Source organism: Henriciella sp. AS95, from assembly GCF_038900055.1.
GTDB lineage: Bacteria > Pseudomonadota > Alphaproteobacteria > Caulobacterales > Hyphomonadaceae > Henriciella.
In genome coordinates this window covers 3,061,925-3,174,948 of sequence record NZ_JBBMQM010000001.1, presented here as the reverse complement: position 1 = coordinate 3,174,948, position 113,024 = coordinate 3,061,925, and the positions used below count along the sequence as shown (strand labels likewise).

General features: G+C 59.9%; 107 protein-coding genes and 1 pseudogene (2 of these 108 running past the window's edge). 67 read left to right on the top strand and 41 right to left on the bottom strand.

Annotated elements, in window-relative coordinates:
• Nucleotides 1-785: the 5' portion of a LysR family transcriptional regulator gene (locus WNY37_RS15255; RefSeq protein WP_342974254.1), read on the bottom strand. Its footprint begins 130 nt before the window's first position; the window shows 785 of its 915 coding nt (coding positions 1-785); it begins with the start codon at nt 783-785; its stop codon lies off the left edge, out of view.
• Between the two features lie 378 nt (nt 786-1,163).
• On the opposite strand from WNY37_RS15255, the gene WNY37_RS15250 reads away from it, so the two are divergent.
• Complete coding sequence (locus WNY37_RS15250) at nt 1,164-3,380, top strand: TonB-dependent receptor (RefSeq protein WP_342974253.1); 2,217 nt, start codon at nt 1,164-1,166, stop codon at nt 3,378-3,380.
• 247 nt (nt 3,381-3,627) lie between these two features.
• Here the strand turns inward: WNY37_RS15250 and WNY37_RS15245 are convergent, their stop codons facing one another.
• Complete coding sequence (locus tag WNY37_RS15245; protein ID WP_342974252.1) at nt 3,628-4,674, bottom strand: formylglycine-generating enzyme family protein; 1,047 nt, start codon at nt 4,672-4,674, stop codon at nt 3,628-3,630.
• A 309-nt stretch (nt 4,675-4,983) separates the two neighbouring features.
• On the opposite strand from WNY37_RS15245, the gene WNY37_RS15240 reads away from it, so the two are divergent.
• Nucleotides 4,984-5,874: a LysR substrate-binding domain-containing protein gene (locus tag WNY37_RS15240; RefSeq protein ID WP_342974251.1), complete on the top strand. Its 891-nt coding sequence runs from the start codon at nt 4,984-4,986 to the stop codon at nt 5,872-5,874.
• 15 nt (nt 5,875-5,889) lie between these two features.
• On the opposite strand, the gene WNY37_RS15235 is transcribed toward WNY37_RS15240, so the two are convergent.
• Nucleotides 5,890-6,597: a Crp/Fnr family transcriptional regulator gene (locus tag WNY37_RS15235; protein WP_342974250.1), complete on the bottom strand. Its 708-nt coding sequence runs from the start codon at nt 6,595-6,597 to the stop codon at nt 5,890-5,892.
• A gap of 183 nt (nt 6,598-6,780) precedes the next feature.
• Between WNY37_RS15235 and WNY37_RS15230 the strand changes: the two genes are divergently transcribed.
• From WNY37_RS15230 to WNY37_RS15205, 6 genes are all read left to right on the top strand, one after another.
• Complete coding sequence (locus tag WNY37_RS15230; RefSeq protein ID WP_342974249.1) at nt 6,781-6,966, top strand: hypothetical protein; 186 nt, start codon at nt 6,781-6,783, stop codon at nt 6,964-6,966.
• Nucleotides 6,963-8,987 carry a TonB-dependent receptor gene (locus WNY37_RS15225; protein ID WP_342974248.1) on the top strand — a complete coding sequence of 675 codons (2,025 nt, stop codon included), beginning with the start codon at nt 6,963-6,965 and terminating at the stop codon, nt 8,985-8,987. Before WNY37_RS15230 ends, WNY37_RS15225 begins: the two co-directional genes overlap by 4 nt.
• Nucleotides 8,988-9,049: 62 nt before the next feature.
• Nucleotides 9,050-10,429 carry an acyclic terpene utilization AtuA family protein gene (locus tag WNY37_RS15220; RefSeq protein WP_342974247.1) on the top strand — a complete coding sequence of 460 codons (1,380 nt, stop codon included), beginning with the start codon at nt 9,050-9,052 and terminating at the stop codon, nt 10,427-10,429.
• Between the two features lie 38 nt (nt 10,430-10,467).
• On the top strand, nt 10,468-10,776 hold the full coding sequence (locus tag WNY37_RS15215; protein WP_342974909.1) for a DUF4387 domain-containing protein: 309 nt from the start codon (nt 10,468-10,470) through the stop codon (nt 10,774-10,776).
• A gap of 52 nt (nt 10,777-10,828) precedes the next feature.
• Nucleotides 10,829-11,587, top strand: coding sequence for a class II aldolase/adducin family protein (locus WNY37_RS15210; RefSeq protein WP_342974246.1), 759 nt, complete (start codon nt 10,829-10,831; stop codon nt 11,585-11,587).
• Nucleotides 11,588-11,609: 22 nt separating this feature from the next.
• On the top strand, nt 11,610-12,989 hold the full coding sequence (locus tag WNY37_RS15205; protein WP_342974245.1) for an MFS transporter: 1,380 nt from the start codon (nt 11,610-11,612) through the stop codon (nt 12,987-12,989).
• A 67-nt stretch (nt 12,990-13,056) separates the two neighbouring features.
• Here WNY37_RS15205 and WNY37_RS15200 read toward each other — a convergent pair whose 3' ends face one another.
• The 4 genes and pseudogenes from WNY37_RS15200 to WNY37_RS15185 all read right to left on the bottom strand — a co-directional run.
• A complete protein-coding gene (locus WNY37_RS15200) occupies nt 13,057-14,055 on the bottom strand; it encodes a phosphoglycerate dehydrogenase (RefSeq protein WP_342974244.1) in 999 nt (332 codons plus the stop codon).
• Between the two features lie 22 nt (nt 14,056-14,077).
• Nucleotides 14,078-14,683, bottom strand: a complete 606-nt coding sequence (gene leuD, locus WNY37_RS15195; RefSeq protein ID WP_342974243.1) for a 3-isopropylmalate dehydratase small subunit — start codon at nt 14,681-14,683, stop codon at nt 14,078-14,080.
• Nucleotides 14,673-16,103, bottom strand: coding sequence for a 3-isopropylmalate dehydratase large subunit (gene leuC, locus WNY37_RS15190; RefSeq protein ID WP_342974242.1), 1,431 nt, complete (start codon nt 16,101-16,103; stop codon nt 14,673-14,675). The genes leuD (WNY37_RS15195) and leuC (WNY37_RS15190) overlap by 11 nt, the downstream gene beginning before the upstream one ends.
• Before the next feature lie 265 nt (nt 16,104-16,368).
• A pseudogene (locus WNY37_RS15185) lies at nt 16,369-16,539 on the bottom strand (DDE-type integrase/transposase/recombinase); the annotation flags it as partial.
• Between the two features lie 257 nt (nt 16,540-16,796).
• Between WNY37_RS15185 and WNY37_RS15180 the strand changes: the two are divergent.
• From WNY37_RS15180 to WNY37_RS15130, 11 genes are all read left to right on the top strand, one after another.
• Nucleotides 16,797-17,579 (top strand): GntR family transcriptional regulator, encoded by a 783-nt coding sequence (locus WNY37_RS15180; RefSeq protein WP_342974241.1) that lies wholly within the window; start codon nt 16,797-16,799, stop codon nt 17,577-17,579.
• Nucleotides 17,580-17,751: 172 nt separating this feature from the next.
• Entirely contained in the window at nt 17,752-18,765 is a 1,014-nt protein-coding gene (locus WNY37_RS15175; RefSeq protein ID WP_342974240.1) for an NAD(P)-dependent alcohol dehydrogenase, read from the top strand.
• Nucleotides 18,765-20,129: an MmgE/PrpD family protein gene (locus WNY37_RS15170; protein ID WP_342974908.1), complete on the top strand. Its 1,365-nt coding sequence runs from the start codon at nt 18,765-18,767 to the stop codon at nt 20,127-20,129. The genes WNY37_RS15175 and WNY37_RS15170 overlap by 1 nt, the downstream gene beginning before the upstream one ends.
• A 24-nt stretch (nt 20,130-20,153) precedes the next feature.
• On the top strand, nt 20,154-20,849 hold the full coding sequence (locus WNY37_RS15165) for an aspartate/glutamate racemase family protein (RefSeq protein WP_342974239.1): 696 nt from the start codon (nt 20,154-20,156) through the stop codon (nt 20,847-20,849).
• 225 nt (nt 20,850-21,074) lie between these two features.
• On the top strand, nt 21,075-22,292 hold the full coding sequence (locus WNY37_RS15160) for a class I SAM-dependent methyltransferase (RefSeq protein WP_342974238.1): 1,218 nt from the start codon (nt 21,075-21,077) through the stop codon (nt 22,290-22,292).
• Nucleotides 22,292-22,645 (top strand): hypothetical protein, encoded by a 354-nt coding sequence (locus WNY37_RS15155; protein WP_342974237.1) that lies wholly within the window; start codon nt 22,292-22,294, stop codon nt 22,643-22,645. Before WNY37_RS15160 ends, WNY37_RS15155 begins: the two co-directional genes overlap by 1 nt.
• A 2-nt stretch (nt 22,646-22,647) precedes the next feature.
• Complete coding sequence (locus WNY37_RS15150) at nt 22,648-24,033, top strand: FAD-dependent oxidoreductase (protein ID WP_342974236.1); 1,386 nt, start codon at nt 22,648-22,650, stop codon at nt 24,031-24,033.
• A gap of 100 nt (nt 24,034-24,133) precedes the next feature.
• Complete coding sequence (locus tag WNY37_RS15145) at nt 24,134-25,756, top strand: FAD-binding oxidoreductase (protein ID WP_342974235.1); 1,623 nt, start codon at nt 24,134-24,136, stop codon at nt 25,754-25,756.
• Nucleotides 25,753-26,760: a zinc-binding dehydrogenase gene (locus WNY37_RS15140; protein WP_342974234.1), complete on the top strand. Its 1,008-nt coding sequence runs from the start codon at nt 25,753-25,755 to the stop codon at nt 26,758-26,760. Before WNY37_RS15145 ends, WNY37_RS15140 begins: the two co-directional genes overlap by 4 nt.
• Nucleotides 26,761-26,831: 71 nt before the next feature.
• Nucleotides 26,832-28,883 (top strand): hydantoinase/oxoprolinase family protein, encoded by a 2,052-nt coding sequence (locus WNY37_RS15135; protein ID WP_342974233.1) that lies wholly within the window; start codon nt 26,832-26,834, stop codon nt 28,881-28,883.
• 4 nt (nt 28,884-28,887) lie between these two features.
• Nucleotides 28,888-30,771, top strand: coding sequence for a hydantoinase B/oxoprolinase family protein (locus tag WNY37_RS15130; RefSeq protein ID WP_342974232.1), 1,884 nt, complete (start codon nt 28,888-28,890; stop codon nt 30,769-30,771).
• Between the two features lie 210 nt (nt 30,772-30,981).
• On the opposite strand, the gene WNY37_RS15125 is transcribed toward WNY37_RS15130, so the two are convergent.
• The 5 genes from WNY37_RS15125 to WNY37_RS15105 are packed head-to-tail and all read right to left on the bottom strand — an operon-like array spanning nt 30,982 to nt 35,285.
• Nucleotides 30,982-31,836 carry an isocitrate lyase/PEP mutase family protein gene (locus WNY37_RS15125; protein WP_342974231.1) on the bottom strand — a complete coding sequence of 285 codons (855 nt, stop codon included), beginning with the start codon at nt 31,834-31,836 and terminating at the stop codon, nt 30,982-30,984.
• Complete coding sequence (locus WNY37_RS15120) at nt 31,833-32,750, bottom strand: polysaccharide deacetylase family protein (protein WP_342974230.1); 918 nt, start codon at nt 32,748-32,750, stop codon at nt 31,833-31,835. The genes WNY37_RS15125 and WNY37_RS15120 overlap by 4 nt, the downstream gene beginning before the upstream one ends.
• Nucleotides 32,747-33,646: a polysaccharide deacetylase family protein gene (locus tag WNY37_RS15115; protein WP_342974229.1), complete on the bottom strand. Its 900-nt coding sequence runs from the start codon at nt 33,644-33,646 to the stop codon at nt 32,747-32,749. The genes WNY37_RS15120 and WNY37_RS15115 overlap by 4 nt, the downstream gene beginning before the upstream one ends.
• Nucleotides 33,646-34,326, bottom strand: coding sequence for an isochorismatase family protein (locus WNY37_RS15110; protein ID WP_342974228.1), 681 nt, complete (start codon nt 34,324-34,326; stop codon nt 33,646-33,648). Before WNY37_RS15110 ends, WNY37_RS15115 begins: the two co-directional genes overlap by 1 nt.
• Entirely contained in the window at nt 34,323-35,285 is a 963-nt protein-coding gene (locus tag WNY37_RS15105) for a hydroxymethylglutaryl-CoA lyase (protein ID WP_342974227.1), read from the bottom strand. Before WNY37_RS15105 ends, WNY37_RS15110 begins: the two co-directional genes overlap by 4 nt.
• A 77-nt stretch (nt 35,286-35,362) precedes the next feature.
• Here WNY37_RS15105 and WNY37_RS15100 point away from each other — a divergent pair, with 77 nt between their 5' ends.
• The 7 genes from WNY37_RS15100 (at nt 35,363) to WNY37_RS15070 (ending at nt 41,956) form a co-directional block, all read left to right on the top strand.
• A complete protein-coding gene (locus WNY37_RS15100; RefSeq protein ID WP_342974226.1) occupies nt 35,363-36,589 on the top strand; it encodes a CoA transferase in 1,227 nt (408 codons plus the stop codon).
• A gap of 51 nt (nt 36,590-36,640) precedes the next feature.
• Nucleotides 36,641-38,077 (top strand): 3-isopropylmalate dehydratase large subunit, encoded by a 1,437-nt coding sequence (locus tag WNY37_RS15095; protein WP_342974225.1) that lies wholly within the window; start codon nt 36,641-36,643, stop codon nt 38,075-38,077.
• A complete protein-coding gene (leuD, locus tag WNY37_RS15090) occupies nt 38,074-38,691 on the top strand; it encodes a 3-isopropylmalate dehydratase small subunit (protein ID WP_342974224.1) in 618 nt (205 codons plus the stop codon). The genes WNY37_RS15095 and leuD (WNY37_RS15090) overlap by 4 nt, the downstream gene beginning before the upstream one ends.
• A gap of 82 nt (nt 38,692-38,773) precedes the next feature.
• A complete protein-coding gene (locus tag WNY37_RS15085) occupies nt 38,774-39,661 on the top strand; it encodes a VOC family protein (RefSeq protein ID WP_342974223.1) in 888 nt (295 codons plus the stop codon).
• A gap of 27 nt (nt 39,662-39,688) precedes the next feature.
• Nucleotides 39,689-40,543 (top strand): alpha/beta hydrolase, encoded by an 855-nt coding sequence (locus WNY37_RS15080; RefSeq protein ID WP_342974222.1) that lies wholly within the window; start codon nt 39,689-39,691, stop codon nt 40,541-40,543.
• Nucleotides 40,540-41,196: a hypothetical protein gene (locus WNY37_RS15075; RefSeq protein WP_342974221.1), complete on the top strand. Its 657-nt coding sequence runs from the start codon at nt 40,540-40,542 to the stop codon at nt 41,194-41,196. Before WNY37_RS15080 ends, WNY37_RS15075 begins: the two co-directional genes overlap by 4 nt.
• A 31-nt stretch (nt 41,197-41,227) precedes the next feature.
• Nucleotides 41,228-41,956, top strand: coding sequence for a hypothetical protein (locus WNY37_RS15070; RefSeq protein WP_342974220.1), 729 nt, complete (start codon nt 41,228-41,230; stop codon nt 41,954-41,956).
• A gap of 90 nt (nt 41,957-42,046) precedes the next feature.
• Here WNY37_RS15070 and WNY37_RS15065 read toward each other — a convergent pair whose 3' ends face one another.
• From WNY37_RS15065 to WNY37_RS15050, 4 genes are read right to left on the bottom strand one after another with little or no spacing between them, the layout of a single operon-like run.
• Nucleotides 42,047-42,868 (bottom strand): DUF4437 domain-containing protein, encoded by an 822-nt coding sequence (locus tag WNY37_RS15065; RefSeq protein ID WP_342974219.1) that lies wholly within the window; start codon nt 42,866-42,868, stop codon nt 42,047-42,049.
• 10 nt (nt 42,869-42,878) lie between these two features.
• Nucleotides 42,879-44,498, bottom strand: a complete 1,620-nt coding sequence (locus tag WNY37_RS15060) for an FAD-binding oxidoreductase (protein ID WP_342974218.1) — start codon at nt 44,496-44,498, stop codon at nt 42,879-42,881.
• The gene (locus WNY37_RS15055) at nt 44,491-45,882 is read right to left on the bottom strand and encodes an MFS transporter (protein WP_342974217.1); all 1,392 of its coding nucleotides are present in this window, start codon (nt 45,880-45,882) and stop codon (nt 44,491-44,493) included. The genes WNY37_RS15060 and WNY37_RS15055 overlap by 8 nt, the downstream gene beginning before the upstream one ends.
• Nucleotides 45,883-45,885: 3 nt before the next feature.
• Nucleotides 45,886-47,619 (bottom strand): alpha/beta fold hydrolase, encoded by a 1,734-nt coding sequence (locus WNY37_RS15050; protein ID WP_342974216.1) that lies wholly within the window; start codon nt 47,617-47,619, stop codon nt 45,886-45,888.
• A 199-nt stretch (nt 47,620-47,818) separates the two neighbouring features.
• On the opposite strand from WNY37_RS15050, the gene WNY37_RS15045 reads away from it, so the two are divergent.
• The 13 genes from WNY37_RS15045 to WNY37_RS14985 all read left to right on the top strand — a co-directional run bounded on the left by WNY37_RS15045 (nt 47,819) and on the right by WNY37_RS14985 (nt 60,829).
• A complete protein-coding gene (locus WNY37_RS15045; RefSeq protein WP_342974215.1) occupies nt 47,819-49,057 on the top strand; it encodes an MFS transporter in 1,239 nt (412 codons plus the stop codon).
• 176 nt (nt 49,058-49,233) lie between these two features.
• The gene (locus tag WNY37_RS15040) at nt 49,234-51,486 is read left to right on the top strand and encodes a TonB-dependent receptor (RefSeq protein ID WP_342974214.1); all 2,253 of its coding nucleotides are present in this window, start codon (nt 49,234-49,236) and stop codon (nt 51,484-51,486) included.
• A 79-nt stretch (nt 51,487-51,565) separates the two neighbouring features.
• Nucleotides 51,566-52,543, top strand: a complete 978-nt coding sequence (locus WNY37_RS15035; RefSeq protein WP_342974213.1) for a VOC family protein — start codon at nt 51,566-51,568, stop codon at nt 52,541-52,543.
• Nucleotides 52,540-53,295 carry an SDR family NAD(P)-dependent oxidoreductase gene (locus WNY37_RS15030; RefSeq protein WP_342974212.1) on the top strand — a complete coding sequence of 252 codons (756 nt, stop codon included), beginning with the start codon at nt 52,540-52,542 and terminating at the stop codon, nt 53,293-53,295. Before WNY37_RS15035 ends, WNY37_RS15030 begins: the two co-directional genes overlap by 4 nt.
• 44 nt (nt 53,296-53,339) lie before the next feature.
• On the top strand, nt 53,340-53,642 hold the full coding sequence (locus WNY37_RS15025; protein WP_342974211.1) for a DUF1330 domain-containing protein: 303 nt from the start codon (nt 53,340-53,342) through the stop codon (nt 53,640-53,642).
• 121 nt (nt 53,643-53,763) lie between these two features.
• On the top strand, nt 53,764-54,078 hold the full coding sequence (locus WNY37_RS15020) for an REDY-like protein HapK (RefSeq protein ID WP_342974210.1): 315 nt from the start codon (nt 53,764-53,766) through the stop codon (nt 54,076-54,078).
• Nucleotides 54,079-54,087: 9 nt separating this feature from the next.
• Nucleotides 54,088-54,924 carry an SDR family NAD(P)-dependent oxidoreductase gene (locus WNY37_RS15015; RefSeq protein ID WP_342974209.1) on the top strand — a complete coding sequence of 279 codons (837 nt, stop codon included), beginning with the start codon at nt 54,088-54,090 and terminating at the stop codon, nt 54,922-54,924.
• Nucleotides 54,924-55,814 (top strand): polysaccharide deacetylase family protein, encoded by an 891-nt coding sequence (locus WNY37_RS15010; RefSeq protein WP_342974208.1) that lies wholly within the window; start codon nt 54,924-54,926, stop codon nt 55,812-55,814. Before WNY37_RS15015 ends, WNY37_RS15010 begins: the two co-directional genes overlap by 1 nt.
• 137 nt (nt 55,815-55,951) lie before the next feature.
• The gene (locus tag WNY37_RS15005) at nt 55,952-56,776 is read left to right on the top strand and encodes a CoA ester lyase (protein WP_342974207.1); all 825 of its coding nucleotides are present in this window, start codon (nt 55,952-55,954) and stop codon (nt 56,774-56,776) included.
• Nucleotides 56,777-57,298 (top strand): MaoC family dehydratase, encoded by a 522-nt coding sequence (locus tag WNY37_RS15000; RefSeq protein WP_342974206.1) that lies wholly within the window; start codon nt 56,777-56,779, stop codon nt 57,296-57,298.
• Nucleotides 57,299-57,308: 10 nt separating this feature from the next.
• On the top strand, nt 57,309-58,502 hold the full coding sequence (locus WNY37_RS14995; RefSeq protein WP_342974205.1) for an acyl-CoA dehydrogenase family protein: 1,194 nt from the start codon (nt 57,309-57,311) through the stop codon (nt 58,500-58,502).
• Nucleotides 58,499-59,629, top strand: a complete 1,131-nt coding sequence (locus WNY37_RS14990) for a CoA transferase (RefSeq protein ID WP_342974204.1) — start codon at nt 58,499-58,501, stop codon at nt 59,627-59,629. The genes WNY37_RS14995 and WNY37_RS14990 overlap by 4 nt, the downstream gene beginning before the upstream one ends.
• Nucleotides 59,630-59,659: 30 nt before the next feature.
• Nucleotides 59,660-60,829, top strand: coding sequence for a CoA transferase (locus tag WNY37_RS14985; RefSeq protein ID WP_342974203.1), 1,170 nt, complete (start codon nt 59,660-59,662; stop codon nt 60,827-60,829).
• A gap of 19 nt (nt 60,830-60,848) precedes the next feature.
• Here WNY37_RS14985 and WNY37_RS14980 read toward each other — a convergent pair whose 3' ends face one another.
• A complete protein-coding gene (locus tag WNY37_RS14980; RefSeq protein WP_342974202.1) occupies nt 60,849-61,565 on the bottom strand; it encodes a GntR family transcriptional regulator in 717 nt (238 codons plus the stop codon).
• 146 nt (nt 61,566-61,711) lie between these two features.
• On the opposite strand from WNY37_RS14980, the gene WNY37_RS14975 reads away from it, so the two are divergent.
• From WNY37_RS14975 to WNY37_RS14965, 3 genes are all read left to right on the top strand, one after another.
• Nucleotides 61,712-63,013 carry an MmgE/PrpD family protein gene (locus tag WNY37_RS14975; protein ID WP_342974201.1) on the top strand — a complete coding sequence of 434 codons (1,302 nt, stop codon included), beginning with the start codon at nt 61,712-61,714 and terminating at the stop codon, nt 63,011-63,013.
• Nucleotides 63,014-63,109: 96 nt separating this feature from the next.
• A complete protein-coding gene (locus WNY37_RS14970; RefSeq protein WP_342974200.1) occupies nt 63,110-64,504 on the top strand; it encodes a phenylacetate--CoA ligase family protein in 1,395 nt (464 codons plus the stop codon).
• The gene (locus WNY37_RS14965) at nt 64,504-65,853 is read left to right on the top strand and encodes an amidase (protein ID WP_342974199.1); all 1,350 of its coding nucleotides are present in this window, start codon (nt 64,504-64,506) and stop codon (nt 65,851-65,853) included. Before WNY37_RS14970 ends, WNY37_RS14965 begins: the two co-directional genes overlap by 1 nt.
• Here the strand turns inward: WNY37_RS14965 and WNY37_RS14960 are convergent.
• From WNY37_RS14960 to WNY37_RS14940, 5 genes are all read right to left on the bottom strand, one after another.
• Entirely contained in the window at nt 65,837-66,619 is a 783-nt protein-coding gene (locus WNY37_RS14960) for an enoyl-CoA hydratase-related protein (protein WP_342974198.1), read from the bottom strand. The genes WNY37_RS14965 and WNY37_RS14960 overlap by 17 nt on opposite strands.
• A gap of 84 nt (nt 66,620-66,703) precedes the next feature.
• Nucleotides 66,704-67,324 (bottom strand): 3-isopropylmalate dehydratase small subunit, encoded by a 621-nt coding sequence (gene leuD, locus WNY37_RS14955; RefSeq protein WP_342974197.1) that lies wholly within the window; start codon nt 67,322-67,324, stop codon nt 66,704-66,706.
• The gene (gene leuC, locus WNY37_RS14950; protein WP_342974196.1) at nt 67,321-68,760 is read right to left on the bottom strand and encodes a 3-isopropylmalate dehydratase large subunit; all 1,440 of its coding nucleotides are present in this window, start codon (nt 68,758-68,760) and stop codon (nt 67,321-67,323) included. The genes leuD (WNY37_RS14955) and leuC (WNY37_RS14950) overlap by 4 nt, the downstream gene beginning before the upstream one ends.
• Nucleotides 68,761-68,819: 59 nt before the next feature.
• Nucleotides 68,820-69,818, bottom strand: a complete 999-nt coding sequence (locus WNY37_RS14945) for a zinc-binding dehydrogenase (protein ID WP_342974195.1) — start codon at nt 69,816-69,818, stop codon at nt 68,820-68,822.
• Nucleotides 69,815-70,807 carry a VOC family protein gene (locus WNY37_RS14940; RefSeq protein ID WP_342974194.1) on the bottom strand — a complete coding sequence of 331 codons (993 nt, stop codon included), beginning with the start codon at nt 70,805-70,807 and terminating at the stop codon, nt 69,815-69,817. Before WNY37_RS14940 ends, WNY37_RS14945 begins: the two co-directional genes overlap by 4 nt.
• Before the next feature lie 496 nt (nt 70,808-71,303).
• On the opposite strand from WNY37_RS14940, the gene WNY37_RS14935 reads away from it, so the two are divergent.
• The 3 genes from WNY37_RS14935 (at nt 71,304) to WNY37_RS14925 (ending at nt 75,584) form a co-directional block, all read left to right on the top strand.
• Nucleotides 71,304-73,475: an EAL domain-containing protein gene (locus tag WNY37_RS14935; protein WP_342974193.1), complete on the top strand. Its 2,172-nt coding sequence runs from the start codon at nt 71,304-71,306 to the stop codon at nt 73,473-73,475.
• A 283-nt stretch (nt 73,476-73,758) separates the two neighbouring features.
• The gene (gene dusA / locus WNY37_RS14930; protein WP_342974192.1) at nt 73,759-74,760 is read left to right on the top strand and encodes a tRNA dihydrouridine(20/20a) synthase DusA; all 1,002 of its coding nucleotides are present in this window, start codon (nt 73,759-73,761) and stop codon (nt 74,758-74,760) included.
• Nucleotides 74,760-75,584: a sulfite exporter TauE/SafE family protein gene (locus tag WNY37_RS14925; RefSeq protein WP_342974191.1), complete on the top strand. Its 825-nt coding sequence runs from the start codon at nt 74,760-74,762 to the stop codon at nt 75,582-75,584. Before dusA ends, WNY37_RS14925 begins: the two co-directional genes overlap by 1 nt.
• Here WNY37_RS14925 and WNY37_RS14920 read toward each other — a convergent pair.
• Both WNY37_RS14920 and WNY37_RS14915 read right to left on the bottom strand, forming a co-directional pair.
• A complete protein-coding gene (locus WNY37_RS14920) occupies nt 75,571-76,101 on the bottom strand; it encodes a TIGR02281 family clan AA aspartic protease (protein WP_342974190.1) in 531 nt (176 codons plus the stop codon). The two genes, WNY37_RS14925 and WNY37_RS14920, sit on opposite strands and share 14 nt — an antisense overlap.
• Nucleotides 76,098-76,298, bottom strand: coding sequence for a DUF1289 domain-containing protein (locus WNY37_RS14915; RefSeq protein ID WP_342974189.1), 201 nt, complete (start codon nt 76,296-76,298; stop codon nt 76,098-76,100). The genes WNY37_RS14920 and WNY37_RS14915 overlap by 4 nt, the downstream gene beginning before the upstream one ends.
• A 127-nt stretch (nt 76,299-76,425) precedes the next feature.
• On the opposite strand from WNY37_RS14915, the gene WNY37_RS14910 reads away from it, so the two are divergent.
• The 6 genes from WNY37_RS14910 (at nt 76,426) to WNY37_RS14885 (ending at nt 81,820) form a co-directional block, all read left to right on the top strand.
• Entirely contained in the window at nt 76,426-77,427 is a 1,002-nt protein-coding gene (locus WNY37_RS14910; protein WP_342974188.1) for a nicotinate-nucleotide--dimethylbenzimidazole phosphoribosyltransferase, read from the top strand.
• A gap of 124 nt (nt 77,428-77,551) precedes the next feature.
• The gene (locus WNY37_RS14905) at nt 77,552-78,748 is read left to right on the top strand and encodes an acyl-CoA dehydrogenase family protein (protein ID WP_342974187.1); all 1,197 of its coding nucleotides are present in this window, start codon (nt 77,552-77,554) and stop codon (nt 78,746-78,748) included.
• 28 nt (nt 78,749-78,776) lie between these two features.
• Nucleotides 78,777-79,379 carry a hypothetical protein gene (locus WNY37_RS14900; protein ID WP_342974186.1) on the top strand — a complete coding sequence of 201 codons (603 nt, stop codon included), beginning with the start codon at nt 78,777-78,779 and terminating at the stop codon, nt 79,377-79,379.
• 101 nt (nt 79,380-79,480) lie between these two features.
• Nucleotides 79,481-80,017, top strand: a complete 537-nt coding sequence (locus WNY37_RS14895; RefSeq protein ID WP_342974185.1) for a hypothetical protein — start codon at nt 79,481-79,483, stop codon at nt 80,015-80,017.
• Between the two features lie 40 nt (nt 80,018-80,057).
• Nucleotides 80,058-81,215, top strand: a complete 1,158-nt coding sequence (locus tag WNY37_RS14890) for an acyl-CoA dehydrogenase family protein (RefSeq protein ID WP_342974184.1) — start codon at nt 80,058-80,060, stop codon at nt 81,213-81,215.
• 83 nt (nt 81,216-81,298) lie between these two features.
• Nucleotides 81,299-81,820 (top strand): hypothetical protein, encoded by a 522-nt coding sequence (locus WNY37_RS14885; RefSeq protein WP_342974183.1) that lies wholly within the window; start codon nt 81,299-81,301, stop codon nt 81,818-81,820.
• Here WNY37_RS14885 and WNY37_RS14880 read toward each other — a convergent pair.
• The gene (locus tag WNY37_RS14880; protein ID WP_342974182.1) at nt 81,808-82,632 is read right to left on the bottom strand and encodes a DUF5694 domain-containing protein; all 825 of its coding nucleotides are present in this window, start codon (nt 82,630-82,632) and stop codon (nt 81,808-81,810) included. The two genes, WNY37_RS14885 and WNY37_RS14880, sit on opposite strands and share 13 nt — an antisense overlap.
• A gap of 162 nt (nt 82,633-82,794) precedes the next feature.
• On the opposite strand from WNY37_RS14880, the gene WNY37_RS14875 reads away from it, so the two are divergent.
• The 6 genes from WNY37_RS14875 to WNY37_RS14850 all read left to right on the top strand — a co-directional run bounded on the left by WNY37_RS14875 (nt 82,795) and on the right by WNY37_RS14850 (nt 89,460).
• The gene (locus WNY37_RS14875) at nt 82,795-83,592 is read left to right on the top strand and encodes a crotonase/enoyl-CoA hydratase family protein (RefSeq protein ID WP_342974181.1); all 798 of its coding nucleotides are present in this window, start codon (nt 82,795-82,797) and stop codon (nt 83,590-83,592) included.
• 3 nt (nt 83,593-83,595) lie between these two features.
• A complete protein-coding gene (locus tag WNY37_RS14870; RefSeq protein ID WP_342974180.1) occupies nt 83,596-83,982 on the top strand; it encodes a RidA family protein in 387 nt (128 codons plus the stop codon).
• 76 nt (nt 83,983-84,058) lie between these two features.
• Nucleotides 84,059-84,349 (top strand): putative quinol monooxygenase, encoded by a 291-nt coding sequence (locus WNY37_RS14865; protein ID WP_342974179.1) that lies wholly within the window; start codon nt 84,059-84,061, stop codon nt 84,347-84,349.
• A 46-nt stretch (nt 84,350-84,395) separates the two neighbouring features.
• Nucleotides 84,396-85,805: an MFS transporter gene (locus WNY37_RS14860; RefSeq protein ID WP_342974178.1), complete on the top strand. Its 1,410-nt coding sequence runs from the start codon at nt 84,396-84,398 to the stop codon at nt 85,803-85,805.
• 100 nt (nt 85,806-85,905) lie between these two features.
• Nucleotides 85,906-87,372 carry a Do family serine endopeptidase gene (locus WNY37_RS14855; RefSeq protein WP_342974177.1) on the top strand — a complete coding sequence of 489 codons (1,467 nt, stop codon included), beginning with the start codon at nt 85,906-85,908 and terminating at the stop codon, nt 87,370-87,372.
• A 75-nt stretch (nt 87,373-87,447) separates the two neighbouring features.
• Nucleotides 87,448-89,460: an alpha/beta fold hydrolase gene (locus WNY37_RS14850; protein ID WP_342974176.1), complete on the top strand. Its 2,013-nt coding sequence runs from the start codon at nt 87,448-87,450 to the stop codon at nt 89,458-89,460.
• 56 nt (nt 89,461-89,516) lie between these two features.
• On the opposite strand, the gene WNY37_RS14845 is transcribed toward WNY37_RS14850, so the two are convergent.
• Together WNY37_RS14845 and WNY37_RS14840 are read right to left on the bottom strand one after the other, a co-directional pair.
• A complete protein-coding gene (locus WNY37_RS14845; RefSeq protein WP_342974175.1) occupies nt 89,517-89,933 on the bottom strand; it encodes a pyridoxamine 5'-phosphate oxidase family protein in 417 nt (138 codons plus the stop codon).
• Nucleotides 89,934-90,065: 132 nt separating this feature from the next.
• Nucleotides 90,066-90,974, bottom strand: a complete 909-nt coding sequence (locus WNY37_RS14840; RefSeq protein WP_342974174.1) for a hypothetical protein — start codon at nt 90,972-90,974, stop codon at nt 90,066-90,068.
• Nucleotides 90,975-91,047: 73 nt separating this feature from the next.
• Between WNY37_RS14840 and WNY37_RS14835 the strand changes: the two genes are divergently transcribed.
• The gene (locus tag WNY37_RS14835; RefSeq protein ID WP_342974173.1) at nt 91,048-91,725 is read left to right on the top strand and encodes a Fe2+-dependent dioxygenase; all 678 of its coding nucleotides are present in this window, start codon (nt 91,048-91,050) and stop codon (nt 91,723-91,725) included.
• A gap of 4 nt (nt 91,726-91,729) precedes the next feature.
• Here the strand turns inward: WNY37_RS14835 and WNY37_RS14830 are convergent, their stop codons facing one another.
• Nucleotides 91,730-92,575: a TauD/TfdA family dioxygenase gene (locus WNY37_RS14830; RefSeq protein ID WP_342974172.1), complete on the bottom strand. Its 846-nt coding sequence runs from the start codon at nt 92,573-92,575 to the stop codon at nt 91,730-91,732.
• 94 nt (nt 92,576-92,669) lie between these two features.
• Here WNY37_RS14830 and WNY37_RS14825 point away from each other — a divergent pair, with 94 nt between their 5' ends.
• From WNY37_RS14825 to WNY37_RS14815, 3 genes are all read left to right on the top strand, one after another.
• A complete protein-coding gene (locus WNY37_RS14825; protein WP_342974171.1) occupies nt 92,670-93,251 on the top strand; it encodes a hypothetical protein in 582 nt (193 codons plus the stop codon).
• A gap of 9 nt (nt 93,252-93,260) precedes the next feature.
• On the top strand, nt 93,261-94,568 hold the full coding sequence (locus WNY37_RS14820; protein WP_342974170.1) for a replication-associated recombination protein A: 1,308 nt from the start codon (nt 93,261-93,263) through the stop codon (nt 94,566-94,568).
• A gap of 74 nt (nt 94,569-94,642) precedes the next feature.
• Complete coding sequence (locus tag WNY37_RS14815; protein WP_342974169.1) at nt 94,643-95,965, top strand: dipeptidase; 1,323 nt, start codon at nt 94,643-94,645, stop codon at nt 95,963-95,965.
• Here WNY37_RS14815 and WNY37_RS14810 read toward each other — a convergent pair.
• Nucleotides 95,962-96,384: a GtrA family protein gene (locus tag WNY37_RS14810; RefSeq protein ID WP_342974168.1), complete on the bottom strand. Its 423-nt coding sequence runs from the start codon at nt 96,382-96,384 to the stop codon at nt 95,962-95,964. The genes WNY37_RS14815 and WNY37_RS14810 overlap by 4 nt on opposite strands.
• Nucleotides 96,385-96,388: 4 nt before the next feature.
• Nucleotides 96,389-97,315, bottom strand: coding sequence for a glycosyltransferase family 2 protein (locus WNY37_RS14805; RefSeq protein WP_342974167.1), 927 nt, complete (start codon nt 97,313-97,315; stop codon nt 96,389-96,391).
• Between the two features lie 96 nt (nt 97,316-97,411).
• Here WNY37_RS14805 and WNY37_RS14800 point away from each other — a divergent pair, with 96 nt between their 5' ends.
• Nucleotides 97,412-98,893 (top strand): hypothetical protein, encoded by a 1,482-nt coding sequence (locus WNY37_RS14800; RefSeq protein ID WP_342974166.1) that lies wholly within the window; start codon nt 97,412-97,414, stop codon nt 98,891-98,893.
• On the opposite strand, the gene WNY37_RS14795 is transcribed toward WNY37_RS14800, so the two are convergent.
• Entirely contained in the window at nt 98,890-99,597 is a 708-nt protein-coding gene (locus WNY37_RS14795; RefSeq protein WP_342974165.1) for a dienelactone hydrolase family protein, read from the bottom strand. The genes WNY37_RS14800 and WNY37_RS14795 overlap by 4 nt on opposite strands.
• A 104-nt stretch (nt 99,598-99,701) precedes the next feature.
• On the opposite strand from WNY37_RS14795, the gene WNY37_RS14790 reads away from it, so the two are divergent.
• From WNY37_RS14790 to WNY37_RS14780, 3 genes are read left to right on the top strand one after another with little or no spacing between them, the layout of a single operon-like run.
• Nucleotides 99,702-100,637, top strand: coding sequence for a nucleoside hydrolase (locus WNY37_RS14790; protein ID WP_342974164.1), 936 nt, complete (start codon nt 99,702-99,704; stop codon nt 100,635-100,637).
• Nucleotides 100,634-101,497, top strand: a complete 864-nt coding sequence (locus WNY37_RS14785; protein ID WP_342974163.1) for a ribokinase — start codon at nt 100,634-100,636, stop codon at nt 101,495-101,497. The genes WNY37_RS14790 and WNY37_RS14785 overlap by 4 nt, the downstream gene beginning before the upstream one ends.
• 3 nt (nt 101,498-101,500) lie before the next feature.
• Nucleotides 101,501-102,136 (top strand): GNAT family N-acetyltransferase, encoded by a 636-nt coding sequence (locus WNY37_RS14780; RefSeq protein ID WP_342974162.1) that lies wholly within the window; start codon nt 101,501-101,503, stop codon nt 102,134-102,136.
• Here the strand turns inward: WNY37_RS14780 and WNY37_RS14775 are convergent.
• The 9 genes from WNY37_RS14775 to WNY37_RS14735 all read right to left on the bottom strand — a co-directional run bounded on the left by WNY37_RS14775 (nt 102,118) and on the right by WNY37_RS14735 (nt 110,296).
• Entirely contained in the window at nt 102,118-103,131 is a 1,014-nt protein-coding gene (locus WNY37_RS14775) for an amidohydrolase family protein (protein WP_342974161.1), read from the bottom strand. The genes WNY37_RS14780 and WNY37_RS14775 overlap by 19 nt on opposite strands.
• A 147-nt stretch (nt 103,132-103,278) precedes the next feature.
• Entirely contained in the window at nt 103,279-104,034 is a 756-nt protein-coding gene (locus tag WNY37_RS14770) for a hypothetical protein (protein WP_342974160.1), read from the bottom strand.
• A 300-nt stretch (nt 104,035-104,334) separates the two neighbouring features.
• Nucleotides 104,335-105,387, bottom strand: a complete 1,053-nt coding sequence (locus WNY37_RS14765; RefSeq protein WP_342974159.1) for a toxic anion resistance protein — start codon at nt 105,385-105,387, stop codon at nt 104,335-104,337.
• Nucleotides 105,384-106,124: a hypothetical protein gene (locus tag WNY37_RS14760; RefSeq protein WP_342974158.1), complete on the bottom strand. Its 741-nt coding sequence runs from the start codon at nt 106,122-106,124 to the stop codon at nt 105,384-105,386. Before WNY37_RS14760 ends, WNY37_RS14765 begins: the two co-directional genes overlap by 4 nt.
• Nucleotides 106,117-107,130: a hypothetical protein gene (locus tag WNY37_RS14755; protein ID WP_342974157.1), complete on the bottom strand. Its 1,014-nt coding sequence runs from the start codon at nt 107,128-107,130 to the stop codon at nt 106,117-106,119. The genes WNY37_RS14760 and WNY37_RS14755 overlap by 8 nt, the downstream gene beginning before the upstream one ends.
• 80 nt (nt 107,131-107,210) lie before the next feature.
• Nucleotides 107,211-108,008, bottom strand: coding sequence for a hypothetical protein (locus WNY37_RS14750; RefSeq protein ID WP_342974156.1), 798 nt, complete (start codon nt 108,006-108,008; stop codon nt 107,211-107,213).
• Between the two features lie 325 nt (nt 108,009-108,333).
• Complete coding sequence (locus WNY37_RS14745; RefSeq protein ID WP_342974155.1) at nt 108,334-109,080, bottom strand: class I SAM-dependent methyltransferase; 747 nt, start codon at nt 109,078-109,080, stop codon at nt 108,334-108,336.
• On the bottom strand, nt 109,077-110,018 hold the full coding sequence (locus tag WNY37_RS14740) for a 2-oxoglutarate and iron-dependent oxygenase domain-containing protein (protein WP_342974154.1): 942 nt from the start codon (nt 110,016-110,018) through the stop codon (nt 109,077-109,079). Before WNY37_RS14740 ends, WNY37_RS14745 begins: the two co-directional genes overlap by 4 nt.
• A gap of 74 nt (nt 110,019-110,092) precedes the next feature.
• On the bottom strand, nt 110,093-110,296 hold the full coding sequence (locus WNY37_RS14735) for a hypothetical protein (protein WP_342974153.1): 204 nt from the start codon (nt 110,294-110,296) through the stop codon (nt 110,093-110,095).
• A 301-nt stretch (nt 110,297-110,597) separates the two neighbouring features.
• Here WNY37_RS14735 and WNY37_RS14730 point away from each other — a divergent pair, with 301 nt between their 5' ends.
• Nucleotides 110,598-110,873: a hypothetical protein gene (locus WNY37_RS14730; protein ID WP_342974152.1), complete on the top strand. Its 276-nt coding sequence runs from the start codon at nt 110,598-110,600 to the stop codon at nt 110,871-110,873.
• 236 nt (nt 110,874-111,109) lie between these two features.
• Here the strand turns inward: WNY37_RS14730 and WNY37_RS14725 are convergent, their stop codons facing one another.
• Nucleotides 111,110-111,847, bottom strand: coding sequence for a polysaccharide biosynthesis/export family protein (locus tag WNY37_RS14725; RefSeq protein WP_342974151.1), 738 nt, complete (start codon nt 111,845-111,847; stop codon nt 111,110-111,112).
• An 89-nt stretch (nt 111,848-111,936) separates the two neighbouring features.
• On the opposite strand from WNY37_RS14725, the gene WNY37_RS14720 reads away from it, so the two are divergent.
• Nucleotides 111,937-113,024, top strand: the 5' portion of a protein-coding gene (locus tag WNY37_RS14720) for a Wzz/FepE/Etk N-terminal domain-containing protein (RefSeq protein ID WP_342974150.1). 433 nt of this gene lie beyond the right edge of the window; only the first 1,088 of its 1,521 coding nucleotides appear in the window; it begins with the start codon at nt 111,937-111,939; the stop codon falls past the right edge of the window.

The following is a 113,024-nucleotide window of genomic DNA, read 5'->3' as shown; positions in this document are numbered from 1 at the left end:
AGCGGCAGGGTCACGAAGCGTCCGGACTGAAGATCAGATCGAAAGACGAGCTGGGAGGCGAGCGCGACAAAGTCCATCTCTGAGACCAGCCGGTGCGCGCATTCCATATCCGAGGTTCTGACGGTTGTCAGGATCTGTTCGGCCCCTGCGGGAAGGCCTTCCGAGAAATACGGCGCGTAAGTCTTGTATCGGACGGTCGAGACGTGCGGAAAATTCAGACTGTCCTGCCAGGTGATGTTCTTGATTTCGGTCAAAGGGTGGCCGGCGCGGACAATTGACGAGCCAGGCTCATCCACAAGCGGCAGGACGCGCATATCGGGGAAGTCCAGCAGGGGGCTGAAGTGTCCGACGACAAGGTCGAGCTGACGGGAAATCAGCCTGTCATACAGCTCGTCAGAGGCGAGCACGTCGACGTCGAGATGCAGGTTGGGAAATCGGTTCAGAATTTTCGTGACCAGTTCCGGCATCAGCAAGGCCTTCGCGCCTGGCCCGATACCCATGCGAACGCGGCCGACTTCTCCGCCGGCAAGGAGTTCGACTTCTCGAGCAAGCTGATCCGACCAGCGCAGAATTTCGCGGGCGCGCGCGCTGATGTGCGTTGCAAATATTGTTGGCGTTGCTGATCCTCCGCGACCGCGCTGAAACAGGATTTGGCCGAGCTGATCTTCTAGGCGGGCAAGTGTCTTGCTTAGTGTCGGCTGCGAAATACCGAGTGCCTGCGCCGCTTTCCCAATACTGCCGCGTTCGCAGATTTCCGCGACAAGGCGCAGGTGATGAAGATCCATTTTGCGGTCTCGCTATCGAGGGCTATTCAGAGCCGAAATTCTCAAAAGGCATAGACCAAGGCTATGTCCCCACGCAATCATCTTCTGTTTCGGAATATCGGTGGCTCGACAATACTCAAATCAACCGGCGAACAGAGACCGGATGACAGGGAGGGGTTTGTGCTTGTTAAAAGTGCGCCTTCGACATTTGTGAATCGTGACCTCCCGAACATTGCCTGTCTTTGACAGACCAGGCGGCAGCATCTGCGCTGTCAGCCTGCCGGTTCGAAATAAGGAGAAGGGCGCCAACCTCCACCATCAACAAAATGGCGCCATGCGGAGGAAGCATTGAGAGAATCAAAGTGGAAGAGAGCGATACTCGCAGGGATCGCGACATCTATGGCTGGCGCAACCGGCGCGGTCCACGCGCAGGAAGCCGATCAGGATACGGAGCAATCGCGCACGCTTGATACGGTGACGATTACGGCGACCAAACGCGAGGAAAACCTTCAGGATGTGCCGATATCCATCTCGGCGTTCAGCGAAGCACAGATCGAAGCGACCGGCTCACAGAATCTGCAGGACCTGGCCAACTCCATCCCGAACCTGGTCTATCCTTCAAGCCGTGAAGGCGGCGGCGCCGATATCTCGATCCGGGGTGTTTTTCAGCAGGCTCAGCCGCTTCAGATCGGCTTTGACAATGGCTACGGCGTCTATCTCGACGGCGTCTATATGGGCAAGCACTTTTCGGTCAATCAGGATCTCGGCGAGATCGAACGCGTGGAGGTCCTGCGCGGGCCGCAAGGAACACTGTTCGGAAAGAATACGATCGCAGGCGCGCTCAATATTGTTTCCAAACGCCCGGACAATGAACTTGCCGGACAGGTCTCCGCCGAGCTCGGCAATTACAATCTGCGCCGGGTCAGGGCGAGCGTCAACGTCCCGGTCGTTGAAGACAAACTCGCTTTTCGTCTGGCACTGTCCGGCACCGAACGCGATGGGTATGTCAGGAACAGGACCCTGGGGGTGGATCTCGCCAATATCGACGACTTTAATGGCCGTCTGCTGGTCGGCTACACGCCAACGCCCGATACAGGGGTGTACCTCTCAGTCGATCACCGCCACTCCGTCTCACGCCATTATGAGGCGGAAAACGCCGATATTGGTTTCACCAATTACACCGGTGATGACGAGCCATTTACCGTGTATCGCGACTTCATCGACCGGAATGATCTTCAGACATTCGGTACATCGTTGACGGTTGAGCACGAGTTCGAGAACGGTTTTTCGCTGACCTCGATAACCGGCTATCGCGATGACAAGATCAATGCGCCGCGCGACGTCGATGGGTCGGACTTTCGCGGCTATAACCGCAACAAGATGGTGGTCGGACAGAATCTGTTCACCCAGGAGGTGCGTCTTGCATCGCCTGAATTTGATCGCTTCGATTATGTTGCCGGTCTTTATTATTTCAAGCAGGCCAACAGCCGCGATGAAGTTGCAGAGGTCCTGCCGACCTGGATCCCGGCGCTCGCTGGCTTTGCCAATTTCCAGTACGATGTCGATGTTGAAAGCTTCGCGGCTTTCTTTCACTCGAACTTTCGTGTCACCGACGATCTCACGCTGTTTGGCGGCTTGCGCTACACAGATGAAACAAAAGAGCTGGAAGCGCTGCAGACCTCTGATCCGGCGGCAATCCTGCCAGCTTTTGGTGTGCCATTCGGCCAGGCTGATATCGATGAAGATATCCAGGATAGCGACATCTCATACACTGCCGGTCTGCGCTACCAGTTCACCGATGACATCATGGCCTATGGGAGCGTGGCAACCGGCTACAAGTCGGGTGCATTCAATGTCGGCGGCAACATCACGACCGGTATTCTTGCCAACGATCTCACCGTGGATCCAGAATCTGTAACCAGCTATGAAGCCGGCATGAAGACCCGCCTGTTCAATGGCATGGCGCAGCTCAATGGCGCGGTGTTCCTGTTGAATTATGACGATCTTCAGGTTCGTGTCTTCGACCCGACCGTCGGAACGATTGGCACCAACGTCCTGAGAAATGCGGCCAGCGTCGAATCCAAGGGGTTTGAGCTGGAATTATCCGCGAGACCCACCGACCCGCTGCTTGTGGCCCTGGGCATCGGATATGTCGATTCCACCTACGATTCCTTTGAGGGTGTGCCGCTCCAGCGTCCCGCAGGCAGTTTTGGCGACGACAATGACGGGGTCATCGACCGGCGGACGGACGCGACGGGCAATCGCGTGCCGCTCGCCCCGAAATGGACGATCAATGCAGCGATTGGATATGATGTTCCCCTGCCAAATCAGGGCCAGTGGCGCTCGCGGCTGGATTACAATTATAAGAGCGAACGCTATGGCGCAGACGGGTCCACGAACGATCCGACAGATCTTCTGCCCGGTTATTCACTCATCAATGTCCGTACGGGGTATGAAGCGCCAGATGGAAACTATGGCATCTACCTCTGGGCCAAGAACCTCACCGATGAAAGAGAACTGGATGAGACGCGGTATATCCAGTTCATCACGAGCCGTCTGCAACAGCGCTATATCGAACCGCGGACCTATGGCGTGAGCGTGAATCTGAAGTTCTAGGTCACAGGACGATTTCGGGGGCGGTGTGCAGAGCACGTCGTCTCCGCAATCTGCGTTTGTGTCGCAAAATGTGTAGCACTTGAATGCAACAGAGGGCCAATGCAGCCAGGGGCTTGCGTTAATACACATCGAATGCCGGGCTTTGGTGGCGTTCGAAACGGTTGGGCTGGCGCTGCTGTCCGTCTATTGCGAACCGGTTTCCAGCAATTCGAGGCGCGCGCTGCCCTATCGCGGCGCTCAATTCTGCTCATTGCTTAGATTGTGATTCTGCTGGGGGAGGGCGGTCGTACACGACTCTGAAACCGATATGGTTCGTGCCGAGACCGGTTTCCTGGGGTTGTCGCGCAGCGGGGCGATAGCGTCGGCAGTAATTGGCAGCGCAGAGGAAGCTGCCGCCCTTGATCACCCTGGCCGGCGGTTCGTCGGGGGTGGAGACGCTGCTTTCCTTTTCCGCCGAGGACGGTGCATCTGGGCGATGAGTGGCGTGGCCAGGGGCATATGGATCGGCCGTCCATTCCCAGACATTGCCCAGCATATCGTAGAGCCCATTCTGATTTGGCGCAAAACACCCGACCGGAGCGACCTCGGCAAACCCATCATCGGCCGTGTTGATGACCGGGAAAATCCCTTGCCACGTGTTCGCTTCGGAAGGCGGCGCAGACCCGAATTCTTCGTTGGACTGACCAGCGAGGGCTGCGTATTCCCACTCCGCCTCGCTTGGCAGTCGGCCCCCCACCCAAGCGGCGTACTGAGCGGCGTCTTCATAAGCAATCTGGGTGACCGGGTGAGAAGGCTCCGCTGCGACTTCATCCGGGCCTTCGGGGTAGCGCCAATTGGCATCCGGCACGAACGCCCACCAGTTTGCGTTGCGCAGGGAGCTTCGCGCATTCGGTTTGAATACGGCGCCACCTGGCACCATCAATTCGCGATATTGCGGGTAGGCTTTCAGGATTTCGGCGTCGACGTCATCTTCGTCGAGACCGCGCTCGCCGATTGTGACGTAGCCAGTCGCTTTCACGAATTTATCGAAATCACCCACGGTGACTTCTGTCGGGTCCATCCAGAAGCCTGATACATCCACCTCATTGGCAGCCGCCTCTTCGCGGTAGGTTTCATTACTTCCCAGTGTGAAGCGACCGCCCTCCACCCAGACTGGCGGCAGCGCCTCAACGCAGGCTGCAGGTGTCTCGGCGTTGGCGATGACAGGCGCGCCCAATCCCAGGACGAGCATTGCGGACTGGAAAAACCTGCAGACGAACCTGCCACCATCTCGGAGACCAAAGCATTTACTCATATCTGCAGATACTCCGGTTCGCTCGACGCGCTGTCCACCCCGAGATTTTTCGGTTTTGTGGGCAGTTCAGGGAAAAATCCGCTTTGGCAACGAGTCACAGCACTTTCGATTGCTGCTAACCTATGGAGCTTTTGAAGCAACGAATATGTCGTTCGGGATCAGGGGCAGGAGCGTCTTCCATTCATGACATCAATCAGTCAGTAGGATGCCAGCGTCTCAATCAAACTGGACGGCGAGCTTTGCGCGCTCGGCGCGTATGCAATACATCGTGGCGTTCTGCCAGCCTGGAGCATTTGAGGGTCCACCGACATGAATACTGAATGGCTGGATGACTTTCTGGCGCTGATTGAAGAAGGCGGGTTTGCGCGCGCCGCCGAACAGCGAGCGGTCACGCAGCCGACATTCAGCCGGCGCATCCGCTCGCTGGAGGACTGGGTCGGTGCGCAGCTTATCGACCGGACAACGCATACGATGAAGCTCACGCCTGCCGGAGAGGCCTTCAAGGCGGTTGCCGAGCAGACCCTTCGCCGCCTGCAGCTTGGCCGGGAGGAAGCGCGCGGCATCGGGAAGGCGTCAGCCGAGACGCTCAGATTCGCCTCGACCCATGCGCTCTCGCTGACATTCTTTCCGGCATGGTTGCGCCAGTTGGAGAAGGACGAGCCCACCAGCGTCACGGTCGAGCTGACGGCGGATCATATGGTCGCTTGTGAAAGACTCATGGTGGAAGGAAGCGCGCAGTTTCTGCTGTGCCATCACCATGAGGCTGCGGCGACCCGGTTCGGAAAGGATTTCCGCTCGGTTGTCCTGGGCGAGGATGTCCTTCTTCCTGTCATCGCGCCGCGCCTTGCCGACAGCATTAGCCAGTCCGCTCCGCCGCAGCTGGCATTTGCTCCTGAATCCGGGATGGGGCGGATCCTGGCTGCCGCCTGGGCGAAATCGGGGAATGAGCCACCGGCGAGTCCGGTCTTCACTTCTCATCTCGCAAGCGTGCTCACGGCCATGGCCCGCAGCGGACGCGGGGTGGCCTGGACGGCGCTTAGCCTGGTCACAGAAGATATTGAAACCGGGACCCTGCTGAGGGCGCCGATTCCGGAACAGGACGTTCCGATCGAGATTCGGCTCTGGCGTCCGCGCGCCCGCCAGTCCCCGGCCGCCGAAGCGCTATGGACCAAGGCGTTGAACGCATATCCCTCGGTGTGAGAGCGCTGGAGGGCGTCAGTCCTTTGTGGCGGAAACAGGCTCGGCCTGGAAGGTGAGGCTGTTCAGCTGGCTCATATCCCTGACCGTCCAGGTGCCGTGAAGCTTGTAGATCAGGTTCCGCTTCTTGAGCGCGGAGATTTCCTTCTGCACGGTCTGGCGCGTGACACCGAGAAAGCTGGACAGATCGGCGATGGTGAACGGCACATCGATTTCCCGGTACTGGCCGACCTGCTGGGCATCACTGACTTCCGCCAAATTGTAGAGCACGCGGGCCACGCGCTGGCCGACATTAGCCTGAGATTGGGTTTCTCTGAACGAGATCATCGAGCTAAGGGCCGTTGCGAACTTTCGGCAAAGCGCTTCAGGGATGGACGGGTACTGGCAGTAGAGATCGTGAAAGTCCGCATGGTTGAGAAAGGCGATGCGGGCCGCGCTGGCTGCCACCGTCGTGTGATGATGAGGTCGCTGCGCGATCACTGTGGATTCACCGAAACAATTGCCGCGCATATAGATGAGAAGCAGGGCGCGCTCCCCGTCGGGCTGATCGGCGAGCATTTTGATATAGCCGGACTGAACCTGATACATGCCTTCGGAAGGCTGGCCGGCTTCGCCGATCACGTCGCCCGCACTCAAATTCCGATACACGAAACGCTGACGTATGGCCGTCTGCGCGTCTTGCGGCAGTTCTTCAATCCAGTTTAGGCGTCCGGCGATGTGCATCATGGTCTCCGTCCGCCAATCTGCCTCAAACCCCCTTGGACTGGCAACTCTGACGGCTCAATCCCCCTCCAGCACACTTTATCCAAAAATGTAAAATTCTTGCCACGCGGTTTTCGCCTTCCTGGTCTTAGGCTCGCGCATCGGTGGACGACACACCGGACGAAAAACGGACTGGGAGGAGTAGACATGAAGACCCTAACGACGAGCCTTATGGCCGGGGTGTGTTCTTTTGCCGTGGGCGCAGCTCTGGCGATGCCGGCGCAGGCGCAACAGGCAGCTGACCCGCAAGATACAGAAGATGCCGATCGCGTCTGGGCGTTGTCACCATCACGGCGCAGCGCCGGGCTGAAAGCCTCCAGGATGTACCGGTGACGGTGACAGCCTTTGGCGCAGAAGAGATTGAGAATGCGCGCATCCAGCAGATCGACGACATTGTGAGCCGCACGCCGGGTCTCAGCTTCGACGCATTTCCGGCCACGCAGGCCCGCCTGTTCATTCGAGGGATCGGTTCATCTGATCGCGGGGCTGCAGGTGACCCCAGCTCGGCTGTTTTCCTTGATGAAGTTTATCTCGGTCGGCCTGCCATGGTCGCCTTCGACGCTTTTGATCTGGAGCGGATCGAGGTGCTCAAAGGCCCGCAAGGCACGCTGTTTGGCCGCAACGTTGTAGGCGGTGCAATCAATGTCATCACCAAACGACCCGATCTTGAAGGCTTTGATGCCGGCACAAGCCTCACCTATGGCAATTACAACCGGCTCGACGGCGCAGGTTTCATCAATCTGCCATTCGCCAACGGGTCGAGCGCTGTCCGTGTCAGCGGGTCCTATCGCAGTCATGACGGCTATGTCGAAAACCGATTTCTGAACGAGGACGTTGAGGATCAGGACACGCTGAGTGGGCGGGTGCAGTTCTATACCGAGCCAACCGAAACGATGCGTGTGCATCTGACACTGGATGGCACGAGAGACCGCGCATCCGGCCCAGCCAATCACGTGCTCGAGCTCGATGCGTCTGATCCGCTCTCGAACTTCTATAGCCAAAACTTCGACCCGGACGTGACTTATGGTTCCCGGGTCGGCTTTCAGGATCGTGATACCTATGGCCTACGCGGTGAGATCGCGAATGACTTCAGCTTTGGTACACTGACCTTTCTCGCCTCCTATCGCGACCTCGATTACGGGTTCAATTACGACTTTGATGGAGGCAACCCGGACCCGACATCACCCGGTTTCAACGGTGTCGACATCAGCAGCGACTCTCCGGACGTAAGCGGGGAGCAATCAGAACTTTCCAGTCAGGAATTGCGGCTTTCCTCCCTCCCTTCGGGCAATATTGATTGGGTTGTCGGGCTTTACCGGTATGCCCATGAAGTTGACCGGCTCGACGTCTTCACGCTCGATTCTGCGCTCGTCGCCCCGATCCCGTTGACAGAAGTCTTCGATCAGCGTGCGGAGCTCGACAGTTATGCTGTCTTCGGTGACGTCTCCGTTCCGGTCGGCGATCGCTGGAATATCTTCGGCGGTCTGCGTTATTCCAAGGACGAGAAGTCTTACACCGTGGGGAACCTCGATAGCGATGCGCCTCTTCGTTCTGACGACATATTTGAGGCGAGCGCTTCGGCCGATTTCGACGACTGGACCTATCGCGCCGGTCTCGAATTTCAGGCCACACCTGATGATATGCTGTATGCCAGTATCTCCCGCGGCTATAAGAGCGGCGGCTTCCAGGACCAGCCAGCCACGGCTCCTGAGGCCGTTGTGCCATTCGAGCCGGAGTCGGCGATCCAGTATGAGATCGGTCAGAAGAGCACGCTGTTTGACGGGGCGATGATCTGGAACAATACGCTGTTCTATCTCGACTATACCGACCTTCAGACGGTCCAGACCATCAACGGTATCAATGTCACGGACAATGCAGGCGCAGCGACCATCAAGGGCTATGAAACCCAGCTGGCCGTCTCGCCGGCCGACGGTTTCAATCTGGCCGTGGCCTACGCCTATACGGATGCGACCTTCGATGAGTTCGTAGAGGGCGGTGTCGACTATTCGGGCAACAGGATTTCTCGGACACCCGAACACAAGCTCACGATCTCGCCATCCTATGTGTACACATTCGCCAATGGGGTCGATCTGACGCTGGCGGCGGATTACCGGTATGCCAGCGAGATATTCGACGACAACAGCAACCAGCCTCCGGAAGTGCGAGATCCGACACATTTCGTCGATGCGCGCGCAATTCTGGGAAATTTCGGCAACGGGCTGGAACTGTCGCTTTGGGGCAAGAACCTCACGGATGAGCGTACACGCACCTTCCAGGCAGTATTCCTTGGCGCCAATTTCGGGGCGTTCAGCCCACCGAGAACCTACGGCGTCACCCTATCCTGGAACTATTGAAATCATAATGGAGCGCCCGAAGGCCGGGCGCTTCATCCACTCATGGACATCCAGCACCGATAATGACTGACAATCAGATACTCCCCGTAAAAATCCTTGTTCCATGCGGCTCCCTCGGCGCCGGTGTTCGTGAAGAGGAAGTCGACTATGGCCTGGCCCAGGGCGCGCAGGCAATTGCGTCCGATGCAGGCTCCACCGACAGCGGTGCAGCCTATCTTGCCACTGGCAAGTCGAAGAATAGCCGGGGCGCGGTCAAGCGGGATCTGACGATCCTGATGAAGGCTCATGAGAAAGCAGGAATTCCTGTCATTATCGGGACCTCGGGGCAGGCCGGCGGTGATCTCAATGTCGACTGGACCCGGGACATTCTTCTGGAAGTGGTCGAAGAACTCGGTCTCTCGCCCAAGATTGCCTTGCTGTACAGCGAGCAAACCGGACGGGACATCAAATCATTCAACGCCGATGGCCGGATCAAGCCGCTGCCGCCGCTCGGGCCGCTCGAAGATGAAGCGGTGGATCAATGCGACCATATCGTCGCGCTGATGGGCGTCGAGCCGTATATCGCTGCGCTTGAAGCCGGGGCGGATGTGATTCTGGGCGGCCGGTCCACGGACCCCGCCGTCCTGGCCAGTTTTCCCATATGGAAGGGAGCAGGATGGGGCCCGTCATGGCATGCCGGCAAGATTGGCGAATGCGGCGCCCAATGCGCCGACAAGCGGGATGGAGCCGGCGTGCTTCTCACAGTCGGTCACAAAGGTTTCGAGGTTGAGCCGCTTGCGCAGGACAATCTCTGTACGCCGCAAAGCGTTGGCGCTCACATGCTTTACGAGAACACCAATCCTTACATCCTGACAGAGCCGGGTGGTCAGCTCGATGTGACGGGGGCGACGTATGAGCAGCTGCCCGGCGATCGCGCGGTCCGGGTCAACGGCGCACAATGGGTGAAGCGGCCCTATACGATGAAGCTCGAAGGCGCTGGGGGCGGGATGTACCAAACCATCATGCTCGTCGGCATTCAGGATCCAGATGTGCTCGCTGACGTGTCCGGATTCCATGATCGGTTCTTGGCTGCGCTCGATGCGAGGGCACGCGAGTCCATGCCGCCTGAAGAGCATGACCATTTCAATATCTCGGTCAGAATGTATGGCTGGAATGCCGTTGACGGCGCTGCGGTTCCGGAGGGCACGCCGCCGCCGCGCGAGATCGGCGCTTTGTTCGTTGCAACAGCGAGGTCGCAGGAACTTGCCAACGCCATCGCGCATGCCTGCAATCCGTACTTCTTCCACTATCCGGCGGTGATGGAGAAGGAGCTTCCAAGTTATGGTTTTGCCTTCACGCCGGCCGATGTTCCGCGAGGCCAGATCTACGAGTTCAAACTCAATCACGTGGTTGAAGTTGATGATCCGCTGCAGCTTGTGCGGACAGAATGGATCAATCCATGAGCGCTGTCCCGGATAGAGAGAAAAGGGTGCCCAACACTGTGACCAAGCTACGTGACGTTTGTAAGCACATCAGATCGAAGCAGGCCGGCCCGTTCTGGGTGACCATGGATATATGGTTCGAAAGCGCCGACAGTTTCGAACGATACAAGGACAGCCAAGCGTTGGGCCCCGAAGTCTTTCGTCGCCTGTACGGAACAGATGCGGCGCTGGTTAAAAAGATAGACGTTCCCGAATTCCACCTCATCAAGATCTCTTATCCAAGAGCGACCCCACAGGGCGGAATGGTCGAGCGCGACATGCATTCGGGCCAGCAATATGTCCGGCTCCTGGATGTCGATCTCGACTAAATCTGCCACACGCCTGCACGCCGCCACTCGAATACAAATCAGGAGCGACACCATGACTGCACTTGCTGAACGCCAGCTGCCATCTTGCACGGAAGCCGAATGGAAAATCCGCTGTGATCTCGCTGCCGCTTACCGGTTGGTTGCCCTGTTCGGATGGGATGACCTCGTCTTCACGCACATTTCCGCTCGGGTGCCCGGGCCAGAACATCACTTCCTGATCAATCCCTATGGATGGCTGTTTGAGGAGATCACGGCGTCTTCCCTCGTCAAGGTCGATCTCGACGGCCAGAAGGTCGATGCCTCAGATGCAATCGTAAATCCCGCCGGCTTCACGATCCATTCGGCCGTGCATGACGCGCGCGAGGATGCCAATTGCGTCCTGCATCTGCACACGGTCGACGGGGTAGCCGTCTCCTGTCAGGAAGAAGGCCTGCTGCCAACCAATCAGACGGCCATGTTGTTGAACGGCCAGCTTGCCTATCATGACTATGAAGGTGTCGCGCTCGACCATGACGAGCGCCCGCGTCTCGTGGCCGACCTTGGCGACAGCAATGTCATGATCCTGCGCAATCACGGCACGATGGCTGTGGGCGATACGGTTGGGTCTGCCTTTACCTTCATGTACTTTCTCGAACGCTCATGCTCGATCCAGATCGCTGCGCAGGGCAGTGACAAGCTTGTGACGCCGCAGGGCGAGGTCCAGACCGTCGTGGAGCAACAGTCTCGCAGCATGTCGAAGGCCGCTGACATGCTGGTCTGGCCTGCTCTTCTGCGTCGGCTGAAGCGGGAGAATCCCGGCTTCGACCGCTAAGGTCTGAACCGAGACGCATCACATGAACCCGCCAAAAGACCCAAATCACCGCCTGCCGCTCTTTCGGCTGCTCGCCTATTGCAGTCTGACCTTCCCGATCGTGGCCGTCGGCTTGCCAGTGACGACCTACTTGCCGCCGCTTTATGCGAGTCAGGCGGGACTTGGTCTGGCGGCGGTGGGCATCGTCTTCATGATCGCCCGCGTCTGGGACGTCATCTCGGACCCGATCGTCGGCATTGTCGTCGACCGGTATCAGTGGCGCCATGGCCGGCGAAAGGCGTGGATCGCCGTCAGTATTCCGATGATGTGCATCACCGCCTTCTTCCTGTTTATGCCGGAACGGGGCGGCCAGGCGAGTGCGGGTTTCCTGCTCCTGCAGCTGCTCATCATCTACACCGGCTGGACCTTCCTGCAGACAGCCCACCAGGCCTGGGGCGCTGACCTGGCGCCGGGCTATGACGACCGCTCGCGCCTGTTCGGAGCCCGCGAAATCGTCAATGCGTGCGGGACGATTTTCATCCTGGCCCTGCCAGCGCTCGTCGGTATGCGATTTGAGGTCGATGCCTATACCGAAGTTTCGGTTATGGGCTGGTTCCTGATCCTTGCCCTCCCGGCCGCTGTCGTGCTGGCTTTCGTGTTTGTCCCTGACAAGACGATCTCGCCAGTCAAGGTCGAGCGCCAGGAGATGAGCCTCAAAGAGATCGCGGCGAGCCTGAAGAATTCGACGCTGTGGCGTGTCCTCCTGATCGAGATCGCGACCGGTGTCGGCGTTGGCGTTACCGCTGCAACCTTCCTCTTCGTCGCGAGGGGTATCGCTGGATTTGAAAGCGGTGCGAGCACCGTCCTGCTTGTCTTCTTCGTGGCGTCGATAATCGGCATCCCGCTCTGGCTGTGGTTCAGCAAGCGCCTGGAAAAGCACACTGCGCTGATGATTGCGTGTCTCTACTCGCTGACCGGCAATATCATGATCATTCCGGTGCTGTTATTTGGGCCGACCTGGCTGTTTGTTGCCATGATTGCTGTCATGGGCATCGGCTTCGGCGCGCCCCAGGCCCTTCTGCGGTCGATGATGGCCGATCAGGTGGATCGCGAGGATGTACGCTCAGGCGTCAACAAGGCCGGCTTCTATTTCGCTTTCATGAGCACGGCCTACAAGATCGGCCAGGCGCTGGCGATCGGGATAAGTTTCCTGCTTCTGGCCTTGATCGGATTCAATCCCGAAGAGCCGGGCGACCCGAGCCACCGGATCGGGCTGATCATGGTCTTCACGGTTGCGCCGATCCTCGTCTTCGCCCTCTGCGCGTTTCTGTGCCGCAACTATCCGCTGACACGGCAAGCACATAGGGAGGATCGTGAGATACTGGAGGCGCGGGCCTCTGTGGCACCGGCGAGCGATGCATAGAGGCTGAAGCGCTTAATAGCATGGCGCGGCGCGGCGCCGGTCCGACGCTGGTGCGCGCCGCGCCCTGTCAGCGCCCGTCGACGATCACGCATTGGCGGGGCGGGTCGCGGCCGTCGATCACATCGGCCGCGCAGACGGCGGCAATCATGTTCGTACGCGCTAGCGCTTCGTGCGTTGATGCCCCTGCATGCGGGGCTGCGATGACGTCATGGCGCGCGATCAACGCGTCAGTGACAGGCTTCAGGGAGGGATTGCTCTCGCTCTCGTAGACATCGAGACCAGCACCAAGGATGCGCCCGGTCTCAAGTGCCTGTAGCAGGGCGGTATCGTCTACCAGGCCGCCGCGCGCTGTATTTATCAGCACTGCCGTCGGCTTCATCACGTTGAAGGCGTCAGCATCGAACATGTGCCGGGTGTCAGGCGTGAGAGGGGCGTGAATGGATATGTAGTCGGACTCTTTCAAAAGGGTCTGAAAGTCGACGGGTTTCAGTCCATAGGTCTCGATATCGGCCGGATCGAGGCGCGGCGAACAGACCAGGATATCGGCATCGAAACCCTGCAGCCGTTTTGCAAGACTGCGCCCGATCCGGCCGAAGCCGACGATGCCCACTGTCTTCTGATAGAGTTCCGTCCCCACAAGGATGCTCCATTTCCCGTCCGTCATCGCCCGGTGGGCCTCCTCGAACCGTCGGCCGAGTGAGATCATCATGCCGATAACCTGATCGGCCACTGAGGCGTCATTGCCGCCAGCCGCAATCGCGACGAGCTTGCCCATCTCTTTCGCCGCTTCAGTATCGACCTTTTCATAGCCGACGCCTCGCCGGGAAATCACGGCAAGATCAGGCAGGGCAGCGAGCACATCACGGGTGATGCGCGCATGGCCAACGATCCAGCCGCCAGCGCCAGCCAGCAGTTTCTCGATATCGCCGACATCAAGATCAGCTTCGGACTTGCCGTCCGGCAGTGTTGCAATCTCCACCTCAATATTCCGATCCCTGAGAAAGTTGATGGCTTCCTCGTCAAAGAATTTCTGGGTGACGACCACTTTGCGGAGCGGGGTGTTCATGTATTGGATTCCTCAGTTTCGATCAGGCAAGCCATGGCCGGTCAGCAAGATACTGGTCCTGGAACGCTTCGATATCCTTGCGCCGTTGCAGAGTCATGCCGACCGCATCAAGGCCTTGAAGAAGCATCGTCTTGCGCTGTTCGCTAATGTCGAAAGTCAGCGTCCGGTCCTGCGTCTCGATCTCCTGGCCGGGCAGGTTGATGGTGACTGTTTGCGCCTCCTGGGCGCAGCCGGTCAGATGGCCGACATCTGTTTCGGCAGCTTCGATGGCGAGCAGCCCGTTTCGGGCGCAATTGTCGAAGAAGATGCCCGCAAAGGACGGTGCGATGATCGCCCTGATGCCAAATTGTAGAAGGCCCCAGACGGCATGTTCCCGGCTCGATCCACAGCCGAAATTCCCGCCCGTCACCAGAAATCGGGCATTCCGCCACGGCGGCTGGTTGAGGACGAAGTCCGGGCGCGGCTCACCACGGTCATCAAATCGCAAATCATGAAACACGCCGCGCTCCAGCCCGCTCCGGTCGATGCCCTTCAGAAACGTTTTCGGCATGATGACATCGGTGTCGATATTCGCGGCGGGAAGGGCCGCGATCGTGCCGGAGACCTGGTCGAACGGCTCAGGACGCATGGGAAACCTCGAAGTCACGGACGTCGCAGAGATGGCCGGCCACTGCTGCGGCAGCAACCATGGCAGGGCTCATAAGATGCGTCCGCGCGCCGGCACCCTGACGGCCTTCAAAATTGCGGTTGGTACTTGAGGCACAGCGCCCGCCGGCCGGGATCACATCATCATTCATTGCCAGGCACATCGAACAGCCAGACTGGCGCCATTCGAAGCCCGCCGAGAGAAAAACCTGGTCGAGACCTTCAGCCTCGGCCTCGCGTTTTACATCGCGAGAGCCCGGAACGATGATCGCCTTGACACCAGCCGCCACCTTGCGCCCGTCGAGAATGGCAGCTGCGGCGCGCAAATCCTCGATGCGGGCATTTGTACAGGAGCCGATAAAGGCGTGGTCGATCGCAATGTCAGTCATTCTCGAGCCGGGCGTGAGCCCCATATATTCGAGTGCTCTTTCAGCATCGCGGCGTCGAGACGGCGTCGGCTCAAGCGCCGGGTCGGGTATCGTGCCATCTATTGGAAGCGCCTGATCTGGGCTCGTGCCCCAGGAGACCATGGGCTGTATCTTCGGCGCGTTGAGTTCAATGCGCTTGTCAAACCTCGCATCAGGGGCGGACTTCAGCGTCTTCCAATAAGTGTGCGCCAACGCAAGATCATCATTCTTCGGCGCCCTGGGCCGTCCGGCGAGATAGTCGAAGACTTTCTGGTCGGGCGCGACCAGAGCACCTCGCGCCCCGCATTCCACAGCCATATTGCAGATCGTCATCCGCCCTTCGATGGACAAGGTTTCGATCGCAGACCCTGTGAACTCGACCGCATGACCCTGCGCCCCATCAGCGCCGATCTCGTGGATGACCGCCATCACGATATCTTTCGCCGTCACTCCGATAGGAAGCGTCCCGCTAATTGCGACTTCCATCGTCTTGAGGCGGCGATAGAGCAGAGTCTGTGTGGCGAGGAAATGTTCGATATCGGACGTTCCGATGCCGAAGCCGAGCGCTCCAAAGGCCCCATAAGTCGTGGTGTGACTGTCGCCGGCTGCGATAACCAGTCCCGGCAGCACAAGGCCCAGCTCCGGCATCACGACATGCTCGATGCCTTGCCGGGTGTGGAACAGATCGAAGAGTTCAATGCCAAAATCACGGCAGTTGCGCACGAAGTAAGACATCTGAATGTCGGCAGACTGGGCCTCAGGTGAGGTCTTGTCAGGCGGCTGTGTCGAGTTCACATGGTCGATGACGCCGAGGGCGGAGCCGGGCCGAAACACCTGCCGATCCGCCTCCCGCAGAGCAGTGAAGGCCTGCGGGCTCGTATACTCGTTGAGTACCGTGCGATCGACGTAAAGTAGGACCTCGCCGCTCGCCGCATCGATCGTACGGACCGTATGGCTGTCGACCAGCTTGTCATAGAGAGTTCTTGGCGCTGTCATGCGGCTCCAGAGTCACTTTTGCCCAAAACAGACTAGCAGCCGGCAGCGCTCATTTGTGGTGCAAATAACGCATCAATTCATTCACATCTTGCGCCCTTAAAAGTCGTTACGAATGTCCCGGGAGGAAGCTGTCAGTCTAACCCGAGCCTGTCTCCAGCAATGGCAGGCGCGCCCTGACCTATTCAGCAAGAAACTTTCGCCATTCAATGAAAGCGGTGTCGCGTTTTGATTTGAAGACCTGGTGGCGGTCGATATTCCCGATATCTTTCATCGCTTTCTTCAGGAACAGAAGAGCCGCTGATTTATCTCGTGTTTTCGAGACGTAGCTCTCAAGGATTTCGGCCTCGTGATCGACAGCCCGCCACAGATAATGGGCCTCCCCATTGACCTCCACGGAGACCTCATCCAGATGCCACCGCCATTGCGTAACGGATTTTGGAACATTGGCCGGGGCGGCTTACCGGCTTAATCGACCGGTTCTGCTGACAATCCCTACGTGATCGCTCTGGTGCTAATCGTAAGGCCGACGGCCGTGTCGGTAGATTCTTTATGTATTCATGATATGTGTATTACTATCACCTGTTCTGAGTGGCGGGGCGAGGCTTCGCGGGTGATAAAAGCTATAATTTTAAGCTATTTGTGGTTAGGCCGCATTAAGTATAGCTTTGAAGTGACGGGGGAGGAAAAGAGCACTTGTTAGACGACAGCATAGACGAAACCACGGAAGGGAAGACAGCTCTGGATCGCGACGCGCCTATCCCTCTCTATCACCAGATTTATCTCCAGATCCGAGATGAGATTCTGAGTGGTCAGCGACCGTATGGAACGATCCTGGCGACTGAGCAGGAGATGACAGAGCTTTTCGGCGTATCTCGAATTACGGCGCGCCGCGTTCTGAACGAACTTGCACAGAACAATTTTGTCGAACGACGCCGGCGGCTCGGGACGCGGGTGATCTTCAAGTCTCCGGCCAAGCCGATCGAAGGTGATATCCATCAGGCGCTCGATTCTCTCATGGCGCTTGGCGACGGCACCACGGTAAACGTGATGGAAATTGCGAAAGAGGCGCCGACGCCAGGGATCGCAAGTGCCTTGAAGATTCCGAAGGGCGAGTCCGTTATCCGGGCGATCCGCGTGCGCTGTCTTGACGGTATGCCGCTCGGCCACGTGGTGAGTTACGTGCCCGCTGAACTGTCTGAACAGGTGACCTCCATCGCCCTGGCGAAGATGCCGATTCTCCGCCTGCTTGAAAATTCGGGCTATAAGGCAGAGCGCGCTGAGCAGACGATCGGGGCGACGCTGGCCGATACCCGTCTTGCCGAAGCGCTCGATCTGGAACCGCGCGCTGCACTTCTGCGGATCGGCCGTACTGTCTATGACAAGAAGGACCGTCCGTTCCTTGTCACCATTGCGAATTACCGCGCGGACAAATTCAATATCCGAATCGACCTTCACGGGTCTGCTCTCGATGTCTGATAGCTGAGCTTTCAGGAGCCCGGATTCTGTTCTTTGCGACGTTGAGCCACAAAATTTGCTGTGGCCGTCGTGACATCCTCGTTTTATTGTTATAGTCGTAATACAAATGGAGCCGCTGGCGGCATGATGTCTGGCGGCTCCTTCGATTATTGGCAATGAAACGGGGAATTCAGTGAAAGCATATCAGATCGGATCGCAAACGGGCCTTTCATCCCTGAAAGCCGTGGAAGTGCCAGATCCCGAAGCGGGGCCGGGCACGGTTATCGTTAAAGTGAAGCTCGTCTGCCTGAACCATCGCGACGTACGCATCGTCTGCGGTGAATATGGTCCGAAGCGTGACGAATCCTGCATCCCCACCTCGGAAGGGATCGGCGAAGTCGTCACTTGCGGCGAAGGTGTGAGCGGTTTTGCCGAAGGCGACCGCGTGATCGCGCCGCACTTTGTGTCCTGGACCCGTGGTCCCTTCTTTCCAGGCGTCTTTGCCCGTGACCTTGGTGTGACCCAAAATGGCTGGCTTGCCGAATACGTTTCGGTGCCGGCCGAGGCGCTGGTAAAGGTGCCCGATACGCTGGATGACAAGCAAGCGGCGACGCTGCCGGCGGCTGCTCTGACGGCCTGGAACGCGCTCGTCGAAATCGGCAAGATAAAGGCTGGTGATCGCGTCCTCACGCTCGGTACTGGCGGCGTTTCAATCGCGGCCCTGCAGATTGCGAAGATGAATGGTGCGCGTGTCTGTGTGACCTCGTCCAGTGACGAAAAACTGGATGCCGTGCGTAAGCTTGGTGCCGATGCGACGGTCAATTATCGCAAGACCCCGGAATGGGGTCCCGCAGCCTTCGACGCGCTTGGCGGCGGTGCGGACATCGTGATCGATACGGCCGGTCAGGCAACGCTGACGGAATCGATCAAGGCGGCCGCGCCGTTGGGGCGTATCGTGATTATCGGCGCCCTTGCCGGGGCAGCGACCGAAGGCCTTCCGAATTTCGGAACGATCATCGGCAAAAATCTCGGACTTCACGGCATTGCGGCTGGCAGCCGGGACATGCTGTGCGATCTCGTCCAGGCTGTCGCGGACAACCAGATCCAACCGCTGGTCGACCGGGTCTTCAGCTTTGATGAGGCGCCAGAGGCTTATGCCTATCTCGACAAGGCAAGCCATATGGGCAAGGTGCTCGTCCAGCTGTGATGAATGCCGCCGACCGCCTGGTGGCGCACGCGCTTTCGATTGCGTGGGCGGACCTGCCGGCCGAGAGCTGTGCAGCGGCCAAGACGTTTTTGCACGATACGCTGGCTGTGGGTGCAGCGGGGCGTAATGAGCCGCTGGCAGATACGGTCTTCACGGTTGCACAAGGCTGGTCCGGGGAAGGGGGCACCAGTCTTGTCCTCGGACGTCCAGGCGTGCGCTTGCCGGCGCCGTCTGCGGCTTTCGTCAATGCCTATCAGGTGCATAGTCAGGAATATGACTGCGTCCATGAGCCGGCCGTCGCCCACCCTATGGCGACGGTTGGGGCAGCGTTGCTGGCGGAAGCCGGCCGAAGCGCACCCGTCAGCGGAGAACGGTTTCTCGAAGCTGTGGTCGCCGGGGTCGAAATCGTTGCCTCGCTCGGCGTTGCCGTCAAAGGCAGTTTGAAATTCTTCCGGCCGGCCACCGCCGGTATTTTCGGTTCGGTGGCGGCGCTTGCCCGCATGCGAGAGCTTTCGCCGGATGTCGCCCGGACAGCGTTCGGCCACGCGCTCGCTTTTGCCAGTGGCACGATGCAGGCGCACGTGGAAGGAAAGCCAACACTGGCGATCCAGGTCGCGGGAGCTGCGCGTTCGGCAATTATCGCGATTGATCTTGCCGCTGCTGGATTCCCAGCCCCTGAGGGCTCTATCGACGGACCATATGGATATTTTGCCCTGTTCGAGGACAATGTTGAGCTGGAGCCCGTTCTGGACGGGCTTGGCGATCGCCAGCGGATACAGGAGCTCAGCTGGAAGCCGTTTCCGACGGGGCGGGCCGCCCATGGCGCCATTGTCGCCATGCAGACCCTGATGACCGAGGAAGGCATTTCCGAGCACAATCTGAAGCGGTTCGTCTATCGGGCGCCTCCGCTTATCGAGAGACTGGTGGGGCGTCGTCCGGTGCCGGACATGAGCATAAACTATGCGCGCCTGTGTTTTGCCTGGCTTGGGGCGAACGTCCTGCGAAGCGGAACGGTGTCCCTTGCCGATTTCACAACCGAAAATCTGTCCGACCCGGGCTTGATGGCGCTGGCGGAAAAAATCTCGGTCGAGTGCGATGGCACCGATGACTGGTCGGCTTTCGCGCCGGCGACAGGGCGGGCCGAACTCAATGATGGCCGGATCGTCGAGACAGAAGTGATGCGGCAGTTCGGGGCGCCGGAATGGCCGCTTACGGAGCAACAGCATCTGCAGAAGGCACAGGCGTGCATGACATTTGGCGGCTGCGGCGCTGAAGCAGATTCGCTCGCCGCCCTCATGACGATCTTCGAAGGCCTGGATGACGTTCATCAAAGCCTGGCGCAGATTTTCGACGCAGGCTGCTGAACGGCCAATTTCGGAGAAACAGCCATGACCTATCGAATTGCAATCCTCGGAACGGGCGACGGCAATACAGACCAGGCTGACGTCCCTGACCCGATCCGTGAAGTTGCGGGCGCAGGGTTTGAGCCGGTCCTTATCCAGGTGCCGAACTCGACTTTTCCCGGCACGCCCGAGGCGCGCCTTCAGGTTGTCGATGCCTATACGGCAGCCGGTATCGCCGCCGAGAAGGACGGCTTCGATGCGGTCTTCATCAATACGATGGGAGATTATGGCCTCGCGGAACTGCGCAATGCTGTCTCGATCCCGGTCACCGGGGCCGGGGAGGTGTCGGTTCGCCTGGCGATGCAGCTCGGCCGCGGGTTTTCCATCGTCTCGCTGTGGCCGCCGCGGTTGCGTTTCCTGCTGGAGCATGTGCTTCAGGCGACCGGGACCGCAGATGACTGCCACGGCCTGCATTTCATGTCTCAGGACCAGGACCTCGAAACCATGGGCGAAGAGGGTAATGCGATCAGCCAGATGCAGGCGTGCCAATACGTGCCGATGCAGCAGGTCATCGCGAAGTGCCGGGATGTCCTGTCTCATGAGGATACTGACGTGCTGGTTCTCGGCTGCACCTGCATGGCCGGTATGGGGCCAATCCTGAAGGCCGAGGGGCTTTCCGTGATCGAACCCATGCGGGCCGGCTATCTGGCGACAGAGCTTCTGCTACGCGTCAGCGCCTGAGCGGCAATTTAACGCAAGCCGCCGCGGCGCGTCTGCATCGTCTATTCAGCGCGCAAATAGGCCCAATAGTGCCGTAGATATTGTTATTTCAGATTGGTTTGGGCTGTGCCAGCTTCGGTTCTGCCAGCATGGCCCTACGTAATCATCCCTATCTGCAACCCCCTTGCCAGAGGACGGCGAGCCTGACAATATGGCATACTCATATACCAAAAAGGGAAACTAGCCGTGAAACAGACGTCTGAAACTTCCGCTCCCCAGTATGAAGGCCCACCTGACTATCGCGTCATTGGTCGTCATGCGGTCTTCCCGAAAACCACCCATGACGAGATCGAGCGCTTCAACTTTCTCGCGCAGATGAACCGGCACCTGTCGGCCAGGCTCGTCCCGCACGTGAAGACGGCTTATGAAAACAGCGTCGAGCCAGAATTCGAGAAGAAGAATGGACGGCCGATCGCAAACCGCCAGGAAGCCCGCAAGGCCCTTCTCGACAATTTCGCTTTCCGCTTCTGGTCGGCGGCCCGGCGCGCCACGATGGAGCAGCGCCAGCAGGCCGGTCGTTGGACGGCGATCCGTCAGCGTGAAGATCTGGCCCGGATTGCTGCTGAACTGACAGATGGCGACGATCGTCTCGAGCTTGACCCGACCCTCCCGATCCCGCGCTATGTTTCCGGCGTCGATCACCACTGCATGCCGGGCAGCTATCACACCGAATATTTCCCCGGCGACGTGACCAATGGCGCCAATTACGACCACGGCAACTTCGTCACCTCGGCCGGTCTGCTCGGCAAATTTACCGATGGTGGCGGCAGGGCTGTCGTCAACTGGATGAAGAATAACCTGCCGGACTTCAAGCCGAAGGACATTCTGGATATTGGCGGCACGGTCGGACATAGCAGCCTGCCAATCGCCGAGGCCTATCCCGATGCTCAGGTGACGGTCGTCGATCTGGGTGCACCGATGCTGCGCTATGGACTGGCCCGCGCCAAATCACTGGGCGTGGACAATATCCGTTTCGTCCAGGCAAGCGGTGAGGATCTTTCGCGCTATCCGGACGCAAGCTTTGACTGGATCCAGACCACGATGTTCCTGCATGAGCTGTCCTCATCGTCCATGCGCAATATCCTGAAGGAAACGCGCCGGCTCCTGCGGCCAGGCGGCGTGGTGCTGCACGTGGAGCAGCCTCAGTACTCTGAGGACATGCCGATCTTCGAGCAGACCCTTCGGGACTGGGATGCCTTCTACAACAATGAGCCATTCTGGAGCCGCATGCACGAGCTTGATCTCGATGAGGCAATGGCCGAGGCCGGTTTTGACCGGAAGGACATCATCCATGGCGCTGTTACGGCGGTGGTCGACAAGGAGCTGTTCCCCGACGCTGCCGACGATGAGACCGAGGATTTTGGCCGCAAGGCGGCATGGCACGTAATCGGCGGGAGAGGCTGATGAGTATTGAAGCAGCAATTCGAGAATCCGGTGCCAAGGCGGCAGGTAAGCGGCCCTGGTTTCTGGATGAAGACGTCGAAACCGTTCTGGCCATCACGCTGTCAGTTTCGCAGGAACTGGCGGTCTCGCGCCAACGCGTCGATACGCTGGAGCGGTTGCTGGAAGAAAAAGGCGTGCTCACCCGCGAGGAAATCGATTCCTATACGCCGGACAGGAAAGCCGCTGAAGAGCGCGGTCTCTGGTCCCAGGAGTATATCGCCCGCGTGCTGCGTATCCTGCAGCAGCGTGGCGAAGCCGAACAGGCGCCAAGTGAAGTGGCTTCCGAAGACCTCGTCGAAGAACTCGCTCGCTAGGCATGGAGCAGGCAGAGTATTCAGTCCCTGTCCTGATCGCGGGGGGCGGGGCCTGCGGTGCTGTGGCCGCGCTGGCGGCGCACGATGCCGGGCTAGAGCCTCTGCTTATCGAGCGGGACCCGCATCCGACCGGATCAACGGCAATGTCTCAGGGCCTGCTTTGTGCCGCCGGGACGCGCTTCCAGGCCGCTGAAGGCATTGAGGATTCGCCGGACGTCTTCTTTGAGGACATCATGAAAAAGTCGCGTGGCATGGCCAACCCGGTCATTGCGCGTCTTCTTGCCGACCAGTCAGCGCCAGTGCTGGAGTGGCTTCACGATGCACATGATTTTCCCTGGACAATCGATACCCGGTTCAAGCCATCCTATGGCAATTCCCGCGCGCGCATCCATGGGTGGCATGACCATTCGGGGTCGGACATGGTGCAGTGGCTGCATCGCCGGCTGAGTGATCTCGGTATCGATGTGCTGTTCGACACGCGCCTCGTCGATCTGATTGAGAATAGTGACGGCCGGGTCAACGCTGCGCGGATCCAGGGCGGCGACGGGGCCCTGATGACGATCGGTTGCGACGCGGTCGTGCTGGCTTGCGGTGGGTATGGCGCGAACCGCGAGATGACCGGAAAATACATGCCGGAGACCGCCGCCTTCCGCTATTACGGACATGAGAGCAGCGAGGGAGATGCCATCATCCTTGGCGAAAAACTCGGCGCGGCTGTTGGCGATATGGGCAGCTATCAGGGATACGCCATGCTGGCCGAACCCGGTGGCATGACTGTTCCGCCCAATACGTTGATTGAGGGCGGCGTGATCCTCAATACGAAGGGTGAGCGGTTTACCGATGAGTCTGAGGATATTGCCGGTATGGTGCTGCCCCTTTCCGAACAGCCTGACGGGGTCGGCTTTCTCATTTTCGACCAGTCCATCTACCGCCAATGTGAACACATTCCCGAGGTGCGCGCGCTGAAGCAGGCGGGACTGGCACGCCAGGCGCCCAATATGACCCGCCTGGCAGAGATGACGGGCTTGCCTGCATCAGCGCTGCAGGCTTCGCTCCGCGAAATCAGGCAAGCGGCCAGACGAGGCGAAGAAGACCGGCTTGGCCGCTCATGGCAAGGCAGTCACGCGCCTCGTGGTGGATATTACTTCATTCGGGTAACGGGCGCCCTTTACCATACCCAAGGGGGGCTGGAGATTGATGATCAGGCGCGTGTCCTGCGCAGTGACGGTCGTCCATTTACCAATCTTTTTGCCGGTGGCGGCTCGGCGCGGTCGGTTTCAGGGCCCTCCTCATGGGGATATTTGCCAGCCATGGGGCTGACAACGGCGGTGACGCTTGGATCGATTGCCGGGCAGGGCGCTGCCAGAATTGCACAACAAGCAGGCTGAAGCGATTTCTTCCAGACGGTGGACTTGCGTCTCCGGAAACATATGTCATACATATAATACAAATAAGGCGTCTTCGCCGCCTGAGCAGACGGGAGTCAACATGGCTGACAGCGCAACACCTGATACGGGCCTCATTCAAGAGGCGCTTGTCAAAAGGCTTACATCCATAGTCGGTGCGTCGAATGTCAGGCGCGACGACGCGACGCGCAAGCTGTTCAGCCAAGACATATGGCTGCCGGCAGGTGAACTTGTCGATCTGGTAGTTTCGCCGAGCTCGCTTGAAGAGTTGCAGTCGGTGATGGCGGTTGCGCACAAGGCCGGTGCGAAAGTGGCGCCGCGCGGAGCGGGTATGAGCTACACCGGCGGCTATGTTCCTTCAGATGCCGGAACGATCTCGCTCGATATGGCGCGGATGAACCGCATTCTCTCGGTCAGCCGCGAGGACATGACGGTCACTGTCGAAGCCGGGGTAACCTGGAAGGCGCTTAATGATGCGCTTGCGCCGCTCGGTTTGCGTACACCCTTCTGGGGGCCGATGTCCGGACTTAAGTCCACGATTGGCGGCGGGGTCTCTCAGCTCAATGCGATGTTCGGTGCAGCCCATCATGGCACATCAAGCGAGAGCGTGATCGCCATGACGATTGTCGGTGCCACCGGAAAAACGATCAGGACGGGCGCCCGCGGTGTCGGGGGTGAAGAGCCGTTCTACCGCCATTTCGGCCCCGACATCACCGGCTTGTTCTGCGGCGACTGTGGCGTGCTCGGTGTGAAGGCGGAGATCACGCTGCGCCTGATGACGGCGCCGGATGTCGAGGCGCAGGCCTCGTTTTCCTTCCCTTCCGGCCCGGAGCTGCTCAAGGCCATGGCGGAACTGACGCGGGCTGGCGTGGCGTGCGAGATTTGCGCCTTTGATCCAGGCCTGACCAAAATCCGTCTGAAGCGCGCCAGCCTTTCAGCCGATGTGAAGACACTGGGCTCTGTCGTGAGCAAGGAGAAGTCGCTCATCAAGGGACTGATGTCGGCTTCCAAGATTGCCATGAGTGGCAGGAATTTCGTGGAGCCGGACGACTATCCGTTACACGTGATCTGCGAGGGGCGCTCCGAGGCGGCGGTCGATGCCGACATGAAAGAAGCGCGCCGGATTGTGTCGTCATTCGGCGGCAAGGAGATCGAGAATTCGATCGCGAAAATCCTCCGCTCCATGCCGTTTCCAGCCCTCAACAGCATGGTCGGCCCGACGGGCGAAGCCTGGGTGCCGATCCATGGGGTGTGCTCCCTCAAGAACGCTCCGGAAATCTTCAAGGAAATTCAGTCGGTCTATGCGGCGCATGCCGATGAGATGAGCGCGCAGGATGTCCATCCGGGCTTCCTGTTCACCTCGATGTCGACCAATGCGTTGATCATCGAGCCGGTCTTCTTCTGGCCGCAGGGCTGGCGTGAAATTCATGAAGAAGGAATGGAAGCATCGCATACGGCACGGCTGACCCAGCGGCCTGAAAATCCTGAAGCAACAGCTCTGGTCAAGACGCTGCGCGCTGCGCTGCTCGGCATTTTCCAAAAATATGGCTGTGGCCATTTCCAGATCGGGCGGACCTATCCTTATATCGAGAGCCGCGATGATGCGTCTGTCGAGCTGCTCGAAGCGGTCAAGGCTGTCATGGATCCGGAAGGCGCGCTGAACCCTGGCGTGCTGGGTCTGCCGGTCAAAGGCGGCCAGGCATGAGTGGTACGTACCAAGCCATCCAGCTGCAACGGATCGCCGGAAGCTTTCGTGCCGGTAGCGAGATCATATCGCTTGATCTCAAGGAACCGGGCCCCGGAGAGGTGAAGGTTCGCAACCTTTATTGCGGCATCAACGGGATCTTCGATACGCAGATCGCTCGAAACGCTGTCGATTATGTGACCCTTGCCTTGCCAACGCTGACCGGCGTCGAGGCGCTGGGCGTCGTAGAGGCTTGCGGTGAGGGCGTGGATCATCTGTCGGTGGGCGACCCGGTGGTAACCACCCGGTTTCCATCAGGCTATCGGCAGTGGAATACCGCGCCGGCCTCCCAATTCGTGAAAGTGCCCGATGAGCGGCCTGAGTGGCTGGTCCTGGCCTCTACTGGCGTGTCGGCCTATGTGGCGATGACCCATATCGGGGCGCTCAAAGCGGGTGAAACCGTGGCTGTGTCAGCTGCGGCTGGCGGTCTGGGCCACCTCCTCATTCAAGTGGCCAAGCTGCATGATTGCCATGTCGTGGCCGTTTGCGGTGGCGAGAAAAAAGGTGATTTCGTCCGCGGCCTCGGTGCCGATCGTGTCATCGATTATCGCAGCCAGTCGGTGAGCGACGTGCTCGCGGCCGACTACAAGGACAAGCTGGATGTCGCCGTGGATACGGTCAGTGGCGAGATCTTCGACGCTTTCCTGGCGAACATGGCGGTGCACGGACGGTTGGTCGTCGGCGGCGCGGCTCAGGATCTTGAAGGGCAACCCGAAATCGTCACGGGCCCCCGTATCGCCAACAGCATCTATTACAAAGGGGTCTCAGTGCGCGGGTTCATGAATGGTCTGCTCACGGATTATTGGGACGATGCCCGCACATGGATGTTCGACCGCTTTGCGGCAGGCGATCTGAAAGTGGAATTTGATGAGCCCCGCTTTCGGGGGCTCGAAGGCGTCTATGACGCCGTGGAGCGGCTGCTATCCGGCCAGTCCATGGGCAAGGTCGTGGTGGATTTGAGTTAAGGGCCGGCACAGCGTTTCGGGGGCTGCGCCAAGGCCGCATTCCCGGACGCCAGCAGGCAGAAGGAGATTGCATGGCATATCGATTAGGCGTGGATGTTGGTGGCACGTTCACCGACCTTCTTCTCTTCAGCGAGGCAGACGGACGGTTCTGGCGGCACAAGACCCCGTCCACGCCCGAAGACAGCTCTCTGGGAATTCTCACGGGCGTCGAGGCGATCTGCAAGGATGCCGACGTCGACCCTTCAGAGGTCGATGTCCTCTTGCACGGCACCACGGTTGCCACCAATGCTGTCCTGGAAGGCAAGGGCGCGCGGGTCGGTCTGATCGTCACCGAAGGCTACCGCCAGATGATGCAGATTGCGCGCAGCTTCGTGCCTGGCGGCCTCGCTGGCTGGATTGTGTGGCCGAAACCCGAACCGATGACGGCGCTTGAGGATACGTTCGAGATCAAGGGACGCATGAATGCGACCGGCGATGAAATCCGTCCGATCGACGAGGACGACATTCGCGCCCAGCTCGAAAAGCTGAAGGCGCGCAAGGTGGAGGCCATCACGGTCTCGCTGATGAACGCTTACCTGAATGGCGATCATGAAGCCCGCGTTGGCGAGCTGATCGAGGAAGTCCTGCGGGACGTTCCCTATTCGCTGAGCCACCAGGTTCTGCCAGAGATGCAGGAGTATGAGCGGACGCTGACCACGGTTGCGAATGCGACGGTGCGTCCGGTCGTTGGACGTTATGTCCGCAATCTGCGCGAAAGCCTGATCAAGTCCGGCATGAATGCCCGGCTCTCGCTGTTGCGGTCCGATGGCGGGCTGATGTCTTCCCAGAAGGCAGAAGAGCATCCGGTCAATCTGCTGATGTCCGGGCCAGCGGGCGGTGTCACCGGTGCGATCTGGGTCGGCAAGAATGCCGGCATCCGCAACATTCTCACGCTCGATGTGGGCGGGACGTCCACCGACGTGGCGCTGATCGAGAACCTTGAGGCACGCCGTGTGCGTACGACCGAGGTCGGCCACCTGTCGGTGCGCGCCTCGGCGCTTGATGTGAAAACGGTCGGGGCCGGTGGCGGATCTATCGCCTATGTTCCGGAGCTTACCGGCGCCCTGCGGGTCGGACCGGAATCGGCCGGCGCGGTACCCGGTCCGGTCGCTTACGGAAAGGGTGGTACCCAACCGACAGTGACGGATGCCAATGTCGTGCTGGGCTATCTGCCCGAAGCGCTTCTTGGCGGCGCGTTCAACCTTGACCGCGAAGGCGCTAAAAAGGCGGTCCAGACGGTCGCTGACGCCTTGAAAGTCGACCTGTTCGAAGCAGCCCGCGGCATCATCGATATCGTCAACGAAAACATGTTCGGCGCCCTGCGTATGATCTCTGTGCAGCAAGGCTACGACCCGCGCGACTTTGCCGTGATGGGGTTTGGCGGAGCAGGCCCGCTGCACGTTAATGCGGTCGCGAAGCTGATGGGCAGCTGGCCGGCCATATCGCCGGTCTCGCCCGGCGTGTTGTGCGCCCTCGGTGATGCGACGACACGCATGCGGACTGAAGCAGCGCGGTCTTTCTCACAGCTGGCATCAACGACGTCGCAGGACGAAATCGACCGGATACTCCAGGAGATGGCAGCGTCCACTCGAAGCGAACTCATGGAAGAGGGCGTGGAAGAAGACGACATCACGGTCAGCTTCGAGATCGATGTGCGCTACTCAGGTCAGGCTTTCGAAGTGCCGATTGAGGTTTCGCTGGAAGACTTGCGGGCCAAAGGGATTGGCTGGCTCACCGGTCGCTTTGATGAGGAACATCGGCGACTCTTCACGTTCAACATGGACAGCGAACATGAGATCGTGAACCTTCGCGCCGTTGCTCTCGGCCCGGTTCCTGATCTTGCCGCCGCAAAACTTCCGGAAGGCAATGGCGATCCCTCAGACGCCAAGATCCGTGATCATGAACTCTGGATGTCTGGCAAGATGGTACCTGCTGTCATCTATGACCGTTCACGGCTTCGCGCCGGAGACAAGATCCCGGGACCTGCAATCATTATCGAAATGGATTCGACCACCCTTGTCGAAGCCGATTGCAAGGCCCTGGTCGACCCGGTTGGCAATATTCTCATCACCCTGAAGGACTAAGCGTATGGCAGATATCATCCAGACAAATGACGCCGCCTTCCAGAAGGTCGAGATCGATCCGGTCACGCTGGACATCATCGAGAACGCGCTGCGCAATGCTCGCGTCGAGATGGACGCAACGCTCGTTCGAACGGCGATGTCGCCCGGTATCCGCGAGCAGGGCGATGCGTTTCCCCTGATCGCTGACCACAAGGGCCGGATGATCGTCGGACAGTTCGGCAGCTATATCGGCCCCTTCCTTGAGGGCTACGAAGGCACAGTCGAAGATGGCGACCTCATCATGCTGTCGGACCCATATTCGGTTGGCGGGGCCATCAGCCACTCCAATGACTGGCTGGTGCTGCTGCCCGTCTTCAAGGATGGCCGGCTCATCGCCTACACGTCCATGTTCGGTCACCAGTCCGATATTGGCGGGAAGGTGCCGGGATCGATGCCGATCGATGCGACAAGCATCTTCCAGGAAGGTGTGCGTATTCCGCCTGTGAAGCTCTACAAGCAGGGCCAGTACAATGAGGACGTCTTCAAGCTAATCATGCATCAGGTCCGCACGCCGGACTGGTGCGCCGCTGACCTCAATGCGCTGATCGCTTCCTGTCGCGTGGCGAAGAACCGTGTCGTTGAAATGGCGGAGCGGTTCGGGGACGATGTGTTCGTCTCTGCGTGCGAAGAACTTCTTGATCGCAACTACCGCGCCATGAAGTCGCTCATCGCATCTTCGATCGGCAGCGATCCGGTCTCTTTCGAGGACTATATCTGCGACGACGGAATGGGTTTTGGTCCTTACAAGATCAAGTGCACGATGTGGCGCGAAGGCGAAAAGGTCGTGCTCGATTTCTCAGGCACCGACCCGCAGAGCCCGGCCTCGATCAACTTCTTCCTGAACGAGAACATGCTGCGGATGTTCTTCGGCATCTACATGATCATGGTGTTCGATCCGCAGATCCTGTTCAATGACGGGTTCTACGACCTGATCGATGTGCGCATTCCGGAAGGGTCGCTGCTCAAGCCGAAATTCCCTGCAGCCCTCTCTGGGCGCACCCATGCCCTTGGCCGCATCTTCGACGTGCTGGGCGCACTGCTCGGCCAGAAGACACCTGAATTCCTGAACGCAGCCGGCTTTTCATCTTCGCCGCACCTGTTCTATTCGGGCTTCGACCGGAAGGGTGAGTACTTCCAGCTCTTCCAGATCGGGTTCGGCGGCATTCCGGGGCGTCCGTTGGGCGATGGGCCAGATGGCCACTCGCTCTGGCCGGGCTTTACCAATGTGCCGAACGAGTTCCTCGAGCGCTATTTCCCGATGGTCATCGAGCGGTATGAAACCGTCGCTGACAGCGGCGGCGCTGGACTTCATCGGGGCGGAAACGGGATCATCATGTCCTACCGCTTTCTCGAGCCAGGGCATATCGCTATCCACGATGACCGCTGGTTCGTGCCGCCCTGGGGAGTGAATGGTGGCGAACCCGGCAAGCGGGCCCGCAAGATCCTTGAAAAGCCCGACGGCACGAAAACGGTTATCGCCAACAAGGCCGAAGACCTCGAAGTCGAGGCGGATGATGTCCTGCATTTCATCACCTGGGGCGGGGGAGGCTGGGGCGATCCGCTCGAGCGTGATCCGGCCCTGGTGGGCAAGGAGATCCTGCAGGGACTGGTCACCGTGGACGGAGCGAAGGCTTATGGCGTTGTCGCCGATGAGGCTGGCAATGTTGACGAAGCCGCCACCGCAAAGCTTCGCGACGACATGAAAGCGTCGCGTCCAGCCCTCGAACTTTTCAATTATGGGCCTCCCGTCGAGCAGCTGCGCGCCAGCTGCGAGGCAGAGACGAATCTACCGGCGCCGGTACAGCCGCGGTGGAAAGGAGTCGCGGGGATGCCCATCACAGCAGACTAAGCAGGGGGAAAACCTCATCCCTCAACACACCTTCCCCTGCTTTGTGGAAGGATACGTCAAATGCCCGACGTGTTCTTCCTCCCGGGGACACCTGTTCTCCTCCAACTCCAGGTGTCCCGCAGGCCCATCCTTTCCTCCCGGATGGACTTGCTAATATGAAAAAGCCCGGCCGCAGTGGCCGGGCTTTTTTTTGCGTTGCGTCGGGGCGTGTCAGTCAGCCCACTTTTTCTCGAAATCCCAGACCTCCTCAAAGCCGATCAGGCCGCAGAAGGTCTTGAAGTCGAACATGTCCATGTCCGCCGGTTCGCCGTCACCTTCGTCGCGAAGGCGTATCAGGGCCGTCTCTATGGCTGATGCAGCAATCAGGCTCGTCAGGGACGGATAGATCGAAAAGGCATATCCGATGTCTCGAAGCACATCAGCTTTCAGCATCGGCGTGAGCCCGCCATTCGCCATATTTGCCATGACAGGCTTGTCGAGATCCTCGCAAGCCTTGCGCATCTCCTCTTCGCTGGTCAGCGCTTCGGGAAAGAGGATGTCGGCGCCTGCTTTCGCATAAGCCTCCATCCGCCGGAGCGTACCGTCCATGCCTTCGGATTGGCGCGCATCGGTGCGTGCGATGATGAGCATGTCCTCACGCGTATCGGCGGCGACTTCGATCTTCCGCACCATGTCCTCGATCGGGACCAGCCGCTTGTACGGCGTGTGACCACATTTCTTCGGGAATTCCTGATCTTCGATCTGGATGGCGGAAACGCCGGCTGCTTCATAGCCCTTCACGGTGTGGGCGACATTGAGCAGGCCGCCAAACCCGGTATCGGCATCGGCGATCAGGGCGGCCTTGCTGGTCTTCTTGAGGGTCGACATCCGGTCCAGCATCTGGGTGTAGCTGACAAGGCCAGCATCCGGCAGACCGAGCCCGGAGGCGGTCAGCCAGTATCCGCTGCCGTACACGATGTCGAAGCCGACCCTGTCCGCCATGACGGCGGCGATCATGTCGTGAATCCCTGGAACGACGAAGAAATCGCCGGCCGCGAGTTTGTCCTTGAGGCGTGTGTCCGTCATGACTTGGCGGCCGCAAGAATTTCGGAGCCCGTCGCAAAGCCATTGTCAGGCTGCGAGGACAGCCAGCCGAGCAATCTCTCGAAAGCATCCATCCGGTATGGCAGCCCCATAATGTATGGCGTGATATTGAGCGGCAGCATTCTGCCACCGAAGCGGTCGGCCTCGCCGCTGAGCCACGTCCAGGCGTCCTGGATCTGCTCGGCGTAGGAATCCACCGAGTGCTGCTGGACGTTCACGATCTGGCGATCCGACAATTCGTGATTGAGTGGCAGGTTGTAGATTTCGCCGGCAGGCGTCTTCATCGCGTAGGGCAGTTCGTCATTCACCCAGTCGCACATATAGGCGAGGCCTGCTTCAGCCAGCAGGGCAGGGGTGTTGAAGGATTGCGAGCGCGCAATCGAGAGCCAGCCTTGCGGGCGCTGGCCTGTCACCTTCTCGATGGCAGCCAGAGAGTCCGCGATATAGGCCTTCTCGACATCTTTCTCCACGCCGGTTGCCACCGCCGCGTTCATGTCGGTCGAGTGGGCGATGATTTCATGTCCCTCGGCGACAATGGTCTTTGCCAGTTCAGGATAGCGCTCTGCAATTGCACTATTCATTGCAACTGACGCTTTTGCGCCAACAGTTTTGAGAGCATCAAGCAAACGATAGATGCCGATCCGGCTGCCATAGTCACGGGAGGTGTAATGGCGATAGTCCGGATAGGCGGTCTGCATGTGGCCCGGGGCGCGGAAGGGCTTGTCATTTGGCGTGATTGGAAACCATTCGAGATCAATCACGACCCAGGTCAGCACTTTTTTGCCTTCCGGCCAGGTGACGGGTGTCCGCTCGAACATGTTCGACCAGGGATACAGGTCGTGATCCATGCCACGCTGGCGCTTGGGGTATTCGAGATAGGAGGGATCGAGGCTCATCGGGCGTCTCCAGTCTGGTCGGCATGATTGGCAAGATAATGTTCGGCGATATCACCGCTTCGGGTAATCCAGGCCCGGCCGTCATTGGCGATGTGGCGAAGCACCTCCTCGAACGGACCGATGCGATGCGCCTGTGCGATAAGGTAGCTGTGCAGCGGGATGCACATCACCGTGCCTGACGTTTCGCCTTCCTTGGCGAGCCGCTCATACTGGCGGATCAGCGTGTCGGCGTATTCGCGCGGGCTCATATTGTAGATGAAGAAGCCATAATGGTCGTTGACCTCCAGGCTGTAGGGCATGGAGATGAGCTGACCGGATTTCACCGAGACCGGCATTGGCTGGTCATCATGATAGAGGTCGCAGGTATAGGTGAGTCCGTACTCTGCAATCAGGTCCAGCGTGCGCGGCGTATGCGTGAGGGCAGGGGCAAGCCAACCCTTGATGTCCTGTCCCGTCGCTTCCTTCACCGTGCGGATTGAATCCTCGATGATGGCGCGTTCCTGAGCTTCGTCCATGCCATAGGAATAGCGGGTGTTGTAGATACCGTGGCTGAAGAACTCCCATCCAAGCTGATTGGCATTCTCGACGACTTCCGGGATGTGCTGGCAGAGCGCTACCGACAGTGAGACAGAGCCCTTGAACCCGTGGCGTTCCATCACCTCGGCCATGCGCCAGTGGCCCACGCGGTTGGCATAGTCGCGGTGCGAATAGCCGACCACGTCCGGATGCGGGGTTTTCCAGCTCTTCCGGATCGGATTGGCCGGCGGGTCCAGTTCGTAAAATTCCAGATTGGGTGACACCCAAACGGCGACGGTCTTGCCGTCGGGCCATTCGATCTTCGGACGATTTCTGTAGGGCGTATAGGAATAGAGCCCCGGATCAGCCTTGGCTTCCATTACTGCGCCTCCAGCCAGTCGACGACCGTCTGGACGGGTTCGACATCGGCATATTTGAGCGCCAGGTCGGTCAGGTTCGCATAGTGGTAGCTTTCATGCTTGTCGGCGCAGGTTTCGAGCGGGACGATCGTGCGATAGCCGCGCGACAGGGACTCAACGGCTGTGGCGCGAACGCATCCTGACGTGCTGCCGCCGGTAATCACCAGCGTGTCCACCTTATGCCAGACAAGCAGGCTTTGAAGCGGCGTTTCGAAGAAGGCTGACGGCATGCGCTTGGTGTAGATCATGTCGTTCTCGTCGATTTCGCAACGATCATCGAATGCGTGCCGGCGGCTGCCATATTTGATGTTTTGCAGGGAGTCCGGCGTGTCCGAACGTGTTCCCCAGATGCCTGCGTCGGAGGCGTCATCCGCGAAGGCTACATGCGTCCAGATGACCGGCATGCCCTTGGCGCGCGCCAGGTTGGAAATCGTGTTCACATGTTCGATCTGGCGAGGATCGGATTCATAAGCGGTCTTGAACTCGTCGATCCGCGTATAGGCGTTCTGGATATCGACATTGACGATAGCGAGCTTCTCGCCAAAGCCGAATTTGGCTCGCGAGGGGTTGCTGATGACGTCTTCGAAGATTTCCTTGGCCGTGCGGCCGTCCGAGACCATTTTTGTGCCGATGATGCTCATGAATTCGCTCCAATCGTTCGTGATGTGACCCCAGAAACTTTAGCCGGGGTGAAATTGAGGGGAAGTCCGGCTTCCGGCGTAAAGCCATAGAAGTCGTCGTCCTTGAGGGCGTCTTGTACAAGTGTGCGAACGCCAAACAGCTTTTCCAGGTCGATGCCTGTAGATACGCCCATCGCTTCAAACATATAGACCAGGTCTTCAGTGACGAGATTGCCACTGGCGCCGGGCGCGAAGGGACAGCCGCCGAGACCGCCGAGCGAGCTGTCGAACGTCCGAAGGCCCGTTTCGAAGGCAGCGTAGGCATTTGCCAGGCCAAGCCCGCGCGTATTGTGCAGGTGAATTCCGGTCAGCGCGTCTTCGCCGACAGCTGCCCAGACCTTTTCGATGAGGCGGCGAACCGAAGCGGGATTGGCATAGCCAGTCGTATCCGCGAGCCCGACCTCGTCGCAACCAGCTTCCATCAATGCAATACCAAGTTCGACCACTTTTTCTTCGGGAACATGGCCTTCCAGCGTACAGCCGAAGGCCGTTGAAAGGCTGCCCTCAAAGTGCGGGCGCTCTTTTTCTGGCAGGTCGGATATAAGCGCGGCGATCTGGCGCGCCTCTTCCAGAACCTCGGCATGGGTGCGCCGCAGATTGGCTTTGCTGTGAGATTCGCTGCAGGAGAGCGGCAGGGTAATTTTGTGCGCGCCCGCTTTTATGGCGTTCTCTGCTCCCATCCTGTTCGGAACCAGTGCCGCAACGGTCAAACCTTTGATTCGTCTTGCATAAGAAACAATTTCAGCTGTATCAGCCAGTTGGGGAAGAAGGCGCGGGGGCACGAAGCTTCCAACTTCAATTTCGCTGACGCCCGCCAAAAAAGCCGCATCAATCCAAGCTTTTTTGGCCTCTGTAGGCATGATAGCAGATATATTCTGAAGGCCGTCCCGTGGGCCGACCTCACTAATCAAGACATTCATATCGGGTTTTCCGGTTGATCCATTTGTTATTTGAATATAACAATTGGGCCAATGGAGTCGAGAGAGATTTTTTCTGAATGAGTGTTGATACTGTTTCTGGTGAGCTTCCGCTCGCAGGCATTCGCGTGATCGAATTCAGCCACATGGTCATGGGGCCTGCGACAGGCGTGATTCTGGCTGACCTGGGGGCTGAAGTAATAAAGGTAGAGCCAATCGGCGGCGATCAGACCCGCCGGCTGCTGGGCTCCGGCGCGGGCTACTTCCCAATGTTTAACCGCAACAAGCGCAGTATTGCCCTGGACCTGAAGTCAGAGGATGGCCTGCAGATCGCAACTGATCTGGTGAATGGCGCTGATGTCCTTCTTGAGAATTTCCGTCCCGGCGCGCTCGAAAAACTGGGGCTTGGGCCCAGCGCTTTTGAAAAGAGTAATCCGGACCTGATTTATTTCTCGGCCAAAGGGTTTCTTTCGGGACCGTACGAATCGCGCGCGGCTCTTGATGAGGTTGCGCAAATGATGGGCGGGCTGGCCTACATGACCGGACCGCCCGGGCGCCCCCTCAGGGCCGGGGCATCGGTAATTGACGTGACCGGCGGCATGTTCGGTGTCATCGGAATTCTCGCAGCCCTTTTCCGGCGTGAGCGCAGCGGCGGCGGTGGCTGCACAGTCCGATCCTCCCTGTTTGAGACGACGGCGTTCCTTGTCGGCCAACACATGGCGCAGATGGCGGTTACGGGTGTTGCCCCAAAACCGATGCCGGAGCGGTCTTCGGCCTGGGCAATCTATGACGTCTTTGAAACGGCGACCGAGGATGAGCAGATCTTTGTGGGTGTCGTCAGCGATTCCCAGTGGAAGTCCTTCACCAAGACGTTCGGCCTTGATGCGCTTGCAGCCAATCCTGCCTATGCGGCCAATAATGACAGGGTGCTTGCCCGTGATGAACTGATCCCGCAAATACGGGCGCTATTTTCCTCCTTTGAGCGCGATGACCTTCTGAAAAAGCTCGCGGAAGCGGGGGTCGCATTCGCGCCGATCGCGCGGCCAGAGGATCTCTTCGACGACGAGCATCTCAATGCCGGCGGCGGGCTGGTCGATCTGACGCTGCCAGGCGGAAACGGTATTCGGCTGCCGGCACTCCCGGTTGAGATGAATGGCAAGCTTCCAGGTGTCAGGCTCGACCTTCCCAATGCGGGGGCGCATACTGTGTCCGTGCTCAGGGAGCTGGGACTGAGCGATGACCGTATAGAAGAACTTGGCCGCTTAAAGGTGGTCCAGGAGGCCGGCCCAGGCGACGTTGCCGGCTGAGAAGCGCGGCATTCGCGAGGCATCGCCTGATGAATACGAATAACTGAAAAAATGACCCGATCCTTTCCTCCCCCGCCGTCCGGCACGCTCGCCAGCAAGATCTGGAACGAGCATGTCGTGACGCGATTAAATGAAGAGACCGAGCTGCTTGCGATCGACCGTTTGTTTCTGCACGAGCGGACGGGAGGCGTGGCCCTCAGGAGCTTGCGTGAAAGCGGCCGCGATGTGCTTGCGCCGTCCAATGTGTTTGCGACGATGGATCATATCGTGGACACCTTTCCGGGACGTACCGATGACACGCTGATGCCGACGGGAAAGGCGTTTCTCCAGATTTTCCGTGAGGAAGCGGCCCATTACGGGATCACGCTTTTCGATCTTGATGATCCGCGCCAAGGTATTGTTCACGTCGTTTCGCCTGAACAGGGCATCGTGCTGCCGGGCGCCACGCTGGTCTGCCCGGACAGCCATACGTGTACGCAGGGCGCGTTCGGCGCACTCGCCTGGGGCATCGGCTCGACTGAAGCCGAGCATGTCCTCGCCACGGCGACCCTGCGAATGAAGCGGCCGAAGGACATGCGCATCCGGGTCGACGGGGCCCTGCCGCCTTATGTGACGGCGAAAGACCTCGCGCTCCACATCATTCGCGAGCTCGGCTCCGGCGGCGCTAAGGGCCATATCGTCGAATTCTCGGGCGAGGCCGTGCGGGCGCTAGACATGGAAGCTCGCATGACGCTCTGTAATATGGCGACCGAGCTCTCCGCCGTCACGGCAATCATTGCTCCCGACGAGAAGACGCTCGACTATCTGCGTGGACGCCCGTTCGCGCCCGAGGGGGCAATGTGGGAGCAGGCGAGCGAGTACTGGCTCTCGCTGAAGAGCGATGACGCGGCGGACTTTGACATTGAGCATGTGGTCGATGCCAGCAAGCTTGCCCCAATGGTGACGTGGGGAAACAGCCCTCAACATGCCCTGGCAATCGGGGAGAGTGTGCCGACTTATGAAAAGTTGGGGCTGGGCGACAGCCGTGAGACCTATGACCGGGCGATCACCTATATGGGGCTCGAGTCGACTGACGAACTGGGTGGGCTGGCCATCGATGGCGCTTTCATCGGGTCATGTACGAATAGCCGCCTGTCCGACCTTCGACGCGCGGCGCGTATCCTGGACGGACGCAAGGTGGCGGAGGGCGTGCGTGCCATCTGTGTGCCTGGATCGACGCAGGTGAAGCTGGCTGCCGAAGCCGAGGGTCTGGACCGGGTGTTTCGGGAAGCGGGGTTCGAATGGCGCGAATCGGGCTGTTCGATGTGCTTCTTTGCGGGTGGCGAGAGCTTCGGGCCGGACGAGCGCGTTATCAGTTCTACGAACCGTAACTTTGAAAGCCGGCAGGGGCCAAACACCCGGACGCATATTGCTTCGCCTGAGACGGTTGCCGCCTCGGCCATCGTCGGCCGGATCTCAAGTCCTGCCGCACTGGAGCCGTCCGCATGAAGCCGCTGATCCGACTGACCGCCAAGGCTGCGCCCTTGATGCGGGAGAATATCGACACGGATGCGATCATCCCTTCGCGGGAAATGCGTTCGGTGTCGAAATCCGGGCTCGCCGACGGCCTGTTTGCCGGTTGGCGGTACAAGAATATTCGGTCCCGTGAGCCCGATCCCGACTTTGTGCTGAACCAGAAAGCGTATGAGGGAGCAGAGATTCTCGTCGCGGGACAGAATTTCGGATGCGGCTCCAGCCGCGAGCATGCGGTTTGGGCGCTGGCGGAGTACGGGTTCCGGGCGATCATCGCCCCCTCATTCGCGCCGATCTTCCGTAGCAATTGTATCCGCAACGGCATTGCCCCAATCGCACTGGATTCCGCAGATGTCGAAGCACTGGCTCTGCTGGCAAGGCAAGGCGAAACGTTCGAGATCGATCTGGAGGCGATGGAAGTCAGGGCTGGTGATCACACACTGCCTTTCGACCTCGAGGCCGAGGCGCGCACCATGCTGATGGAAGCGCTCGACCTGATCGAGCTTACCCGCAAGTCGATGGATGAAATCAAACAATTCCGGTCAGAACACAGCCAGTCGAGGCCCTGGTTATATTTCCAGGCCTCCTGAAAAGGATCGACTTGCAAATAAGTTATATATCTATATCAAATGAGCGTAGCAGATTTTCGAGCGAGAAAAGGTTTACGCACATATGACTTTGCTGAAATGCGCGACACTGACGGTGAAAGACGTATCGGCCACAGCCGACCGGTACGAGACATGGTTTGATTACAGTGTCGTCGAACGCGGCGAAGTCCCTTCCGATCTCGCGGATAGCTGGGGCACGCCGGGTAGTGCGGGTCGGCCATATGTCATCATGCAGCCCGCATCCGGTCAGCAGGTCTTCATCCGCCTGGTACAAGGGGATCCTGTGGCCTCCTACGTGCCAATCAGCACGCTCGGCTGGGCCGCCACGGAAATCTGCGTCCAGGATGTGGAAGAGGTGAATGCGCGCATGGAGCGCTCGCCCTTTGAAATTATTGGACCGCCCAAACCACTGGATGGCTTTCCGACGGTGAAGCCGATGCAGGTTCGCGGGCCCGATAATGAGGTCCTGTTCCTGACGGAGATCCGGGTGGACGGGCCGGCGAACGGCCTTCCGGTTCCCCAATCCCTGGTCGACCGGCCCTTCATTATGGTGCTCGCCTGCAGTGATCTGAAGCGGACAATCGCATGGGTGGACGAGGTTTTCGGCTTCGAGATGATCGACCCGGTCGCCATCGAATACACAATGATCTCCCAGGCCTTCGACCTGCCGGCGGGCCAGAAAGTCGAACTGGTCACGGCGAAGTGGAAGGGCGAAGTCTTCCTCGAGCTTGATCAGTACCCTGAGCAGGTGACGCCGCGGGACCGCCATGATGGCACACTGCCGCCGGGCGTCGCGATCACCACGATAGAGTTTCCGAATTTCGACAAGCTGGCCGGTCACTGGGTGAGCGAGCCTGTCGTGCGCGAGGGAGCGCTCTACGCCGGCAAGCGCGTCGGTCTTCTCAAATGTCCTGATGGTGCGCTGCTCGAAGTTATCGAGCGGACCGCCTGAATATAAGCCTGGAAGGGAGCTTTTCCTTTGACACATTCCGAGCCAATCCGGCGCGGCTTCGTTGATGTTGCGCACGGCCAGATGCACTACCGCACTTCCGGTGAGGGGCGTCCTCTTCTCTTCCTGCACGCTTCGCCTGGCAGCTCGCGTCAGCTGGTTCCCATGATCGACAGTTTTGCCGGAGAGGGCCGCATCATTGCGCCTGATACGCCGGGCAATGGCGATAGCGATGCCTTGCCGCTGGAAGCGCCTGAAATCACCGATCTTGCTGCTGCCATGCTCGGATTTCTCGATGCGATGGAGCTGGAGTCGGTGGACGTCTATGGGTCGCATACGGGCGGTACAGTCGCTGCCGAGCTCGCCATCCTGGCGCCCGACCGGGTCCGCAGCGTCATTCTTGACGGCGTGATGGTGCTGACGCCGGAGGAGCTTGAGGACCTGCTTGAGCATTATGCTCATCCGTTCCCGGCCGACCGGGAAGGGGCCTATCTGGCAAAGATCTTCCAGTTCTGCCGTGACCAGTATCTCTTCTTTCCCTGGTTCAAGCGAACGCGCGCGAACCGCCGCGACAACGGTCTCGGCAGCGCGGAGGATATTCGTGCCTGGGTGCTGGAAGTGCTGAAGGCGAATGAGACCTATTACAAGAATTACCGCGCGGCGTTTCGCTGGAACGCGGCGGAGCGCCTGCCGCTTGTCGAGGTTCCCGGGCTGATCATTGCAGGCGAGAATGATCCGCTCTTCGATACTTCGCGGGATATTGCTGAGAAGCTGAAGGGGGGCCGGTTCACGGCGCTGCCGCGTTTCGACGACGAAGATTTTGCCGCGACGCGCCGGTCAGCCATGACCGACTTCATCGCCTCAGCAGAGGGGGCAGGCGCATGACGATTGCCCTTCTGACCCTGCTGCACATCCTGATCCCGGTCTACTGGCTCGGCGGCGATCTTGGCGCCTTTTACGGCTCCAGCTTCATGGTCGATCCGAAACGCACGGTCCCGGAACGGATGCTCGCGCTCAAAATACTGAACGATATCGACATGGCGCCCCGCACGGCGCTGATCCTGGCCTTGCCAACGGGGTTCACGCTGGCGGCGACAAAAGGCTGGCTTGCGGTTTCACCGCTCCTGGTCGCCCTTGTGTGGGTGGTTGCTCTTGTCTGGCTTGCGCTTGCCTGGGCGGTTCATCTCAGCCATGGCGGCGGCTCAAGCTGGACCCGGCCTACCGATCTCGCGATCCGCTATGTGGTTATTGTGGGCACGTTCGGGACTGCGATCGCGTCACTGGCCGGGCTGATCGACATTCCGCTCTTCATTGCCCTGAAACTGATCGCGCTTGGCATCTGCATCTGCCTGGGCCTTTTCATCCGCATGCTTCTTGCGCCGCTCGGACCGGCAATCGTCAGCATGAAAACAGATGGTCCCAGCCCGCAGTCCGACGCAGCGATTGCCGGCGTCATCTCACGAACCCGCCCGGCCGTTCTGGCGATCTGGGTCGCGGTTCTAGCGGCCAGCTATTTCGGCATTGCGATGCCGCTTTGATTTCACGAAACGATTTGAAAAGGAGTGCTAGATGAAACACAGGACAATTGACGGGAAGATCCTATACACCTCGCGCAAACCCGGCCGGGAAGGCGAAGAGCGCGGACGCGAATATTTCAACTGGACGGTCCACTCCGACGGAAAACGCACGCTTCGCGCACGCTGCGAACTGGAAGATCCAGATCCGTCCGTGCATCGCGACATTATCTACAGCGTCGACGCGAATGACGACCCCATGGACTGTTTCGTCCGCCTGACCATCGGCGATGAGTTTATGGGATCGGGCTGGTTCCGCATGCTCGAAGACCATATCGAATGCGAGAGCTATGGCCCGTCCATCGGGCGCATGTCGCAGCGCATGCCGGTGAATGGTCCTTATGACGGGTTCGGTACGCATCCGATCTCCGGTGACGCCTATATCACCAAGAAGGTCGATCGTTCCAAAGGACCGCATACCCACAAACTGCGCACGTTCCTTCCGTCACCAGACCATCGCGGGGCGACGCCGCCGGTTATCGCGGAGACCAATATCGAGCTGATTTTCGTTGGCGAGGAAAAGGTCACGGTAAAGGCGGGTACATTCGACGCCTATCACTACCGGTTCACCGATGAGAGCGGCGGCATGGTTGCGGCGAATGGCGAGGCTCATCCGGAGTATAATTGCTGGGTCACGGCTGATGAGGACGCCATTTTCCTCAAAGGCGGCGTGGATGGCTACATGATGACCTGGTATGAGCTGGTCGAACTGACACGCAGCTAGGCTGCAATCGGCCTAATGATAAGCCAATAAGCAAAGGGCCGCACGGGATGCGGCCCTTTTTTTGATGCCAGACTGTGGGAAGTCGGCGAGTTAAAGACCCGGCTCACCCTGCCATGGGCGGGCCCAGGATTGCGGCGTTCCCTCAGGCATGACTGGCGAGTAGGGCGCACCGATTGGTAGCGGGCGCATCTCATCCGACCAGTTCGTCACGATCGCATTGGTCATCGGCGAACGCATGATCTGAAAGAACCCGAATTCCGAGACATGCGGTCCGTGCACGATATGAGGGGGGCGGAAGAAATAGGCGCCCGGCTGCATCAGACCTTCAGGCGCCCACATCGAGCCGCTGATCATGAACATCTCCTCGCAATGATCATGGGTTTCCGCAGGAAGTTCGGTCTCGGGCGGGACGCCATGCGGCATGCCGGCGAGGAGGAAGGTGCGGCAGCTATTGTTGGGACCAAGCCGAAGGACTTTCCGCGCGAGCCTCAGATGAGTGAGTTTCGGATCGTAAGTCGAAACATCCCACGGCATGGCCGGGGTATCGATTGCGACTGGGTCCGCTGTGCCTGCCAGACTGTCTGGGTCGTCTTCCGCATAGCGGAAAACCAGAACAGTCGCTCCGCCTGCACTGGACTGTGCAGGCGTCCGCGACCCGCCGGGGATGAAGCCATAGGCATGGCGCCCGCATTGGCGTCCGCCAATGGTGATATCCCCCTCGAGGACGAAGTACTCCTCTGCCGGCATTTCGGCGGAACTGGCGGGGGCGCTATAGCCAACCGGATAGCGGATCAGCAGCGTTGCCTCGCTACTGCCCGGGTCGGCATTGAGGATCTTCCGGGATGCCCCGGCTTCAGCCGGCTCCCAGTCTACGTTCTGAGTCTGGACAAATTCGATATGGGGACGCGCCATTGGGGGCTCCTCAGTTGAGACCGATGGCGCCTGGATTGAGCAGGCGTTTCGGATCCACAGCGGACTTGACGTCTTCGAGCAGCTTGCGCGATTCCGGATGGAGGATTTCAGCGTAAGGATATGTTCGCCCGATCTGGTTCGAGGCGGCGCCGAAATCACGGAAGATATCGACGATATCCTGGCGCGCTTTCATCACCAGAGCGCGCGCTTCCGGATTCGGCTCGGGCTCGGTGAGTTTGCGGAGGGCTTCGGCCGGCAGGGTCGCCTTGTGCATCGGCAACCAGGAATCGCACCAGTTGAAGACCGGTTCGTAGCTGAAGGCATGATTGCAGATGACGGTCAGCAGGCGAGACACGACAACGCCATGCTTTTCAAAGTCTGGCATGTAGCCGTCTATGCAGCTCTCGACTGCGTCGACGAGGGCGGAAGCCTCGCTGTGGGCGATCTTCGCATTCAGAGCGACCCAGCGGTCGGCATCGGGGCCCACGACCGAATCGAGCGGTGGGAAGAGGTCTGCCCGTCCAGCGCGCGGGATCGAGTCCGGCAGCTCTTCGCCGCCCAGCTTCTCGACAATCTTGCGGGCCGTTTCCATGTCCTGTTCGACGGCGGCACGGCCGCGTCCCGAGAGGACAAGGTGCAGGGAATGGCAGCCATCCTCGACGATATTCCGTCCTGAAGCTGCGAGTTTGGCGCCCGCTTTCATGCCGCGCAGGATGTTCTTTTCCTGACGCACGACCTTGGCCAGCATCTTGGCGTCGCGGACCAGATCGGTATCGGCGGTGAGGGACGCCTTGGTCTTGTCGGGGTCCATGACATAGGCTTCTTCAGCAATCTCGCTGCGCCCAACCTCGGACAAGGCTTCGACGGCCGCGGCGCGGTCGCGGAAGCCGAAGGAGAGAAATTCCGTGACCTCTGGCTGGCGGATCAGGCGGAGCGTCGCTTGCGCCTTGATGCCCAGCGCGCCTGCGTCGTGGACGAAGACGCCGGTCATGTCGGGCCCAAATGTCCGGAAAAAAGGCGTCTTGGCATTCTTCACGGCGAGCTGGCCGGTGCGAACGAGATCGCCTTCACCGGTCACAACCTGCAGGCCGAGCACGATCTCGGCGGCCGAGCCATAACGCGCTGTCCCAAGGAAGAGGGCGCCATTCGAGAGACCGCCACCCACTGTGGCGCCGCGTCCTGAAAAGGTTCCGAAGAAGGGCAGGCGAAGGCCCATCGGTTTGAGGGCGAGGTAAATCTGGCGCCAGGTCACGCCCGGCTCAACCGTGATGTACATGTCGCGTTCGCTGATTTCGAGGATCCGGTTCATCCGGCTCAAATCAACCGAGATGAAGCCGTCTTCAGGCATCGTGTAACCGCGGACATAGGTCAGCCCGCCGCCGCGCGGTGCCATGGCGACACCAGCTTTGGAGATCAGGCTGACAGCCTTGGCAAGTTCATCCTTGTCGGCTGGGCGGATGACGGCCCGGCAGCGGCCGGCAGCCTCCAGCAGATCGGCCGAGTGCAGGGTCAGCGTTTCATCGTCGGCAATACAGCCGTCGGAACCAAGCAGCGCCAGAAGATCGCGTTCGAGCTTCCCATCGGCGGTGGATGCTTGGGTTGCAGGGTCGGAGACAGAAGAATCAGACATCGGGATCAAGCCTTTTCAGGTTTGCGGCGGCCGCTCTCCGGAAAGCCCCACGGCCGATCATCAGCAAGAGTGCTGAGCCGGCTCCGCAGGTCAGGAAGACGATCGCCAGGGCGTAGGAAATGCCATCAGTGGCGGTGAACAGATTGTCGGTCAGAAATCCGACGATGAAGTTGCCGGCGCTCATCGCAATGAGGCTGGACACGATTGTGTGGACGGCCATGACCTGGCCGCGCAGCTGGTTCGGTGTGATCTGGGCGACGCCCGAATAAACGGCTGAAATGTTCCAGTTGGTGAAGAATGCATTCAGCCCGTAGAACACGAGCGCCAGTATACCTGTCGGCGCGAGCGAGAGTCCTGTCCCAAAGACCATCATCGACACGCCGGTGGCCCCCGCCGCGAGCATTGCGGCGTCTGAGTGCCCGCGCTTGGTCAGCTGGGAGATCACCCAGCCGCTATTCGCTGCCGCAAACATGCTAATCGGGACGCCAACGACACCCAGAACCTGTCCGGCGGTCGCGGCGGGCCACTCATGCGCGCGTATGAAGAGTGCCGGAACCCATCCAATGATGGCATAGACGCAGACGAGGTTGAGAACCGTTCCCACGATCAACGACCCATAGGCGAGGGGGCGCTCGCCGAAGAGTTTGAGGATCGGTTTGAGACTGAATTCGGTAGTCGGCTGGTCGATGCCCTGCCGTTTTGGTTCGCGCATGGACACCAGCATGATCAGCGCCAGAAACAGGCCGGGTATTCCGCACATGATGAAGACGAGCTGCCAGTTCTGAAAGCCGCCGACGAGATGCGGCATGGTTTCGATGAGACCGTTCGACCAGTGCAGGAAGAGACCGCTCAGTATCAGGGCGGCTGCCGTGCCGAGAGAGGTCCCCGAAACGAAGACGCCATAGGCTTTTGGCCGGGTGGTCGGAGGAAAAAGGTCTGCAATGATCGATGCGGCGGCCGGCACGAGCGCGGCTTCGCCAACACCCACAAGGATCCGGGCGATGAAGAGTTCCTCGAAAGTGGATGCCAGCGAGCACCCCATGGTGGCCAGACTCCACAGTGCGACCCCTGCCGTCAGGATCGGGGTGCGGCGTGTCCGGTCGCAGAGCATGCCGATAGGCAAGCCCAGCACGCTGTAGAACATGCTGAACGCCATGCCCTGCAGCAGGCCGAATTGGGTGTCGGTGATGTGGAGGGACTCTTCGAGCGGCTCGATCAGGAGCGCGATTGCGACCCGGTCCAGAATGGCGAGCGCGTAGGCCAGTGTCAGCAGGGCGACGACATACCAGGCATAGCGCTGCGGCGGCCAGGTCACCTTCGCAGCCGGATCCGTGGTCGTTCCGGTGGTCTCGTTGGCGGCGATGGGCTGATCGATATCGGACATGACCTAGGACTCCAGCTTGATAGAGGTGTCGGCGCTCAAGGTGCCGGGTTTACAGGTGAGAAACTCCCGTATGAGGGAGCCCGCTGCGGACATATCCGCTGGACGTGCGCGCACATGCGCGTGAGGAACCTGGCTGGCGGTGTCTTGCGTCCCGGCATAGGCCGGGTCGCCTTCCAGGGTCAGGAACAAGGTTTCCTGTGAGAGGTTTTGCGGCTGCAACTCTTCGGCAGCCTGTCGGCTCGCGACAACCGCATCGCCATAATGGGCCGGCTGCATGAGGATCCCCATGAAGCTGTCATAGAGGGCGTCCGCCTCGAGAAGCGGCTCGATTTTGCGGTGCGCGCTGTTGCTGCGGTCATACCAGGGCCAGCTTGCCTGATTATCGCGCAGCATATGCCAGATTTCATGCAGATGTGTGCCGGCATAATTGAAGGAAAGTCGCGGTGTGAGGTCGCGGAGGGCGGAACTCTCGGGAAAAGCGCTGATGCTGGCGGCGCCGTCGATGACAAGCTTCGACACGCGGTCTGGCATTTTCGCCGCAAGCTGCATGGCCAATGGCGCGGCGAATCCCGTTGCAAGAAGGTGCACCTCCTTGTCCGCAAGGGTCTCAATCACGCAGGCCATGGCCTTGGTGATTTCGTCAGGTGAGAGAGCCTCCACGGCATCCGAATTTCCGAAGCCGGGCAGCTCTGGAAGAAGGACATGGAAGTCGCTCTCAAGAGCCTTTGCCCAGGCCTGTCCTTGAAGGAGTGTCGGCGTGTCTAGGATCAGAACTGTGCCTTGCGATGGGCGACCATACTGGCGAACAAACATCTGACCCGTTGGCGTGTCGACGTATTGCTTGGCACCACTGGCCGGACCTGGAGTGAACGGGGGTGTGGAGGCCGCTTCGCATCCAGTCTTGAATTCGGCGACGAGCCAGTCGAGCCACGCGTCTCGATTGGCCGGTAATGATGCGGTGGCGAGGCAGGAATTCTGATCCACAGGAACCCGCTGCAGGCTGTCATGCAGCACGTCATCTGCTCTCGCACCAATCATTGTCCGTACCGAGACATTCGCCAGTGCCGGTTTCGGATCGTACCGCATGGCGGCCGCATAAGCGTCAGAGTAGTGCGGGCCGGCCGCAAAGAGGTCAGCGGTGTAGGCTTCGATCCACTCCGGTGTCACTTCGAGCGGCATCCGATTGCCAGCCTGTTTCGAAAACCACGGAAACCAGCGCAACATGTCTCGTATGCGAACCCATTCGCGCGCGATGAAAGCCCCGTCGTCATCCAGACGGAAGGGGCGCATATAGGCCGTAATGAATTCCGCTGGTGTAGGAGTCTCAGGGATGGACAATCCGTCGAGGATCAGTCTCGCAGGCCTGGCAAAGCGTGCAGCGTAGTCAATTGCGATCTTTGCGCTTGTATGGGTGGCATAAAGCGGCGCCGTCTCAAGGCCCAGCTCGCTGAGAACCTTCGCGAGTGCATCAGCGAAATCTTCGATCTCAGGCTGTTCAAGGTCAAGCGGATCGGAGTTGCCGTATCCCGGCGTGTCGAGCGCAACGACGGTGAAGTCCCGAGCCAGATCCTTCATCGTCGGCAAGTGAAGGCGGGAGGAGCGCGGTGAGTCATGAAGCATGACGACGACGGGGCCCTGACCGTGGACCCGATAATGGATGCACTGTGATTCAATGCAGACAAATGCGCGTCGCGTGTCTTTAAAATGGGCTGCGGCGCTCAAGGAATTCGCACTCATGTCATTATGCTCACAGTTTCCAGATCCAAATCCCGGCCAGACTGGTCTCGGGCTTTTTTATGGTATATCTATATAACCATTGGTGCTGCATATGACGCGGCGTGTCTAGTCCGAGGATAAAGTCATTTCTGAAAAAATACCGTCTTCCGCCGCTTTTGATAGCAATACAGTACGAGCATGGCTGGTCGTCGTCGCTGCCATGGTTGGCGTCTCTGTCGGGCTGAGCCCGATCCCTTTCTATACGATCGGGATGTTCGCGCCGGAATTGTCGGATGCCTTCGGCTGGAGCTTTTCGGCCATGATGGGAAGCATCGCGGTGCAGTCCATCGTCGTCATGCTGGTCAGCCCGTTTGCGGGCTATGCCGTTGACAGGTTCGGGGCGCGCCGAGTCGCAACGGTATCGCTTTTCTGTTTTGGGCTTTGCTTTATGAGTCTGTCTCTCAACGGCGGATCCCTAACGGTTTTCTATGCTCAGTGGGTGGTGATGTCCGTGCTTGGTGCAGGCACGCTGTCGGCGACCTGGACCTATGTGGTGAATGGCTGGTTTGATCGTCACAAGGGCCTGGCCCTTGGCCTGGCCAGCGCTGGTACTGGCATCACCGGCTTTCTCATCAAGCCCTTCACGGCCTGGCTCATCACCGAATTTGGCTGGCGGATAGCATTTGCCGCAATCGGGATGCTCCCGATACTTATCGGCATTCCGGTCGTGCTGCTCTTTCTCAGGGAGCGTAGCGCCTCCGGCGAGCCTGTCGTGCCCGCCATAGAAGAGGACGACGATCAGCCAGCCCCCGCTGCCAGTGCTGGTTATTCCCTGAAAGAGGCCATGCATCAGAAGAATTTCTGGATCCTGGTGGTCGCCTTTCTTCTTATCGCGTTCTCTCTCACGGCGCCGACGCCGAACCTGGAAAACATTCTGCGGACCAAGGAGTTCTCGCTCGGTCAGATCGGTACGATCACGGCGAGTTTTGGCCTGGCTGTCATTGCTGGACGTCTGATCGGCGGCTGGCTTCTGGACAAGGCATGGGCGCCGCTGATCGCATTTTTCATCCTCATGATTCCTGCCTTCGGATGCTGGATGCTCTCCATGGATGATCTCGGCTCGACCGCGGCTTTCCTTGCTGTGGCGGGAATCGGATTTGGCGCCGGCTTTGAGTTTGACCTGCTGGCCTATCTTGTCAGCCGCTATTTTGGTCAACGCCAGTACGGGCTGATCTATGGCTGCTTCTATACCGTAATCGCACTGGGTGGCGGGCTGGGGCCGGTGGTTTACGGCCACATCTACGATACGGTTGGCGGATACACGTTTCCTCTGACGGCGGGAGCCCTGATTGTCATGGTCGGTGGAGCGTTGCTAATGCTCCTGGGGCGCTATCCCGACTTCGATCGTTCGCAGGAGTCCGCACAATTCGCGGGCACGCTCGGCAAAACTGCTGCTTAATTGTCATGCACATGGTACAAAACGAGCAATTTACGATAAATCTTAATCTGGATGCTTGACAGCTCGGTCGACCTTAATTGTTATGGATATATGACAAAAAGGAGTTCAATGCTGCGGCATCGGCTTTTTGTTGTCTTTGCAAATTGAAGAAGGGGTACTCGTCCATGAGACATTCAATGAAGCTGAGGAATTTCTTCCTTACGACAGCAACAAGCGTTGTGGCGCTGTCCAGTCTGGGGACTGCGGTTGCCCAGGAATCGACCGATATTGAAGCGGTCGAAGAAGATGAAGTGGCGTCGCTGGAGACAGTGATCGTGACGGCTGAGCGTCGGCAGGTCAGCCTGCAGGATGCGCCTGTGCCGGTTACCGCTTTCACCGGCGAGGTTATCAACGACCTTAACCTGAACGACACAATGGAGCTCGCCCAGTACGTGCCCTCCATGATCGCCTCCCACAATGCCGGCCTGGCTTCGGCTAACTCCTACTGGATCCGCGGTCTCGGCAACTCCCAGTCTGTTGCGACCTTCGATCCGCCAGTTGGTAGCTATGTGGACGAGATCTACATCGCGCGCCAGAACGCCAACAACTATGCCTTCCTCGACACCGAGCGCGTCGAAGTTCTTCGCGGGCCGCAGGGAACACTGTTCGGCCGGAACACCACGGGCGGCGCGGTCAATGTCATCATGGCAAAGCCGAGCGACGAGTTTGGCGGAAAATACGAAGCCTCCGTCGGGTCTTATGATCGCTATCTTGTGAAGGGCGTTCTCGACGCTCCGGTGTCCGATACGGTCCTTACAAAGATTGCGGGCTACTATCTGCGCGATGATGGCTATCTGAAGAGCCAGACCACCAACGAGATGCTCAATGGTGCCGAGAATTACGGTGTGCGCGGCGATCTTCGCTTCCTGCCAAATGACCGGTTGACTGTTGATGTGGCGGCGGAATTCTTCTCTGATACCGGCACTTATCTCGGTGTTTATGCCGCGCCGACGCCGTCCGACAAATTCGAGACGACCACCACGCCGCACTTCTATTCGACGCTCAATGGTCTGCCGCAGACCGATTGCGACGGAGATGTCGTTAACATCCTTCTGACGCAGGAGCAGGGCAATTGTGCGCTCACCGAAACGTTCGGCCTGAACGGCAAGATTGCCTATGAGGCAACGGACACGGGTACGCTTGAGCTGATCTTCGGCCGCCGGTCGTTCGATCAGGGCTATATCAACCAGTATAGCGGCAGCTCGATCAATCAGTACACGGGCTATACGCTTGCTGATAATACCACCAACGAGCAGGAATCGGTTGAGCTGAAGTGGGATGACTCACTGATGAACGGCCGTCTGCGCTACGTGGCGGGTCTCTTTTACCTCAATGAGTCGACCTATTACGACACTAACGCTTTCGGTGCGAATGCGACGGCCGATGGTTATGCCTACCTGACGTCTAACCAGTTCGACCACGATGTCAGCACGGCGGCCGCCTATCTGCAGGGTGACTTCGACTTCACCGATCAGCTGACGCTGACACTTGGCGCGCGCTACACTTACGAGAAGAAGAACCTCGATTTCTTCGGTTCGAAGCGCGTCGATGGGCTGGGCTTTACCACGCAAGACGTGATTGATGCGGGTATCCCTGTTGAGTTGAAGGAATACCGCATCACGCCGCGGATCGCTCTGACCTATTCGCCAACCGACGACGTCATGATCTTCGCCTCGGCGACGAATGGCTTCAAGTCCGGTGGCTGGAACGGCAATGCGCCGGCACCGAACCGCGTCCTGCCGTTCGATCCAGAGCAAACCTGGTCCTACGAGCTCGGCGTGAAGTCGGAACTGCTGAACCGCCGCCTGCGGCTCAACGGCAACCTGTACTACACCAACACCGAAGACCTTCAGATCACGTCCGGGGTTATCCTGCCCGGCGAGACGGCGATTGTGAGCCTTGCGCGGAACGCAGGCGAGCTTGAAGCCTCCGGGTTCGAGTTCGAGACTGCCTATGTGTTCTCGAACAACCTGTCGGGCTTCCTGAACGGCGCGATCATGGACGGCAAATACGCGTCCGTGGTTCCAACGCCAGGTGTGCCGGACAATTTGCAGGTGACCACCGACATCGAGCCCGTTCGTACGCCAGACTTCCAGTTGGCAGGCGGACTGACCTACGAAGCACCGGTCAACGCGCTCAGCGGCGATGTCCGCACCACGATCGCTTATCGCCACAACGAGCCGTATTACGTCTCGACGCTCAACACGGCCCGCGCGCCGGAAGAGAACTATGTCGATCTCACGCTCGGCTATACTCATGAGAGCGGTGATTGGGGTATCGATCTGCAAGGCACCAACCTGACCGAGCAGGAAACCATTACGGCGAACTTCCTCTCGCTGTTCCCTGGTCAGCCTCGCCGCGTAAACCTTCGCATCTGGGGCACTTTCTAAGGCCCTTCTACCATCGTGACCTGCGCAGCTCTCCGGGCTGCGCAGGTCTTTTTCTTTTTACCTGTTGGGGAGAGGTCCTTTGCCAAACGTATCGGCGAGCACGCATATCATGATCGGTGTAAGCGACATGGATGCCGCACTTACTTTGTTCCGTGATCGGATGGAGTTCCGGGTGGAGGGTGATCATGAAGTTTCGCCTTCCCTGAAAGCGGCCTGGAAGCTTCCTGCCGACACCCAGGCGCGAATGGTTGACCTGTCTTGCAAAGGATATCCCGTCGGACGTTTGAGGTTGGTCGCGTGTACGCCGACGCCCACTCAGAAGGTTCGAATTCATTCTGGCCCCGCGCCACATGACGGCGCTGCCGATATCGGGTGCAAGGCCATCGACTTCTATGTCGCCGACCCGATCCGGCCCATCTATGACATGATCCGGGAGGCCGGTTACGAAACCCGGTCCGAGCCGGTGCTTCACGAGCTTGGCGACCTGGTGAGCGAGGAGTTCATTTTCTGGGGGCCGGACGGCGTTCCGCTGCTCCTCATGGTGGGGCATGTTCATCCTGAAGACCATTTGCGGCCCGGCTCGCCGGATGGCCCTTTCAGCGAAGTTGCGACCGTCTCTGTCGTTGGCGAGAGTCTCGAGAAGACGCGGGCATTCTATGAAGAAACGCTTGGCCTCGAATGTGTCGTGGAAAGCGAAACGCCGAAAGCATTCGTCGACAAGGTGAACGAGCTGACCGGCACGCCAAAGGGCACCGAGATCCGCTGGCTTGTCTATGCAGGTAAAGGCGAAGCGAGCGGCAAGATTCTTGTCATCCATTTTCTCGGCGCGAGTACGCGCCGGCTGAAAGGCCGCATGCGGCCGGGACATCTCGGCTTTTGCCTGCTGACGCATGAGACCGATGACCTCGACGCGTTGCATGCGCGCATCGCAGAGCGGGGCTATGAGGTTGTCACAGAGCCCTGCGAGGTCGAGCTTGCCGGTGAGACGAAGCGTGTCATGCTGGCCATCGGGCCAAATGAGGAAATGTTCGAATTCTTCGAGCAGGCGCCGGCTTGAGCGCTCCTCTTTCAGGACGGATCGCGCTCGTCATAGGGGCAAGCCGGGGCATGGGCCGCGACACGGCTGCGATGCTGGCCTCTCGCGGAGCGCATGTCATTGTCAGTTCGCGCGATATCGAGGCATGCCAGGCAAGCGCTGATTTTATCCGGGGCAGCGGTGGCGAGGCGACCGCGCTGGCCGTCGATGTCACGTCCGCAGAGTCTGTCGACGCCCTTCATGCGACGATTGGCGAGCGTTTCGGGCGTCTCGATATGGCGTTCAACAATGCCGGCAAGATATTGGGCTTCGGCGCTATCGAAGCGAGTGACCCTTCGGGTTTCGAGGATGCCTTTCGTCTGAATGCCGGCGGGGTCTATCATGCCTTGCGCGCGCAAATCCCTCTGATGAAAGCGGCTGGCGGCGGGGCGATTGTCGTCAATGCGGCGCTCTCCGGTGTAAGGGGTGTGCCGGGTATCGGCGTTTACAGCGCGGCGAAATCGGCGGCCATCATGCTCGCCAGAGTTGCGGCGGTTGAAGCCGGACCATCGGGGGTTCGCGTGAATGCCATAGCGCCCGGCTATGTCGGGACCGAGGCCTGGATGAGCAAGCTGGGCGATCAGGCCGATACGCTCTCTCAGAAGGTTCCCCTTCGCCGCATCGGACAAGGCACGGAAGTGGCCGAAGCGGTTACGTGGCTGCTCAGTGATCAGGCCAGCTACGTCAACGGCGTCGTCCTCCCCATCGACGGTGGGCTCGACGCGGTTTTCTGAAACACATGATTTTGATCAAGACTTCAATTTAAGGAGGTGCATGAATGGCGGCCTACATGATCGTTCTCAGCAAGCTGCAGGGAGACCGCGAGACCTTTATCTCTGACTATGCCGTGCCGACAGCCAAGCTTGTCGCGCAACATGGTGGGGAATATGTGGTCCGCGCGCCGGAACTGGTCTGCCTGGAGGGATTCGTTGACGCCAAGACCAGCGTTGTCGTTTCGAAATTCCCTGCGAAGTCCGACATCGAAGCGCTCTGGAATTGCGAGGCCTACCAGAAGCTGAAACCGGTCCGCCGAGTTCATTCCAGCAGCACCATCCTTGTCGTCGAAATGCCAGATAGCTGACGGGAGCGAGCTTCTGCCGGGCTAGGCGGATTGGGGTCGACTCCGCGCTGTATACCGCTATTGATGGATCAATTAAGGTATAACAATATATCAAATAAACGCGAAAATGGAGTCCTGACCTATGGGTACAAAAATTGTCGTTCTGTTCAATCTGAAGCCGGATGTCAGCGTTTCGGATTATGAAGCTTGGGCAAAAGGTACTGACCTTCCAACCGTGAACGGTCTGCAGTCTGTCGATCGTTTCGAGGTGTTTCGGTCGACTGGGTTACTCGGGACCGACGAGAAGCCTCCTTACCAGTATATCGAGATCATTGATGTGAACGCCATGGACCGCTTCGGCGAAGAGGCCGCCACAGAAGCGATGCAGAAGATTGCTGGTGAGTTCCAGGCGATGGCGAGCGATCTCACCTTCATCCTGACCGAAAAGCTGGGTTAGGGGGCTATCATGGGAAATCTCTCGGGAAAGACTGCCGTCATCACCGGATCCGGCCGCAAGGGAGGCCTCGGCGAAGCGATCGCCCTGCGCCTCGCCAGGGATGGCGCGAATATTGTGATCTCGGATGTCGGCAAGCCGCGCGACACCGCCACGACAGCTGATCACACTGGATCGACAGCAGAAATGGAAGCGATCGCGGATGACATCAGGGCGCTTGGCGTCGATGTCTCAACTTGCCCCTGCGATGTGCGGTCGCTCGAAGAAGTGCGTAACCTCGCCCGCCACTCCAAGGAGACCCATGGTGGCCTCGATATCTGGGTGAACAATGCCGGGATCGGTTATATCATGAAGCCGCTTCTGGAGGTCACCGAGGAAGACTGGCGAGCCGTGATCGACGTCAATCTGACCGGCGCTTTCTTCGGCGTGAAAGCGGCGGCGGAAATCATGGTGGACCAGAACCGTGGCGGTCGGATCGTCAACATTGCGAGCCAGGCGGCCAAGTCCGGTTTCCCGCATGCGCAGGCCTACACCTCCTCCAAGCACGGGCTTGTCGGGCTCGTACGTTCGGCCGCGGTTGAACTCGGAGCCCACAAGATCACCGTCAACAATGTCTGCCCGAACCATGTGACCACAGGGCTTGGCGCCTGGCAGAATGAGTATTTTGCGAAGGTTACGGGCGCAGAGTCTGTGGAATCCTATCTTGAGGCGATGGCCGCGCGCATCCCGATGGGACGTCCGGGTCTGCCTGCGGATACGGCGAATGCCGTGGCGTGGCTCTGTTCCGATGAAGCGAACTATGTGACCGCCGAGAGCATGAATGTGTCCGGCGGCGAGGAGCCTCACTGATGGCCCCTAACGAGCCGGCACCTGAGGGTTTCAGCTGGCCCGGCGGCGCCAAGCTTGCCCTGTCGATTGTCGTCAATGTCGAGGAGGGCGCCGAGCGCCGGATCGATGAAGGTGACAAGCGCCCGGAGCCAGTCGACGAATTGGGCGCTGTGCCGGGCAAGCCGATCCGCGTGCATGGCAACGAAACCAATTATGCCTATGGCATCAATCAGGGCGCGCCGCGCGTCCTGAGGCTGCTGGAGGCGGCGGGAATGCCTGCGACATGGACCGTATGCGGACTCGCGCTGGAAAAGGCCCCCTGGCTCGCGAAAGCGATTGTCGAGCGCGGCGACGAGCCCTGCAATCACGGCTACAAATGGGCCTTTACGGCTTTCATGGATGAAGCGGCGGAGCGGGAATTCATCCGCAAGGGCACTGCAAGCATCGAGCAGACCTGTGGGCGCCGGCCGGCCGGCTGGCTGTCACGGTACCTGCACACGGATGAAACGCGGCGGCTGCTCCTGGAAGAGGGGTACACCTACCATATGGACGACTATTCCAATGACTTTCCGTATTGGGATCATGTCGCCATGGCGGACGGGAGCAGGAAGCCAATGGTCATCCTGCCTTATGCGATCGATTCCAATGACATGAAGTTCTGGCTAAGCCCATCCTTCACGCCGGCGATGTGGCTGGACTATGCCTGCAGGACGTTCGACTGGCTGCTTGAAGAAGCCGAAACCGAAGGCGCCCGGATGATGAGCCTCGGCCTGCATCTGAGAATTATCGGTCGGCCTGGGCGGATAGGGGCGTTTCGCGATTTTCTCGATTATGTGAAATCGCGTGGCAATGTCTGGATCGCGACCCGTGAGCAGATTGCGGCGCATTTCGCGGAAAACGTTCCTGCCTGATGCTGGACCGCCGGGACCGGCCGCGCCAGCGACTTCCTGATTAGCAGTCATACAGAAAATCGATACGGGTTGCACATTGACCCGGAACTTTGTCCGGACTAATTTGTCCGGACAAAGTTTTCTTGCAAAGGCCTTTCATGGCAATCCGCTCTCTCCTCTTTGTCCCCGGTTCACGCCCGGACCGCTTTGAAAAGGCCTTGGCGACGGCGGCAGATCTTGTCGTTATCGACCTTGAAGACGCGGTTCTTCCGGATGAAAAAGACGTTGCGCGTCAAACGGTTGTGGATGTTCTGTCAGGGTCTGCTCAAACGGGCCGGCTGGCGGTGCGCATCAATTCGCCGCGAACATTTTATGGCTGTGCAGACATCGCGGCTATTGCGGCTTCCACTGCCAGCCCGGCGGCTATCATGGTTCCGAAAGTGGAGCATGAGGTCGATCTTGAAATCGCGAGCGAAGCCCTGGGGGCGCTGGGGCAAGCCCTGGTCCCGGTCATTGAGACGGGCAGGGGCCTCGAAAACGCCTATGCGATTGCCCGTCATGAGGCCGTCAGTTCGCTATTGTTTGGCGGCGCAGACTTTTCGGCAGAGCTCGGCACCGGTCTGGACTGGGAAGCGCTTGCCTATGCGCGAGGGCGCCTCGTCAGCCTGGCATCGAGCGCCGGCAAGGCGATCATTGATGTCCCGTTTCTGGATGTCGGAGATGCGGACGCGCTTGCCGCTGAAGCTGCGCGTGTCAAAGCCATCGGGTTTGACGGCAAAGCCTGCATTCACCCGGCGCAGGTCGAGACTGTGAACACGGTATTTTCTCCGACCGCCGAAGACGTGAAAGCCGCCAGCCGCGTACTGGACGCGTTTCGCAAGGCAGAGGGCGGCGCCGTGCTGCTCGACGGGAAACTGATTGATCGTCCGGTCGTGCTGGCAGCAGAGCGGACACTTTCCAAAGCACAACAAGGAGCAGGCTGAATGGCGGGCACTGTAAAGGAAGTGGGGCCGAACCGGTTCCGCGAGACATTCGGGCGGTATTTCGAAGACTTCGAGACCGGTCATATCTACGAACATCGGCCCGGAAAGACCGTGACCGAATACGACAATCACATGTTCACGCTGATGACGATGAACACGCACCCGATGCACTTCGATGCGGAGTTCGCTAAGGCTTCGGAGTTCAAGCGAAACCTCGTCGTCTCGCCCTACACGCTGGCCCTGCTTATTGGCATGAGCGTTACCGATTGCAGCCAGAAAGCCATCGCCAACCTCGGAATGGACGAGGTGAAGTTTACGGCCCCCGTATTTGCCGGTGACACGCTCTATGGCGAGAGCGAAGTGCTTGGAAAGCGCGAGAGCAAATCCCGGCCCGGACAGGGTATCGTGACCATCGTGACCCGTGGCTACAATCAGGACGGGACGATGGTCTGCACCTTCAAGCGAAACATGCTTATCCCGGCGCGCGGACACGCGGTCGAGGACAAGGTTGGAAATTACTGAGGAGAGCCTCATGGCTGACACCGAACATCAGATTACCGATTCCGACGAACAGCTTATCCTCGACTCGATCTCGAAGTGGCTGACCCAGAAGGTCAAGCCGGTCGCGATGGAGCTCGAGCATGATGACGTCTATCCCGCCGCACTTGTCGAAGACATGAAGGAACTCGGCCTGTTCGGCGCCCTGATCGAGCCTGAATTTGGCGGACTGGGCCTCTCGGCGCGGACCTATTCGCGCATCGTGTCGCTGATTGCCGAAGAGTGGATGAGCCTTACCGGCATCTTCAATTCGCACCTCATGATGGCGCTGATCGTTCAGCGGTTTGGCACGGACAAACAAAAACAATACTGGCTTCCGAAATTCGCGAGCGGGGAGATCCGTGGCGGCCTCGCCCTGACCGAGCCGAATGCTGGCACCGACCTTCAGGCGATCACGACACGGGCCAGCCGAGAGGGCGACAAATATGTGGTCAATGGCGCGAAGACCTGGATTTCAAACGCCATTCAGGGCCATTGCGTCGCGCTGCTCTGCAAGACCGATCCCGCCGCCCAGCCCCGCTATAAGGGGATGACGATGCTGATCACACAGACAAAGACCCCCGAAACAGGCGAGCCTCTCCCCGGCGTTAGAAACGGCAACAAGCTTGAAAAGCTCGGCTACAAAGGCATCGATTCCGGCGAGTTGATCTATGACGGCTATGCGTGCGATGCAGAGCTCAGCCTTGTCGGTGGTGAGGAAGGCCAGGGCTTCTTCATGGCGACAGGCGGTCTCGAGATCGGTCGGATCAATGTGGCGGCGCGGTCTGTGGGCATCGCGAAGCGGGCACTGCGTGAAAGCGTGGCCTATGCCCAGACGCGCCAGACCATGGGTAAACCCATCGGACAGCACCAGGCTATCCAGCTCAAGCTCGGCGAAATGGGTGCGAAAACACGCGCGGCGGAACTTCTCGTCGCTGATGCGGCGCGCGCCTATGACGAAGGCGGACGCGTCGATCTCGAAGCCGGCATGGCGAAGTATTTTGCTTCCGAGACCGCCGTGGAGGTCGCCATGGAGGCGATGCGGATTCATGGCGGCTATGGCTATTCCAAGGAATACCCCATTGAGCGGCTCTACCGCGATGCACCGCTGATGTGCATCGGTGAAGGCACAAATGAGATGCAGCGCATCATCATCGCCAAGCAGCTAATGGCCCGGAATCCGGTATGACGCAGCAGGCACCACTCGACGGTATCCGTATACTTTCTGTCGAGCAGTATGGGGCTGGCCCTTACGGTACGATGCTGCTCGCTGATCTTGGGGCCGACGTCCTGAAGATCGAAAATGCCAGTCAGGGCGGCGATGTTTCGCGCTCTGTCGGTCCGTACATGCTGGGGGAGGGCGACTCGGAGTTTTTCCAGACCTTCTCCAAGGGCAAGCGGTCGATCACACTGGATCTCAAATCGGATGAGGGCCGCGATCGCCTGCACGAACTGGTGGAGACGGCCGATGCTGTGGCCAATAATCTACGGGGCGATCAGCCGGCAAAACTCGGCCTGACCTATGAGAATCTTTCCCGCTACAATCCCAAAATCGTCTGCGCCCACCTCTCCGCCTATGGCCGCGGCAATGACCGCGAGGCATGGCCGGGCTATGACTATCTGATGCAGGCTGAGGCCGGGTTCATGATGATGACCGGCGAGCCGGATGGGCCACCTGTCCGGTTTGGACTCTCAATGGTCGATTTCCATACGGGCAGCCAGCTCGCGACGGGTATCCTGGCCGGAATTCTAGGCGCGTCCCGATCGGGAAAAGGGTGCGATGTGGATGTCTGCCTCTTTGACACCGCGGTTCACCAACTCTCCTATCCGGCGACCTGGTATCTGAATCAGGGCCATGTTGTCGGTCGTCTGCCGCGCGGTGCGCATCCGGCCATCGCGCCCAGTCAGACCGTCAGGACGAAGGATGGCTGGGGGTTGTTGATGTGTCAGACGCCGAAATTCTGGGACCTTTGGTGCGAACTGGCCGAGGCAAAGCAGCTCCAGGCTGATGAGCGCTACGCCACGATTGCGTCGCGCCGGGAAAACCTTGCGGACCTGACCGAGGCGGTCGACCGCGTAATGATGTCGGATACGACGGAAAACTGGCTACGGCGTCTGGGCGGAACTGTGCCGTTTGCACCGGTCCATGACATTGCCGAAGCGCTTGAAAGCGAGTTTGTCAAAGAGACCGACATGATCGAGACCATCGCCCATCCGCAAGCCAGCGACGGGCATCTGCGGACGCTGTCTTCGCCGTTCCGGATCAATGGCAAACGCCCGGTCTCGCGCCGGGCGCCGAAGCTTGGCGAGCATTGAGCCGGCGCGTGATCGACAGGAGGTGAGCTGATGAAACTGGAAGGACTTCGCGTTCTTGATCTCTCGGCATTTCTGCCAGGGCCGCATTTCACCATGATGATGGCGGACCATGGGGCCGATGTCATCATGATCGAGCCAGCGAACGGTGTGGGCGAACCCACGCGTGAAATCGGCTCGAAGACAGAGGATGGGGTGTCGGTCTGGTTCAGGAATGTGGCGCGCGGCAAGCGCAGCCTGAAGCTCAACCTGAAAGATGAAGCGGGCCGCAAGCTGTTCTACAAGCTGGCGGAGACGGCAGATGTCGTGGTCGAGGCGTTTCGTCCCGGCGTCGTCAAGCGGTTGGGCGTCGATTACGAGACGCTTCGATCGATCAATCCACGGCTGGTCTATTGCTCTATTTCCGCCTTTGGACAGGAAGGCGAATATGCGCAGAAGCCTGCGCACGATCTCACCATCCAGGCTATGGCGGGCCTCGTCGATCTCAATCGCGGGCTTTCCGATGGAGAGCCGGCCATGCCGAACATGCCCGTTGCGGACATTACCGCATCACTCATGGCTTTTAGCGCCGTGATGATGGCGCTCTATCGGCGCTGTGAAACCGGCCGGGGCGACTTTATCGATATCGGTATGTACGACACCGCGCTCGCCTGGACGCCGAACGTCACAGGCCCGGTCTTCGCAGATGATGATCATCCGCCGGTCAAGGACATGCGCAGTTTCGGCGGCGCGGCGATGTACAATATCTATCGCACCGCTGATGACAGGTTCATCGTGCTCGGCGGATCGGAAGTGAAGTTCGCGAGCAACTTGCTGGAAGCTCTGGGACGGCCTGATCTCATTGAATATGCGAAGCTGGAACCCGGGCCCGGGCAGGCACCCTTGAGGGACTTCTTCACCGAAACGTTCCGCACGAGGAGCGAGGCGGAATGGGAAACTTTCCTGACCAATGTCGATTGCTGCTGGTCTACCGTCCGGTCGCTGAAGGATGCCTTCGACGACCCGTTCACGAAGGACCAGGGGATGGTGTTTTCAGACGAAGAGGGAAACCGCCATATCGGGCCACCCATCCGGTTCCGGGAGGAGCCGCCCAAGCCCTCTACCGGGATTCCCTCCTTTGGAGGCGACTCAGAGGCGATCGCGCGGGAAGCAGGATTTGGCGAAGACGAGATCGCTGATCTGCGCGCCCGAGGCATTATCTAGGGCTAAGGGCCCGGCCGGCTCAATGCTGGCGCTTCAGCTCCATTTCGTAGGCAAACCGGCCAGCCGGATGCAGGCTTTCCGAGAGCAGAATGATGCGCCCCTGCTGATCGCGGTACCGGCGAAGCGTTCGCAGGGCAGGGCTTCCTTCCTTGACATTCAGCTGTTCGGAATCCGCCGCGCCAACGGCGATCGCTTCCATGCGCTGTGTGACCTTGGCGACCGTGACGCCATGCTCCTGCTCGATCCATTCGGAGAGCGAGGTGCCGAGCTGGGTGAGGGTCGTTTCGTCGGGGCTAATCGATGCCAGAGCGAAGATGCGAGTGAGGGCGAGCGGTTCCTGCCCGCTCAGTCCGCGCAGGCCTTCAAACCGGACATAGTCGTCGCTGAGCTCGAACGGCTGAAGGTCTCGTTTCGTCGCGCGGCGTGTGTTCTGGAGCACCAAAGCGGCGTCGCGGGCGTATTGAAGAATGGCTTCAAAATCTCCGAGCGCCTGGGCGAAGACCGGTGTCTGTGGAGCCTGTACGACGCTTCCTGATCCTTTGCGCCGCTTCAGCAAACCCTCTGCGGTCAGGAGGCGTAACGCTTCTCTGGCCGTGTGACGTGAGACTTTCTGCTGCTCGCAGATTTCCATTTCCGTCGGTATGTGGTCGCCAGGCTTCAGACGGCCCGAGAGGATTTCGGAACGTATCAGCTCCGCGAGCTGCTGATAGCGCGGGGGCGGCTTGTTCGCGTTCACCTCTGTGTCCTCCTCATACCTGTTCTCCCCTTGTCGATACTACAGAACCCCGATCGAACAAGCCCGTCGCGATTAATGCCACATTGAATGCTGTATTCGGCATTTTTCCGCTTCAATACCGCGATTTGTCATGCTACGAAACAAGTATGTCCGGACATATTGCTGAGCCCACTGTCCTACGCCGTCTTGCCGGAATGCTGCAACGCCCTGTCGCGCCGGCTGACCGGCAACGGGCGAGACTGCACCTTCTGGATTGGATTGGTTGCGCCATTGCCGGTGCCCGGGAAGAGGTCGGCAAAGCGTTCTGCGATCAAAAGAACGTACTGGCGGATGTTTTTCGCTGGGGTGCCCTCGGCAATATTCTCGAAATGGACGATGTCGACAAGCGCGCCATTCTTCACTGCGGACCGAGTATCATTCCGGCCGCGCTCGCGCTCGCGGGTCAGGCATCAGGCGACCGTCTGCTGGATGCAATCGTCCGGGGGTATGAAGCGACGATCCGCCTTGGCCGTGCATGCGGACCGGCTCATTATGCGACCTGGCATTCGACAGCGACGTGCGGACCGATCGGGTCGGCGGCGGCCGCTGCGACCATGCTCGGTGCGGATGAGGACGAGCTTTGCCGGGCCATGTCGCTGGGGGTTAGCCAGGCCGCTGGATTCTGGCAGACGCGGCATGAGGCGGCGAGCGCAGGCAAGCAGCTTCACACCGCTCATGCGGCGCGGGCGGGCGTGGATGCTGCGCGCCTCGCCATGGCCGGACTGACGGGACCCCTTAGTATTCTCGAGGGTGAGCAGGGCTTCTTCGCCGCGATGTGCCCTGATGGAGACCCTCAGGCCGTACTTGCTGATTATGGTGAGAGCTGGCTCATTCATCAGGTCAGCTTCAAGCCATGGCCTGCCTGTCGCCATGCACACCCCGCGATTGATGCCGCCCTTTTGGCGCGCGCGGCGGGGCATGATGGAACGTCAGTCGAACGGGTCGAGGTCGTGTCCTACCAGGATGCAATCAAATTCTGCGATCGCCCGCAGCCGAACTCCGTGGTCGAGTCCAAGTTCAGCTTGCAGCATGCGGTGGCCATTACGCTGTTGAAGGGCAAGCCGGGCCTGATGGATTTTTCCATCCCCGCAATTTCCGATCCCGCGACAGCTGCGCTGAGGAAGAAGGTACATGTCGCTGCCGGTTCTCCGTATTCGGACGACTATCCCGCACGTTTCGGTGCGGAAATTCGTCTGCATGGCGCGGACGGCGAAATTTCGGTTTACAAGGTGCCGGATGCGCTTGGAGACCCGGAAAACCCTCTGAGCGAAAACGGAATTCTCGAAAAGGCTGTGGGTCTCCTGCAGGCGGGCGGTCTGAGCAAAAGCGAAGCATCTGATCTGGCGGATGCAGTCCTCGGTCTGAACGCTGAAAGGATGCCCGCCGCCGTGATGGAGGCGCTTCCATGATCCGTCCACACCCGACTTCCGGACATCTCCTCCCGTATACGCCCCTGCAGGCGACAACCTCTCCCAACCGGCTAATCAAGGACTGAAGGCCCCATTATGGCAGACAGACACAACACCTATTTCAACTCCGTCGACTGGGCCGCCATGCAGGCTGATCATCCTGTCGGGGACGATTTTATCCGGTTCGCCAGCAAGAGCCGCGATGAAATACGGGCCCACAAGGACAGGCTGTTCAAACGGCTTGTCGATCGCGCATGGAAGACCCCTTTTTATCAGCGCCTATGGGGCGCGCAGGGAATTGAAAAGGGTGATATTCGCGGGCTGGATGACCTCGAAAAACTGCCCGTATTCGACAAGTCCGACATCATGGCCTCGATCGAGGCGCATCCGCCCTTCGGCGACTTCGCCGGGTTTGAGGGCTATGGCGAAGAAGGCCGTCCGCCCGTGATCATGCATACAACGTCGGGGACGACAGGGACGCCTCAGGTTCTTCTGTTCGGCGCCAAGTCACGCGAAGTGCAGAACCTTCTGCTTGGGCGGCTGTACCGCTTTCAGGGGCTGCGACCGGACGATGTCGTCCACTCCGTGTACGGACATGGGATGATCAATGGTGGGCACTATGTCCGCGAAGCGGTCACGCATTGGACGAGCGCGATCTTCATGAGCGCCGGGACCGGCCTTGAGACGCGGTCTGTCCGGCAGGTTCAGCTGATGAAGGATTTCGGAGCGACCGTGATTGTCGGCTTTTCCGACTATATCAAGAAGCTCGCCAAAGTGGCGCGAGAAGAGGGCATTGATCCCGAGCGTGACATGAATATCCGGATGATTTCGGGGCATCTGGGCCGCGAAGACAAGCTGAGCCTGTCGGAGGCCTGGGGCGGGGTGAAATGCTTTGACTGGTATGGTGTCGGCGACACGGGCTGCATTGCTGGCGAAGGCCCGGACCGCGATGGTCTGTATATCATGGAAGATGCGCAGCATCTTGAGATCTGCGATATCGATACCGGGGAAGTCGCCGCCGATGGTGCGGAAGGCGACATGATCTGTACCTGTCTTTTCAAGGACGATATCTACCCGATCATTCGCTTCAACACCCATGACGTGACGCGCATCCGGCCGGGTGAAAGCTCTCTCGGACTGAATTTCCAGCGAATTGAAGGGTTTCTCGGCCGCTCGGACAGTATGGTGAAGATCCGTGGTATTAATATCTTCCCGCATGCCATGGGCCATGTCCTTGAATCGCATCAGTCTTTTGCGGGCGATTTCATCTGCAAGGCGTTGCGTGATGCTTCGGGACGGGACGATTTTATCGTCCTCGCAGAGGTCACCGGCGAGCAAAGCGATGCGCTTGCCGACGAGTTCTCCGCCATTCTAAAGCAGGCGATCGGGATCGATATGGGTGTCAAACTGGCGGCGCCCGGCGAGCTGGCGTCGATGACCCAGACGGAAGTGCGCCAGAAGCCGATTCGGCTGATCGATGAGCGCTTCTGATGATGCCTGCATCAATCGTGGGGATGGACATTGCGGGCCTGTCGTCCGCTTTCCGCGAAGGTGACCTCACGCCAGTAGACGTGTTCGAGGCGTATGCGGAGCGGATCGCGGCGTATGATCCACTAATCACAGCCTTTGTCGGGCTGCGGCTGGATGAGGCGCGCCAGGAAGCAGATGCGAGTGCGCGTCGCTGGAGCGCCGGAACACCCCTCTCGCCCATTGACGGAATCCCGATCGCCGTAAAGGCCAACATCGCTGTTGAAGGCCTTGCCTGTCATGCGGGCATTGAGGCCTATCGCAACGATGTCGCCGTCGAGAATGCCGAGGTCGTCGATCGGCTGGTTCAGGCGGGCGCAATAATGCTCGGTACCCTGAACATGCATGAAGGTGCGCTTGGTGCGACCACTGACAATCCGGCTTTTGGACGGACTCTGAATCCCAGAAATCTGGCTTACACGCCGGGCGGCTCTTCGGGAGGTTCAGGCGCAGCAATCGCGGCAGGACTCGCGGCTGGCGCGCTCGGTAGCGACACAATGGGCTCGGTCCGGATACCCTCTGCCTATTGTGGCTGCGTCGGACACAAGCCGTCACCAGGTATCATTCCGACAGACGGAATCGTGCCGCTGTCCACCACGCTGGACCATGTCGGCCCCCACGCCCGTTCGGTCGAAGATCTCGAAATCCTCATGGGGGTCCTGTCGGCTGGCTTTACGCGCGCAGAACCTCCGAAGATTGAGAATGTCCGTGTCGGCGTCTGGAACTGGCAGGGCAAGGTCGACGTGGAGGCGGCGGTCTCAGATGGCTTTTCCGATGCGCTGGAGAGACTGGCGGCGGCGGGTCTGCAAACCTGCGAGGTTGAGCCGCCTGACTATGTCTACGGGAAAGACCGTCGGGCCGGGCTGCTTGTTTCGGAACGTGAGGCTGCTGCCGTGCATGCAGATCGGCTGAAGGTCGCGCCGGATGGTTTCAGCGCTGAATTCAAGGCGATGATGGCATGGGGAGCAAAACGGCCCGCTGAGGAATATGACGCGTGCCTGGCACGATTTGAGACTCTGCGGGCTTCGGCGTCGCGCTTGTTTGAAACAGTGGATTTTGTCGTATCGCCCGTCGCGCCACAGCCTGCCTTCAAATTTGGCGACAAGGTGCCTGCCAATCAGGCGGACTTCACCGCCTGGGCAAATTTTGCAGGGCTTCCGGCGACCGCTGTTCCAACCGGAGCTAGCGCTGCGGGCTTGCCGTTGGCATTGCAGATCATCGGTCCGGCCGGGAGCGATGCCGAAACGCTTGCCTTCGCAAGGATTGTAGAAGGCATTCTTGGGCGGCTTCCGGTCGCTACCCCCGCCATTTGAAGTCGGCGCGCCGCTTTCCAAGAAAGGCAGAGTAGCCCTCGCGAAAATCTTCCTTGTCGAAGGCTGACAGAAACAGGTCGAGCCCTTCCTCATCGCGGCCTTCTTCAGCAAGGCTGATCATCTGCTTCGTCGCCTGAAGGGACCATTGAGACGTCGCCATCATCTCTGCGGCGAGCGTCCGGGCCGTATCGAGGGCTGTGCCCGGCTCGCATGTGCGGTCGGTCAGGCCGAGTGCCTTCGCCTCGTCTGCATGAAAGAGACGGCCGGTAAAAAGAACGTCCTTCACAGAAGCAGGGCCGATGATCCCCGAAAGCCGGCGAACATCCTCCACCGGATAGACCAGGCCAAGCTTGCCCGGCGTCACAGCGAACTTTGCCTCCGAAGACGCCACGCGCAGATCACACGCCACGGCAAGCGAAACGCCGCCGCCGACGCAGGCGCCCTCTATGGCGGCGATCGAGGGCTTCGGAAACGCGGCAAGGGCCCCGATCCCACGGGCGATAGAATCCGAATAGGCCCTTGAACTCTCGGGAGTGGCATAGACGGTTTCAAACTCGGAAATGTCGGCGCCTGCCGCGAAATGGCCGGTTTCGCCGCCATGAACAATCAGCGTGCGAACTTCGGGGTCGCCCGATGCCTCGGCGATCAGGTCGGGGATAGCGTTCCACATCGCCGCCGACAGCGCGTTGCGGCGCTGCGGCTGGTTCAGCACCAGTTCTGCGATGCCGTCGGAGACAGTGAGAAAAATGAGATCGGATGAAGGCATGTCAGATGTCGTCCAGATAGGCTGAGTAGGTGTGTTCAGAATAGACGAGAAGGCCGTCCACCCGTGCGCGTTCTCGCCGATACGCTATGAAGTGGTCTCGTCAAGAAAAAGCCAGGGCTGACTTGCGCGGTGGCTTGTCTCGAAGCGTTCAATGTCAGGACGATGCAGGTTCAGGATGCGCTCGCTATCGTCCCAGCCATTCTGAAGCGCTTGCTGGTCCATGTCGTCAATATCGAAGGTCCAGGTCGCTGAGGCAGAGGACACCTCCCTGGTCTCAAGATTGATGCAAAAGGTCTCTAAAGCTTTCGCATCCTGCAAGGCCGCTTCAGCCTGCTCATCGGTGGCGATGATCGGCAGGACACCATTGCGGATACAGTTGGCATAAAAGATTTCGCTGAACCCCTGGGCAATGACGCATCGTATGCCATGACCGCGCAGCGCCCAGACGGCGTGCTCGCGTGAGGAGCCGGAGCCGAAATTTCGTCCAGCCACGAGAATTGAGGCGTCCTCATAATCCGGTTGGTTGAAGATGAAATCGGGGTCGGGCGTTCCGTCGGGCCTGAAGCGCCGGTCCTTGAACAGGTGCTCTTCCAGTCCGCTGCGTTCCAGCACCATAAGGAAACGAGCCGGATAGATTGCATCCGTGTCGATATCGTCTTCGTCCAGCCAAGCTGCCCGCGAGGACAGGGTCGAGAATCCATTCATTTTGCTGCTTCCATCTTCCTGACGTCTGTGATCTTCCCGGCAATCGCCGCAGCTGCTGCCATGGCGGGCGACATGAGATGGGTTCTGCCGCCTTGTCCCTGTCGGCCCTCGAAGTTGCGATTGGAAGTCGAGGCGCACCGCTCTCCGGGCTTCAGCCGGTCATCATTCATGGCGACACACATGGAACAGCCGGAATGGCGCCATTCGAAGCCGGCTTCGAGGAATATCTGGTCAAGGCCTTCGACTTCGGCCTGAAGCTTGGTGAGGGTCGAGCCGGGCACCACCATCGCCTGAACGTGTTGGGAGACCTTGCGTCCCTCGACAATTGCGGCAGCGGCCCGCAAATCTTCGATCCGGCTGTTTGTACACGAGCCGATGAAAACCTTGTCTATCTCGATTTCGCTCAGAGACTGGTCTGGTTCCAGTCCCATATAGTCGAGCTTGCGCTGCAAGGCGCGCTTCCCTTCCGCACTTTCAGCGCTTTCCAGAAGGGGCACGTGTCCGGTGACGGGCAGGGCGTCTTCCGGTGTGGTCCCCCAGGTGACAAAGGGCTGGACCTCGCTGGCATCAATGGCGATCTCGCGGTCGAAAACCGCGCCCTCATCACTTGGCAGCGAACGCCAGTAGCTGACAGCCTCGTCCCAGGCCTTTCCACGCGGTGCCAGGCGGCGACCTTCGATATAGGAAAACGTGGTTTCGTCAGGTGCGATGAGCCCGATGCGCGCGCCACTTTCGATCGCCATGTTGCAGAGTGTCATGCGGCCAGCCATGTCCAAGCCTGTAATGGCCGAACCGGCATACTCGACCGCACAACCTCTCGCGCCGGAGGTCCCGATTTCTGCGATGATATAGAGGGCTAGATCCTTGGCGGTGACGAAGGGAGACAGGGTTCCCGATACCGTAATCCGCAGCGTGGGGGCTTTCTTTTGCCAGAGGCATTGGGTCGTGAGAGCCGTGCCGCATTCACTCGAGCCGATACCGAAGGCGAGCGCGCCGAACGCGCCATGGGTCGAAGTGTGGCTGTCGCCGCAGACGAGGGTTGCGCCAGGCAGCGTGAACCCCTCTTCGGGACCTATCACATGGACGATGCCCTGCCGCCGACTTTGAACCGGCGTATAGGGCAGACCGAACGCCGCAGCGTTCTCTTCAAGGCGGCCAACCTGCGCCCGTGCGAGCGGTTCCTCGATTGTGGCATTGCGAACAGTCGTGGGGATCGCATGGTCGGCGACGACCAGATTTGCCTCCGGCCGCCATGCCTTCAGGCCGCGCTCTCTGGCGGCGGAAAACGCCTGTGGGCTGCTGACTTCCTGCACCAGGTGCCGGTCAATATAGATCAGCGCCGTGCCGTCGGGATCACCAGCGACGACATGGCTCTTCCAGAGCTTTTCGTACAGGGTGAGAGGTCGATCGGCGGACGGGTGTTTGGTCGGGTTCATTCTGGATCGCCTTGTCGATAATGAGCAGGAAGCTGGCCTTGTGGCGGCCGGACTTGCGGCTACTCCATCCGGATGAGGGTTCGGCCCATCAGCTCGCGAGCCTCGAAGGCTGCGTGCAGGGCCGGGAGATCGGAAAAATCTGCGCGCCTCGCGATGGGCATCTTCAGGTCGCCCGACCGGAGGCGGTCTACGATCAGCGCGTCCACCCGGGCCGTGTCGCCCTGCAGGGCTTCGACGAGCGGAAGCGAAAAGCCTGCAACCCGCAATGCTTTCGGAATAAGCAGGCGCGGCGCCAGTGCCGGGGCCTGCTCGCCACTCGATGCGCCAATGAAGACGGCCGTTCCAAAGGGGGCGAGGACGTCAAGATTTCTGACGGCAGCCTTGCCGCCATTCCCGTCCACAGCCAGCGCAATTCCTTCATCGCCGAGGATTTTGCGGACCGGATCCACCCAGTCGTCGCCAGTGGCAACAACCAGATGATCGGCGCCGAACTGAGCCGCCCAGTCAGATTTTTCCTGGGTGCTGGTGAGACCGATAACGCGTGCGCCGCTGGCTTTTGCCAGTTGGGTGAGGATTGGTCCGATCGTGCCAGCTGCAGAGTGCACGAGCACCCAGGCGCCGCTTCCGCTTGGAGGGCCGTACATTTCGAGAATTCGAAAGGCGGTATGGCAGGCGCCCCTGTAGACCGCGGCGGTATCGGCGTCGATGCCTTCAGGGGAGCGGTATATCCCGGAGACAGGCGCGACCGCGAAGGCGGCGTTGCCGCCCATTGTCGTTGTGGAGGTGACGCTCTGGCCTAGCCATGATTCATCCACGTCCTCACCGACCTGGTCCACGATACCACTGAACTCAATCCCCAGAATGGCAGGCCATGTGTTCACGAACCAGGGCGCATCGCCGCGGCGTGCCGCAACATCGAGAGGGTTCAGTCCGCACCGTTCGACCCGGATGCGGACTTCGCCGCGCGCCGGCGCTGGCACCGGAACCTCAGTAAACTGAAGCGTGTCCGGCCCGCCCGGCTTCGTCGCGACCAGAGCGTGCATGAGGTCATCGCTCATAGCGTTTCCACCAGGCCGACAAGCGCGCCGCTTCCGGGCGAACGCAAGAGCGAGACATCGGCGGCGCCGAGGCCGGGAACATGGATTTGTCCGGCGCCGGAAACGCCCGAGGCTCCGGTTGCATCTGCTGCGGCCAGTCGTGCAGGCAGGTCCTCGACCCGAAAGAGCTGTCCAAGATATCCGAAATTCGGCGCCACTGCGCGCGCGACCATGGAAGGGGCGTCATAGTCGACGGGCTGCGTCATGCAGATTTTGCCGAACATGTGGTTGCCCTGCAGGAAGGCGCATCGGGTGCTCGATCCTTCCGGGAATCTCGAAAACCGGTTCTGATCCGGATCGCTCAGCGTGTCGCGAAACAGCACTTCCATGCCAAGAACATCACGATAGAAGCGTATATCGGCTTCCATATCGGGGGAGGCGTGCAGCGATGTGACGATGGGCGTAAATCCGGAGTCATTCAGGCCGAGCTCTTCATGAACGTAGCGGCGCATCTGTCCGATGCGAGTGTCGGGATCGCTGGTCGAAAGCTCGACGAGGTTGATGATGAGATTGTCCGGGCCGTCGAAAATGACTTCTGTTGGTGAGCCGACTTCTTCCTGCATTGTGTGCTTTACCGGGTCAGACCAGAAGCTGTAGCCCATTGCGCCAATGCGCTCTGCGTCTCCGCGTATGTCGCCGGTATAGAAGTTCAGGTTCATGAGCCCGTAGGCGTTACTGTCGGGGACAGTGCGCACGGGCTCGGGCGATCCACCCTCGAACTCGATAAGGAGCAGCCGCCCGACATCGAGGCCGCGGTCCGCAAGCACGGCGCAACGGGAAGGCAGGTCTTCGCCACCGGGCCAGAGCGAGCCAAAGCCGCCCTTGGCGGGCTGACTTTGCTCCAGCACCTCCAGCCCTATCACATCGCGATAGAAGGAAAGCGATGTTTCCATGTCTTTGACGCCAATTACGGCGGCGTGAAGCGGAGATCCGCGTGGAGCAATTATCACAGGCTCAATCCTCGATCTGGGTCAGTCGGCCATGCAGGCCACGGGGTGAGTAAAAATGTTATATGTGTATAACAATAATATCAACAGGCATGAGCGTGTGGCGTTCTGACGGTACGGATTGACGGACCAGGGTCGAGCCTGAAACGGCTTGGGCCGCCAGCGCGCAGGACGTCCATCGGCGCAGGCGCTTTCGGCACTCCTGCACAGGGTGCTGTCAGGCTAATGCGAACCCGTCTCTAGCAACCATTGTCGCGAGTTTTGCTTAGGCGGCCTGGAGTCAATCGGACGTACATCATGATCGCCAGACGGATTTTTTCGGGTGACATGTTGAAATAGCGAAATCAACTCGTGGGCATGGATTGAACTAATCCATGTCCACCTATGCGCTCAATGCCCACCGCGTCTGACAGTGCCCGTCTGCGATTAAAAGATGTAGTCGTTACTTTTGCATATTGTTTTGGAACAATTTTAATCGTTTTGACCGAGCATCCCTGCGATGCAGACGACTCCCTATCCCATTCCCGCCAATGAGGAACAGCGGCTCCGTGCGCTCGCTGAGTATCATCTCATTGATACGCCAGCCGAGGAGCAGTTCGACCGCCTGGTTGCGCTCGCCGCGCGCCTCTTTGATGTGCCGATCGTGTTGATCTCTTTGCTTGACCGGGACCGGCAGTATTTCAAGGCGAGAGTGGGCCTCGATGTCTGCCAGACAAGCCGGGACGTATCCTTTTGCGCGCATGCGATAGCACGCGATGAAATCCTGTTCATTCCGGATGCCCGAGAAGACCCGCGTTTTCGCTCCAATCCACTGGTCCTCGGTCACCCCCACATCCGGTTTTATGCCGGCAAGCCTCTCGTGGCCCCGGGGGGCGAGAAGCTGGGCACTGTCTGTCTGATCGACTCAAAGCCCCGCGAGACCTTCAGCAACGAAGACCGCGCGAATCTGTGCGATCTCGCTGCGCTTGTCATGGACAGGCTGGAAATGCGGCGTCTCGATTTCGCCAGGACCGTCAGTCAGAGCCGGTTCGAAAATATTGCGGCGACGTCGCCTGATGCGATCATCTGCTCGACATCTGATGAGAAAATCACGTTCTGGAACAAGTCGGCAGAGCGTCTGTACGGATATACAGCCGAGGAGGTCCTTCATCGGAGCGCCGCGCTTCTCATCCCTGACAGCTGGCGCCAGATTTATGACGAAGAGATTCAGAGCCTCAGGGCCGGCAAGGCCATGCAGCTCGACAACACGACCGTGGAGCTTTCGGGGCAGCGCAAGGATGGCAGCGAGTTTCCGGCCGAATACTCCCTGTCGACCTGGGCGGAAGGCAATGGCATTGGCGTCGGCGCAATTGTTCGTGATCTTTCGGACCGGCGCCGCAATGAGGAGCGTCTTTTCCGGCTCGCCTCCCTTGATGCGCTGACAGAGCTGCCAAACAGGGCCGTGTGGCGAAAAACGCTGGACCAGACGCTTGCGTCTGACAAGGCGGCCACCGTGTTGCTCGTCGATCTTGATGGTTTCAAGGAGGTGAACGACACGCTTGGGCATTCTGCCGGCGACGCTGTCCTGAAGGAAGTTGCGAGCCGGCTGCGGTCGGTCTGTCACGATGCGATCATGGTGGCGCGCCTGGGCGGCGACGAATTCGTTGCGCTGCTGCCGGGGAACGACATCCAGGTCGCGAAAGACACTGCAGCCGAACTGGTCAGGTCGATCTCACGGCCTTATATTTTTGCTGGCAAGCAGGCCACCATCGGGGCCAGCATCGGGGTGTCGCGTGCACCGATGCATAGCGAGCGTTCGGACGAACTTCTCAGCGCCGCCGATCTCGCTCTCTACAAGGCGAAGGAGGCCGGCAAGGGACGCTATGTTGTGTTTACGCCCGCTTTCAGGGAGGCGGCTGTTGCCCGCAAGGCCGTTCAGCGCGAACTCAAACTTGCTTTTGAAAATGGTGAACTCGAATTATACTACCAGCCCCAGGTGGATGCACGCACGCAGCGCATTACTGGCGCTGAAGCGCTGATGAGATGGCGTCATCCCGAGCGCGGTCTTCTTACGCCAGCGGCCTTCATGGATGTCTTGAGCGAAAAACCATCCGCTGCGGCCGTCGGCGAGTGGGCAATTCGCGAGGCATGTCTGCAGGCGCGACAATGGCGCGATCAAATCCCCGGCTTCAGGGTCGGCGTCAATCTGTTCGAAGCGCAGTTTCATTCCGGCGATCTTATGGGGGCGGTGCAGGACGCGCTTCTTGAGACTGGCCTGCCTGCGGACGCGCTTGAACTTGAGATCGTCGAGACTGTTCTTCTCAGCGAAGACCGGAAGACGATGAGGTTGCTTCACGATCTGCGCGAACTCGGTGTCGGTCTCGCATTTGACGACTACGGAACCGGCTTCGCCTCGCTCAGTCTTCTCAAACGCTACCCTGTGAGCCGCCTCAAGATCGATCGGACCTTCGTTCGGGACGTGAACAGCGATCCCGAGGACGCCGCAGTCGTGAAGGCCATCTTGTATCTTGGCAAGAGCTTTGGCCTCGATGTGATTGCAGAAGGCGTAGAGACCAAAGCGCAACTCGACTTTCTCACGAATAATGGATGCACTGGAGTGCAGGGCTATCTGTTCGGTAAACCGATGCCAGCGACCGCATTTTCAGCGAAGTTTCTGAGGCAAGCGGCATAGGGGGCCTTGTCGCGCTTGCGCTCCGCTGCTTGTGGACCACCTCAGTGGGGCAGACCAACAATGCACTTTGACGCTCAGGCTTAGATGCTTTGCTGGCGATGAGATTGACAAGGGTATTGAGATGCTTGGGACGGGATTTGGAGACGCGTTCGCCGCGATTGATGTGGCGCTCCATATCGTTTGCCTGACGTGCCGCGACTGATCAATATCGTTACAATCATTTGCAATTTCATGCAGGAATGTGCACGCGGTCCTGGTTGAGACCCAAGAAGCCACTCAGAAAATGAAAACAAACCAGACCTACAGATTCTCTGTTGCCCCCATGATGGACTGGACGGACCGGCACTGCCGGATGTTTCACCGGTCGCTGTCGAAACGGGCCTTGTTGTGGACGGAGATGGTGACGGCGGATGCGGTCATCCATGGAGACCGCAGCAGGCTGATCGGGTTCAATGAGGCTGAACATCCGGTCGTTTTGCAGCTGGGCGGATCGGAGCCGGCAAAGCTCGCCGAGGCCAGCCGTATCGCGGAGGGGTTCGGGTATGACGAGGTCAATATCAATTGCGGCTGTCCTTCGGACCGGGTTCAATCGGGCCGGTTCGGGGCCTGCCTGATGCAGGAACCGGATGTGGTGGCAGACTGCGTCGCCGCGATGCGGGATGCGGTGTCGATCCCCGTCACAGTGAAGTGCCGTGTCGCCGTCGATGAGGACCCGCCGCGCGAGACGCTTTTCGGATTTGTCGACAAGGTGGCCGCGGCGGGCTGCGAGGTCTTCACGGTCCATGCAAGGAAGGCGTGGCTCTCGGGCCTCAGCCCCAAGGAGAACCGCGATATCCCACCTCTGGACTATGATCTTGTGGCGGATCTGAAGGCTGAACGACCAGACCTCACCATCATTCTCAATGGTGGCATCAAGACGCTGGCGGACAGCGCCGAGCATTTGAAGACCTTCGATGGCGTCATGCTGGGCCGCGCTGCGTATCAGACGCCATATCTTCTCGCCGCCGCAGACCGGCTGATTGAGACGGGAGAGGGCGACGATACGCTGGACATGGACGCTTGCCTGGCCGCGCTCGAAACCTATCGCCCCTATATGGCCGAACAGCTTGCGGCGGGCTGGAAGCTGTCATCGATGACGCGCCATATGATGGGGCTGTTTGCGGGCCAGCCCGGCGCGCGCGGTTGGCGCCGGACTTTGTCCGAAAAGGCGGTGAAGCCTGGCGCTGATCTTTCGGTGCTCGACGAAGCGCTGCGTCATGTGACCGAAGCTGTGGTCCCTGCCTGATGTCTGACTTTTTCGCTCAATATGGCGTGCTCATTGTTTCGCTGCTCGCAGCTGGCGTGACGGCGGGCATTGCAGCTGGCCTGTTCGGAATCGGCGGCGGCGCCGTCATCGTTCCGGTGCTCTATTTTCTGCTGACAGCGCTCGGTTATGAGAGCACGGCGATGCACGTTGCCGTGGCCACCTCGCTGGCGACCATCATCCTGACCTCGATCCGCTCCGTCATGGCCCACAACAAGCGCGGGGCTGTCGATTGGGATGTCATCAAAGGATGGGCGCCCTGGATCATGATAGGCGCGATCATCGGCCAGCTCGTCGCGGGCTATGTCTCAAAAGAGGGCCTGACGCTTTTCTTCGGCTCGATGCTCGTCATCCTGGCCATGCAGCTCTATTTCGGCAGGCCGACCTGGAAGCTCGCAGATGACTTGCCAGACGGTGCGCCGCGCGCCGGACTTGGCGGCCTGCTCGGAGCCTTCTCGGCCGTGATGGGCATTGGTGGCGGCACTTTTGGTGTTAGCCTGATGACGGTCTGTGGCCGCCCGATCCACCAGGCCGTGGCGACGGCAGCAGGCTTCGGTGTTGCGATCGGTCTGCCGGGCGCAGTGGTCGCGATGTTGAACGGTATCGGCAAGGAGGGCCTGCCGCCGTTCTCTATCGGCCATGTGAACCTGCCAGCCTTCGTGCTCATCTCGGCCTGCACCGTGACGATGGCCCCGGTAGGGGCCGCTTTGGCGCACAAGCTTAACCCTGCATTGCTGCGCAAGCTGTTTGGTGTCTTGCTGGTGCTGGTCTCGATCCGGATGATTTATAATATCATTGTCGGATGATCATTCGGTCACCGCGAAATTCGTAAGAGTATAATTCGCGCAGGAAGCTCATGCCCAGGAGCGACTGGGTCAGTTCCTCTTTCATGACGACGCCGTGGACCTCTTTTACTTCGACCGTGCCGATCTTGATGGAGTCGATCACGACATCAGCGCCATAGGTCTCTCCGCCGGCGGTCCTGATGCGGGCATCATAGGTCAGGTCATCGGGGCGCAGGCCCATCTTGCGGGCGTCGTCCTGCGTGATGGCGACCGTGCTCGCCCCGGTGTCGACCATGAAGTCGACGCTGGCCTTGCGATTGACCACGGTGCGCGCCCAATAGTGCCCGTCATTGCGAATGCTGAGGACGGCCGAACGGCGATAACCGTCCTCTTCCTCGGCCTGAACGCTGTTGACCGTTTCGACCGGCTTTTGTGGGCTTTCAGTCGCGTTTTCATCCAGCTTCGGAATGATGAACAGGACGACGGTGGCGGCGATCAAACCGGCGGATGCAAGGAAGGCGAAGACCCGACTGCTCATGCATCTGACCCCAGCTTGCCCATATCTTTCAGCCGATCCATGCGGCTTGCCAGGTCCTTCATGACACTGCGGCGTTCGTCAGGTGTCATCCGCGTCCACGTGCCGATCTCCTTCAGCGTGCGCCCGCATCCAAGGCACAGCCCGGTCTGCGCGTCGACGGCACAGACGTTTTGGCAGGGAGAAAGAATTGGAGCCATGGGGCGCGCTTATAATTCCGCTTCGTGATATCTTGTTTAACCAACATTGAAAAAATCACGAATCATTCATTGACTTCAACTGTGGATTCAGGCGCTTTGCGGCGAGGGAATGAAAGAGGGACCCGCTTTGGACCAAGCTGCTGAATCTGCAACACCTTTCGACGATGTTCGCGATCTGGCAATGCGCGAAGTCTCGCCTGATGGCGGGCCTGCAGACCAGGTCAGGGAAGCCTTGCTCGGCATGGGCCGGGAAGGGGACTTCGGCCGTCTTGGTGAAGCCAGCGAATGGCTGGCCCGTTGGCAGCGCCGCTATCCGCCGCGCGTGGAGAATGCCACGCTCGCCATATTTGCGGGCGCCCACGGGATTTCAGGTGGCACTGATGTGTCCCTGTCGAGCGACCAGAGCACAAAATCCAAAGTGGATGCCTTGCGGGACGGTAAAGCGCCCCTGTCAGCGATTGCTGCGCAAGTTGGTGCGAATATCCGGGTCTTCGAACTTGCGATCGAACAGCCGACAGCTGACTTCACGGACGGCGCAGCCATGAGCGAAAAGGAATGTGCCGCAACAATTGCCTATGGTTTTGAAGCGCTTGAAGGACAGCCGGACCTGCTCGGGCTCGGCGTCATCGGGGCAGGGATTGGCACGGCTGCGGCTGCTGTGGCTTGTGCGCTTTATGGCGGCACGGCCGACTATTGGGTGCGCCCGGGGCCATTGGCGCCGAAGGGTGTCAGCGGGTCGCGCACGGATGTGGTGAATACCGCTCTTGCTCGCCATCGCGGGCATCTGGACGATCCGCTCGAAGCTTTGCGCTGCGTGGGCGGCCGCGAACTGGCAGCGTGCGTAGGGGCTATCCTGGCGGCGCGCATCCAGTCCGTCCCGGTTGTTCTGGACGGTTTCGCAACAACCATTGCAGCGGGCATCGTACACGCCATGAACCCTGCAGCCGTCAGCCACGTCATGTCGGGACACGTCACCAAGCGGCCAGCGCATCAGGCGGCACTCGACAGGCTGGACATGGCGCCACTTTTGCCGCTTGAATTCAATACGGGTGGCGGAATGGGATCGGCCGCAGCGATTGGCATGCTAAAAACTGCCTGCGCGCCGTTTCTCGGTCGACCGCAGTCCTGAGAGGCCTGAATCGCACCGTTTGGGTGCGACAAGCTTTACGTTGACGTTTAGGTAAACTTGCTTTCAGAGCGAGCCGAATGCACAAGACGCGCAAGGCAACATAAAATAATCTGAGGAGCCGCAAATGAATCTCGAATTCACCCCGGAGGAAGTGGCCTTCCGCAAGGAAGTCCGTGCTTTTATTGAAGAGAACCATCCTGAACATTTGCGCGGCGTTGGCGCGCGCGAGGATCTGAGCAAGGAAGACATGCTCGCCTGGCACCAGATCCTGGGTGAAAAGGGATGGTCCGTTCCGGCCTGGCCTGAAAAATATGGTGGCACCGGCTGGACCTCCACCCAGCGCTATATCTGGTCGGAAGAAAACGCCCGCATGGACACGATCATGCCGCTGCCTTTCGGCGCCTCGATGGTGGGACCCGTCATCTACACGTTTGGTTCGGAAGAAATGAAAGCCAAGCACCTGCCGGGCATTCGCGAAGGCAAAGTCTGGTGGTGTCAGGGCTATTCCGAGCCGGGTGCCGGTTCTGACCTCGCCTCCGTCAAGACCACGGCGGTCCGCGATGGCGACGAATACGTGATCAACGGCCAGAAAACCTGGACCACGCTCGCACAGCACGCCGACTGGGGCTTCTTCCTGTGCCGCACGGACCCGGACGCCGCCAAGCCTCAAGAAGGGATCAGCTTCATCCTGGCTGACATGAACACGCCGGGTATCGAGGTAAAGCCGATCAAGACCATCGATGGCGGTTACGAAGTCAACGAGACATGGCTGACGGACGTGCGCGTTCCTGTCGAGAACCGTGTCGGCGAAGAGAATAAGGGCTGGACCTACGCGAAATTCCTGCTCGCCCATGAACGCTCCGGCATTGCCGGCGTTGCCCGCTCCAAGCGCGGCGTTGAAAAGCTTCGCCAGATCGCGTCGACGGAGCTGCTCGACGGCAAGCCGCTCATCGAGAATGACGAGTTCCTGAGCAAGATCAGCCAGCTCGAAATCGACCTCACGGCGCTTGAGTTCACCGAGCTGCGCACGCTCGCGAGCGAAGCGGCCGGCAAGGGCCCTGGTCCGGAGAGCTCCATCCTCAAGGTGAAGGGCACCGAAATCCAGCAGCGTCTGACGGAACTCACCCTGGAAGCGGTAGGCCATTACGGTCATCCGTATTACCGCGGTTTCCCGCAGGACGGTTCGAACGAATTCCCGATTGGTCCAGATTACGCGCACCATGCGGCGCCGACCTATTTCAACATGCGGAAGACGTCGATCTATGGCGGCTCAAACGAGATTCAGCGCAACATCATCACCAAGATGATCCTGGGGCTCTAAGGACAGACCAATGCGGCGAAGCGTCATCATGACAGTTGCATGCGCGATGACAGCGACGGTGAGCTTCGCCCAATCGGCCTATAATCCGCCATCCGCAGGAACGCTGATCACCTGGAGTTATCAGTTCGAGAATGAAAGCTTCACGCGCCTTAGCGAGATCGTGGCAAGCGGAGATGACTTTGTGATCTACCAGCCTGACATTCGCTATGCCGCTGACACGCCTGAGCAATATGTCGTGGAGTTTGCAGGCGTGCATGCACAGACCTGCGCCGATCCGTTGCCGGATGAGGATGACCGCTCGGCGCTGATGGCGATCTGGCCGTTGTTATCGGGGTCGTCAGCATCGGTCCGCACCGGGCCGACGCCTTCACGCTATATGGTTCAGGCGAAAGAGAATGTCGACTTTCTCGTGTCCCGGCCAGGGCAGCAATCGGTGTTCCGCGTTCGAGGTAAGCTTGGCTCTGCCGATCTGCAATTTCTGGTGTCGGAGGATTACAGCATTCCGATCGGAATGGATTGGCCGGGCGGCGAAAATGGGCGCGTCATCGACCTGGTCGAACCGGAAGGCGGAGCGGGTACGGACATGGAGCTCAATAATCTCGGCTATTGCTCGGAGCTTGTGAAACAATGAGGGGCAGAACCAGTCTTTGCGCGAAGCTGGCGTTTATAGGGGCAGGTTTTATATTTGCCGCTTCGGCCAGCGCAGAGGTAAAGCCGCTCAAGCCGGGGTCGATGACCTATTGGTCAAGCAGCTATGAGGGGGCTCAATCCAGCTATCGCGCCAGGGTCATCGCCGTCGGCGAGGACTTTGTCCTCTTCGAGCCGGCTGGCGGGGAAGTCTGGACTGAGGAAGAAGAAGATCAATCTGCTGCGTCTTCCTTTGCTGAGTTTTCCGGCCTGTTCGTGCGGTTCTGCGACGAAACCATGCCTTCCGCCGAAGACCGAGCCGCTCTGGCAGCGATGTGGCCGCTCAAGCCTGGTGATACGGCGGCTGTAGCCGGGGAGCGTCCGGGAAAAGTGACCGTGAAGGAGGAAACCGAATTCTTCTTCATGGGCGAAAACCGCAAGGCCTGGACGGTCGATGTGGAGTATGACGGAGCGATCGAAGTCTCCACAGTCCTGCCGGACTATCCGATGATCGCGAATTTTATCTGGGCCGAAGCCGAAGGCGAGGATCGGCTCATGGCGGTCAACTCAAATGCGGCTGGGCCAACACCAGAAGATCTTGAAGCGAAAGAGCTGGGCACCTGCGCCAGCCTGATTGAATAACTCGGCGGAAACGCTGCGAATTTACGGGAGAAACTAGAGTATGGATTTCAATTTTTCAGAAGAGCAGACCATGATCCGCGATAGCCTCGCACGGCTGCTTCGCGATCAGTATGACTTCGACACGCGCCGCAAGGTCGTTGAAAGCGACACTGGCTGGCGCCCGGAGATGTGGCAGCAGTTTGCAGAGCTCGGCCTGCTCGCGGCGCCTTTCTCTGAGGACGATGGCGGCCTTGGTGGCAGCGCGATCGACTCAATGGTCATCATGGAAGAATTCGGCAAGGCGCTCGTCATCGAGCCTTATGTCCCGACAATCATTTGTGCGGGCGGGTTCCTCAAGCATGCCGGAACGGCTGAGCAGAAGTCAGAGCATCTTGAGGCCATCATTGGCGGCGAACGGGTGTTCGCCTTCGCCTATGCTGAGCCACGCGGCCGCTATAACCTCGCAGACCTTGAGACCACCGCCAAGAAAGACGGCGACAGCTATACGCTCAACGGCCACAAGGCCGTCGTCATCGGCGCGCCATGGGCGAGCCACCTCATCGTGACCGCGCGTACGTCTGGCGACCGCCGCGACAAGGACGGCATCTCGGTATTCATCGTCGAGAAGGACGCTGACGGTATCACGACCCGCGATTACCCAACCGTCGATGGCCGCCGTGCGTCGGAGATCTACTTCGAGAACGTGTCGGTTCCGGCCGCCAATCTCATCGGCGAAGAGGGCAATGCGCTGCCGCTGATCGAGCAAGTCGTCGACGAGGCAACCGTTGCCGTCTGTGCCGAAGCCATGGGCGCCATGGGCGTCGCTCACCAGATGACGGTTGAATATTCCAAGCAACGCAAGCAGTTCGGCGTTGCGATCGGCAAGTTCCAGGTCCTGCAGCACCGTATGGTCGACATGTTCATGGAGCACGAGCAGTCGATCTCCATGACCTACATGGCGACGCTGAAACTCGACGAAGACGAGACAACCCGCAAGAAAGCCGTGTCGGCAGCCAAGGTCCGCATCGGGCAGGGTGGCCGTTTCGTCGGACAGGAAGCGATCCAAATCCATGGCGGCATGGGCATGACCGATGAGCTTGCCGTCGGCCACTATTTCAAGCGCATGACGATGATCGACAGCGAATATGGAAATGTCGACTTCCATCTGCGCCGTTACACATCGCTCAGCTCAGGCGAGCTGAAAGTGGCCGCTGAATAGTCCGTCAATTCCTTCGAAACATTGACGTTAGCCCCCGTCCTGCCACACTGGCGAGGCGGGGGCTTTGTTTTGGAGGAGACCAGATGAGACTGAAACAAGCCCTGATCGCCAGCCTGTTGATGTGTGCGGGCGGTGCGTATGCGCAGGAAGACGATGCAACGGAGGCGTCCAAGCCTTCCCCTTGCAGTTCAGAGCCCTACAGGGCTTTTGATTTCTGGCTCGGTGAGTGGACGGTGAAAGACCCTGTCGATGTCCTCGCTGGCACAAACGTCATCACCAGCGAGGAAAATGGCTGTCTCATTGTCGAGCGCTGGACCGGCGCAGAAGGATCAACCGGGCAAAGCTACAATTACTTCAATCCGGTCAGCGGCATGTGGCGTCAGGTCTGGGTCAGTCCAGGCGCGATGATCGACTATGAGGGCGGCATCAACCAGCGCGGCCAGATGGTGCTCGAAGGCGAGATTTCCTATCGCAACGGTGACAAGTTCCCCTTTCGCGGCGAGTGGACGCCCAATGATGACGGCTCCGTGCGCCAGCATTTCGAGCAGTATAATCCAGACACCAATGAGTGGGATGACTGGTTCGTCGGCATTTACCGCAAATAGGGCATCGGATCGACGTATTCGAATCCGGGCGTGTTCTGCGCGAAGTGGCGGAGCCAGTAATTGTGGCCTGCACCATAGATGAGCAGCACCCGGTCGCCCGGTTTGGCCACGCGCGTGACATTGGCGAAGATCAGCGCATTGCGGGCATACCAGCCATAATTGAGGCGCGCGCCGGGCTTGTCCTCGCTATTCGCCATGTCCATCAGGCCGTAATAGAAGACCTGCTGCTGCTCTGTGGTGCGATCGGCATCGTTCTGCCAGGCGAGCAGCTCTGAAATGGTCGCGGTCTCCTGCATCTCAGAGAAGTCTTCCATCACGGTCGAGATCCAGCCAACAAGCTCTTCAGTCTTGCCCTCCGGCCCATACTTTTCTTCGTAAGCCTGAACCTCGTCGAAGGGGAAAAAGGAAATCTCGCCTTCGCCGACATCGACGGCGTAAACATGTTCGAGGCCAAGATCGGAGGCGAGCCGATATCCGATCTGCGCGCGCTCATTGCGGCTGGTCTTGAGGTCCTCGCGCGTGAAGGTTTCATAGGCCGGATCGATCAGGCTCGGCTCCGTCGGCTCACGCTCGACGGCGATGACCGTCGGTGCAAATTCCGCCAGCCGCGCCGCCAGCGCTTCCAGTTCGGCCTGGCGCCTGGGTGTGGTGACGTCCTCCGCTTCGGCATTGACCAGATCCTGGCCCGGATTGGCCATGTGATACGTACCAAGCAGCAGGACCTGGATCGGTTCGGGCTTTGGTTTCTCGTCTTGCGCGCTGACAGGCAACAGCAGGATCAGGGCGGCGGCGATAAAGGCGGTTAGTCGCATGGATGCTCCGGCGTTAGAAATTCATGTCTTCCATGATGCAGCGAGCCGCGCGATTGGATGCAGCTGTCGCTAAAATATTTTGCGTTGGCGGCCCTCGACAGATGCAGGCCGGGGTGCCACTGAAACTCGCAAACTTAAGTCATCTCAAGGGAAGATAGCCAAATGTCAGTCATCAAACTCGAGAAGAATGGTTCAATCGCGACGCTGACGCTGACGCGTCCTGATATGATGAATGCGCTCGGCCAGGAGGGCGATGGCCCTGACGTCGCCGCAGCCTGCGCCGAAATCGAAGCTGATCCAGCCATTCGCGTTGCCGTTCTCACTGGCGAAGGCCGGGCCTTCTCGGCAGGGGGCGACGTCAAGGCCATGCGCGACAAGACCGGCGCCTTCGGCGGCAGCCCCTATGACGTGCGCCAGGGCTATCGCCGCAACATCCACATGATTGTGAAGTCGCTTTACAACCTTGAAGTGCCACTCATTTCAGCCGTGAATGGCGCGGCGATTGGCCTGGGGTGCGATGTCGCCTGCATGGCCGATGTCCGCATCGCATCCGACAAGGCAAAGTTTGGCGTGACCTTCCTGAAGCTTGGCCTGATCCCGGGCGATGGCGGGGCGTGGCTGCTGCCGCGTATCATCGGCCAGGCGCGGGCGGCCCAGCTCCTGTTCACCGGCGATGTGATCGACGCTCAAACCGCGCTCGACTGGGGCCTCGTCTCCGAGGTCCACACAGCCGAAGCGCTGATGGATTCGGCTTATGCGCTGGCTGACCGGATGGCCATGCAGCCGCCGCAATCGCTCCGTCTCGCCAAGACGCTTCTGCGTCACGGTGCGACTGCCTCCTATGACACGATCATGGAGATGTCGGCGGCCGCCCAGGCGCTGATGCATGAGACTGAAGACCATATGGAAGGTGTCCACGCCATCCTTGAAAAGCGCACGCCGAAATTTGAAGGCAAATAGGCCATGCCATCACCCCGCCGGCTGATCTCAACGGGCTCACCCTTCGAAAAGACCATGGGATATTCGCGGGCCGTCGTGCAAGGCGACTGGTGCTTTGTCTCGGGCGTGACCGGCTATGACTATACCACGATGACCATGCCGGAGGATGCAGGTGTACAGGCGCGCAACTGCTTTGCGACGATCCGGTCTGTCCTGGCTGAGGCCGGGTTCGTCATGAGCGACGTTGCCCGCGTTCAGTATACGGTGGTCAGAAGGGACCTTGTCCCGGACATCCGGCCTGAACTTGAAGCCGCGCTCGGCGAAATCCGGCCTGCCGCGACCATGGTGATTGCAGGGCTGATCGAGCCTGAAATGAAAATCGAAATTGAAGTGACGGCGTTCAGGGGCTGACGTTGCGTCGGGCGCTGCGATGGCTTGTAGGTTCGATAGAGTCGGCTATTGTCACGCAAAATCAGGGAGGATCCATATGATTGGAGTCGTTGCGAAACTTACTGTCGCTGAAGGAAAAAATGCTGAGTTCGAGGAAGTCGGCAAGGAGCTGATGTCCAAGGTCAAAGCCAATGAAGAGGGTACGCTGACCTATCAGCTCTATCGCTCCAAGGACGATCCGCAGACCTATATCTTCATGGAAGAATATTCCAATGAAGACGCCATGAATGCGCACAGTGCGACGGAGTATTTCAAGGCGCTCGGCGCGAAGCTCGGCCCCTGTCTTGCCGGCCGTCCGCAGATTGAGCGCTACGATATCGTCGAGTAAGTCCTGACCCGTCGGGCAAGCGATGACAGAGCTCAGAAAACCCGGTTTGGCCACCCGTCTCGCTTTTGGCGTCGGCGGGGCTGCCGAAGGCATAAAGAATAACGGCTTCGATTATTTCCTGCTGTTTTTCTACAGCCAGATACTGGGCGTGCCGGCGGCGATGGTCGGGCTGGCGCTCATCCTCGCGCTTGTCGTCGATGCGGTTTCCGACCCGGTCGTGGGCTACTGGTCCGATAATATCCGCACCAGGTTTGGCCGCCGTCATCCCTTCATGTATGGCGCGCTGATCCCCGTTGCGCTCGTATACTTTCTGACGTGGAATCCGCCTTCGGGTCTGGCAGGGAACGAACTGTTTGCCTGGTTGCTGGCGATGACCATTCTGGTGCGTCTGGCCTTTACCATGTTTGAAGTGCCCAGCACTGCGCTGGCAGCTGAGCTGACGCAGGACTACGACGCGCGCACGTCGCTGATGTCGTTCCGCTATTTCTTCGCCTGGTTCGGCGGGCTGTCGATCCAGATCCTGCTGCTTTGGGTTTTGCTGCAGAACGATTTCACCAATCTGGCGGGCTGGCATACTTATGGGCTGGTCGCTTCGATCTGCATTTTCGCAGCGGTCCTGATCTGCGCCCTGGGCACGCATCGCCACATCCCGCATCTGAAGCCTCCACCTGATACGCGAAAGCTCACGCTTGGGACGGTGTTTCGCGAGATCATCGAGACGATCTCCAATCGGTCCTTCAGGGCGCTTTTTCTGGCGACGCTGTGCGGGTTCATCGCGACGGGGATCTCGGCCACGCTGAACCAGTACATCAACTCGATCTTCTGGGGGTTCGATCCGCAGCAGATCGCCGGGCTGACCGTGGCGGTGTATCTGTCGGCCGTGCTGGCCCTTGTCCTGGCACCGGTCATCGGGCGGACCTTCGGGAAGAAACGCGGGGCGATCTATACCGGCATTTTCGCTTTCACGATTGCGCCGCTGCCGGTCTTGCTGCGCCTGCTGGGTGTGCTGCCGCCGAACGGGACCGAAGCGCTTTATTACTTCGTTCTTTGCGTCACCGTTTTCGATGTGGCGCTGATCATCGCCTATCAGATGCTGGCCGCTTCAATGGTTGCAGACATTGTCGAGGATAGCGAGATCCAGACGGGGCGGCGGTCCGAGGGCATCTTCTTTGCGGGGATCAGCTTCATCCGCAAGCTTTCGCAGGGCGCCGGCGTCCTGACCGCGTCTGTCATTCTCTCGATTGCCGGGATCGTCGCAGGCACGTCGCCAGAGCTTGTGTCCGAAACCTCGACGCGGTCACTTGGCCTTGGTTACGCGCTGGGCGTGCTGACCTCGTGGACGCTGATGCTGATCTGCATCTCGTTCTACCGCATCAGCCGGGAGACCCACGATGAAAACCTCTCGCGCCTTCGCGCGCTGGAAGGGGCGCAGGAGTCCGGACCGGGCAGCCAGTAGTGCTGCGCTGAGCCCTTGCAATCGCAGGTCGTGTTGCCTTTCTCATTTGTCATGATCTGCCCGATTGCCCTCATCGCGGCGCCGCAATAGAGCCATTTTCATGATGCATATCAAAACCATGACCCGACATGTTTCGAAACTGCTTCTTCTGAGTGCAGTTGCCGTCCTCGCTCTCCTCGCCGTCGTTATCAGCCCTCTCTTCTCCTACGGGCAGGCGGCGGGGGCGCAGGGCAGCCTGTTCGGCAGCGACAAGCGCGTGCCGCAAAGCCAGGCTGAGGTCGAGCTGAGCTATGCACCGCTCGTGAAACAGGTCTCCCCGGCGGTGGTCAGTGTCTACAGCCGCAAGGTCGTCCGCCAGAATGCATCGCCCTTCGCCAATGATCCGATCTTCCGGGAGTTCTTTGGCGGCGGCCCGCGTGAGCAGGTCCAGAACTCGCTGGGTTCCGGCGTGATCGTCTCTGAAGACGGTGTCATCGTGACCAACAATCATGTGATCAACAATGCTGACGAGTTCCGTGTGGTCCTCTCGGACCGGCGCGAATATGAAGCCGAACTGATCCTCGCAGATGAGCGCACCGACCTCGCCGTGCTGCGCATCGATACCGAGGGCGATCCGCTCCCGACCATCGACTATGCCGATACGCGCGATACCGAGGTTGGTGACATCGTGCTGGCCATTGGTAACCCGTTCGGTGTTGGTCAGACGGTGACGACAGGCATCATCTCCGCGACTGCGCGGACCGATGTTGGCGTGTCTGACTATGCCTTTTTCCTGCAGACCGATGCTGCGGTGAACCCCGGCAATTCGGGCGGCGCTCTCATCAATACCAAGGCTGAGCTGGTCGGCGTGAACACGGCGATCTTCTCGCGGTCTGGCGGGTCTAACGGGATCGGCTTTGCGATCCCGGCAGAGATGGTGAAGCGCGTTGTTGATGCGGCCGTCAATGAAGGCATGATCGTTCGCCCATGGCTCGGCCTCAAGGCACAGTCTGTGACCTATGACATCGCCAAGTCGCAAGGCATGACACGTCCGGTCGGTGTCATGGTGACGGAAGTCTTCGACGAAGGCCCGGCCGATGAAGCCGGTCTCAGCCGCGGCGATCTCATCACCAAGATCGATGGCCGCGAAGTCTATGATGAGAAGGGCCTCAAATTCCTCGCTGCGACGCGTTCGCCGGGTGAAAAGTCTGAGCTGACCCTCCTGCGCGGCGGAAAGTATGAGACCGTCCGTGTGACGCTCGCGCCGCCGCCGGGTGCCACCGAGGCCGAGCTCGAGCTCCTCGATGGCCGCCATCCTTTCTCTGGCGCGGAAGTCGCTGAACTGTCTCCGCGCCTCGCCGAAGAGATGGGCCGCGACCCGTTCGCGACCGGCGTACTGGTCACGCGCATCCTGCGCGGGGCTTATGCCTGGCGCATCGTTCGCCCTGGTGATCTCATCGTCTCGATCAATGGAGAGAGCGTGAAGACGCTGGAGCAGCTCGACGATGCGCTTGCAGAAGACGAGTCCAGCTGGGCGATTGAGCTCGACCGCAATGGACGCCGCATTAGCGGGACGGTTCGCCTCTAGAAAATCGAGCGGCCCTGTCTCGCTATCGTGAAAAGCGAGTGCTAGTCTCATGGCACAACTGTCAGGGAGACTATCTTGGATTTCAAATGGACGATCGCGCTTGCCGCAGGGCTGAGCGCCGCGTGTACGCAGACCCCCACCACTGAAACAACCGACTCCAGCACGAGCGTCGCGCCGCCAGCCGTGACCGAAGCTGAGGTCGAAACCGTCAGCGTCACCGAGTATCCTGCGGCCCTGTTTCACGAGACGACGAGCTACAGCCTTGGCTCTTCTTCGGGCTTTGTGTTTTCGCCTGAAGGCGACACGATCCTTGCCTCCACGGACGCTTCGGGCATCTTCAACGCGATTACGCTTGATGCCGAAGGCAGCGTCACGCCGCTCACGACATCGGATACAAATGCGATTTACGCACGAAGCTTTTTCCCAAATGATACGCGTGTGCTGGTCTCGTCCGATACGGGCGGCAATGAAATCTCTCATGTCTATGTCCGCGAGGCCGACGGCACGCTGACCGATCTGACACCGGGCGAGGAAACCCGGGCGAGCTTTGTCGGCTGGCGCGATGATGGCCAGGTTTTCTATGTCGCGACCAATGAACGGAATGCGACGACAGATGACCTTTATGCCTACAGCGCAGAGGACTATTCGCGCGACATGCTGTTCGAAAATTCGGGCATGTCGCTCGCGGATGTGTCGCCGGATGGCCGCTGGGTGGCCCTCACCAAGGAACGCACGAGCGCCGATTCCGACATCTATCTCGTTGATCTCTATGAAGAGACCCCCGAGCCAAAACTGATCACCGAGCATGTCGATGACATCGCCTATGGCGTTTACGACTTCACCGCTGACAGTGAGACGCTGATCTACGCCACCAATGAGTTTGGTGAGTTCAATCAGGCCTGGACCTATAATCTTGTCTCCGGAGAGCGCAGCGCGCTGATCGAGGCGGACTGGGATGTCTCCTTTGTCTTTGACAGCCCGACCGGGCGGTATCTGGTGTCCGCGATCAATGAAGACGCCGTCACAGACCTCACCATACATGACAATGAGACGGGGGAGGATGTTTCCCTGTCGGGTATTCCGGATGGAGAGCTTGGCCAGATCCGGTTCAACGGCGATGAAAGCATGATTGCCTTCGGCGTGAACACGGATACCTCGCCGTTCAATCTCTATCTCGCCGACCTTGAAACCGGGGAAGCCACGCGTCTGACAAACGCCTTGCCGGATGCCATCGACGAGGACGATCTCGTCACTGCGACGGTGGTTCGTTATCCGAGTTTCGACGGTCTGGAGATCCCCGGCATCTTCTACATGCCGCAACAGGCCTCAGCCGATAATCCGGTGCCGGCGCTCGTCTGGGTGCATGGCGGTCCGGGTGGTCAGTCGACCAAGGGCTATTCGGCAACGATCCAGCACCTGGTGAACCATGGCTACGCTGTGCTGGCCGCGAACAATCGTGGCTCGTCCGGCTATGGCAAGACCTTCTTCCACATGGATGACCGCAATCACGGCGAGAAAGACCTGCAGGATATCGTCTGGGCGCGGACCTATCTGGAGGGTGTTGAAGGGATCGATCCGGACAAGATCGGCATCATTGGCGGATCCTATGGTGGCTTCATGACCGCTGCGGCGCTCGCCTTCGAGCCTGAAGCCTTCGATGTCGGTATCAATATCTTCGGCGTGACCAACTGGTTGCGCACGCTCGAGAGCATTCCGCCATGGTGGGGCAGCTTCCGCGATGCGCTCTATGACGAGATGGGCGATCCGGCGACCGACGAAGAAAGACTGCGCCGTATTTCGCCGCTCTTCCATGCCGACAATATCGTGAAGCCGATGCTGGTCATTCAGGGCGCGAATGATCCGCGCGTGCTGCAGGTCGAGAGTGATGAGCTGGTCGCCGCTGCCCGCGAAAATGGGGCGACAGTGGAGTACGTCCTGTTCCCGGATGAAGGCCACGGCTTCCAGAAGCGGGAGAACCGCATCACCGCGTCAGAAGCCTTCGTGACCTTCCTCGACACCTATCTCAAGGGCGAGATGAAAACGGATGCGATCCAGGAAGCATCTGCGTCAGAGGGCGCGGCGGAGTAGCCGCCAACCGGGTCCGAGGATGCCTGCCTGCGCGGGCATCCTCGTCGGATCTGGGGTCAGACCTTGATCTCGCCTTCGTCCCGTCCGTTCCAGTAATGGATGCGGGTCGCGTCGACCTTGATCATGACGAGGCCGTCCGTATCGACGCCGTCCTCGAACCATTTGTCGAGGTCAGGATTCCAGTGGCTTTCGAACTCGCTCTTGTCGCGAACCAGTTCGGCGTCGCCTTCGAGCGCGATCTGGAAGCCGCCATCGCCCTGATAGGTGAGGCCGACATTCCTGTTCTTGCCGATGTCTGAGACGGTGCGCGTATCGTCCATGGCGAAGTAGTAGGACGTGCCATCATAGTCGACGTCGCGATTGTTGCTCATCGGACGCGAGGCGATTTCGTCGCCGCTGGTGTGGGTCGACATCATGGTGATGTCGATCTTCTTCATCTTCTTGGAGATGTCCTCGAGGCTGAGCTGGCTCATGGGGTGTCTTTCCTTTCTGTACGGACAGGAAAGAAATGCTGCCGGGTGGTCACCTGTTCCCCCCGACAGAAAAAAGGCCGGCGCTCCATCTGGTGGAGGCCGGCCCTTCAGCATTTAGAGGGGCAGGTGCGCCTAGAGGCCGCTTGCCTGCAATTGCAGCTCGGAATTGGCGACCGCCAGAGCGGACTGGTCTGCGTCGAGTTCATCAGGACGGGCCGCGCCAGGATAGGCGGACGCCAGCAGGGAGAGAACCGTGTCGGCCTGCGCGGTGAAGTCTGGCGCTGCGGCTTCGATGGCAGCGCGGTCATCGCTCAGCATGGCCGATGCGGTGCTGTAGAAGCCATAGCCGTCGAGATAGGGCTCATAGGCGTCGGTGCGCGAGGCCGAATCGTACTGAGCGGCGGCGCGGTTGATCTGGTCAGCAATGACTTTCGCTTCCACGATCGCGGTGCTGTCGTCTCCTTCAGGGGCCTTCTCGGCAGCGGCGCGGAGCGTCGCGATGATATCCTCAGCGCGGGCGTGGAGATCTTCATCCGACTCGTCTGCGAACATCGCTGCCGAGGCATCGAGCAGTTTCTGGTCGAAGGGCTCGACGCCCTGCTGGACGAGGACCGGTTCAAGCTCGAACAGGATTTCGCTGACCGGGTGGACGAACATCTCGGCGGCGGCCTCGCGCTCACCTGCATCCAGCGCATCGATACCGGCGCGGATATGGGCTTCGGTCAGGGCAAGGGCGCTGCGATAGACGGCCGGGTCTTCGGCCGCAGCCGCGATATCGACGCCGCCTTCGCCGCCTTCACCCTCGCCGCCTTCGCCTTCGCCACCTTCTCCTTCGCCTTCGCCGCCAGACATGACATAGGGTGTGTCAGCGGTGGCGCTGGCGTCGGCCGTGGTGCTGGTGCCGGCTTCAGGCGTTTCAGGCGCGGCCGTCTCGCTCGGGGCGGGGGCCGGCTCAGGGGTATCGTTGCTGCAGGCGACAGCGCCGCCGAGAAGGGTGGTCGACAGACCAAGCGCAGCGAGAGATTTGTATTTTGATGCCATTTGAATGCACTTTCCTGGTTGCGCGTTCTGCAAGAACGGTTAGCCATAACTGCAAATAATTCTCAAACGCAAGATGCTGATTACAATTCCTGACATATTGGACGCCGCCGCACTGAGTGAAGTGCGTGATCTTCTGGCGAAAACTGCCTGGGCCGATGGGCGCAAGACAGCCGGTCCTGAGGCGGCCAGGGTGAAGCGCAATGAGCAGGCCGATCTCAAGTCACGCTCCGGTACCACGCTCCATACCAGGCTGAAGGACGCGATCACGAAGAACGCCGTCTTTCAGGCCGCAGCGCAGCCGGCTCGTCTGTCCCGCCTGCTCGTCAGCCGGAGCGGCGAAGGGCAGGGCTATGGCACGCATGTCGACAATGCGCTGATGGGCGCAGGCGCGAACCGTATCCGTACCGATCTCTCCTTCACGCTGTTTCTCAGCGACCCGAAGGATTATGAGGGCGGAGAGCTGACCATCGACTGGGCCGGTATGGTCCATTCGATGAAGCTCGAGGCCGGATCCCTTCTTCTCTATCCGTCGACCAGCCTTCACCGGGTGGAGGCGGTCACATCCGGCCAGCGCATTGTCTGCGTCGGCTGGGTGCAGAGCCAGGTCCGCACCAGTGAGCAGCGCGATATCCTCTTCGACCTCGCCAATCTCAAAGCGTCCATGCGCGGCTCTCTGCCGGGCGACGCGCCGGAGCATCTCGCGCTCTCAAAGATCGTCGCGAATCTGCGCCGCCTCTGGGCCGAAAACTGAGGTCCTAGGCGGCGGCGCGCGCCCCGATGGTCGTGCGGTGGAGCAGGCGGTCGTGGCCCTGATAGCCGCCGGTGGCCATGTGCAGGCAGGAGCGATTGTCCCACATGACGAGCATGTCCGGTTGCCATTTGTGGCGATACTGGAACTCCGGCCGCGTCTGCCAGCGATAGAGGTCGGTGAGCAGCGCGAAGCCTTCCTCCTCGTCCATGCCCTGAATGCCGATAATATACCCAGCGCAGCCGAACAGGCCCTCGCGGCCGGTTTCCGGGTGCTTGCGGATAATCGGGTGGAGCTGGGTTGCGAGAGCATCGTCGGAGGGTTTGATGTCCATGCTGCGGCCCGTGTCGGCCTGCCCATAGAGACCGGTCTTGCCATAGCCGTTGCGCGCCGAATGCACCGCCATCTTGCCCTCGAGCTGTTTGCGTAGATCGTCCGGCATGTCGTCGAGCGCCTTGTGCTGGTTGGTGAACAGCGTGTCGCCGCCGACCGGCGGGATGGTGATGCCATAGAGGCAGGTCCCGGCGGGCGGGCTTTTCTGGAAGCTCCAGTCGGAATGCCATGTCTCGGCGAAGACAGGGCCGGTCTCGTCGGCCTTGCGTTTCACCGCGATGATGTGCTCGCGGCCTTCAATAGGCGCGATGTACGGATCGTCTCCGAATGGTCCGAAATACTGGGTGAAGCGTTCAAGGTCATCATCGCTGAGGCTCTGATCGGGAAAGGCGAGGACGTGGTGCGTGAGCCAGGCCCGCCGGATCTCGGCAATGGTTTCGTCGTTGAGTTGCAGGTTCAGGTTAAGGCCGGTGACCGTTGCGCCGCAGGCCTGACCGCTTTGTTCTATGGTCAGTGTCATGATGCGTTTCCTCCAGCGATGATCTTATCACGGGGCGCGGTGTGGGCTAGGGATTAAGGGGCAAGATGGGATTGCTCGCTTCTGGGAATAATAAATGCCAAATTGGTCTTTCATCGTGGGGGGCGTCGTAGGTGGTTTTCTCATCATTGCGGCTGTGATCTGGTCAGATGCCTTGGCCAAATTGCTTGGACCGAAGCCGACGGGTGATGGGCGCCATGTCGTCTGGTTCAGCAAGTCCGTAAGCCTCGCTATCGTGGTCATCGGAAGCATAATGTTTCCATTGGCTGCTTACACGACAATCATAAGAGCGTTCGATGGAAGCTGGCTCGATATCCTGGTTGGCAGTGCGATTCTCGTCATTCTCGGATTGCTAGTTCCGTATTTCTTCAGGACGTTCAGATCTGACTTTCACACAGTGTATTGGAACGAGAATGAGATCAGCGGACCGTCCGACATTCGACCGTTTGGTTTGATGGGCAGCCGAACCACAATCGCCACAAGTGAGATAAAGCGCATAGGGAAATCCGTGTGGTTCACTTTCGTCGAGGATATTGGTGGAAGGCGTATCTATTGGACGGGATATCATTGGGGGCACGCGCATCTCGAAGCGCATTTAAAATCCCATCTCCCCGACCAACCGAAGCAGGACCTTTTCAGCCGTCTCTTGAAGCTCTAACCCAACCGCATGAGCGATCTCTTTTCTGCATCTGGTATGGCCGATGAGGCGCCGCGGCCTCTGGCTGACCGGCTTCGTCCGCAAACGCTGTCCGAAGTGGTCGGGCAGGATCATCTGCTCGGCCCCCATGGCGCGCTGGGGCGGATGCTGAAGACGGGGCGGCTTGGCTCGATCATCTTCTGGGGCCCGCCCGGTGTCGGCAAGACGACGATTGCGCGGCTGCTGGCCAAGGAAACCGATCTCGAATTCGAGGCGATCAGCGCGGTCTTCTCCGGTGTGAAGGATCTGCGCGCTGCCTTCGACCGGGCCGAGAACCGGCGCGGCATGGGCAAGGGCACGCTGCTCTTCGTGGACGAGATCCACCGCTTCAACCGCGCCCAGCAGGATGGCTTCCTGCCCTTCGTCGAGGCGGGCGTCGTGACGCTTGTCGGCGCGACGACGGAGAACCCCAGTTTCGAGATCAATGGCGCTCTCCTGTCTCGCTGCGCGGTCCTGACCCTGAAACGTCTGACGCCGGAGGCGCTGGAGGAGTTGCTGCAGCGGGCTGAAGAGCTGGAAGGCCGCAAACTGCCGCTTGAAACTCGTGCCCGCGAGGCGCTGGTGGACATGGCTGATGGCGATGGCCGCTACATGCTGAACCTTGCCGAGCAGGCGTTCACGCTCGCTGACGAAGGCAAAGAGCTGACGGCCGAGCAACTCTCCAACGCGCTCCAGAAACGCGCACCCGCTTACGACAAGGACCGCGAAGAGCATTACAACCTCATCTCGGCGCTGCATAAGTCCGTGCGCGGGTCTGACCCGGACGCGGCGCTCTACTGGTTCGCCCGGATGATCACCGGGGGCGAAGATCCGCTCTATCTCGCCCGGCGGCTCGTGCGCATGGCGTCTGAGGACATCGGCCTTGCAGACCCGACCTCGCTCATGATCGCCAATGAGGCGGCCCGCACCTATGAGCGGCTCGGCAGCCCGGAAGGCGAACTTGCACTCGCCCACGCCGTCGTCCACATGGCGACCGCACCGAAATCGAACGCGGTGTACGTCGCGTGGAAAGCGGCGCAGCGCTCAGCCAAGGAAACCGGCTCCCTGATGCCGCCCAAACATATCCTCAACGCGCCGACCTCGTTCATGAAGGATGAGGGCTACGGGAAGGATTATAACTATGATCACAACGCCGAGGATGGATTTTCTGGTCAGAACTACTTCCCGGACGGAATGGCGCGGGAACAGTTCTACGACCCGAAGGGCGAAGGCCGCGAAGGCCCGATCGCCGAGCGGCTGAAACGCTGGGCAGAGCTGCGCAAGAAGAAGGGTGGTTAGCACCGCCAATCTTGCGAGCGGCAGCGGAGTCTGGTCCTATGGCGATGGCTGATAATTCTCCCGGAGTATTTTTGATGATCTCGACGTTCAAGAAGTCCCTGCTGGCAGGGGCTATCACTGTTTCTGCTGCGGCCTGCACACCCGAAGCCGCCGAAACCGGCAGCGTGATCCTCCCCAACGAGGCTGGCCCAACGCATTCGCAGACGGCGCCTGCGCTTGGCGTGGCGGCCGATGTCATCGACCTTCATCAATCGATGCTGGTGATGGATACCCATCTTGACACGCCGGCCTTCTTCCACACCGACGATTACACATTCAGTGATCGTGGCAGCTTCGGGAAGGACGGCACGCAGGTGGACCTGCCGCGGATGAATGAAGGCGGTCTGGATGGCGGCTTCTGGGTCATCTACACGCCGCAGGGGCCGCTCGATGAAGCGTCCTATGATGCGGCCCGTAACAGCGCGCTGCTGCGCCAGATGGCGATCCGCGAGTTTGCCGCGAAGTATTCCGACAAGGTCGAGCTTGCCTTCACGGCTGATGATGCCGAACGCATAGCGGGTGAGGGCAAGAAGGTCGTCTTTCAGAGCATCGAGAACTCCTATCCGCTCGGCACGGATGTGTCGCTTCTGGAGACGTTCTACATTGGCGGGGTTCGCATGGTCGGGCCGGTGCATGGCCGCGACAACCAGTTCGCAGATAGCGCGACGGATGTATCGTCTGAAGCCTTTGGCGGGCTCTCTCCGCTTGGCGAGGAGCTGGTCGCGAAGGCCAATGAGCTCGGCATGATCCTGGATGCGTCGCACGCCGCTGACGAGACCGTGTATGACATGATCGAAGCGTCCACGACGCCGTTGATCTTCTCGCATACGGGTGTCGACGGGATGTACGAGCACTTCCGCAATGTGCCCGACGAGTTGCTGGTCGCGGTGGCCGAAGATGGCGGCGTGATCCAGATGAACGCGCTCGGCGCTTATCTCGAACTGCTGGAGCCATCGCCTGAACGCAGTGAGGCGCTCGACGCCCTGACAGCGGAGTATGGCGCCTTTTCAGATATGGATACCGAGACGATGGATGCCTATCGCGAGGCGCGCAAGAGCGTCGACGCCCAGTTCCCGGCGCCGCAATCAACATTTGAAAAGTTCATGGAGCAGGTCCTCTATTCGTTGGAGCTGGTCGGTCCGGACCATGTCGGCATGGGCGCTGACTGGGATGGCGGCGGCGGCGTTAAGGGGATGATCGACATTACCTTCCTGCCAAAGGTGACGGCAGCGCTGCTGGAGGCTGGCTATTCTGAAGAAGACATCCAGAAGTTCTGGTCGGGCAATATGCTACGCCTGCTGCGCGAGGCAGAAGCGGCGCGGACATCGACGCTGACGTCTCCGACAATCCTGAACTAGGCGTTGGGGTCGACAGGCGGTTCTTCGCCGAAGGCCTTTGCGACGGGGAAGACGAAGCGGGCGGTCAGAGTGAAGTTCGCGACCGCGCCGGCAACAGATCCGATGCCTGTTGCGATGAGCGGCAGGCTGATCCAGGCAAGGCCGGACGCAACAAGCAGGGAATAGACGCCGAGATTGATCGCGCCGCCGACGGAGTTCGCGGCGACGAACAGGCCAAAGCCTGTTGCCCATCCAGGCTGGTCGCGCCCCGCCCGGAAAACGAAGAGGCGGTTGAGTGTGTAAGTTGTCGCGACGGCGGCTGCGAATGATATGGCACGCGCACTATACGGGCCAAGATATTGCAGGGCGATCAGCAGCACCCCGGCATCGACCAGGAAGCCGACAACACCAACGCTCAGAAATCCGATAAAACGCTTCAAGGTCCTATCTCGGCAGGGACAGGTAAAGCAGGCGCTTGGTTTCCTGTCGTCCCTTGGTGACCGTGTCGAGGACAAGGCCGACGCTGAAGCTCTGCAGCGCGGCGATCGCGAAGGCGACGGAGGCGATCCAGCGCGGCTGGCGCGGGACGAGGCCGGTGTCGAAATATTCCAGCAGGACCGGCACGCCGATGGCCAGGCAGATGATCAGGAAGAACAGGGCGATCAGGGAAAAGAAGGCGAGCGGGCGTTCCTCCTTGGTCATCTGGATGATGACACGAAGGATCCGGAACCCGTCGGAGAAGGTTCGCAGCTTGCTGGCGCTGCCCTCGGGGCGTGAGGCATAGGTCGTGGCCAGTTCGCTCACCGGGGCGCGAAGCTCAAGGGCGTGAATGGTCAGCTCCGTTTCGATCTCGAAGCCTTTGGAGAGGGCAGGGAAGGACTTCACGAAGCGGTGTGAGAAGACGCGGTAGCCGCTGAGGATATCGGTGAAGCGACGTCCGAAAATATGGGTGACGAGACCGGTCAGGAGGCGGTTGCCGGAGCGGTGTCCGCGCCGGTAGGCGGCGTCTTCGCTCGACTGGCGTGTGCCGACGATCATATCGGACCGGGTCGAGTGCAGCAGGTCGATCATCTTCGGCGCGGCGTCCGGGTCATAGGTCGCGTCGCCATCTGCCATGACGTACACGTCGGCCTCCACATCGGCGAACATGCGGCGCACGACATTGCCCTTGCCCTTCAGGGGTTCGCTATAGACCTCGGCGCCCGCCTGTCTGGCGACCTCGACCGTATTGTCTGTCGAACCATTGTCGTAGACGTAGATGGTGGCGGTGGGCAGAGCGCGGCGGAAGCCTTCGACGGTCTGGGCGATCGCTTCCGCCTCATTGTAACAGGGGAGAAGGACGGCAATCGATTTGCTGGCGGTGTCTGTCATTCCGGCTCAGTTTCGCAAGGTCTGATCTGTTCGGGCGGAGGCTTGACCCGCATCTCAAACCGAGTCAATCCCGCAGGCCGGGGAGGATGATCCGGGATGGAATTATTCAACAGGCGGATGGCGTGGATCGCCATCATTGGTGCGCTTGGCGTCATCGTGGCTCAGATCATCTTCCGGCCGCCATGGCGGGACGAGTATTGGGCGCTCTACTTCTCCGCGCCCGATATGGGGCTGACCACGGCGGTGGATGAGCGCATGAGCGCCGATGTCCATCCGCCTTTCTACTTCATCGTCATGCATTACTGGCTTCAGCTTCTGGACAATGAGCTGTTCGCCCGCTTCTTCAACCTGGTCCTGATGGCGGGCGCGTTCGCCGCTGGCTGGGCCTGGAGAGGGGAAAAGGCGAGGCAGACGGCGCTTTATCTCTTTCTGTGTGTCACCTCGTTCTGGCTGATCTTCTTTGCCGCCGAGATCCGCATGATGGCGGCGCTGTTCCTCACCTGCATGTTGAGTGTGCTGGCGGCCCGCAATGCGCAGGGCGATGCCGGCGTGAGGATAGGATGGCTGGCTGCCTTCTGTGCGATCGGTATGGCGACCGCCTCGATGCATTTCTTCGGGACGCTATGGACGGGAGCGTTCGGGCTTTGCCTTGGGCTCTCCTTCCTGCTGCGCGGGCAAGTCGTTGGCTTTGTCGCGGCCGGAATTGCGACTCTGGTTGCGCTGCTGCCGGCCTTGCTCTGGATCCTGCTGGTCCGGCCGGACCAGAATTCGGGTGCGCCCGATGTGCTTCCGCCTGTGCTCGACAATCTCAATGACGGGCTGGAGCAGTTCCTGCGCGGTATCCTGAAGGCGTTCATCGCGAACTGGCCCTCCTGGATCGCAGGCATTCTTGGCCTCGGTGTTCTGTTCAAGTCTGGCGCGGCGCGGTTCGAGAAGACGCTGCTGGCGGCGGTCCTGCTGTCTGTGGCGATTGCGTTCGCCATTCATCTGAGCGTTGTGGCGCTGATCAAGGAACGCGCCTTCATCGTCATCATTCCGGGCATACTCTACCTGCTCGCGAGCGGTATTGTGGCGCTCCAGCCGGGGCAGACAAAGGCCCGGCGGATTGCCGGATGGATCCCGCTCATGGCGATCATCGCGCTGCCGCTTTTCTCAACCGAGTACTTCAAGGACCGCGAGGAATATAACCGCGTGACCGCGTTCATCTCAGGCTATGAGGCCTGCGAAGGCGCGCCGATCCTGATGTATGAGAGACCCAGCGGGCAGGGTGCGGACTACTCGTCTTTCTATGCCAGACGGGTGACGCGCCGGGCGTTTGACGGTGAGGGGCTGAACCTGAAGCCGATGACAGAACCGGCCATTGCTGAGGCGGAAGCTGGCTGGTCGTCGTCGTCCTGTCCGGTCCGCGCGATTGCGCTGGTCCTGCCGCGTGGCAATGGGCGGCGCCAGCGCGAGATGCGCGAAGAGATGCGCGCGAATGGATTGCCGCTGGACGAGTGGACCGAACGGCGCTTCGGGGAAGGCCGCTCGATCGTGTTCGTCACGGGGGCGGAAGCCCCTGCGTCCGGGCAGCCTTAGCCGAAGAGTTCGCCGAGGAAATCCTTCAGCGACGCGATGGACCGGCGTTCGGCGACCGGATTGTAAACCGTGCCGAAGCTTGGATCGTTCGCGCCCGGATTGGTGAAGGCGTGCATCGTGTCGCCATAGGCGTGTAGCTGCCAGTCGGCACCTTCGTCCGTCATTTCCTTGGTGAAGGCCATCACGTCTTCAGGCGTGGCCATTGGGTCGTCCCAGCCATGGAGGACAAGGATCTTGGATTTTGTCTTGTGGCCGTCCGTATTGCCCGGCGCGCCGAGCAGGCCGTGGAAAGAGGCGACACCGTCGACACTCATGCCAGCGCGGGCCATGTCCAGGACACTGAGACCGCCGAAGCAGAAGCCGATGGCCGCGGCCTTGTCGCAACCGGACTCTTTCTTCGCGGTTTCGAGGCCGAGCTTCAGGCGGTTTTGCAGCTCTGAGCGGTTCGAGGCGAGCGGCTCCATCAGGGCCTGGCATTCCTCGGTCGTCTCGCCGCGCTTGCCGACGCCATAGACATCCATGGCGAAACCGGCATAGCCCCACTCGGCCAGCATGTCGGCTTTCTTGTGGTCGAATTCACCTTGGCCGTCCCAGGCATGGGCGATCACCACGACCGCTTTAGGTGTTCCTTCCGGCATGGCGAGATAGCCTTCATAGGCCTGGCCGCCAGCTTCATATTCAAGGGATTTCGTGGTGATGGACATGTTGTTTCTTTCCTTGCTTGCTATCTGCCAGAACACTTAGGGGCGCACTTGCGTGACGACTACCCCTTGCCGGAACGTTCGGACTGGGTTTCTGTTCTGAAATAATGAGAAAAAGACAGATCATACTTGATTGCGACCCCGGTCTTGATGATGCCGTGGCCATCCTTATCGCCGTTGCCGCCTCTGACAGGCTGGAGCTGATCGGCATTACGACCGTGGCCGGCAACGTTCCGGCCAAGCTGACGCTTCGCAATGCGCGGATCATTCGCGAACTTGCAGGCGTCGGGCGGGAGCTTCCCATCTGCGGCGGTGCGAGCATCCCGATCCTGCGCGATCCTGTGACGGCAGAGGATTTCCACGGCTCGACCGGGCTCGGCAATATCGACTTTCCCAAGCCGAAACTGCGCGCCTCGCGCCAGCATGCGGTGAACTTCCTGGTCAAGACGCTGCGGGCGACGAAGGGCTTTCCGGCGACGCTGGTTGTGACCGGGCCGATGACCAATGTCGCGCTCGCCTATCTGATGGCGCCAGATCTGGTCGATGGCCTGAAAGAGATCGTCATCATGGGCGGCGCCGACACGGAAGGCGGAAACATCACGCCGCACGCCGAGTTCAACGTCTTCGCCGACCCGCATGCGGCGGCTGTCGTGTTTGGCATGGACGTGCCGATCCGCGTGCTGAACCTCGATGTCACGCATCAGATCCGCGCCAGCGACGATGATGTTGAACGGGTGCGCGCGCTCGGGTCGAAGGAAGCGATGGCGGCGGCAGACCTTCTGGCGGCGTCCAACCGGCTCGAAGAGAATGAGAAAGGCCGCAAGGCCCCGTTGCATGACCCGTCCACCATTCTCGCCATTCTGCGCCCTGACCTGTTCGAAGGACGCCAGGCAAGGGTCAGCGTTGTAACCGAACCGGGCGAGCGCTTTGGCAAGACGGTTCCTGAGTATCGCGAAGACGGAAATGTGCTCTGGTATGACAAGGCGGATGCGGAGGCGGTGTTCTCTGAGATGCTGGGGCAGCTGGGAAGATACCCGCTATGAGCGCCCCGAGGATAAATATTGTTGGCTCGATCAATCTCGATCTGGTGGCGAGCGCCGAGAAGCTGCCGGCGCCCGGTGAGACGGTGACGGGCGCGAGCTATGCGCAATACCCCGGCGGCAAAGGCGCGAACCAGGCGCTGGCGGCGCGCCGGCTTGGCGCTGAGGTTGCGATGGTCGGCCGGGTCGGGCGCGATGCGAATGCGGAGGCGGCGCTGGCGCTGCTCAAGGCGGATGGCGTCGACCTGTCAGGCGTCGTGGAAGACGAGGAGGAGCCGACCGGCGTCGCGCTGATCGGTGTCGACAAGGCGGGTGAGAACCAGATCATCGTCGCAAGCGGGGCGAACGGCGTGCTGAGCGCGTCCGATGTGGCGCGGGCGGGCGCGGCGGACGCTGTGCTGTGCCAGCTGGAAGTGCCCGTGCCGGCGGTGATGGAAGCGGCGAAGATCGAGACGCCGCTCTTCGCGATCAATCTTGCGCCCGCCATGCCTGTCCCGGCGGGGCTGCTGGAGCGCGCCGACCTGCTGATCGTCAATGAAGTCGAGGCCGAGTTCTATGACGATGCGCTGCACCGGGGCGAGGGGCTGGTCGCGCTGACGTTGGGCAGACAAGGCTCGGTCCTCTACCGGTCCGGCAAGGAAGTCGCGCGGATGCCGGTCTATGCTGTGCCAGTCATAGATACGACCGGGGCGGGCGATACGTTCTGCGGCGCGCTGGTGGTCGGCCTCGCCGAGGGCATGGAAGAGGGCGCGGCCTTGCGGTTTGCTTCCGCTGCGGCAGCGCTTGCGGTGACGAAAGAGGGGGCGCAACCTGCGATCCCGACGCGGAAGGATGTGGAGGCCTTCCTTTCAGACAAGGCGTGAAAGATGGGCGAGCTTCCCTGGACACGAAACCGGACCATTCCGCCACGCGAAGAGGCAATCCGCGCGCTGGTTCGCGGCGTCGAAGAGATGCCATCGACTGCCGATCATAGCCGGCTGGCGAGACCGGGGGATGAAGATATCCTGCTTGAGCTATTCGAGCAGCCTGAGGTCAATCGCTGGATCTATTCGCTACCAAGACCGCTGACGCGGGAGAGCGTGGGCGCGTACATCGAGAAGAGCCTTGCGGCGCAACAGGCGGGCGAAGGGCTGCTGTCGCTGAACTTCGATGAGGCGGGCAAGCTTGCCGGCTATTCCGAAGCGCAGATCTGGCCGGAATGGGCTGCTGGTGAGCTGGCCGGGGCGATGCGGCCTGACCTGCAGAGCGCCGGGCAGGGCGCGAAGGGGATGGCGAAGACGTTCACCTGGATGTTCGATGCGCTGGACCTCGACCTGATCTGCAACACGACCGCGCTTGATAATGTCCGTATCCAGAAGCTCTTTGAGAAGACCGGCTTTGACTATAAGGGCGACATTGAAAGTGTGCGGCCGGATGGGACGACACGGGCGTCGCAGGTGTGGGAGATTTCCCGTGAGGCCTGGATGGCCGGGCAGGGCCGCGATCAGGGCTCTATCCGGTAGACCTGGCGGGCGACGCGGCTGAACATGGCTTGCTGCTCAAGCTCTGTATAGTCGGCGGCGATCTTCTTGGCGGCGTTCCAGTAGACGCGGTAGCTCAGCGACAGCCGGTCGACGGGGAAGTTGCTCTCGAACATGCAGCGCTCGGCGCCGAAGCATTTGATCATGTGGTGGTAGTAGGGCGCGTGGGCCTCGACCACCTCGTCTGATGATGGCGGTGTGTCGCGCTTATCCCAGCCAAAGCCATTGTCCGGCATGGCGAGTCCGCCGAGCTTGGCATAGACGTTAGGGTTTTCCGCGACGGCGGCGATGTCGTCCTTCCATTTGGGGAAGTTCGCCTTGTGGGTTCCGGCATAGGGGCCGACGCCGAGGGGTGTTCCGAAATGGTCGAGGATCATGGTCGTGCCGGGGACGGCGGCGGCGAGGTCTGCGAAGTCGAGAATCTGGGTGTGATAGTTCCAGGTGTCATAGGTCATGCCGCGCTCGCCGAGGCGGTGGACGCCGCGCCTGAAATCTTCGTCCTTGTAGAGGCCTTTCGGCGCGTGCGGCCGGATGCGGAAACCGGCGCCGGCCTCATCGAAAGGGCCGGCATGGCGGATGCCGCGGAAGAGGCCCTCTGAAGCGACGATATGCGCGTCGAGGACTTCATCGAGCGTCTCGACGGGCAGGCGGAGATCGGCGTGGCCGATAAAGGCGGCGATCTGGGCCTTGCGTGGATCCTGGCTGGCGCGGATCGCGGCCTCCGTGATGTATTCCGTCTCACCAATCGGCTTCAGATGATCCGGGCCGTCGGGGCGGTAGGATGAGCCGCATTCCATGAAGATGGTCTGGGTGACCTTGTGGCCGTCTTCTGTATCGGACCAGAGCTCGGGCAGGTCATAGACGATGCCGGCCGGGTTTTCAGGGCGCCAGAGATGGTGATGGGGATCGATGATTTCTCGATCGGGGTCGATGACCTCCTCGCGGTGCTGGTTCAGCCACTCATCATTATCGAACATTACGCGCCTCCTTGGTGGGGTCTCTGACGGACCGTCAGTCCTAGGGAAAAGCGAATGGAGCACGGTTGCAAGGGGTGCCGCGAGGGCCGGGCAAGCGGGTGCGTTCGCCGGGGAGGCGGTCTGTTTGGCTGAACTGGGTGCGGGAGGCTAGCCGGGCGCCGGATCGAGCACGCGGCGAGCGAAGAAATCGGCATCCCTCAACTGGCTGTCGAGCGCGGCGTCCGCCGGATGCCTGGAGGTGCCGGGTGGGCGTCGCAGGCTGAAAGGGTGGTAGCGGCCTGTCCGGGCTTTCAGCTGCCGCAGATAACGGGCCATCCGGCGGGCGTGGTGATCGGCATTGTCGAGGATGCGGCAGAGCGCTGCGAGACGGGCGATTGCGCGCGCCGGGTCGGCTGGCGTGTCATCGGCAACGGGAGCAGGTGGCGCGCCACATGGCCCGGACATCTCATCAGGATCCGGAAAGCGGGGCAGGGCTTCAACGAGGGGCAATGTCACAGTGGTTCGTGGGCGGGCGGGTGCAATTTGCGGGTTTGCGCTTGCGCGCTGCGGCGCTGGCGCGGCCATGACGAGCGCGGACGCCCGGATGACCAGAAGGCGCCGCGCAAAGCTCTCTGCGATGCGCAGGAGACCACAGACACGCCGCTTCAGCTTTTGCGTGAAGACGGGCGCGTTCACCAGCCGCTGGATGAGGCCGAGCAGGCCGGTGAGGACCGTCCAGTTCTTCTCAAGGCAGGCGGCGGTGTGAAGGTCGAGCATGCGGGGAGTATAGGCGGGCGCGCCGGGTGGGGGATGTTTTTGTGTGGGTGCCGGGGGTGCGCCTGCCGCCTTCGTGGTGAACGAGATGGCGTCGAGACGTAAGCGTCTGCCGCCTTCGTGGTTCGACCCCGGCCTTCGCCGGGGCATGCTTCGCTCACCATGAAGGCTTCTTCTAACCTGTCGTAAGATCGCTATGGTGAGCGTCCCTCGACGGGCATTGGATGAAGGTCGCACCATAAGGCCATTGGCACCAGATATGAAATTATCCGATCTCCCTGGCGCTGGCCGGGGGCTCAGGCAATTTAGGTCGGAGCTTGCTGCAAGAGGTCCCCGCCTGCGCGGGACGGAAAAGCAAAACCTTATCTGGAGCAATTTCGCCCATTTGGCTTTCTAACTCAGCTCTTCGCGAAGCGCCGCGTTGCTCGAACGTGGAATTCGGAAGATAGCCTACGAGTTGGAACTGGTCCCGACTGACAGGGTCGTCTGATGAGACATGTCATCATTCATGCTGTTCAGCTTTTCCAAGACTTGAAGCCGTGATTTCCGGCTTTCTGCGAAGCACGCTTGGGCGTCCTCAAAAGTGGAGACGATTGTTTCGTGCACGTGTTCGAGCGTCTCGATATCGATGGCCAGACGTTGGTTCGACTTGACGGTCGCTATCGTATTGTCGCGCAAGAGTTCGGCGTTCTTCTTCAGGAAGTGGTTGGTCGCGTCGTCGATCGTTTCAGCAAGCTCAACCGCGCTCTGTTGTTCGCGGAGAGACAAAGCCATGGCAAAAGAACGTTTCCACGACGGCACAGTCAGAGTTTTAATGTTGTGAAACTTATCGATCAGGGCTGACGTGTTGGCGCTCATAAGGCGGATCATCGGAAGAGTCTGCACGGCGCTCTGTTTCAGGACAGCGAGATCGGCGACGCGCTTTTCAAGGGCATTGCGTATCAGCTCTCGGTCGCGCTCTTCTTCAACAGTGCTTGGTGCAGTCGAGTCCTCCGCGTGAATCGCTTCAAGCCGGATTTCGCAGGCGCGTTTATAAATGCCGAGCATCCTCTGCTCGTCGCGCACACCATCATACATCTCTTCCAGCGAGTTACACTGATGGGCGAGACGGTCGAACGCGCCGTCAATGCTGGCGAGAACCTGGTCGATCTGCTTTTCGAGCGTGGTGAAGCGGGCAAATAGCCGGTCGCGGCCGGAGCGAAGTCCCGACGCCAGGCGGCCGATGACTGGAACCTGGCTGAGGCGGGACGGTGCCGGGCTGACTTCGAAGGACTTTGCAGCCCGTACGACGCTGGCAAGCCGCTCTCTAAGCTCCTCGGAATTCTGGTCGCTGAGCGACTTGATCATCTCATCGGCATAAGTCGCATTGAGCGCATCAAACTGGCGACCGAACGCAGCGATTGACGTGGTCGAGTTGACGTCAATGGCATCAGCCAGGCGGCGCGCTTCGATGTCATCGGCTTCGGTTATGGCCTGTGAGTGAGTTGCGGTCATCTTAGTCATTGCGGTTGCGCCTTTCTGTGGCCGTCCCCCTTCAGGAGGGCTCTGACCTTGCCGTTCATCTGCTTGATCTCTGCGCCAGTGACGGGGAAGGTGCCCGGGGTGGCCTCCGACTGAGCAAGCTGCGAGAGATACTGCTTCCACACCGGATAGAATTTCTTGTCTAATTCGGTGTGAACATCTAGTTGAAATTCGACAGTCCTCAGCGTCACCTTCAACTGCTCGGCATGAATGCGGTGGGAGACCAAAGCCGTTTTGAGATTGGCTAGCTTGGTTTCGAGCCGTGTCAGAGACCAGGCCTCATCGGCCCCGGACTTTGGTCGGCGCGCGGAGCCGTGTACTGATTGCGCCCAGTCGGTTAATTCCTGCAGGGCGAAGATCGCCTTATCGAGTGTCTCAGCCTGGCTCAGGAAGTCGAGTCGGCGGCGCTTCAGCTCCGCTGCGATCTGCCGGGCATTCGCGATCTGGGCATCGATCCGGTTAATGTCCGCCTGCAGTTTGACTTCATCCTTGAGGCGCGAGCCGCTGAACCTTGCCCACCATCCCGCGTCGCGCTCCAGAAGGGAGATGTCCGCGGACCTGATCTCGCCGGTCACCTGGTCCAGTACTTCGCGCAAGGCGCGCGACGGATTGTCGAGGCGGACGTCGAATTGGGTGTCTATCGCGTCGAGCCGGCGATCAAACTCGTCAATGACTGATCGAATATCGTCTGCGCACGGTATGTTGGATGGGTCAGCCATGCGCGATCTTGGCTGCGCCGACATGTTCGATCCGGCGGACCTGGAAACTCAGCACCAAATAGATCAGGAATGAGAGCAGAAAGAGGCCGGCCGACCAGACCGTGACCGTCTTTGCCATCCGGCCCCAGCCGAGCAAGCGGCGCCACGTTTGAGCGCGCTCGCGAAGCGGCTTCTCAAAGGCTGGGTTTGTCAGCACTGGAACGCCGAGTTCGTCATACAGCCAGACGATTCGATGCGCGAGAACGACCTGGGACTCCGGATGGAAGCCCAGGTCAGAAATATCGATCGGAAGAAAGAGTTTTGCCCGGGCGGGTTGACCATTGGCCGTAAAATACTGGGCGGAAAGGAATTGAAGCATCGCGATCCGCGTCTCGTAATGCTGGCGCAGCCGCTCGGTCGTGACGGTCATGCCCGCCCGCTTCGACTCCGCTTCGGCGCGCTCAGCGAGGTCCGGAGAATTGAGCTGCTCTTTCTCGCCATTCAGCGCCCGCGTGAATACGAAGCTCTCCAACGCGTTGTTGAGCCCTGGATTATTCGGGTCGTACTCGGCGAAATTCTTGAGAATGCCGGTGTTGGTCGCGAAGCGTTCTGTGCCGCCTTCATATCCGTAATTGGTCTTCTCGGCCGGCCCTAGGATCAGGGCACCAAGACCTGCCACAGCCAGAAATGCACCAACGAATGATATCTTGTGATGGCGCGTCCACCAAAGGGCAAGCGTCATACCTGCCCATATCATCACGGTGTAGCAGGCGAGGCTCCAATAGTATGTTGACCACAGACCCGAAACATCGAGATTGAGCCGGATTGAATTATACTCAGTGACCGGCATGACATCATTGAGCTGGGTAAAGCCAATGATCAGCGGTTCACCGCGTCCATCGACACTCAACTGGTTCGATAAGGCAGCTGTGACCGCGAGACCGACGACGGCAAGTGTCAGCGACCACCAGGCGAGCCTGCCTGAGAGGCTTCGTGCCTTTACCAGGCGTTCAATCCCCTGCGCCACCCTTTGCCGTAGGCTTTGGCGTCGATCGGAGGCGAGTTCGCTTCGTTGACCGAAGGATGGCACTGATGACGGCGTTCTCATTACGATCCCATACTTGGAGATTGCGGCGTGCCGAGCGTTTCAATCTGGACAATGTGGCGAGCGAGGACGAAAATCATGAGGCAGCTCACAAGCGCTGAGATAAGGAAGCCGAGCACAATAATTGCGGAGGCCATGGCACCATTCTGCGACTGTCTGAAGGTCCAGCAGCCATTGGTGGAACAGCCCGCCGGCAGGTCGCTGAAGCCGGTGCGGTCATACAGGACGCGCGACTGGAGCGCGTCGATCTCCCGGCTGGCGATGGACCCGACCACCGTTTCTGGAATGGTTGCATTGCGGGCGAGTTGCAGATCGATATAGGCCTGCTCTGTGGGAAAGCGCCCGTCTTCTTCAAGCAATCCTGACACTTCTCGCGCAACATCATCGCCGACAAAAGTCTTTGGCTGGGCGAGCGCCGCTGTGCTGAGGTCACTGACCAGAAGAATGGCGGTGAAGATGCCAACCAGAATAAGGCAGAGGAGCCAGCGTCGCTTGTAGAGAGCGAAGAGCAGGGCCGGAAGCAATAGCAGGTAGGTGATCTTCAAAACCGCGGAGCTGGCGAGCTTGGCGCGGTCGAGAAGCGAGAGGTCCAGCGTTTGGTCATATTGTCTCAAGCCGGGGATCGCCGCTGCTGCCCGGTCGGGGACATGGATGCCGGAAAATTCAGGAGCATTGTTTGTATGAAAATACTGGATGGCAAACAGGAGCGTGGCGGCCAGCGCAATGAAACTTACGATTGCCAGCGTAAGAAAACCACGCCGGCGCTCTTCAAGATCTTGCAATTCGACAGACTTAACCATAAATCCGCCATTACACCCTCAAAGTTGAAAAAGTATTTCGCTTGGAGTTTCGATTTGCCCCTAATTGAGGGTGAGTTCGCCAGCGGTGTAGGCTTCCATTGCGGTTGTTCACGACAGACCAAGACAAGTCGTTGCTGTTTGTGGCGGCTCAATAGTGCGCCGAATGGTCGAACTGAAGCGATACCTGGCGCGTGGGTGCTCAAGGCACGAAATCCAGAACTAACTGTCTTCGTGAGCAGGGAGAACGATCAGCATGCTCAGATCATTTTTTCTCTGAGACATCGCTATACCCTCCCGCCGGCCTGCGCGGGGATGAACGGAGGTTTCAGGCTTTCGCTGCAATCGTGATGATTTCGGGGCTGGTGTCGGTGACGGGCGAGCCATCCCAGTCGCCATATTGGGACTGAATGCTGAAGCCGGCATTGGTCAGCGCTGCATTTAGCGCATCCGCCGAGAGAAATCGCAGCGTGCTGGTGCTCACCTGTGGCTCCGGCCAGTCGGGGGAATTGAAAGTGTGGGTGAAGGTGACGGTCTGGCCGTCGAAGGGGCGGATGACCTCTCGTCGATCCGTATACTGTGTATTATCCACAGTGATTTGTTTGGCCTTGTTGCCCGTCCAGTTGTCCCATGCGCGGGCGCCGGGATTGCGGGTTTCGAAGGCGAAGCGGCCGCCGGGTTTCAGGGCTGCGTGGACGGCCGCGAGGAAGCTCGCGATCTGCTCGTTCCCAATCAGCACCTGGAAGGCGTGGCCGGTCATGACGGCGAGGTCGAACTGGTCCTCCCAGTTCTGGGTTTCAAGGAAGCCGCAGACCCAGTCGATATCGAGTTTCTGGCGCGCGATCTCCATCATGCCGTCGGCCGGGTCGATGCCGGTGAGGCGGCCTGTGTGGCCGGCGGCGCGGGCCTCTTCGAGAATCGTGCCGGTGCCGCAGCCGATGTCGAGGACGCTGCCGGCGGCTAAGATGTGCGGCAGATAGAAGTCGTAATCCTCGCGGCCCGCTGTCTCGCAGATCGCATCATAGAGCCGGGCGAAGGCCGCCTCATTGAAGAAGCGGTCCGGCGTCTGGCTCAAGCCCTGACCAGCCCGATCTCGCGGAGGCGTTCCATGAGGTAGTCCTGGGCGGTGATGGGGGGCTGGGCCTTGCCGCCTTCTTCCATGCATTGCGGGAGCTGCTCGATCAGGAAGTCCTGATTGAAGTGCAGGAAGAAGGGCGTGGAATAGCGCGGGAATTTGGCGCGTTCAGGCTCAGGATTGACGACGCGGTGGGTCGTCGAGGGCAGGACGCCGCCGGTCAGGCGCTGCAGCATGTCGCCGCAATTGATGACGAGCGCGTCGGGCGGCGGGTTCACCCCGAGCCATTGGCCCGAGCGGTGCAACACTTCCAGGCCAGCCTCCTCGGCGCCCAGAAGAAGCGTGATGACGTTGATGTCTTCATGCGCGGCGGCGCGGACCGTGCCGGCGGGCGGCGGGTTCTTCTGCGGCGGATAGTGCAGCAGGCGGAGGATGGAGTTGCCCATCTCGACCTTGTCGTCGAACCAGTCCTCGGGGAGGTTGAGGTGGAGGGCGACGGCGCGCAGCAGGGTGCGGCCAAATTCGTCCAGCTCTTCAAAGAAAGCGCGGGTGGCCGGGTCGAACTCCGGCACTTCGTCGACGACTGGCGTGTCCTTCATGGTGGCGCGGTATTTGGAGTCCGGCGGAAGCTTGCGGCCGGTATGCCAGAACTCTTTGAGGTCTGCGGCTGTCTGGCCCTTGGCGTTCTCGGTGCCGAAGGGCGTGTAGCCGCGCTGACGGCCATTGGCGGCGTCGTGATATTTTTCCTTCACGTCTTCAGGCAGCTTGAAGAAGTCCTTTGCCGCGTCATTGGCGCGGGCGATGATGGCCTGGTCGACCGGGTGGCCGGTGATGACCGCAAAGCCGGTCTCGCGGAAGGATCGGCCGAGCTTGTCGGCGAAGGCGGCCTTGTCCTCTTTCCAGAGGCTGAAGGGGATGGGTTCGAAGAGATCTGTCATGACGGGCGTGAATATACGCTGAGCGGGGCGGAAGCCCAAGTCTGCAGTTTCAGGCGCGGCTGCGGCCTATCGTGTCAGTCAAAATCATCCGGCCCGCCGAGCATGCGGTGAACCGGCCAGTCGGAAAAGGCCAGATAGAAGAAGGAGGCGAGGTTCACGATGGGGATGAACATCAGCAGCGACCAGGCGCCGTTATATCCGGCCTTCTCCCAGATCTGCCACATGGCGAAGACGAAGGTGCCGAGCAGGACGATATAGAGCAGGAATGCGAAAGCCATGGATGGGACCGCCTTTCTTGGCTGTGTTGAGCGCCGGTCCTAGAGGTAGGGCGAAGCCAGGCGGGCTGCAAATCTTTGACGGGCTTTGCGCGATTTGCGGGGGTTCCGTCTGAAATCGGCCCCTTGGTTAACATCCGTGCCCAGATTGTTAACACACAGAGTGTTTTGGCCTTTTCCTGTTAACCATACGGCAAAGGTCCGAGGTCAACCTGAGTTCAAGTCACCGAGGCGGTGGCGTGATGGAAAACAGGCTCGGATACAAGGCGCAAAAGCCAGCCGGGTGGGTGAAAGGAACAAGGCAATGGCATATTCGGATCTGGTTACTGAAATCGCCCCTGAAACGGGCATTTCTTCGAGCTCGAGCGGGGATGATCTGTGTAAGGTCGGTCTGGCTTATTCAGAAGGACTCGGCGTCGATGCCGACATGGTCCAGGCGCACAAATGGTTCAACCTGGCTGTGCTCAAGGGTTCTGAGGCGGCGAAGGAATACCGCTCGCAAATGGCCGACATGCTGTCGTCTGAAGAGATCAAGGAAGCACTGAAATCGGCGCGCGCCTGGTTGCAGCTGGCGAACTGATTTCGATTTTTTCCTTCGCGCCTGCCGCCTTCGTGGTTCGACTTCGCTCACCATGAAGGCTTATTGGGACGTTGCAGATTTTGTTGGGCGACCCGCAAGGCGACATCGTCGCCGCGATGACTGCCGATATAATATTTCCTGTCGGTACATTTCAGAATGTAGACGAAGGCATTTCCAGCATCCCTCTCAATAGCCTTCATGGTGAGCGAAGTCGAACCACGAGGGCGGGGCACGACTTAGTCCCGCAGCTGTCCGGCGACGTCGTAGTAGAAGGAGAAGTCGAGGGGGAGGGCGGCGCGGATCCATTGCTGGACGAAGAGGTTTTCGGCCGCGATTTTCGAGCGCGGGACATAGACGACATCGAAACGGCGCAGCGGCGTCCAGTCGGCCAGGGCTGGGTCGTTCAGGCCTTTATTGATGTCGATCACCGCGGTCATCACCTGGCCGCCAGGCATCCGGCGCATCAGCGCGACATTGGACGGCTTGGCGCGGTCATTCATGCCGCCTGCCATGATGATCGCCTGGAGCGGGTCGATCTGGCCTGGCAATTCCATCATGCCCGGTGAATTCACCTCACCGCCGACGAAGATGCGCTGGCTGGCAAAGCCGGTCGGGATGACGTCGATATCGGGGTCTTTCAGCTCTGACGCATAGGCCTGGATGAGGCTGGTGCGCAGCTCTCCCGATGTGCGGGCAGAGGCCTGGACGGGGCCGATATAGGGCAGGCTGATCGAACCATCCGGGGCGACGACGAGGTCGCGGTTCAGCTCCGGTGCGGTATGGAAGATGACCTGGAGCGTATCACCGGGAGCCATCAGATAGGCATAGTCGCGGCCATCCTCATAGCGCCAGTCCATCGCCGGAAATTGCGGCGACGGCTTCGGCTCCGGCGTCTGGCAGGCGCCGAGCAGAAGGGCAATTGGAATGAGGGACAGTCGGTGCATGTTTGGTGACCGGGAATCTGTTGCAGTCACGGGGAGACTCTTCGTTAATGTTTAAGGAATTATCAAGCCGCATGACGCATCACTGGTCTTAACCATGATGAGACGGGGTCGGGCACGGTATGAGCAACACGGATGATTGGGGAACGGGGCACGCGCCCCGGGCCGATCAGACTGGCGTTCGCCACCGCCCGCGGATTGGCCCGCTGGACCTGGCTGTCCGGCTTTGGCGGGCCAAGTGGATCATGATCCTCGTCTTCCTGCCCATCTTCCTGCTCGGCCTGTTTACGGCCTTCCAGATGCCGACCGAATATGAAGCGCGCTCAAGGCTTTATGTGCGGCTTGGCGATGAGAGCGTGTTCCGCCCACGGGTTGGCAATACGATGGGCGAAGGCCAGACGCTCGCGCCGGATACCGAACAGCTCCTGATGGCCGAGCTTGAAGTGCTGCAGAGCCCGGTCGTGGCCGAACGCGCGCTGGAAATGTTTCCGCTGGAGCGGATTTTCCCTGAGCTGGTCGAAGCGATGGACAAGGCCATGGCGAAGGAGCCGGCTGACCTGCATGACGCCATCGCGGAGGAAACCTTCCAGAAGGCGATTGGCGCGCTGCAGAAGAAGTTCTCTGCCGGCGCGGCGCCAAAGACCCCGGTCATTGCGGCGAAGCTGGAACACAAGGACCCGGCGGTGTCGGCTGAGCTTCTGAATGCGATGATCGGCGCCTATCTCGATTATCGCCAGGAAGTGTTTGCGGGCAGTGGCTCTGACAGTTTGCGGGACCAGCGCAAGAAGTTCGAGGGCCAACTCCTTGATGTTGAAAGCGAAATTCGCGCCTTCCTGCGCTCCAACAATATTGGGGACTTTGAAAGCGAGCGGGCGACGGCGCAGCAACTCTATGCGACGATCTCAGGCGAGCTCCTGACCAATCGCTCACGGGCCAGCGCCGTCAATGGCCAGCTGGATATCTACAATCAGCAGCTCTCAACGATCGAGCCCCAGCAGGACATGTATGTCGAGGACAGCTCGGCCAGCCAGCTGATGCAGCTGAAGATCGAGCGCGAGGATCTGCTGTCGCGCTACACACCGGATTCGCGGGCCGTGCAGGCCATCGATACGCGCATTGCTCAGCTGGAAGACTATCTCAATTCTCGCGATGGCCTGTCGGGCACAACGCGGCGCGGGCCGAACCCGGTCTATCAGCAGGTCGAGCAGGC

What these genes read in the sequence shown, in the direction of transcription:
- WNY37_RS15250 (WP_342974253.1), top strand. Translation starts at nt 1,164, where the DNA reads ATGGCTGGCGCAACCGGCGCGGTCCACGCGCAGGAAGCCGATCAGGAT.
- WNY37_RS15245 (WP_342974252.1), bottom strand. Translation starts at nt 4,674, where the DNA reads ATGAGTAAATGCTTTGGTCTCCGAGATGGTGGCAGGTTCGTCTGCAGG.
- WNY37_RS15240 (WP_342974251.1), top strand. Translation starts at nt 4,984, where the DNA reads ATGAATACTGAATGGCTGGATGACTTTCTGGCGCTGATTGAAGAAGGC.
- WNY37_RS15235 (WP_342974250.1), bottom strand. Translation starts at nt 6,597, where the DNA reads ATGATGCACATCGCCGGACGCCTAAACTGGATTGAAGAACTGCCGCAA.
- WNY37_RS15230 (WP_342974249.1), top strand. Translation starts at nt 6,781, where the DNA reads ATGAAGACCCTAACGACGAGCCTTATGGCCGGGGTGTGTTCTTTTGCC.
- WNY37_RS15220 (WP_342974247.1), top strand. Translation starts at nt 9,050, where the DNA reads ATGACTGACAATCAGATACTCCCCGTAAAAATCCTTGTTCCATGCGGC.
- WNY37_RS15210 (WP_342974246.1), top strand. Translation starts at nt 10,829, where the DNA reads ATGACTGCACTTGCTGAACGCCAGCTGCCATCTTGCACGGAAGCCGAA.
- WNY37_RS15205 (WP_342974245.1), top strand. Translation starts at nt 11,610, where the DNA reads ATGAACCCGCCAAAAGACCCAAATCACCGCCTGCCGCTCTTTCGGCTG.
- WNY37_RS15200 (WP_342974244.1), bottom strand. Translation starts at nt 14,055, where the DNA reads ATGAACACCCCGCTCCGCAAAGTGGTCGTCACCCAGAAATTCTTTGAC.
- leuD (WP_342974243.1), bottom strand. Translation starts at nt 14,683, where the DNA reads ATGCGTCCTGAGCCGTTCGACCAGGTCTCCGGCACGATCGCGGCCCTT.
- leuC (WP_342974242.1), bottom strand. Translation starts at nt 16,103, where the DNA reads ATGACAGCGCCAAGAACTCTCTATGACAAGCTGGTCGACAGCCATACG.
- WNY37_RS15170 (WP_342974908.1), top strand. Translation starts at nt 18,765, where the DNA reads ATGAATGCCGCCGACCGCCTGGTGGCGCACGCGCTTTCGATTGCGTGG.
- WNY37_RS15165 (WP_342974239.1), top strand. Translation starts at nt 20,154, where the DNA reads ATGACCTATCGAATTGCAATCCTCGGAACGGGCGACGGCAATACAGAC.
- WNY37_RS15155 (WP_342974237.1), top strand. Translation starts at nt 22,292, where the DNA reads ATGAGTATTGAAGCAGCAATTCGAGAATCCGGTGCCAAGGCGGCAGGT.
- WNY37_RS15150 (WP_342974236.1), top strand. Translation starts at nt 22,648, where the DNA reads ATGGAGCAGGCAGAGTATTCAGTCCCTGTCCTGATCGCGGGGGGCGGG.
- WNY37_RS15145 (WP_342974235.1), top strand. Translation starts at nt 24,134, where the DNA reads ATGGCTGACAGCGCAACACCTGATACGGGCCTCATTCAAGAGGCGCTT.
- WNY37_RS15140 (WP_342974234.1), top strand. Translation starts at nt 25,753, where the DNA reads ATGAGTGGTACGTACCAAGCCATCCAGCTGCAACGGATCGCCGGAAGC.
- WNY37_RS15135 (WP_342974233.1), top strand. Translation starts at nt 26,832, where the DNA reads ATGGCATATCGATTAGGCGTGGATGTTGGTGGCACGTTCACCGACCTT.
- WNY37_RS15130 (WP_342974232.1), top strand. Translation starts at nt 28,888, where the DNA reads ATGGCAGATATCATCCAGACAAATGACGCCGCCTTCCAGAAGGTCGAG.
- WNY37_RS15125 (WP_342974231.1), bottom strand. Translation starts at nt 31,836, where the DNA reads ATGACGGACACACGCCTCAAGGACAAACTCGCGGCCGGCGATTTCTTC.
- WNY37_RS15120 (WP_342974230.1), bottom strand. Translation starts at nt 32,750, where the DNA reads ATGAGCCTCGATCCCTCCTATCTCGAATACCCCAAGCGCCAGCGTGGC.
- WNY37_RS15115 (WP_342974229.1), bottom strand. Translation starts at nt 33,646, where the DNA reads ATGGAAGCCAAGGCTGATCCGGGGCTCTATTCCTATACGCCCTACAGA.
- WNY37_RS15110 (WP_342974228.1), bottom strand. Translation starts at nt 34,326, where the DNA reads ATGAGCATCATCGGCACAAAAATGGTCTCGGACGGCCGCACGGCCAAG.
- WNY37_RS15105 (WP_342974227.1), bottom strand. Translation starts at nt 35,285, where the DNA reads ATGAATGTCTTGATTAGTGAGGTCGGCCCACGGGACGGCCTTCAGAAT.
- WNY37_RS15100 (WP_342974226.1), top strand. Translation starts at nt 35,363, where the DNA reads ATGAGTGTTGATACTGTTTCTGGTGAGCTTCCGCTCGCAGGCATTCGC.
- WNY37_RS15095 (WP_342974225.1), top strand. Translation starts at nt 36,641, where the DNA reads ATGACCCGATCCTTTCCTCCCCCGCCGTCCGGCACGCTCGCCAGCAAG.
- leuD (WP_342974224.1), top strand. Translation starts at nt 38,074, where the DNA reads ATGAAGCCGCTGATCCGACTGACCGCCAAGGCTGCGCCCTTGATGCGG.
- WNY37_RS15085 (WP_342974223.1), top strand. Translation starts at nt 38,774, where the DNA reads ATGACTTTGCTGAAATGCGCGACACTGACGGTGAAAGACGTATCGGCC.
- WNY37_RS15075 (WP_342974221.1), top strand. Translation starts at nt 40,540, where the DNA reads ATGACGATTGCCCTTCTGACCCTGCTGCACATCCTGATCCCGGTCTAC.
- WNY37_RS15070 (WP_342974220.1), top strand. Translation starts at nt 41,228, where the DNA reads ATGAAACACAGGACAATTGACGGGAAGATCCTATACACCTCGCGCAAA.
- WNY37_RS15065 (WP_342974219.1), bottom strand. Translation starts at nt 42,868, where the DNA reads ATGGCGCGTCCCCATATCGAATTTGTCCAGACTCAGAACGTAGACTGG.
- WNY37_RS15060 (WP_342974218.1), bottom strand. Translation starts at nt 44,498, where the DNA reads ATGTCTGATTCTTCTGTCTCCGACCCTGCAACCCAAGCATCCACCGCC.
- WNY37_RS15055 (WP_342974217.1), bottom strand. Translation starts at nt 45,882, where the DNA reads ATGTCCGATATCGATCAGCCCATCGCCGCCAACGAGACCACCGGAACG.
- WNY37_RS15050 (WP_342974216.1), bottom strand. Translation starts at nt 47,619, where the DNA reads ATGAGTGCGAATTCCTTGAGCGCCGCAGCCCATTTTAAAGACACGCGA.
- WNY37_RS15045 (WP_342974215.1), top strand. Translation starts at nt 47,819, where the DNA reads ATGGTTGGCGTCTCTGTCGGGCTGAGCCCGATCCCTTTCTATACGATC.
- WNY37_RS15040 (WP_342974214.1), top strand. Translation starts at nt 49,234, where the DNA reads ATGAAGCTGAGGAATTTCTTCCTTACGACAGCAACAAGCGTTGTGGCG.
- WNY37_RS15025 (WP_342974211.1), top strand. Translation starts at nt 53,340, where the DNA reads ATGGCGGCCTACATGATCGTTCTCAGCAAGCTGCAGGGAGACCGCGAG.
- WNY37_RS15020 (WP_342974210.1), top strand. Translation starts at nt 53,764, where the DNA reads ATGGGTACAAAAATTGTCGTTCTGTTCAATCTGAAGCCGGATGTCAGC.
- WNY37_RS15015 (WP_342974209.1), top strand. Translation starts at nt 54,088, where the DNA reads ATGGGAAATCTCTCGGGAAAGACTGCCGTCATCACCGGATCCGGCCGC.
- WNY37_RS15010 (WP_342974208.1), top strand. Translation starts at nt 54,924, where the DNA reads ATGGCCCCTAACGAGCCGGCACCTGAGGGTTTCAGCTGGCCCGGCGGC.
- WNY37_RS15005 (WP_342974207.1), top strand. Translation starts at nt 55,952, where the DNA reads ATGGCAATCCGCTCTCTCCTCTTTGTCCCCGGTTCACGCCCGGACCGC.
- WNY37_RS15000 (WP_342974206.1), top strand. Translation starts at nt 56,777, where the DNA reads ATGGCGGGCACTGTAAAGGAAGTGGGGCCGAACCGGTTCCGCGAGACA.
- WNY37_RS14995 (WP_342974205.1), top strand. Translation starts at nt 57,309, where the DNA reads ATGGCTGACACCGAACATCAGATTACCGATTCCGACGAACAGCTTATC.
- WNY37_RS14990 (WP_342974204.1), top strand. Translation starts at nt 58,499, where the DNA reads ATGACGCAGCAGGCACCACTCGACGGTATCCGTATACTTTCTGTCGAG.
- WNY37_RS14985 (WP_342974203.1), top strand. Translation starts at nt 59,660, where the DNA reads ATGAAACTGGAAGGACTTCGCGTTCTTGATCTCTCGGCATTTCTGCCA.
- WNY37_RS14975 (WP_342974201.1), top strand. Translation starts at nt 61,712, where the DNA reads ATGTCCGGACATATTGCTGAGCCCACTGTCCTACGCCGTCTTGCCGGA.
- WNY37_RS14970 (WP_342974200.1), top strand. Translation starts at nt 63,110, where the DNA reads ATGGCAGACAGACACAACACCTATTTCAACTCCGTCGACTGGGCCGCC.
- WNY37_RS14965 (WP_342974199.1), top strand. Translation starts at nt 64,504, where the DNA reads ATGATGCCTGCATCAATCGTGGGGATGGACATTGCGGGCCTGTCGTCC.
- WNY37_RS14960 (WP_342974198.1), bottom strand. Translation starts at nt 66,619, where the DNA reads ATGCCTTCATCCGATCTCATTTTTCTCACTGTCTCCGACGGCATCGCA.
- leuD (WP_342974197.1), bottom strand. Translation starts at nt 67,324, where the DNA reads ATGAATGGATTCTCGACCCTGTCCTCGCGGGCAGCTTGGCTGGACGAA.
- leuC (WP_342974196.1), bottom strand. Translation starts at nt 68,760, where the DNA reads ATGAACCCGACCAAACACCCGTCCGCCGATCGACCTCTCACCCTGTAC.
- WNY37_RS14945 (WP_342974195.1), bottom strand. Translation starts at nt 69,818, where the DNA reads ATGAGCGATGACCTCATGCACGCTCTGGTCGCGACGAAGCCGGGCGGG.
- WNY37_RS14935 (WP_342974193.1), top strand. Translation starts at nt 71,304, where the DNA reads ATGCAGACGACTCCCTATCCCATTCCCGCCAATGAGGAACAGCGGCTC.
- dusA (WP_342974192.1), top strand. Translation starts at nt 73,759, where the DNA reads ATGAAAACAAACCAGACCTACAGATTCTCTGTTGCCCCCATGATGGAC.
- WNY37_RS14925 (WP_342974191.1), top strand. Translation starts at nt 74,760, where the DNA reads ATGTCTGACTTTTTCGCTCAATATGGCGTGCTCATTGTTTCGCTGCTC.
- WNY37_RS14920 (WP_342974190.1), bottom strand. Translation starts at nt 76,101, where the DNA reads ATGAGCAGTCGGGTCTTCGCCTTCCTTGCATCCGCCGGTTTGATCGCC.
- WNY37_RS14915 (WP_342974189.1), bottom strand. Translation starts at nt 76,298, where the DNA reads ATGGCTCCAATTCTTTCTCCCTGCCAAAACGTCTGTGCCGTCGACGCG.
- WNY37_RS14905 (WP_342974187.1), top strand. Translation starts at nt 77,552, where the DNA reads ATGAATCTCGAATTCACCCCGGAGGAAGTGGCCTTCCGCAAGGAAGTC.
- WNY37_RS14900 (WP_342974186.1), top strand. Translation starts at nt 78,777, where the DNA reads ATGACAGTTGCATGCGCGATGACAGCGACGGTGAGCTTCGCCCAATCG.
- WNY37_RS14895 (WP_342974185.1), top strand. Translation starts at nt 79,481, where the DNA reads ATGACCTATTGGTCAAGCAGCTATGAGGGGGCTCAATCCAGCTATCGC.
- WNY37_RS14890 (WP_342974184.1), top strand. Translation starts at nt 80,058, where the DNA reads ATGGATTTCAATTTTTCAGAAGAGCAGACCATGATCCGCGATAGCCTC.
- WNY37_RS14885 (WP_342974183.1), top strand. Translation starts at nt 81,299, where the DNA reads ATGAGACTGAAACAAGCCCTGATCGCCAGCCTGTTGATGTGTGCGGGC.
- WNY37_RS14880 (WP_342974182.1), bottom strand. Translation starts at nt 82,632, where the DNA reads ATGCGACTAACCGCCTTTATCGCCGCCGCCCTGATCCTGCTGTTGCCT.
- WNY37_RS14875 (WP_342974181.1), top strand. Translation starts at nt 82,795, where the DNA reads ATGTCAGTCATCAAACTCGAGAAGAATGGTTCAATCGCGACGCTGACG.
- WNY37_RS14870 (WP_342974180.1), top strand. Translation starts at nt 83,596, where the DNA reads ATGCCATCACCCCGCCGGCTGATCTCAACGGGCTCACCCTTCGAAAAG.
- WNY37_RS14865 (WP_342974179.1), top strand. Translation starts at nt 84,059, where the DNA reads ATGATTGGAGTCGTTGCGAAACTTACTGTCGCTGAAGGAAAAAATGCT.
- WNY37_RS14855 (WP_342974177.1), top strand. Translation starts at nt 85,906, where the DNA reads ATGATGCATATCAAAACCATGACCCGACATGTTTCGAAACTGCTTCTT.
- WNY37_RS14845 (WP_342974175.1), bottom strand. Translation starts at nt 89,933, where the DNA reads ATGAGCCAGCTCAGCCTCGAGGACATCTCCAAGAAGATGAAGAAGATC.
- WNY37_RS14840 (WP_342974174.1), bottom strand. Translation starts at nt 90,974, where the DNA reads ATGGCATCAAAATACAAATCTCTCGCTGCGCTTGGTCTGTCGACCACC.
- WNY37_RS14835 (WP_342974173.1), top strand. Translation starts at nt 91,048, where the DNA reads ATGCTGATTACAATTCCTGACATATTGGACGCCGCCGCACTGAGTGAA.
- WNY37_RS14830 (WP_342974172.1), bottom strand. Translation starts at nt 92,575, where the DNA reads ATGACACTGACCATAGAACAAAGCGGTCAGGCCTGCGGCGCAACGGTC.
- WNY37_RS14825 (WP_342974171.1), top strand. Translation starts at nt 92,670, where the DNA reads ATGCCAAATTGGTCTTTCATCGTGGGGGGCGTCGTAGGTGGTTTTCTC.
- WNY37_RS14820 (WP_342974170.1), top strand. Translation starts at nt 93,261, where the DNA reads ATGAGCGATCTCTTTTCTGCATCTGGTATGGCCGATGAGGCGCCGCGG.
- WNY37_RS14815 (WP_342974169.1), top strand. Translation starts at nt 94,643, where the DNA reads ATGATCTCGACGTTCAAGAAGTCCCTGCTGGCAGGGGCTATCACTGTT.
- WNY37_RS14805 (WP_342974167.1), bottom strand. Translation starts at nt 97,315, where the DNA reads ATGACAGACACCGCCAGCAAATCGATTGCCGTCCTTCTCCCCTGTTAC.
- WNY37_RS14800 (WP_342974166.1), top strand. Translation starts at nt 97,412, where the DNA reads ATGGAATTATTCAACAGGCGGATGGCGTGGATCGCCATCATTGGTGCG.
- WNY37_RS14795 (WP_342974165.1), bottom strand. Translation starts at nt 99,597, where the DNA reads ATGTCCATCACCACGAAATCCCTTGAATATGAAGCTGGCGGCCAGGCC.
- WNY37_RS14790 (WP_342974164.1), top strand. Translation starts at nt 99,702, where the DNA reads ATGAGAAAAAGACAGATCATACTTGATTGCGACCCCGGTCTTGATGAT.
- WNY37_RS14785 (WP_342974163.1), top strand. Translation starts at nt 100,634, where the DNA reads ATGAGCGCCCCGAGGATAAATATTGTTGGCTCGATCAATCTCGATCTG.
- WNY37_RS14780 (WP_342974162.1), top strand. Translation starts at nt 101,501, where the DNA reads ATGGGCGAGCTTCCCTGGACACGAAACCGGACCATTCCGCCACGCGAA.
- WNY37_RS14775 (WP_342974161.1), bottom strand. Translation starts at nt 103,131, where the DNA reads ATGTTCGATAATGATGAGTGGCTGAACCAGCACCGCGAGGAGGTCATC.
- WNY37_RS14770 (WP_342974160.1), bottom strand. Translation starts at nt 104,034, where the DNA reads ATGCCCCGGCGAAGGCCGGGGTCGAACCACGAAGGCGGCAGACGCTTA.
- WNY37_RS14765 (WP_342974159.1), bottom strand. Translation starts at nt 105,387, where the DNA reads ATGACTAAGATGACCGCAACTCACTCACAGGCCATAACCGAAGCCGAT.
- WNY37_RS14760 (WP_342974158.1), bottom strand. Translation starts at nt 106,124, where the DNA reads ATGGCTGACCCATCCAACATACCGTGCGCAGACGATATTCGATCAGTC.
- WNY37_RS14750 (WP_342974156.1), bottom strand. Translation starts at nt 108,008, where the DNA reads ATGGTTAAGTCTGTCGAATTGCAAGATCTTGAAGAGCGCCGGCGTGGT.
- WNY37_RS14740 (WP_342974154.1), bottom strand. Translation starts at nt 110,018, where the DNA reads ATGACAGATCTCTTCGAACCCATCCCCTTCAGCCTCTGGAAAGAGGAC.
- WNY37_RS14735 (WP_342974153.1), bottom strand. Translation starts at nt 110,296, where the DNA reads ATGGCTTTCGCATTCCTGCTCTATATCGTCCTGCTCGGCACCTTCGTC.
- WNY37_RS14730 (WP_342974152.1), top strand. Translation starts at nt 110,598, where the DNA reads ATGGCATATTCGGATCTGGTTACTGAAATCGCCCCTGAAACGGGCATT.